This is a genomic window from Ciceribacter lividus, from assembly GCF_003337715.1.
Lineage (GTDB): Bacteria > Pseudomonadota > Alphaproteobacteria > Rhizobiales > Rhizobiaceae > Allorhizobium > Allorhizobium lividum.
This window is the reverse complement of sequence record NZ_QPIX01000012.1, coordinates 1-115343: the sequence shown is the minus strand read 5'-3', so window position 1 is coordinate 115343 and position 115343 is coordinate 1. Positions and strand designations below refer to the sequence as shown.

Annotated in this window: 103 protein-coding genes and 1 riboswitch (1 of these 104 running past the window's edge); of the genes, 50 read left to right on the top strand and 53 right to left on the bottom strand. The window is 62.9% G+C overall.

The features are described from left to right. The 6 genes from DFR48_RS19045 to DFR48_RS19020 all read right to left on the bottom strand — a co-directional run. Positions 1-702, bottom strand: the 5' portion of a protein-coding gene (locus tag DFR48_RS19045; protein WP_114364799.1) for an ABC transporter ATP-binding protein. Its footprint begins 81 nt before the window's first position; the window shows 702 of its 783 coding nt (coding positions 1-702); the start codon lies at positions 700-702; the stop codon falls past the left edge of the window. Then, positions 702-1763, bottom strand: a complete 1062-nt coding sequence (locus tag DFR48_RS19040) for a FecCD family ABC transporter permease (RefSeq protein ID WP_114364798.1) — start codon at positions 1761-1763, stop codon at positions 702-704. Before DFR48_RS19040 ends, DFR48_RS19045 begins: the two co-directional genes overlap by 1 nt. Next, on the bottom strand, positions 1760-2866 hold the full coding sequence (locus DFR48_RS19035; RefSeq protein ID WP_114364828.1) for an ABC transporter substrate-binding protein: 1107 nt from the start codon (positions 2864-2866) through the stop codon (positions 1760-1762). Before DFR48_RS19035 ends, DFR48_RS19040 begins: the two co-directional genes overlap by 4 nt. Before the next feature lie 100 nt (positions 2867-2966). Further along, entirely contained in the window at positions 2967-3650 is a 684-nt protein-coding gene (locus tag DFR48_RS19030) for a helix-turn-helix domain-containing protein (protein ID WP_114364797.1), read from the bottom strand. A gap of 104 nt (positions 3651-3754) precedes the next feature. Further along, positions 3755-4234 (bottom strand): hypothetical protein, encoded by a 480-nt coding sequence (locus DFR48_RS19025; protein ID WP_245415663.1) that lies wholly within the window; start codon positions 4232-4234, stop codon positions 3755-3757. 56 nt (positions 4235-4290) lie between these two features. After that, positions 4291-5229, bottom strand: coding sequence for a LysR family transcriptional regulator (locus DFR48_RS19020; protein ID WP_114364796.1), 939 nt, complete (start codon positions 5227-5229; stop codon positions 4291-4293). A gap of 119 nt (positions 5230-5348) precedes the next feature. Between DFR48_RS19020 and DFR48_RS19015 the strand changes: the two genes are divergently transcribed. From DFR48_RS19015 to DFR48_RS18955, 13 genes are all read left to right on the top strand, one after another. Continuing rightward, a complete protein-coding gene (locus DFR48_RS19015; protein WP_114364795.1) occupies positions 5349-6398 on the top strand; it encodes a class 1 fructose-bisphosphatase in 1050 nt (349 codons plus the stop codon). Positions 6399-6413: 15 nt separating this feature from the next. Continuing rightward, positions 6414-7286 (top strand): phosphoribulokinase, encoded by an 873-nt coding sequence (locus tag DFR48_RS19010; protein ID WP_114364794.1) that lies wholly within the window; start codon positions 6414-6416, stop codon positions 7284-7286. Between the two features lie 10 nt (positions 7287-7296). After that, entirely contained in the window at positions 7297-9306 is a 2010-nt protein-coding gene (gene tkt, locus DFR48_RS19005; protein ID WP_114364793.1) for a transketolase, read from the top strand. Between the two features lie 59 nt (positions 9307-9365). Beyond that, positions 9366-10448: a class II fructose-bisphosphate aldolase gene (gene fba, locus DFR48_RS19000; RefSeq protein ID WP_114364792.1), complete on the top strand. Its 1083-nt coding sequence runs from the start codon at positions 9366-9368 to the stop codon at positions 10446-10448. Positions 10449-10472: 24 nt separating this feature from the next. Further along, complete coding sequence (locus DFR48_RS18995; protein ID WP_114364791.1) at positions 10473-11852, top strand: ribulose-bisphosphate carboxylase; 1380 nt, start codon at positions 10473-10475, stop codon at positions 11850-11852. 90 nt (positions 11853-11942) lie between these two features. Beyond that, positions 11943-12626, top strand: coding sequence for a ribulose-phosphate 3-epimerase (rpe, locus tag DFR48_RS18990; protein WP_114364790.1), 684 nt, complete (start codon positions 11943-11945; stop codon positions 12624-12626). Positions 12627-12656: 30 nt separating this feature from the next. After that, complete coding sequence (locus tag DFR48_RS18985) at positions 12657-13217, top strand: thioredoxin family protein (protein WP_114364789.1); 561 nt, start codon at positions 12657-12659, stop codon at positions 13215-13217. 252 nt (positions 13218-13469) lie between these two features. After that, on the top strand, positions 13470-13679 hold the full coding sequence (locus DFR48_RS18980) for a hypothetical protein (RefSeq protein ID WP_114364788.1): 210 nt from the start codon (positions 13470-13472) through the stop codon (positions 13677-13679). Positions 13680-13724: 45 nt separating this feature from the next. Then, positions 13725-14711: an ABC transporter substrate-binding protein gene (locus tag DFR48_RS18975; RefSeq protein ID WP_425359270.1), complete on the top strand. Its 987-nt coding sequence runs from the start codon at positions 13725-13727 to the stop codon at positions 14709-14711. Continuing rightward, a complete protein-coding gene (locus tag DFR48_RS18970; protein ID WP_374591234.1) occupies positions 14708-15526 on the top strand; it encodes an ABC transporter permease in 819 nt (272 codons plus the stop codon). The genes DFR48_RS18975 and DFR48_RS18970 overlap by 4 nt, the downstream gene beginning before the upstream one ends. After that, a complete protein-coding gene (locus DFR48_RS18965) occupies positions 15492-16235 on the top strand; it encodes an ABC transporter ATP-binding protein (protein ID WP_114364787.1) in 744 nt (247 codons plus the stop codon). Before DFR48_RS18970 ends, DFR48_RS18965 begins: the two co-directional genes overlap by 35 nt. 11 nt (positions 16236-16246) lie before the next feature. Beyond that, the gene (locus tag DFR48_RS18960) at positions 16247-17200 is read left to right on the top strand and encodes a quinoprotein relay system zinc metallohydrolase 2 (protein ID WP_114364786.1); all 954 of its coding nucleotides are present in this window, start codon (positions 16247-16249) and stop codon (positions 17198-17200) included. Between the two features lie 118 nt (positions 17201-17318). Beyond that, positions 17319-18170 (top strand): quinoprotein dehydrogenase-associated SoxYZ-like carrier, encoded by an 852-nt coding sequence (locus DFR48_RS18955; protein ID WP_114364785.1) that lies wholly within the window; start codon positions 17319-17321, stop codon positions 18168-18170. A 16-nt stretch (positions 18171-18186) separates the two neighbouring features. Here DFR48_RS18955 and DFR48_RS18950 read toward each other — a convergent pair whose 3' ends face one another. Beyond that, complete coding sequence (locus tag DFR48_RS18950; protein WP_114364784.1) at positions 18187-18540, bottom strand: hypothetical protein; 354 nt, start codon at positions 18538-18540, stop codon at positions 18187-18189. Positions 18541-19021: 481 nt separating this feature from the next. Here DFR48_RS18950 and DFR48_RS18945 point away from each other — a divergent pair, with 481 nt between their 5' ends. From DFR48_RS18945 to pqqE, 8 genes are all read left to right on the top strand, one after another. Beyond that, complete coding sequence (locus DFR48_RS18945; RefSeq protein WP_114364783.1) at positions 19022-20833, top strand: methanol/ethanol family PQQ-dependent dehydrogenase; 1812 nt, start codon at positions 19022-19024, stop codon at positions 20831-20833. A 160-nt stretch (positions 20834-20993) separates the two neighbouring features. Next, positions 20994-21518 carry a c-type cytochrome, methanol metabolism-related gene (locus DFR48_RS18940; protein ID WP_114364782.1) on the top strand — a complete coding sequence of 175 codons (525 nt, stop codon included), beginning with the start codon at positions 20994-20996 and terminating at the stop codon, positions 21516-21518. Position 21519: 1 nt separating this feature from the next. Further along, a complete protein-coding gene (locus tag DFR48_RS18935) occupies positions 21520-22362 on the top strand; it encodes a substrate-binding domain-containing protein (protein WP_114364781.1) in 843 nt (280 codons plus the stop codon). A gap of 35 nt (positions 22363-22397) precedes the next feature. Continuing rightward, positions 22398-22955: a PQQ-dependent catabolism-associated CXXCW motif protein gene (locus DFR48_RS18930; RefSeq protein WP_170141933.1), complete on the top strand. Its 558-nt coding sequence runs from the start codon at positions 22398-22400 to the stop codon at positions 22953-22955. Between the two features lie 214 nt (positions 22956-23169). After that, on the top strand, positions 23170-24108 hold the full coding sequence (gene pqqB, locus DFR48_RS18925; RefSeq protein WP_114364779.1) for a pyrroloquinoline quinone biosynthesis protein PqqB: 939 nt from the start codon (positions 23170-23172) through the stop codon (positions 24106-24108). Continuing rightward, on the top strand, positions 24105-24860 hold the full coding sequence (gene pqqC / locus DFR48_RS18920; protein WP_114364778.1) for a pyrroloquinoline-quinone synthase PqqC: 756 nt from the start codon (positions 24105-24107) through the stop codon (positions 24858-24860). The genes pqqB and pqqC overlap by 4 nt, the downstream gene beginning before the upstream one ends. Beyond that, the gene (gene pqqD / locus DFR48_RS18915) at positions 24860-25156 is read left to right on the top strand and encodes a pyrroloquinoline quinone biosynthesis peptide chaperone PqqD (protein WP_114364777.1); all 297 of its coding nucleotides are present in this window, start codon (positions 24860-24862) and stop codon (positions 25154-25156) included. Before pqqC ends, pqqD begins: the two co-directional genes overlap by 1 nt. Then, positions 25153-26280: a pyrroloquinoline quinone biosynthesis protein PqqE gene (gene pqqE / locus DFR48_RS18910; RefSeq protein WP_114364776.1), complete on the top strand. Its 1128-nt coding sequence runs from the start codon at positions 25153-25155 to the stop codon at positions 26278-26280. Before pqqD ends, pqqE begins: the two co-directional genes overlap by 4 nt. Here pqqE and DFR48_RS18905 read toward each other — a convergent pair. The 6 genes from DFR48_RS18905 to DFR48_RS18880 all read right to left on the bottom strand — a co-directional run bounded on the left by DFR48_RS18905 (position 26245) and on the right by DFR48_RS18880 (position 31267). Continuing rightward, the gene (locus tag DFR48_RS18905) at positions 26245-26868 is read right to left on the bottom strand and encodes a hypothetical protein (protein ID WP_114364775.1); all 624 of its coding nucleotides are present in this window, start codon (positions 26866-26868) and stop codon (positions 26245-26247) included. The genes pqqE and DFR48_RS18905 overlap by 36 nt on opposite strands. Continuing rightward, a complete protein-coding gene (locus tag DFR48_RS18900) occupies positions 26865-27737 on the bottom strand; it encodes an ABC transporter permease (protein WP_114364774.1) in 873 nt (290 codons plus the stop codon). Before DFR48_RS18900 ends, DFR48_RS18905 begins: the two co-directional genes overlap by 4 nt. After that, positions 27734-28543: an ABC transporter ATP-binding protein gene (locus tag DFR48_RS18895; protein WP_114364773.1), complete on the bottom strand. Its 810-nt coding sequence runs from the start codon at positions 28541-28543 to the stop codon at positions 27734-27736. Before DFR48_RS18895 ends, DFR48_RS18900 begins: the two co-directional genes overlap by 4 nt. Before the next feature lie 69 nt (positions 28544-28612). Next, entirely contained in the window at positions 28613-29071 is a 459-nt protein-coding gene (locus tag DFR48_RS18890) for a cupredoxin domain-containing protein (protein ID WP_114364772.1), read from the bottom strand. A gap of 27 nt (positions 29072-29098) precedes the next feature. Further along, positions 29099-30073, bottom strand: a complete 975-nt coding sequence (locus tag DFR48_RS18885; protein WP_114364771.1) for a YVTN family beta-propeller repeat protein — start codon at positions 30071-30073, stop codon at positions 29099-29101. An 18-nt stretch (positions 30074-30091) separates the two neighbouring features. Further along, positions 30092-31267, bottom strand: coding sequence for an ABC transporter substrate-binding protein (locus tag DFR48_RS18880; RefSeq protein ID WP_170141935.1), 1176 nt, complete (start codon positions 31265-31267; stop codon positions 30092-30094). A gap of 207 nt (positions 31268-31474) precedes the next feature. Between DFR48_RS18880 and DFR48_RS18875 the strand changes: the two genes are divergently transcribed. Genes DFR48_RS18875 through DFR48_RS18855 form a run of 5 tightly spaced genes read left to right on the top strand, consistent with a single transcriptional unit; the run spans position 31475 to position 35792 of the window. Next, positions 31475-32659, top strand: coding sequence for a (5-formylfuran-3-yl)methyl phosphate synthase (locus tag DFR48_RS18875; protein WP_114364769.1), 1185 nt, complete (start codon positions 31475-31477; stop codon positions 32657-32659). Continuing rightward, positions 32656-33294: an amino acid kinase family protein gene (locus DFR48_RS18870; RefSeq protein ID WP_114364768.1), complete on the top strand. Its 639-nt coding sequence runs from the start codon at positions 32656-32658 to the stop codon at positions 33292-33294. Before DFR48_RS18875 ends, DFR48_RS18870 begins: the two co-directional genes overlap by 4 nt. Continuing rightward, positions 33291-33842: a flavoprotein gene (locus tag DFR48_RS18865; RefSeq protein ID WP_114364767.1), complete on the top strand. Its 552-nt coding sequence runs from the start codon at positions 33291-33293 to the stop codon at positions 33840-33842. Before DFR48_RS18870 ends, DFR48_RS18865 begins: the two co-directional genes overlap by 4 nt. Beyond that, positions 33835-35232, top strand: a complete 1398-nt coding sequence (locus DFR48_RS18860) for a DUF6513 domain-containing protein (protein WP_114364766.1) — start codon at positions 33835-33837, stop codon at positions 35230-35232. Before DFR48_RS18865 ends, DFR48_RS18860 begins: the two co-directional genes overlap by 8 nt. Further along, positions 35229-35792, top strand: coding sequence for a DUF447 domain-containing protein (locus tag DFR48_RS18855; RefSeq protein WP_114364765.1), 564 nt, complete (start codon positions 35229-35231; stop codon positions 35790-35792). Before DFR48_RS18860 ends, DFR48_RS18855 begins: the two co-directional genes overlap by 4 nt. Here the strand turns inward: DFR48_RS18855 and DFR48_RS18850 are convergent. Next, entirely contained in the window at positions 35789-36868 is a 1080-nt protein-coding gene (locus DFR48_RS18850) for a hydantoinase/oxoprolinase family protein (protein WP_114364764.1), read from the bottom strand. The genes DFR48_RS18855 and DFR48_RS18850 overlap by 4 nt on opposite strands. Between DFR48_RS18850 and DFR48_RS18845 the strand changes: the two genes are divergently transcribed. After that, complete coding sequence (locus DFR48_RS18845) at positions 36867-37625, top strand: HisA/HisF-related TIM barrel protein (RefSeq protein ID WP_245415662.1); 759 nt, start codon at positions 36867-36869, stop codon at positions 37623-37625. The genes DFR48_RS18850 and DFR48_RS18845 overlap by 2 nt on opposite strands. A 121-nt stretch (positions 37626-37746) precedes the next feature. Here the strand turns inward: DFR48_RS18845 and fae are convergent, their stop codons facing one another. The 7 genes from fae to DFR48_RS18810 form a co-directional block, all read right to left on the bottom strand. After that, a complete protein-coding gene (gene fae, locus DFR48_RS18840) occupies positions 37747-38253 on the bottom strand; it encodes a formaldehyde-activating enzyme (protein ID WP_114364823.1) in 507 nt (168 codons plus the stop codon). 160 nt (positions 38254-38413) lie between these two features. Continuing rightward, on the bottom strand, positions 38414-39271 hold the full coding sequence (locus DFR48_RS18835; protein ID WP_114364763.1) for a triphosphoribosyl-dephospho-CoA synthase: 858 nt from the start codon (positions 39269-39271) through the stop codon (positions 38414-38416). Then, positions 39271-40200 (bottom strand): ATP-grasp domain-containing protein, encoded by a 930-nt coding sequence (locus DFR48_RS18830; protein ID WP_114364762.1) that lies wholly within the window; start codon positions 40198-40200, stop codon positions 39271-39273. The genes DFR48_RS18835 and DFR48_RS18830 overlap by 1 nt, the downstream gene beginning before the upstream one ends. A gap of 1 nt (position 40201) precedes the next feature. Next, positions 40202-41161 carry a methenyltetrahydromethanopterin cyclohydrolase gene (gene mch / locus DFR48_RS18825; RefSeq protein ID WP_114364761.1) on the bottom strand — a complete coding sequence of 320 codons (960 nt, stop codon included), beginning with the start codon at positions 41159-41161 and terminating at the stop codon, positions 40202-40204. Then, positions 41158-42261, bottom strand: a complete 1104-nt coding sequence (locus tag DFR48_RS18820; protein ID WP_245415661.1) for an ATP-grasp domain-containing protein — start codon at positions 42259-42261, stop codon at positions 41158-41160. The genes mch and DFR48_RS18820 overlap by 4 nt, the downstream gene beginning before the upstream one ends. Before the next feature lie 4 nt (positions 42262-42265). Beyond that, positions 42266-43159, bottom strand: coding sequence for an NAD(P)-dependent methylenetetrahydromethanopterin dehydrogenase (locus DFR48_RS18815; RefSeq protein ID WP_114364760.1), 894 nt, complete (start codon positions 43157-43159; stop codon positions 42266-42268). A gap of 15 nt (positions 43160-43174) precedes the next feature. Beyond that, positions 43175-44161: a beta-ribofuranosylaminobenzene 5'-phosphate synthase family protein gene (locus DFR48_RS18810; protein ID WP_114364759.1), complete on the bottom strand. Its 987-nt coding sequence runs from the start codon at positions 44159-44161 to the stop codon at positions 43175-43177. Positions 44162-44264: 103 nt separating this feature from the next. Between DFR48_RS18810 and DFR48_RS18805 the strand changes: the two genes are divergently transcribed. The 7 genes from DFR48_RS18805 (at position 44265) to DFR48_RS18775 (ending at position 51769) form a co-directional block, all read left to right on the top strand. Then, positions 44265-44663, top strand: a complete 399-nt coding sequence (locus DFR48_RS18805; protein WP_114364821.1) for a 4a-hydroxytetrahydrobiopterin dehydratase — start codon at positions 44265-44267, stop codon at positions 44661-44663. A gap of 211 nt (positions 44664-44874) precedes the next feature. Beyond that, entirely contained in the window at positions 44875-45852 is a 978-nt protein-coding gene (locus DFR48_RS18800; protein WP_114364758.1) for a molybdopterin-binding domain-containing protein, read from the top strand. Continuing rightward, a complete protein-coding gene (locus DFR48_RS18795) occupies positions 45846-47477 on the top strand; it encodes a formylmethanofuran dehydrogenase subunit A (RefSeq protein WP_114364757.1) in 1632 nt (543 codons plus the stop codon). Before DFR48_RS18800 ends, DFR48_RS18795 begins: the two co-directional genes overlap by 7 nt. Further along, a complete protein-coding gene (gene fhcD, locus DFR48_RS18790; RefSeq protein ID WP_114364756.1) occupies positions 47465-48373 on the top strand; it encodes a formylmethanofuran--tetrahydromethanopterin N-formyltransferase in 909 nt (302 codons plus the stop codon). Before DFR48_RS18795 ends, fhcD begins: the two co-directional genes overlap by 13 nt. After that, positions 48370-49185, top strand: a complete 816-nt coding sequence (locus DFR48_RS18785; protein WP_114364755.1) for a formylmethanofuran dehydrogenase subunit C — start codon at positions 48370-48372, stop codon at positions 49183-49185. Before fhcD ends, DFR48_RS18785 begins: the two co-directional genes overlap by 4 nt. A gap of 386 nt (positions 49186-49571) precedes the next feature. Continuing rightward, positions 49572-50333 carry a pseudouridine synthase gene (locus DFR48_RS18780; RefSeq protein ID WP_245415660.1) on the top strand — a complete coding sequence of 254 codons (762 nt, stop codon included), beginning with the start codon at positions 49572-49574 and terminating at the stop codon, positions 50331-50333. Between the two features lie 380 nt (positions 50334-50713). After that, the gene (locus tag DFR48_RS18775; RefSeq protein ID WP_114364753.1) at positions 50714-51769 is read left to right on the top strand and encodes a PAS domain-containing protein; all 1056 of its coding nucleotides are present in this window, start codon (positions 50714-50716) and stop codon (positions 51767-51769) included. Between the two features lie 18 nt (positions 51770-51787). On the opposite strand, the gene DFR48_RS18770 is transcribed toward DFR48_RS18775, so the two are convergent. Both DFR48_RS18770 and DFR48_RS18765 read right to left on the bottom strand, forming a co-directional pair. Next, positions 51788-52405, bottom strand: a complete 618-nt coding sequence (locus tag DFR48_RS18770) for a DNA-3-methyladenine glycosylase (RefSeq protein WP_114364752.1) — start codon at positions 52403-52405, stop codon at positions 51788-51790. Next, on the bottom strand, positions 52377-52652 hold the full coding sequence (locus tag DFR48_RS18765; RefSeq protein ID WP_114364751.1) for a hypothetical protein: 276 nt from the start codon (positions 52650-52652) through the stop codon (positions 52377-52379). Before DFR48_RS18765 ends, DFR48_RS18770 begins: the two co-directional genes overlap by 29 nt. Positions 52653-52869: 217 nt before the next feature. Here DFR48_RS18765 and DFR48_RS18760 point away from each other — a divergent pair, with 217 nt between their 5' ends. The 3 genes from DFR48_RS18760 to DFR48_RS18750 are packed head-to-tail and all read left to right on the top strand — an operon-like array spanning position 52870 to position 57851. After that, positions 52870-53478, top strand: a complete 609-nt coding sequence (locus DFR48_RS18760; protein WP_114364820.1) for a TetR/AcrR family transcriptional regulator — start codon at positions 52870-52872, stop codon at positions 53476-53478. Between the two features lie 52 nt (positions 53479-53530). Next, positions 53531-54676 (top strand): efflux RND transporter periplasmic adaptor subunit, encoded by a 1146-nt coding sequence (locus DFR48_RS18755; RefSeq protein WP_114364819.1) that lies wholly within the window; start codon positions 53531-53533, stop codon positions 54674-54676. Between the two features lie 37 nt (positions 54677-54713). After that, positions 54714-57851 carry an efflux RND transporter permease subunit gene (locus DFR48_RS18750; RefSeq protein ID WP_114364750.1) on the top strand — a complete coding sequence of 1046 codons (3138 nt, stop codon included), beginning with the start codon at positions 54714-54716 and terminating at the stop codon, positions 57849-57851. Between the two features lie 39 nt (positions 57852-57890). Here DFR48_RS18750 and DFR48_RS18745 read toward each other — a convergent pair whose 3' ends face one another. Beyond that, positions 57891-58268: a hypothetical protein gene (locus DFR48_RS18745; protein WP_114364749.1), complete on the bottom strand. Its 378-nt coding sequence runs from the start codon at positions 58266-58268 to the stop codon at positions 57891-57893. A gap of 218 nt (positions 58269-58486) precedes the next feature. Between DFR48_RS18745 and DFR48_RS18740 the strand changes: the two genes are divergently transcribed. Both DFR48_RS18740 and DFR48_RS18735 read left to right on the top strand, forming a co-directional pair. Next, entirely contained in the window at positions 58487-58720 is a 234-nt protein-coding gene (locus tag DFR48_RS18740; protein WP_114364748.1) for a response regulator, read from the top strand. Between the two features lie 178 nt (positions 58721-58898). Beyond that, positions 58899-59840, top strand: a complete 942-nt coding sequence (locus tag DFR48_RS18735; RefSeq protein WP_114364747.1) for a 1-phosphofructokinase family hexose kinase — start codon at positions 58899-58901, stop codon at positions 59838-59840. Between the two features lie 7 nt (positions 59841-59847). Here the strand turns inward: DFR48_RS18735 and DFR48_RS18730 are convergent, their stop codons facing one another. The 5 genes from DFR48_RS18730 to ppsA form a co-directional block, all read right to left on the bottom strand. Further along, positions 59848-60957 (bottom strand): ABC transporter ATP-binding protein, encoded by a 1110-nt coding sequence (locus DFR48_RS18730; RefSeq protein WP_114364746.1) that lies wholly within the window; start codon positions 60955-60957, stop codon positions 59848-59850. Between the two features lie 4 nt (positions 60958-60961). Then, positions 60962-61852, bottom strand: a complete 891-nt coding sequence (locus tag DFR48_RS18725) for a carbohydrate ABC transporter permease (protein WP_114364745.1) — start codon at positions 61850-61852, stop codon at positions 60962-60964. Then, entirely contained in the window at positions 61849-62751 is a 903-nt protein-coding gene (locus DFR48_RS18720; RefSeq protein WP_114364744.1) for a carbohydrate ABC transporter permease, read from the bottom strand. The genes DFR48_RS18725 and DFR48_RS18720 overlap by 4 nt, the downstream gene beginning before the upstream one ends. 107 nt (positions 62752-62858) lie before the next feature. Further along, positions 62859-64106 (bottom strand): ABC transporter substrate-binding protein, encoded by a 1248-nt coding sequence (locus DFR48_RS18715; protein WP_114364743.1) that lies wholly within the window; start codon positions 64104-64106, stop codon positions 62859-62861. Positions 64107-64327: 221 nt separating this feature from the next. Then, positions 64328-66721: a phosphoenolpyruvate synthase gene (gene ppsA, locus DFR48_RS18710; protein ID WP_114364742.1), complete on the bottom strand. Its 2394-nt coding sequence runs from the start codon at positions 66719-66721 to the stop codon at positions 64328-64330. A 576-nt stretch (positions 66722-67297) separates the two neighbouring features. Here ppsA and DFR48_RS18705 point away from each other — a divergent pair. Further along, positions 67298-68107 (top strand): NAD(P)-dependent oxidoreductase, encoded by an 810-nt coding sequence (locus tag DFR48_RS18705; protein ID WP_170141931.1) that lies wholly within the window; start codon positions 67298-67300, stop codon positions 68105-68107. Positions 68108-68116: 9 nt separating this feature from the next. Here DFR48_RS18705 and DFR48_RS18700 read toward each other — a convergent pair whose 3' ends face one another. The 3 genes from DFR48_RS18700 to DFR48_RS18690 form a co-directional block, all read right to left on the bottom strand. Then, positions 68117-69664, bottom strand: coding sequence for a bifunctional aminoglycoside phosphotransferase/ATP-binding protein (locus DFR48_RS18700; RefSeq protein WP_114364740.1), 1548 nt, complete (start codon positions 69662-69664; stop codon positions 68117-68119). 351 nt (positions 69665-70015) lie between these two features. Beyond that, entirely contained in the window at positions 70016-71557 is a 1542-nt protein-coding gene (gene amaB / locus DFR48_RS18695; RefSeq protein WP_114364739.1) for an L-piperidine-6-carboxylate dehydrogenase, read from the bottom strand. A 54-nt stretch (positions 71558-71611) separates the two neighbouring features. Beyond that, on the bottom strand, positions 71612-72895 hold the full coding sequence (locus DFR48_RS18690; RefSeq protein WP_114364738.1) for an NAD(P)/FAD-dependent oxidoreductase: 1284 nt from the start codon (positions 72893-72895) through the stop codon (positions 71612-71614). 220 nt (positions 72896-73115) lie between these two features. Here DFR48_RS18690 and DFR48_RS18685 point away from each other — a divergent pair, with 220 nt between their 5' ends. After that, positions 73116-74045, top strand: a complete 930-nt coding sequence (locus DFR48_RS18685; RefSeq protein WP_114364737.1) for a LysR family transcriptional regulator — start codon at positions 73116-73118, stop codon at positions 74043-74045. Here the strand turns inward: DFR48_RS18685 and DFR48_RS18680 are convergent. Together DFR48_RS18680 and purU are read right to left on the bottom strand one after the other, a co-directional pair. Beyond that, positions 74031-76955, bottom strand: a complete 2925-nt coding sequence (locus tag DFR48_RS18680; RefSeq protein ID WP_114364736.1) for an aminotransferase — start codon at positions 76953-76955, stop codon at positions 74031-74033. The genes DFR48_RS18685 and DFR48_RS18680 overlap by 15 nt on opposite strands. 116 nt (positions 76956-77071) lie before the next feature. Further along, positions 77072-77956, bottom strand: a complete 885-nt coding sequence (purU, locus tag DFR48_RS18675) for a formyltetrahydrofolate deformylase (protein WP_114364735.1) — start codon at positions 77954-77956, stop codon at positions 77072-77074. 309 nt (positions 77957-78265) lie between these two features. Between purU and DFR48_RS18670 the strand changes: the two genes are divergently transcribed. Continuing rightward, positions 78266-79342: a glycoside hydrolase family 5 protein gene (locus DFR48_RS18670; RefSeq protein ID WP_114364734.1), complete on the top strand. Its 1077-nt coding sequence runs from the start codon at positions 78266-78268 to the stop codon at positions 79340-79342. Here the strand turns inward: DFR48_RS18670 and DFR48_RS18665 are convergent. Both DFR48_RS18665 and DFR48_RS18660 read right to left on the bottom strand, forming a co-directional pair. Then, the gene (locus DFR48_RS18665) at positions 79290-80579 is read right to left on the bottom strand and encodes a UDP-phosphate alpha N-acetylglucosaminyltransferase (RefSeq protein ID WP_114364733.1); all 1290 of its coding nucleotides are present in this window, start codon (positions 80577-80579) and stop codon (positions 79290-79292) included. The genes DFR48_RS18670 and DFR48_RS18665 overlap by 53 nt on opposite strands. A gap of 67 nt (positions 80580-80646) precedes the next feature. Further along, the gene (locus DFR48_RS18660) at positions 80647-82635 is read right to left on the bottom strand and encodes a GumC family protein (RefSeq protein ID WP_114364732.1); all 1989 of its coding nucleotides are present in this window, start codon (positions 82633-82635) and stop codon (positions 80647-80649) included. 348 nt (positions 82636-82983) lie between these two features. Between DFR48_RS18660 and DFR48_RS18655 the strand changes: the two genes are divergently transcribed. Further along, entirely contained in the window at positions 82984-84129 is a 1146-nt protein-coding gene (locus tag DFR48_RS18655; RefSeq protein WP_114364818.1) for a glycosyltransferase family 4 protein, read from the top strand. A gap of 24 nt (positions 84130-84153) precedes the next feature. Here the strand turns inward: DFR48_RS18655 and DFR48_RS18650 are convergent, their stop codons facing one another. Beyond that, a complete protein-coding gene (locus DFR48_RS18650) occupies positions 84154-85164 on the bottom strand; it encodes a glycosyltransferase (RefSeq protein WP_147273558.1) in 1011 nt (336 codons plus the stop codon). A 180-nt stretch (positions 85165-85344) separates the two neighbouring features. Between DFR48_RS18650 and DFR48_RS18645 the strand changes: the two genes are divergently transcribed. Both DFR48_RS18645 and DFR48_RS18640 read left to right on the top strand, forming a co-directional pair. Next, positions 85345-86877: an oligosaccharide flippase family protein gene (locus DFR48_RS18645; protein ID WP_114364730.1), complete on the top strand. Its 1533-nt coding sequence runs from the start codon at positions 85345-85347 to the stop codon at positions 86875-86877. Between the two features lie 32 nt (positions 86878-86909). After that, positions 86910-88703 (top strand): alpha/beta fold hydrolase, encoded by a 1794-nt coding sequence (locus tag DFR48_RS18640; RefSeq protein ID WP_114364729.1) that lies wholly within the window; start codon positions 86910-86912, stop codon positions 88701-88703. 22 nt (positions 88704-88725) lie between these two features. Here the strand turns inward: DFR48_RS18640 and DFR48_RS18635 are convergent, their stop codons facing one another. The 7 genes from DFR48_RS18635 to epmA all read right to left on the bottom strand — a co-directional run bounded on the left by DFR48_RS18635 (position 88726) and on the right by epmA (position 96833). Next, on the bottom strand, positions 88726-91197 hold the full coding sequence (locus tag DFR48_RS18635) for a glycosyl hydrolase 2 galactose-binding domain-containing protein (protein ID WP_114364728.1): 2472 nt from the start codon (positions 91195-91197) through the stop codon (positions 88726-88728). Positions 91198-91209: 12 nt separating this feature from the next. Further along, entirely contained in the window at positions 91210-92175 is a 966-nt protein-coding gene (locus DFR48_RS18630; protein WP_114364727.1) for a DUF1839 family protein, read from the bottom strand. A 7-nt stretch (positions 92176-92182) separates the two neighbouring features. Beyond that, complete coding sequence (locus DFR48_RS18625; RefSeq protein WP_114364726.1) at positions 92183-93091, bottom strand: amino acid--[acyl-carrier-protein] ligase; 909 nt, start codon at positions 93089-93091, stop codon at positions 92183-92185. A gap of 5 nt (positions 93092-93096) precedes the next feature. Then, the gene (locus DFR48_RS18620) at positions 93097-94278 is read right to left on the bottom strand and encodes an acyl-CoA dehydrogenase family protein (protein WP_114364817.1); all 1182 of its coding nucleotides are present in this window, start codon (positions 94276-94278) and stop codon (positions 93097-93099) included. Continuing rightward, positions 94278-94529: an acyl carrier protein gene (locus DFR48_RS18615; protein WP_114364725.1), complete on the bottom strand. Its 252-nt coding sequence runs from the start codon at positions 94527-94529 to the stop codon at positions 94278-94280. Before DFR48_RS18615 ends, DFR48_RS18620 begins: the two co-directional genes overlap by 1 nt. Positions 94530-94722: 193 nt before the next feature. Further along, positions 94723-95775 (bottom strand): lysine-2,3-aminomutase-like protein, encoded by a 1053-nt coding sequence (locus DFR48_RS18610; protein WP_210206016.1) that lies wholly within the window; start codon positions 95773-95775, stop codon positions 94723-94725. After that, positions 95772-96833, bottom strand: coding sequence for an EF-P lysine aminoacylase EpmA (epmA, locus tag DFR48_RS18605; protein ID WP_114364723.1), 1062 nt, complete (start codon positions 96831-96833; stop codon positions 95772-95774). Before epmA ends, DFR48_RS18610 begins: the two co-directional genes overlap by 4 nt. A gap of 143 nt (positions 96834-96976) precedes the next feature. Between epmA and efp the strand changes: the two genes are divergently transcribed. Further along, positions 96977-97546 carry an elongation factor P gene (gene efp, locus DFR48_RS18600; RefSeq protein WP_114364722.1) on the top strand — a complete coding sequence of 190 codons (570 nt, stop codon included), beginning with the start codon at positions 96977-96979 and terminating at the stop codon, positions 97544-97546. A gap of 73 nt (positions 97547-97619) precedes the next feature. Here efp and DFR48_RS18595 read toward each other — a convergent pair whose 3' ends face one another. After that, positions 97620-99104: an NAD-dependent succinate-semialdehyde dehydrogenase gene (locus tag DFR48_RS18595; protein ID WP_114364721.1), complete on the bottom strand. Its 1485-nt coding sequence runs from the start codon at positions 99102-99104 to the stop codon at positions 97620-97622. Beyond that, complete coding sequence (locus DFR48_RS18590) at positions 99104-100387, bottom strand: 4-aminobutyrate--2-oxoglutarate transaminase (protein WP_114364720.1); 1284 nt, start codon at positions 100385-100387, stop codon at positions 99104-99106. Before DFR48_RS18590 ends, DFR48_RS18595 begins: the two co-directional genes overlap by 1 nt. Positions 100388-100544: 157 nt before the next feature. On the opposite strand from DFR48_RS18590, the gene DFR48_RS18585 reads away from it, so the two are divergent. After that, positions 100545-101378, top strand: coding sequence for a MerR family transcriptional regulator (locus tag DFR48_RS18585; RefSeq protein ID WP_114364719.1), 834 nt, complete (start codon positions 100545-100547; stop codon positions 101376-101378). Positions 101379-101459: 81 nt separating this feature from the next. On the opposite strand, the gene DFR48_RS18580 is transcribed toward DFR48_RS18585, so the two are convergent. From DFR48_RS18580 to DFR48_RS18555, 6 genes are all read right to left on the bottom strand, one after another. Then, on the bottom strand, positions 101460-102884 hold the full coding sequence (locus DFR48_RS18580; protein WP_114364718.1) for an efflux transporter outer membrane subunit: 1425 nt from the start codon (positions 102882-102884) through the stop codon (positions 101460-101462). Between the two features lie 137 nt (positions 102885-103021). Then, positions 103022-106135 carry an efflux RND transporter permease subunit gene (locus DFR48_RS18575; protein ID WP_114364717.1) on the bottom strand — a complete coding sequence of 1038 codons (3114 nt, stop codon included), beginning with the start codon at positions 106133-106135 and terminating at the stop codon, positions 103022-103024. Positions 106136-106179: 44 nt separating this feature from the next. Continuing rightward, entirely contained in the window at positions 106180-107385 is a 1206-nt protein-coding gene (locus DFR48_RS18570; RefSeq protein ID WP_114364716.1) for an efflux RND transporter periplasmic adaptor subunit, read from the bottom strand. A 177-nt stretch (positions 107386-107562) separates the two neighbouring features. Then, a complete protein-coding gene (locus tag DFR48_RS18565) occupies positions 107563-108123 on the bottom strand; it encodes a TetR family transcriptional regulator (protein WP_245415664.1) in 561 nt (186 codons plus the stop codon). 122 nt (positions 108124-108245) lie between these two features. Beyond that, positions 108246-109196 carry a phosphoribosylaminoimidazolesuccinocarboxamide synthase gene (locus DFR48_RS18560; protein ID WP_114364715.1) on the bottom strand — a complete coding sequence of 317 codons (951 nt, stop codon included), beginning with the start codon at positions 109194-109196 and terminating at the stop codon, positions 108246-108248. Positions 109197-109395: 199 nt separating this feature from the next. Continuing rightward, a complete protein-coding gene (locus DFR48_RS18555) occupies positions 109396-110049 on the bottom strand; it encodes an energy-coupling factor ABC transporter permease (RefSeq protein WP_114364714.1) in 654 nt (217 codons plus the stop codon). Positions 110050-110103: 54 nt separating this feature from the next. Then, a riboswitch (cobalamin riboswitch) is annotated at positions 110104-110319 on the bottom strand. A gap of 212 nt (positions 110320-110531) precedes the next feature. On the opposite strand from DFR48_RS18555, the gene DFR48_RS18550 reads away from it, so the two are divergent. Further along, a complete protein-coding gene (locus tag DFR48_RS18550) occupies positions 110532-110747 on the top strand; it encodes a hypothetical protein (RefSeq protein ID WP_114364713.1) in 216 nt (71 codons plus the stop codon). A 219-nt stretch (positions 110748-110966) separates the two neighbouring features. Here the strand turns inward: DFR48_RS18550 and DFR48_RS18545 are convergent, their stop codons facing one another. Beyond that, positions 110967-111860, bottom strand: coding sequence for a helix-turn-helix transcriptional regulator (locus tag DFR48_RS18545; RefSeq protein WP_114364712.1), 894 nt, complete (start codon positions 111858-111860; stop codon positions 110967-110969). A 215-nt stretch (positions 111861-112075) separates the two neighbouring features. On the opposite strand from DFR48_RS18545, the gene DFR48_RS18540 reads away from it, so the two are divergent. Together DFR48_RS18540 and DFR48_RS18535 are read left to right on the top strand one after the other, a co-directional pair. Further along, positions 112076-113527, top strand: a complete 1452-nt coding sequence (locus DFR48_RS18540; RefSeq protein ID WP_114364711.1) for an aldehyde dehydrogenase — start codon at positions 112076-112078, stop codon at positions 113525-113527. 58 nt (positions 113528-113585) lie between these two features. Continuing rightward, positions 113586-115031, top strand: coding sequence for an aldehyde dehydrogenase (locus DFR48_RS18535; RefSeq protein WP_114364710.1), 1446 nt, complete (start codon positions 113586-113588; stop codon positions 115029-115031). Positions 115032-115343: the final 312 nt, after the last annotated feature.

Here is a 115343-nt window from a genome sequence, read left to right as displayed (position 1 = left end):
CACCTCCGCCTCGATCTGGTAGATCGAGCGGATGGCCGGCAGTGTCAGGACCTCTGACGAGGTTCCGTGGGACACGAGCGCACCGTTGTGGAGCAGCATTAGGCTGTCGGCATGGCGGGCCGCAAGATTGAGATCGTGGATGGCGATCAGGACGAGGGCGCCGGTTCGTTTCGCGTAGTCCTTGAGGAGGTCCAGCACGCCGATCTGGTGGCGCAGATCGAGTGCGCTGGTCGCCTCGTCCAGAATGAGCAGGCGCGGCTCGCGTATGAGCCTCTGTGCGAGGAGCACCATCTGCTGTTGCCCGCCGGAGAGCGTGGTCATGGGGCGTTCGGCCAGATGGTCGAGGCCGAGGGAGCAGAGGATTTCGGCCGCAGCCGAGAGATCATCCTCACCTACGTGCCAGCCGAGCTTTTCGTGGCGCCCGAGCAGCAGGACCTGCAATACGGACAACTCCGCCCGCACAGCGCAATATTGCGGCATGAAACCGACGGCGGCGCGGTCGACGGCCTGTCCGTTCCAGCGGATGGACCCCTTGTGAGGGATATCGCCGGCGATTGCTCCGAGGAGTGTGGACTTGCCCGCACCGTTCGGTCCGATGACGGCGACGAGCTGGGAGGGAACGAGAGCGGCCGAGAAATGGCTGACGATCGTTGTTCGACCACGCTCGACAGCCACTTTGTCCAGTATGAGACCTTTCCGCATCAGACGCCTCCACGACCGCGCCGGGCGATAACGGCGAACAGCACGGGCACGCCGGCAACCGCCGTAATGATGCCGACCGGGATGACCGCACCAGGTGAGATGAGTTTGCCGAAGACCGAGGCTGCGACCAGCATCGTCGCGCCGGCCAATGCGGCCATCGGCAGGGCGAACCGGTGATCCTCGCCGACGGCCGCTCTTGCTGCATGCGGGGCGATCAGGCCGATGAAGCCGATCGTGCCGACAAAGGAGACTGCGGCTGCCGTCATCAGGGCAACGAGCAGGAAGGTCTTCGTGCGGAGGCTCTCCACGGATAGCCCGAGGCTTGCGGCATTGGCGTCGCCGAGCCGCAAGACCGTCAGCTTCCACGAGTCGCGCAGCACGAAGGGCAAGACGAGCGCGAGCACCACGGAGAGAACTGCGACGCTGAGCCAGGTCGCCTTGAGCAGGCTGCCGAAGAGCCAGAAGACGATCTGCTGCAGGACCTCGGGTGAGGCGAGGAATTGCAGGAGAGATTGCATCGACTGAAAGAAGAAGAGCACGGCGATGCCGGCCAGCACCAGGATTTCCGGTGTCGCGCCGCGAAGCGATGCGATTGAATAGACGAGCGCGCAGGCGACAAGCGTCATCAGGAAGGCGGAAACCGGGACCACGAGAAGATCCGGAAGCGGCAGGAGCCCGCCGAACATGATCGCGAGCGCGGCTCCGAAACCGGCCGCGGCCGAAAAGCCGAGCGTGAAGGGGCTCGCAAGCGGATTGGAGAGAATGGTCTGCATCTGCAGCCCGCAGGTGCCGAGGCTGGCGCCGACGAGAGCGCCCATCAGCGTTTGCGGCATCCGCAGCTGCCAGAGAATGGTGGCGGCCATTGCATCGCTACCGTGCGGTCCGCCCAGCAAGGTGGCCCACACGGTCGAAACCGGCATCCCCGACGGTCCGGTCGCGAGATCGATGATCATGAAGGCAAGGAGGCTTGCGAATGCTCCCGCCAATGCTGTGAGCCGCAGAAGGGTTGCGCGGCGGTAACCGCCGCGCAACTTCTCGATCGCTGGTGCGTCCGCGGTCATTGACCCGGCGCCTGGTAGGGAAGGACGAAGACGCCGTCCGCCTTGATGGGCAGCCATGTTTCATAATAGTCCGCGAGGTTCTTCGCCGGGTGCACGTCCTTGAATGCCTCCGGATAGAGTTGCTTTGCTATGTACTGGGCGTAGACGTAGTCGGAGAGCGTCCGCGTGCCGCCGTGATAGATGGCGTGCACATTGCCGGAGGCGACCGCCGGCAGTTCCGACCAGCCGGGGCGGCCGAGATAGGCCTTCATTCTCTCCCGCGCGACGGTCGGATCGGCGCCGAAACCGACCGAGACGGCCTGCGGCTTGTTCAGCCATTCCGAACCGGCAAGAAAGATGACGTCGGGCTTCTGGGTCAGCACGTATTCCGGGCTGAGCGGTCCCCAGTTCTCGACCTGTCCCTTGGCGATGTTGAGACCGCCGAGCGAGTCGACCAGCGTGCCCCACATGCCGTTGCCATAGCTGTTGCCGACTTCCGAGGGTCCTTTCTGCGCAAGCTCCACATAGACCTTCTTGTTCGACGGACCGGCGGCCTTGATCCGTGTCGCAATGTCATCCATCGCCTCCTTGTAGTTGGCGACGAGCTTTTCGGCCCTGTCCTCCGAACCCATGACCTTGCCCAGAATAAGGGTCGACTGAATGTGCTTCTCGAGCGTCTGGGCGTTGTAGTCCAGTGTCACCACCGGAATACCGGCCTGCTCGATTTGATGCACGGTGTCGCCCATTGCGTCATAGGTCCAGGCGCCGAGGATCACGAGATCGGGCTTGGCGGCGATGACCTTCTCGGCGGAGAAGGTACCGTTCTCGGCGTCACCCACGTCCGGGATGTCGGCGATCGCGGGAATGGCTTCGAGATATTTCTCGAACTGTTTCGGGCGCCAGTCCTTCCAGGTGGAAAGCGAAAGTGCGACGACCTTGTCCATCGCTCCGGGGCCGACGACGGCCAGATAGTCCTCGTAGTAGAAATTGAGAACGACGCGTTTTGCGGGTGCGGCGAGCGTCACCTCACGACCCTTGACGTCCGTCACCTTGATCTCGGCCAGCGCGGGGCCGGCAAGGATCATCGCCAGCCCGGCGATTGCGCATTTGAGCAATGTCTTCATCAGAATAGTCCCCTGTGTTTGAAAGTAGTCACCGGCACCCGGCTTGATCCCGTTCCCCAACAGGCGTTTTCCGCGTGCCGGATGGTGCTGCCGGCTATGTTCACATCGAGCGGCACGTGCTGCCGACGTCGGCGATCTCCATCAGCGCTTCCCGATCCAGGATCGTGACGATTTCCGGATGGTCGAAATCGATCACCCCCCCGCGTTTGAGCTGGTTGAGGCAGCGACTGACGGTCTCGACCGTCAGTCCCAGCCAATCGGCGAGATCGGCGCGGGTGAGATAGAGCGTGAAGGTCACACGACGGCGTTTCGGCGATCTCGACGTCCGCGCGAACTGGCAGGAAAGATCGAGAACCGCGGAGGAGACCTTTTCCATGGCCGTTTTTCGACCGAGGAGAGTGGCGTGCGCCTGCGCCCGCCGCAGCATGAGGTGTATCTCCTGCTGGGCCTCGGCCGGTTCCAGGTTCTCGTCCAGCTGTTCGATGTGGCTGTAGGTCAGGCTTTCTGCCGAGCAGGGATTGCTGTCGCCGAGGGAGAGGCCGAAGAGACGGCCGGGACCCAGGATGTCGACGATCTGCCGGCGACCGTCGCGCAATGCCTGCGATATCGCCACGCAACCGTCGACGAGACGGTATGCCGGCGAACGGCGGAAACCCTCAAAGTAGATCGTCGTGCCGGGCGAAATGATCCGGCTTTGGGTGGAGCGCGCCTGCCGCGAGAACGGCATGACGAGTTCGGGCGGTGCCACGTGGGCCGCGTCCTTGGGAACGGAAATGTTGAGCATGATGGTGATTCCGGTCTTGGCCGGTCACCGCTCCTTCCGCCCATGCGGAGTCTTGGGGATCGCCGGCCATGTTGACGAAATCCGGGGCGCAAGCGCCACGGCGTTCAGGCAACGGAATCGGCGGGAGGTGCTCTCGGGGCCGCGTTCGGCGGATAGATCTGGCGATAGAACGCCTCGTAGCGGACAGGGAGGACGGCTTCTCCAACCTGTCGCGGCGGCCGGTCTGCGACATCGGCCGGCAAGGGCAGGATGATCGAGGCACTGATGATACAGGCCTCGCAACCGGTGCCGAAGGCTGTCCCGTGGTCATGGTCGCCGCCGTCCGTGGAGGGAAGGCAGAGTTCGGGAAGGGTACCGTCCGGCAATGTGTAGGCGGCGACTTCCTGTGGCGACAGGTTGGTGAAAACCTCGGGAACCTTGTGGGCAAACCCGACAAAAAACAGCGCGAGCGTGCACAGAACGTGCAGCAGGCCGCGTGTCATCTTGTGTCGGTTCGCCATCGCCCGTGAATCCTCGGTTCCCGTCAGGGATACCGCATAGGCGGCCCCGAAGGCAATGGTGCTGCCTGCGGCGGTTTGTTCCATCACGACTCGTGAAGATGCGGAGCCGGGATGGCCGTTGGTGCGGCCCCTCGTCGATCTTATTCCGTGACTTCCGGATAAAGCCGGTTGAAGAAGGGCAGGCACTGTGCGCCGCGACGGCGCAGAAAGTCCTGAAACGCCGTCATGGCGGGCGACAGGGTGCGATCTGTGCGCATCACCGAAAACCACTGGCGGCGAATCGGCATGCCGATCACATCGAGCATCGTCAGCTTGCCGTATTCCAGCTCCATCGCGATCGTGTGGGCGGAAATGAATGCGACGCCCAATCCTGCCATCACAGCCTGCTTGATGGTCTCGTTCGAGGCCATTTCCGTGCCGAGTTCGTCGAGCTTGCCCGGGATCTCGCTCAGGAAGATTTCGAGTGAGATGCGGGTACCGGAACCACGTTCGCGGATCAGGAAGTGTTCCCGCGCGATCTCCTCCTTGGTGATTCCGCGCTTTTCGGCAAGCGGGTGATCGGGCGCCGCGACCATGACAAGCGGATGGTCCCCGAAGATCGATGAACTCAGCGGCAGGTCCTTCGGTGGTCGTCCCATCAGCGCGATATCGATCTCGTGATTCTTGAGGCTCGAAATGATCTCGGCCCGGTTGCCGATCGAGAGCGTTATCGAAATGTCCGGATGCTCCTTCTTGAAAGTTGCCATCAGGCGCGGTGCGAAATATTTGGCGGTCGACACACAACCGAGCGTCAGCGTGCCGGCCCGCAGACCTTTGATCGCGTCGATCTCGTCATCGAGAAGCCGCAGCCGCTCCTCGACGGCGCGGGCGGCATCGACGAAGGCGTATCCAGCAGCCGTCGGGCGCAGGCCCTCGTTCGTCCGGTCGAAAAGGAGCAGACCGGCCCCCTCCTCCACCTGTTTCAACTGGATGGTGATCGCCGGCGGGGTCAGTCCGATTGCGTTCGCAGCGCCGGCAATGGTGCCGTGCTTCAAAACTGCTTCTATCGCTCGCAGGTTTTTCAGGGTCAGATTGCGCATAGCGTTGAAGCTTAAATATTTTTATCCACGACGTAAATATAATAAATTTTACTAAGTTCGGCATCTCTGTTTCGATACCTCCATGCCCGACAAGAGGAGTGGGCGGGGAGGATAGGACAATGGTTCCGGCGACTTTAGACGCCTTTCTGAGTTCCTACACTGCAGGCGGAGACCCGCTGAGGATTGCGGTTTCCCAAACGGTTCGGCAGCTGGCCCTGACCGCCACGGCGATGCGCAAGACCATTAACCAGGGCGCACTCGGCAGCGCGTTTGCCGGCCATCGCGGACGCTCCAACAGCGACGGCGACGCCCAGAAGGACCTCGACGTTCACGCCGACGACATGTTCATCGAGGCGATGCGGCAGGCGCCGGTCTGCCTCTATGGCTCGGAGGAACTGGAACACCCCGTCGTCCTCGATCCGGGCGCACCGATTGCCGTTGCGATCGACCCGCTCGACGGCTCCTCGAACATCGACACCAACGTCTCGATCGGCACGATCTTTTCGATCCTCCCTGTGGTCGGTGAACCGGTCAGCGAGCGACACGCCTCCTTCTTCCAGCCGGGAGGCGTGCAGCTCGCTGCCGGCTTCTTCATCTACGGTCCGCAGCTCGCGCTCGTACTGACGGTCGGCAACGGTACGCACGTCTTCGTCTTTTCGTCCCGACTCGGGACCTTCATGCAGGCCTACGAGAGCGTGGTGCTCGCGCCCAAAACCCAGGAATTCGCGATCAATGCCGCCAACTATCGGCACTGGGATGAGTCGGTTCGTCTCTATGTCGACGACTGTCTCAAGGGAACGGAAGGTCCGCGAGAAAAGGAGTTCAACATGCGCTGGATCGCTTCGCTCGTCGCCGAAACCTACCGTATCCTGATGCGCGGCGGCGTGTTTCTCTATCCCGGCGACAGGCGCAAGGGCTATGGCGAGGGTCGTATCCGGCTCGTCTACGAGGCCAACCCGATCGCTTTCCTCATCGAACAGGCAGGCGGTGCGGCAACGGATACGGTCAATCGGATCCTGGATCTGACGCCGCAGAGCATGCACCAGCGCGTGCCGCTGGTCTTCGGCTCGGCGCGCGAAGTACATCGGATCGCCCGCTACCATACGGACCCGAGCTTCATCGGCGAGCGTGCGCCTCTCTTCAACAATCGCGGCTTGTTCAGGGCCTGACGGGAGGCGATGCGGATGTCGACCAAGCACCCGATCATATCGATCACCGGCTCCTCCGGCGCCGGCACGACCTCGGTGAAGCGGATATTCGAGCAGATCTTCCGGCGCGAAAACATCGAAGCGGCCTTCATAGAAGGCGATGCCTTCCACCGCTACGACCGCCAGGCCATGAAGGTGAAGGTCGCCGAAGAGCAGGCGAACGGCAATCCCAACTTCACCCATTTCAATGCCGAGGCGAACGAGCTCGAGCTGCTTGAGCAGGTCTTCGACGAATACTCCCGCCGCGGCTCTGGCCGGACCCGAACCTACATCCACGACGACGAGGAGGCCGCGCAATACAATGCCCCGGCAGGCACGTTCACGGAGTGGCGGGAATTCGGCCCGAGTGATCTCCTCTTCTACGAAGGGCTGCATGGCTGCGCGGTGACCGAGAAGGTCAATCTCGCACGCTTCGGCGACCTGAAGATCGGGGTCGTTCCGGTCATCAATCTCGAATGGATCCAGAAGATCCACCGGGACCGGGCGACACGCGGCTATTCGACCGAGGCCGTCATGGATGTGATCCTGAGGCGCATGCCGGACTACGTCCGGTACATCACGCCGCAATTCACGCAGACCGATATCAATTTCCAGCGTGTGCCCATCGTTGACACGTCGAATCCGTTCGTCGCACGCTGGATCCCGACGGCGGACGAATCCATGCTCGTCATCCGCTTCGCGAAGCCGCGGGGTATCGATTTTCCCTATCTGCTGTCGATGATCCACGATTCCTTCATGTCGCGGGCGAATTCGATCGTCGTTCCCGGCAACAAGCTCGATCTCGCCATGCAGCTCATTCTGACGCCGCTGATCCTGCAGCTGATCGAGCGTCGCAATCGCGCATCCTGAGGAGGAACCCATGCAAGAACGAGCCCTGAAGACGAGCCCCGAGCCGATGGAGGTGAGTGATCGCGACATGGCGAACGCCGTCCGTGCGCTGGCCATGGATGGCGTGCAGCGGGCGAATTCCGGTCATCCGGGAATGCCGATGGGCATGGCGGATGTTGCGACGGTCCTCTTCACGCGATTCCTCAAGATCGACCCCGCTCATCCCGATTGGCCGGATCGTGACCGCTTCGTCCTTTCGGCGGGGCACGGTTCCATGCTGCAGTATGCGCTACACTATCTCGTCGGCTATCCGGACATGACGGCCGAGGAACTCAAGCGTTTCCGGCAACTCGGAGCCAGGACAGCCGGCCACCCGGAATATGGCCATGCCAGCGGCATCGAGACGACGACAGGTCCGCTCGGTCAGGGCATCTCGACCGCGGTCGGAATGGCGCTCGCCGAACGCCTCGCCAATGCCCGCTTCGGAGACGAACTCGTCGACCACTACACCTATGTGATTGCCGGCGACGGGTGCCTCCAGGAGGGGATCAGCCACGAGGCGATCGATCTCGCGGGCCATCTGCGGCTTTCCCGACTGATCGTGCTCTGGGACAACAATTCGATCTCGATCGATGGTCCGACGAACCTCTCCACGTCGCTGGACCAGCTTGCACGCTTCACGGCCGCCGGTTTCGATGTTCAGGACGTCGACGGACACGACTTCGAGGCGGTCGAACGGGCGATTGCCCGCGCACGGCAATCCGATCGGCCGTCGCTCATCTCCTGCCGAACGGTGATCGGCAAGGGCGCTCCGAACCTGCAGGGTTCGGAGAAGACCCATGGCGCGCCGCTCGGCGAGGCGGAGATCGCAGCCGCTCGCGAGCTGCTTCAGTGGCCGCATGCGCCGTTCGAGGTACCGGAGGCGATCCTCGATCGCTGGAGCGAGGTTGCCAATCGCGGCGGAGAGGCCCGACGCCGTTGGTCGGCGCGGCTCGAGGCGTCACCTGAGGCCGAAGTCTTCCGGAGAACGCTGCGGAAGGAATTGCCGGACACGCTTTTCGAGGCGCTCGACGCTTTCCGCCGTGAGCACGTCGAGAAGGCGACCAAGGTTGCGACCCGCAAGGCCTCGGAAATGGTGCTCGGGGTCGTCAACAACCTCACCGACCTGACGATCGGTGGTTCGGCTGATCTCACGCATTCCAACCTGACGGTCACCAAGGGTATGGAGGATGTCGCCGCGAAGGACTTTTCCGGTCGCTACATCCACTACGGCATCCGCGAGCACGGCATGGCGGCCGCCATGAACGGATTGGCGCTGCATGGCGGGATCATTCCCTATGGTGGCACTTTTCTGGTCTTTTCCGATTACGCCCGCGGGGCCATGCGGCTGTCGGCGCTGATGGGGCAGCAGGTCATCTATGTGATGACTCATGATTCCATCGGCCTCGGCGAGGACGGGCCGACCCATCAGCCGATCGAGCATCTCGCGATGCTGCGGGCGACGCCGAACCTCACCGTCTTCCGGCCCTGCGACATTGTCGAGACGGCCGAATGCTGGGAGATCGCATTGAGGCAGCAGGACCGGCCGAGCGTGTTGGTCCTGTCGCGCCAGAACCTGCCGATGCTGCGGCTCGGCCACAGCTCGACAGCTCCGGCTGTGCTCGGCGCCTATGTCTTGAGAGAGCCGGGGACGGCGCGGGACGTCACGCTGCTCGCCACGGGATCGGAGGTGGAAATCGCCTGCGCCGCGGCCGAACGCCTTCAGGCCGATCACGGCATCGCAGCGGCGGTCGTGTCGATGCCGTCCTGGGAACTTTTCGAAGAGCAGACGCCTGAGTATCGCCGCTCGGTGCTCGGCACGGCGCCGCGCGTGGCCATCGAGGCGGCGTGCCGCCTCGGCTGGGATCGCTACATCGGCGAGAACGGCGCTTTCATCGGAATGAACGGCTTCGGCGCGAGTGCACCGGCGCCGGAGCTTTATCGTCATTTCGGCATTACCGCCGAGGCCGCGGAGGAGGCTGCTCGCAGGCTGGTGCGCTAGCTGGTCATCGTCGCCGCATGCAGCGGTAGTTGAAACTCGCGTGAAAGGATCACGAACCCATGGCAAGGATTACACTGCGGCAACTGCTCGATCACGCCGCCGAACGCGGCTACGGCGTGCCGGCATTCAACATCAACAACATGGAACAGGGCCTCGCGATCATGGAGGCCGCGAAAGCCTGTGACGCGCCCGTCATCATTCAGGCGTCGCGCGGTGCCCGCACCTACGCCAACGACATCATGCTTGCGAAGATGATCGACGCGCTCGTCGAGATCTACCCCGACATCCCCGTGTGCATGCACCAGGACCACGGCAACGACGAGGCGACTTGCATGACCGCGATCCGCCACGGCTTCACCTCGGTGATGATGGACGGCTCGCTATTGGCCGACGCCAAGACGCCCGCCTCCTACGAATACAATTTGGAAATCACCGAGCGTGTCGCCCGCATGGCCCATTGGGTCGGCGCCTCGGTCGAAGGCGAACTCGGCGTGCTCGGCTCGCTCGAGACCGGCGAGTCCGAGGCCGAGGACGGCCATGGCGCCGAGGGCAAGCTCAGCCACGACCAGTTGCTGACCGATCCCGACCAGGCGGTCGATTTCGTCACCCGCACCAAGGTCGATGCGCTGGCGATTGCATGCGGCACCTCGCACGGTGCCTACAAGTTCACCCGAAAGCCGACCGGCGACATCCTCGCGATGCGTGTCATCGAGGAAATTCACGCAAAGCTGCCGAACACACATCTCGTGATGCACGGTTCGTCCTCCGTTCCGCAGGAACTGCAGGACGTCATCAACAGGTACGGCGGCGAAATGCCCCAGACCTTCGGTGTTCCTGTCGAGGAAATTGTCCGCGGCATCAAGCACGGTGTGCGCAAGGTCAACATCGACACCGATTGCCGCATGGCGATGGCCGGTCAGTTCCGCAAGGTCGCGATGGAACGGCCCGGGGAATTCGACCCGCGCAAGTTCCTGAAGCCGGCGATGGATGCGATGCGCGATCTTTGCCGGGATCGCTTCGAGGCCTTCGGTACGGCCGGAAATGCCTCGAAAATCAAGGTCATTCCGATGGACGAAATGGCCAAGCGCTACGCTAGCGGAAAGCTCGATCCGCAAATCGCTGTCCGGGCCGCGGCCGAATAGCCTCCAACCAAGAGGAGATGAACAATGGACCAGTCCAACCGTTATGCCGATCTGAGCCTGACCGAAGAGATGCTCATCGCCGGAGGAAAACACGTTCTTTGCGCGTATATCATGAAGCCGAAGGCCGGCCATGGCTATGTCGAAACAGCGGCGCATTTCGCGGCCGAGTCGTCGACGGGCACCAATGTCGAAGTTTCGACGACGGACAATTTCACCCGCGGTGTCGACGCCCTCGTCTACGAGGTCGACGAGAAGAATGAGCTGATGAAGATTGCCTACCCCATCGAGCTCTTCGACCGCAACATCATCGACGGACGGGCAATGCTGGCCTCGTTCCTGACGCTCACCATCGGCAACAACCAGGGCATGGGCGACGTCGAATATGCCAAGATGCACGATTTCTACGTGCCGCCGGCCTATCTGAAGCTGTTCGACGGGCCGGCTACGACGATCAAGGATCTGTGGCGCGTTCTCGGCCGTCCGGTGGTCGACGGCGGGTTCATCGTCGGCACGATCGTCAAGCCGAAGCTCGGGCTGCGTCCGGAACCGTTCGCGCGGGCATGCTATGATTTCTGGCTCGGCGGCGACTTCATCAAGAATGACGAGCCGCAGGGCAACCAGCTCTTCTCGCCCTTCAAGGAAACGATCCGGGCGGTTGCCGACGCGATGCGGCGCGCGCAGGACAAGACCGGCGAGGCAAAGCTCTTCTCGGCCAATATCACTGCCGACGACCATTACGAAATGCTGGCGCGCGGCGAGTTCATCCTCGAGACCTTCGCGGAAAACGCCGACCACGTCGCCTTCCTCGTCGACGGCTATGTTGCGGGTCCTGCAGCGATCACGACGGCGCGGCGCAACTTCCCCAGGCAGTACCTGCACTATCACCGCGCGGGCCACGGGGCGGTGACCTCGCCGCAGTCGAAGCGCGGATACACGGCGTTCGTCCTTTCGAAGATGGCGCGGCTCCAGGGCGCCTCCGGCATCCACACCGGAACCATGGGCTTCGGCAAGATGGAGGGCGAGGCGGCCGACCGGATCATGGCCTTCATGATTACCGACGACAGCGCCGACGGGCCGTACTTTCATCAGGAATGGCTCGGCATGAACCCGACGACGCCGATCATCTCCGGAGGCATGAACGCGCTTCGTATGCCGGGCTTCTTCGCCAATCTCGGCCATTCGAACCTGATCATGACGGCCGGCGGCGGCTCCTACGGCCACATAGACGGGCCGGCGGCGGGCGCGAAATCGCTCCGTCAGGCGGAGCAATGCTGGAAGGAAACCGCCGATCCGCTTGAATTCGCCAAGGATCACCACGAGTTCGCCCGTGCCTTCGAGAGCTTCCCGCATGACGCCGACGCGCTTTTCCCCGGCTGGCGGGGACCGCTCGGCATTGCGGCCTGACGTGCGGGATCAGCCGCGCAAAACACCAATAGAATCCTGTGGCCGGAAAATCCGACCGCAGGCACTTATCCGACGGCAGGAGAAAAGCCTATGTCCACCATCATCGCCCCTTCCGTGCTTTCCGCTGACTTCTCCCGCCTCGGCGACGAGGTCGAGGCCGTTGTGCAGGCAGGCGCGGACTGGATTCACCTGGACGTCATGGACGGCCATTTCGTGCCTAACATCACCTTCGGCCCACCGGTCATCAAGGCGATCCGCAACCGCACCGATGCGGTGTTCGACTGCCATCTGATGATCGCGCCAGCCGATCCCTATCTCGAAGCCTTTGCCGAAGCCGGCTGCGACATCATCACGGTCCATGCCGAGGCGGGTCCCCATCTCGACCGCTCGCTGCAGGCGATCAGAGCACTCGGGAAGAAGGCCGGTGTTTCGCTCAACCCGTCGACGCCGGAAAGCGTCATCGAATACGTGCTCGACCGTGTCGATCTCGTTCTGCTGATGACGGTCAATCCCGGCTTCGGCGGCCAGGCCTTCATTCCCGCCGTTGTCGAGAAGGTCCGTCGTGTGCGGGCTATGATCGGCAACCGGCCGATCCATATCGAGATCGACGGCGGGGTCACACCTGTAACCGCGCCGCTGGTGGCGGCCGCGGGCGCCGACGTGCTCGTGGCAGGTTCGGCGATCTTCAAAGGGAGTGACAAGGCGGCCTATACGGACAATATTAGAGCGATCCGCGCGGCGGCGGATGCGGCGCTCGGGCAGAAAGCCGCCTGATCGTACCTGGATGTCTTGCGAGGATATCGGATGGCTGCGACGACCACCCCCTTGTGCGACTTTGGCTGGAAGGCCGTGGATGCAAAGCTTCCCGCGGTCGATGGCCGGACCTTGTCCATCCTGGAGCTGGCAGGACCGCGGGGACTCGTCGTCGCGTTCATCTGCAACCACTGCCCCTATGTGCGGGCGGTGATCTCCCGCATCGTCAGGGATGCCCGCGATCTGGCTGGCGTCGGGATCGGGTTCGTCGCGATCAGCTCCAATGACGCACTCGCCTATCCGGAGGATTCCTTCGAAAACATGAGGCGTTTCGCGGCCGAGCACACGCTACCTTTTCCCTATCTTTACGACGAGGATCAGTCGGTGGCCCGGGTTTACGGCGCCGCCTGTACACCGGACTTCTTCGGGTTCAACGCCGCCGGCGAGCTACAGTACAGGGGGCGCCTCGATGCGTCGCGGAAGGAAGCCGTCGATCAAGGCCTGCGCCGCGATCTCTACGAGGCCATGCTGGAGGTCGCGAGGACCGGCTGCGGTCCAGCGGAGCAACAGGCGTCTATCGGGTGTTCGATAAAATGGAAGACGCCGGCGTGAATGCCGCTTAGACACCGGAAAGTTGTCGCTACTGTTCACCTCAACTCACTGTGGCATGTGACAGCCGGAAAAGTGACTTGCCGTGTCTTCTTGGTCAACCGGTATAGGTGTGGCTGGGCAATTGACGGGGAAACCCGATGGCCTTAACCTCGTTCCTGTTTCTTATCCGGGCACCGTGAGAAATCTGACGTGATAGCGACGGCCCTCTTCCACGGAGGGGGTGGGATTTGTCGTCGATACGGAAGGTGCGACATGGATATCATCAACCTCGTCATGACGATCTGCCTTGCGGCTTCGCCCGGCGAATGCCGCGAGCAAAGCCTGCACTTCGAAGCTTCCGGCAGCTTGTTGAATTGCCTGTTTCTCGCGCCGACGCACATCGCGAAATGGTCTGAGGAGCATCCGAACCTGCGTGTCGTGAAGTGGCGGTGCGCCTACCCCTCACGGGACATCAACATCTAGGAAGACGGAAGCCGGTACACTTGCGGCTCAACAAGAGGTGAGGGAATGCGGAACATGCTTTTCTGGTGCCGTCGGTCGGTGCTCGTAGCCTTGGTGTGCGTCGGGCTGATCCCGCCCCTCGGCGCAAGAGCCGCCGAAACTGTCAGGGTGGGCGTTCTCAAGTTCGGGACCGTCAACTGGGAACTCGACACCATCAAGCACCACAAGATCGGCGAGAAGCACGGCGTCGACGTCGACGTCCGGTTCTTCGCCGGGGAAGATGCGACGAGCGTCGCGCTCATGGCCGGGGAGGTGGACTTCATCGTCTCCGACTGGCTGTGGGTTTCCCGCCAGCGCGCATCTGGTGAAGACCTGACGATGTTCCCCTACTCGACCTCCGTCGGCGCTCTCATGGTGCCATCCGAGTCACCGATAAAGAGCCTCGCAGACCTCAAGGGAAAGAAGATCGGTGTTGCCGGCGGACCGATCGACAAGAGCTGGCTGCTGCTGCAAGGGCTTGCGCGAAAGGAAAAGACCGGTGACCTCGCCGCCGACAATGACATCGCGTACGGTGCGCCCCCGCTGCTTGCAGAAAAGGCACAGCAGGGCGAACTCGATGCCGTGCTGAATTTCTGGCACTACTGTGCCCGTCTGGAAGCTGCCGGCTTCCGGCGGCTGGTGAGTGCGAACGACGCCGCCGAGGCGCTCGGAGCGTCCGGGCCGGTATCCGCCCTCGGTTACATTTTCCATGAGAGCTGGGCGAAAGCGCATCCGGACGCAATCGCCGGATTTATGGCCGCGAGTGCCGAAGCCAAGGCGCTGCTGGGCAGTTCCGACGAGGAATGGTTGCGACTCGCGCCGATCATCAAGGCCGACGGACAAGCACTCACGGTGCTGCGCGATCGCTATCGCGAAGGCATTCCGAACCGGGCAATTGAAGACGAGGAGAAGGATGCCGCCGCGCTCTACGCGGTCCTTGCGGACCTCGGCGGAGAGAAGCTCGTCGGCTCGTCGAAGACGCTCATGCCCGGGACGTATTGGAGGGCCAAGTGACCACGGTTCCTGACCGGTCGACCTCCTCCTCGCCGGAACATGCCGTAGGTCGGCGCCGTGGCTTCGGTGTCCCGGCGATGACGGCGGCGGTCTCCTTCGCGAGCCTGGTTTTGGTCTGGCATGTCACTGCGACGGTCTGGCCCAGTCGATCATTCCCCGTTCCCGCCGATGTACTGAGGGCGTTTTTGCGCGAGGTCGCGACGGGTGAACTCCCCCACCACCTCGGCGTGACGCTCTGGCGGGTGGCTGCCTCCTTCTCGCTCGCCATGGTGATCGGATCGGCGATCGGTATCTATCTCGGCGGCCATCGACGGGTCGATGCGTTTCTTCAACCCTGGGTGATCCTCTTCCTCAATATTCCGGCGCTGGTCATCATCGTCCTTGCCTATATCTGGTTCGGCCTCAACGAAGCGGCGGCGATTGGTGCCGTCGCGGTCAACAAGATCCCGAATGTCATCGTCACCATGCGCGAGGGAACACGCGCGCTCGACCTGCGCTATTCGGAGATGGCGCAAGTCTACCGTTTCAGCGCGTTCGCGCGGTTCCGGCATGTACTGCTTCCACAATTACAGCCCTACCTTGCCGCAGCAGGGCGCTCGGGCATCTCGCTCATCTGGAAGATCGTCCTGGTCGTCGAACTGCTCGGGCGTTCAGACGGGGTCGGCTTCCAGATCAACCTCTATTTCCAGCTTTTCGACGTCGCGACGATTCTCGCCTACACGTTGACCTTCGTTGCCGTCATGCTCTTCATCGAACTGGTGGTGGTACAGCCCATTGAACATGCATCCATCCGTTGGCGCCGGCGCACGGCTTGAAATCGACATCGAGCGAAAGGCATTCCGTGCCGCCTCCGGCGAGACGCTGGAGGTGTTGCGCGACCTGCACATCGAGGTGGAGGAGAACGAGTTCGCCTGCGTGATCGGCCCCTCCGGCTGCGGCAAGACGACCACACTCAGGGCGCTGCTCGGTCTCGACCGTGACTTCGAGGGCAGCATTCGCTTGCCTGGCACCGAGGACCCGCGCGTGGGTGTCGTATTCCAGGAACCCCTGCTGCTCCCCTGGCGGACGGTCGAGGCGAATGTCAGGCTCGCACTACCCACGGCGCTGCGCGACAAGAATCTCGATCAGCTGTTTTCCATGCTCGGCCTTTCGACAATGCGGTCGTTCTTTCCGGGGGAGCTTTCTCTCGGCCTTGCCCGTCGGGCGGCGATCGCGCGGGCACTGGCGATCGAGCCGGGTCTGCTGGTGCTCGACGAGCCCTTCGTTTCCCTCGACGAGGCTACGGCAAACCAGCTGCGCCGCATGCTGGCGGTGGCGTGGTCGGAGCGGCCGATGACGACCTTGATGGTAACTCACAACTTACAGGAAGCGATCCTGCTCGCAGATCGGATCATTGTTCTCTCGTCTCGTCCCTCGCGCGTCACCGGGGTGTTCCTGATCCGGATTCCACGCGAGATGCGCAGCGAGCAGGTCAGAAGCGATCTGATGCGCTCCTTCCGGGAGAAATTCTCCGATCACGGATGAGGAGAGAGCCGATGGTAAACCTGCCGAACCGCCGCCGCATCTTGAGGACGGGTGTTTGGCTCGGCTTGTCATCACTGGTGCCGTCTGCGCGTCTTCACGCAGCCGAAACGGCCCTGCCGACACGCGAGGTCGCAGAGGGCATCCATGTTTTCGGCGGCAGGCACGAGCTGATGCGTGCCGCCAACAAGGGGGAGATCTGCAATGTCGGTTTCATTGTCGGAAAGGACGCCGTTGCCGTTATCGACAGCGGCGGAAGCGTTGTCGAGGGGCGCGCACTGATTGCAGCCGTCCGTGCCGTGACCAACCGGCCCATCCGCTATCTCGTCAATACCCACATGCATCCCGACCATATTTTCGGAAATGCTGCGTTTGCGGAAATCGGCGTGCAGATCGTCGGTCACCATAACCTGCCGAGGGCGCTCGCGAACCGCGGATCTTTCTATCTCGCGAGCTACCGCGATGCGATGGGGAGCGATCTCATGGCGGACATCCGCATCGCGGCTCCCGACGTGCTGGTGGAGGTGGAACGGCAACTGGACCTCGGCGGGCGGACGCTCGTTCTCAGGGCCTGGAAGCCTGCCCATACGGACAATGATCTCACCGTGCTCGACACGGCCACACGAACCCTCTTTGCCGGCGACCTCTGCTTCATGGAGCATCTGCCGACCCTTGACGGATCGATCCGTGGCTGGATCGAGCAGCTCGAACCCCTTGCCGGAATCAGGGCGTCGCAAGTTGTTCCCGGACATGGGCCGGTGGCGGCGAAGTGGCCGCAAGCCCTTGATGATGAAAGGCGATACTTTGCCGCGGTCGTCAGGGACGTCCGCAAAGCCATTGCCGGCGGCGTTCCGATGGGCGAGGCCATCGGAACGGTTGCCGAAGACGAACGTGGCCGCTGGCGGCTCTTCGACGAGCATAACCCTCGCAACGCCACGGCTGCCTTTGCTGAACTGGAATGGGAATAGCGTCGCCGCGCCGCACGGTCGGTCGCACTGCTGTCGGAACCGTGATTTGCCGGCGCATGGGCCTTGGTGCTAATATGGACGCTGCCGGGCACCGCCAATTTCTGTGGTGGAGGCAGACATGACTGGACATCGCCTTGACTTGCTGACGCGACGTGAGGTCGCCACGGCGCTTTTCGTCTTCTCGCTCTGTGCGGCTGGCAGTATGCCTATGCCGGCTCGGGCGCAATCCCCGGCGACGACGGCAACGTGGGATGGTCTCAAGACCGACATTTTCGGGAACCGCACGATCGAAGCGGCCGAGGGCATCGTCACCATCGAGGCGCCTGCACGCGCCGAGGATGCTGCCATCGTGCCGATAGACCTGCATTTCGAAAATCGAAGCGGGGAAGCGGCCATCAAGGCGGTGACCTTGGTCATTGACGAGAATCCGTCTCCCGTCGCCGCGACCTTCACCTTCGGCAAGGATGCCGGCGTCACGCATCTCGCCACCCGCGTCCGCGTCGATTCCTATTCGTATGTACGAGCGATAGCGGAGACGGGGGACGGTAAGCTTTACATGACGCAAGCCTTCGTCAAGGCCTCCGGCGGTTGCGGTGCTCCGGCGAGCAAGAACCAGGACGAGGCGATGGCCTCGCTGGGCAAGATGAAGCTCCGGATATTCCCGACGCAGTCGGGTGGTGCCGACTTGTCGAAGGCGGCGGATGTGCAGCTGATGATCCGTCATCCGAACAATTCCGGCCTGCAAATGGATCAGATCACACGCTACTACATTCCCGCGCATTTCGTTCACGACCTGACGATTTCCCAGGGGGACAGGCTGATCCTGAAGATGGAGGGCGGCATCTCCATCTCCGAGGATCCGAACTTTCGCTTCCAGTTCGACGCGAGGCCGGGTGAGGAGATCAAGGTCGAGGCGACCGACACGGAAGGCCAGGTATTCAAGGGGCATTGGCCCCTCGATCCAGCCTGACAATGCGCAGGGTCCATTAGAAACAGCGAATGTCGGCTTCCGCCTGCGCCCGCTTCAGTTCGGTCATCGCGGCCTTGGCCGGCGCTGTCTCGCGGAAGAGCGCTCCCTTTTCGCCCGCGACGAGCCCCATGCCCTTGAACGTCTCCGCGGTAACATAGTGTTCGTAGGGTATGATGGAGGCGATGACGTCGATCGAGCAGGAACAGCGATCGAGCATCTCCCTGTTCTCCCCGTTCGCCTTCATGCATCCATAGACATATTCGGCGACGGTCGCTGTCGGATACTCTGCGGACCCCATCGCCACCGCCCCCGAACCGGCTGCGACGGCGGCTGCCACAATTGAAGCCCTGACAAAATTCCGAGCACTCATGGGTGGCTCCTCATGCTGCATAGCAGTAAAGTCTAGCGCAAGAATAGCAGTAGAATTCAATGGATGGCAAACGCTAAAATCAATCGTCATAATAGATTGCCATGGTATCCAAATCTTCCCTCGGTAAACCAATTAAAATTCATGGTATACTGCGTTGCGGAATCGATATAGTGCGTTGCAGTAGACATTAATTCACAAACCTCTTGCGCATTTGATTTCGATAACCTATCGTCTCCCTGTTTCCGGCTTCAAGGACGTTGCCGTCAAGGGAGTGGTGACAGTCTTCGCAGGCCAAGCGGGGTGGGCGGTAACGGTGCCCTCCGCACGCCTTGGCTTCGGTCGTGACACGCTGCCGGAAATACTTCCCATTTGCGTGAGCTGATGGCGCGGTGAGGCCTTTCGAGGCGGATGCCGCCTAGCTCGTCCATTTTGGACTTAGGGAGGACTCGATATGCGTGCACGGAAACCTGCAAGAACTGTAATGAACGTGGCTCTGGCCACCACCGCTCTGTCGTTCGCCTTGGCTGGAGGAGCCATGGCGAATGACGATCTTCAAGGCATGATGTCCGATTCGAAGAACTGGGTGATCCAGAGCGGGGATTATGCCAATACGCGATACTCGCAACTCGACCAGATCAACAAGGACAATGTGAAGGATCTCCAGGTCTCCTGGACCTTCTCGACCGGCGTTCTTCGCGGACATGAAGGGGGTCCGCTCATCGTCGGCGACGTGATGTACGTTCACACGCCGTACCCGAACACCGTCTTTGCTCTCGACTTGAACAACGACGGCAAGATTCTCTGGAAATATACGCCGAAGCAAGATTCCAACGTCATCCCGATCATGTGCTGCGACACGGTCAACCGTGGCGTGGCCTATGCCGATGGGAAGATTTTCCTCTATCAGGCGGATACAACGCTGGTGGCGCTCGACGCCAAGACGGGCGAGCCCGTCTGGTCCGTCAAGAACGGTACGACGGCCGACGGCAGCACCGGGGAATCCGGTACCTCGGCGCCTATGGTGGTCAAGGACAAGGTCATCGTCGGCATTTCCGGCGGCGAGTTCGGCGTTCGCGGTCACCTGACGGCTTACAGCATCAAGGACGGCTCTCTCGCCTGGCGGGCCTATTCGATGGGTTCCGACGATGAAATGCTCATCGATCCGGAAAAGACCACCCATCTCGGCAAGCCGGTCGGCCCCAGTTCGAGCACGAAGACGTGGGAAGGCGACCAGTGGAAGATCGGTGGCGGAACCACCTGGGGCTGGTATTCCTATGACCCCAAGCTCAACCTGATCTTCTACGGGACGGGCAATCCTTCGACGTGGAACCCGAGCCAACGTCCGGGGGACAATCGCTGGTCGATGACCATCATGGCGCGTGATGCCGATACCGGTGTCGCCAAGTGGCTCTACCAGATGACGCCCCATGATGAGTGGGACTATGACGGCGTCAACGAAATGATCCTGGCAGACGGCGTGGAGATCGACGGCAAGCCCCGGGATATCCTGTTCCATCCGGACCGCAACGGTTTCGCCTACACGCTTGACCGCGCAACCGGCGAACTGCTGGTCGCCAAAAAATACGATCCGGCCGTCAACTGGGCCACGGAAGTGGTCATGGACAAGAACAGCCCCGACTATGGCCGGCCGATTGTGGTGGACAAATACTCCACCCACAAGAACGGTGAGGACGTGAACACCACCGGCGTTTGCCCGGCGGCTCTCGGTACGAAAGACCAGCAGCCGGCGGCCTATTCGCCGAAAACCAAGCTGTTCTACGTCCCCACCAACCACGTCTGCATGGACTACGAACCCTACCGGGTCAGTTACACGGCGGGCCAGCCCTATATCGGGGCGACGCTGTCCATGTATCCGGCGCCGAACAGCCATGGCGGCATGGGTAACTTCATCGCCTGGGATGCCGCAAAGGGCGAGATCGTCTGGTCAAAGCCGGAACAGTTCTCTGTCTGGTCGGGGGCGCTCGCCACGGCCGGTGATGTCGTGTTCTACGGCACGCTCGAAGGCTACCTCAAGGCGGTCGACCTGCAGGGCAACGAACTCTACAAGTTCAAGACGCCCTCCGGCATCATCGGTAACGTCACCACCTACGAACATGGCGGCAAGCAGTATGTTGCTGTGCTGTCCGGGGTGGGCGGCTGGGCCGGGATCGGTCTCGCCGCGGGTCTGACCAAGGGTACGGAGGGTCTGGGTGCTGTCGGCGGTTATGCCGGTCTCTCCGACTATACGACCCTCGGCGGCCAGCTGACGGTGTTCGCGCTGCCGGGCAAGTAAGCCCGAAGGGTGCGAAGACATAGCTTTCAAATGACCTCCTGAGCAGGGCGAACCCGGTCGCGCGACCGCGGGCCGGGTTCGCTGTCTCTCGACTTCACGACTTTCTCAGGTTTTCGGGTGGCGGCGCGTGCCGGCCGCTTGAGCCGAACACGAGGTGCCTATGCATTTTACCTTCAAATACGCTCCGCTTGCCCTTGCGCTGCTTTTTCCGGTGGGTGTGCCATCGGCCCTCGCGGACGACAAGGCTGCCGCCGCGGCGGTCACGAGTGAAGACGGGAAATATTTCGACGCCGAAGGGTCGCCGACCTTCAAGATCGCCGAGGACGGGACCGTCGACTGGTACACCTACAGCGGATACCGCCGGTTCAATTCGGAGTGCTTTGTCTGCCACGGCGCGGATGGTGCCGGATCGTCTTTCGCACCGGTGCTTGCCGATTCTCTGAAAGTTCTGACTTACGGAGAGTTCCTCCAGATCGTTGCCGAGGGGCGAAAGAACCTGGCTGCCGGCAAGGAGAGCGTGATGCCATCTTTTGGCGACAATAAGAACGTCTACTGTTATCTCGACGACATCTACATCTACCTTCGTGCAAGGGCCGTCGGCGATCTGCCGAGAGGGCGTCCCGCGAAGAAGGAGGAGAAGCCGCAAGCGGCGAAGGACCACGAAACTTCCTGCATGGGTGGGTGACATGGCAAGAGGCGTCCTCGTTTGGAGCGTGCTTTCTGTTCTGGCGCTGCCGGCGTCCGGGCTTGCGCAGGGCGCAGGCCTCGGTGCGGCCGGCGAACTGGTCGATCCGGAGGTGCTGCGGGTCTGCGCCGATCCCTCGAACATGCCCTTCACCGATGAGAACGGTGGCGGTTTCGAGAACAAGCTGGCGGAACTCGTCGCGTCGAAGACCGGCAGGAAGTCGGTCGCCTACACCTGGTTTCCTATGGCGACTGGTTTTGTGCGCAACACGCTGCGAGCCAATCTCTGTGACGTGGTCATCGGATATGCCCAGGGCGACGAACTCGTGCAGAACACCAATGCCTACTACAAGTCGACCTATGTGATCGTGTATCGGAAGGGCGATGGCCTAGATGGCGTCGACACGCTGTCCGATCCGCGGCTTGCAGGCAAGAAGATCGGGATTGTCGCCGGTACGCCGCCCGCGGCGACGCTTGCGCGCCTGGGCCTCATGCGGACCGTCAAGCCCTATCCGTTGATGGTCGATACGCGCCTTGCTCCCTCCATGGCCGAGGTGATGCTCAAGGAGATGGAGGCCGGCCAGATCGAGGTCGCGATCCTCTGGGGGCCGATGGCTGGTTACTACGCAAAGCAGATCGGCAATGATCTCGTCGTCGTCCCCCTTCTCAAGGAGAAGCCGGATCACATGTCCTATCGCATCACCATGGGGGTCCGGCCGTCGGATCAGGAATGGAAGCGGACCTTGAACAGAGTCATTCGAGATAACCAGAAGGAGATCAACCGGATACTGCTGGACTACAATGTCCCGCTGGTGGACGAGAACAGCCGGCCGATTACCGAGTAGGCGGCCGCGAGGAGGAGCACGCGACGGTCATGCGGATGCGCGAATTGGTTATGGTCGCGGCGATCACTCTTGTGCCGGTCGCAACCGCGATTGCCGGACCGGTAGCGGAACCGTCCGCATACAGGAGCGAGAATTACCGTGCCGACGTGCCCGACACGCTGAAGGGGGCACGAGTCGTCGATACGCCGGAGGTCGTAGGGCTCTGGACAGAGCATGCGGCCGTCTTCATCGACGTTCTGCCCTATAATCCGAGGCCGCCCGAGTTGCCCGCGGGAACGGTCTGGAAGGAGAAGGTACGGGAGAACATTCCCGGCAGCGTCTGGCTCGCAAATGTCGGCTACGGAGTGCTCAACGAAGAGATGGAAGCGTTTTTCCGCACCAACCTGGAAAGACTCACCGGCGGCAGCCACGAGAAGGTGCTGCTCTTTTACTGCCAGGAAAGGTGCTGGATGTCCTGGAATGCCGCAAGGCGCGCAGTCGAATGGGGGTACCGGCAGGTTCTCTGGTATCCGCACGGATCGGACGGATGGATCGCCGCCGGACAGCCGACCGAGAAGGCCACGCCCCTGCAACCCGAGATCTTACGCCGCTGAGGCGTATGATACCCAGCAAGACCACTTGCGGTCTTAGAGAGAAGGAGGAGATGATGAAGAAGACCTGGACGAAACCGACCATGTGCACTGTTGCCGCGGGCATGGAGATGTCTCGCTATTTCCCGGCGCAGCTGAAGAAATAGGCCACTCGGCCGCCCCGTTCGTGTCGGACGGGGCGGCTCCCTCGATGTGTCGCTGGAGGACGATCGGTCGTATGTTGTTGAATGTCCTGGGGTCTGCCGCAGGCGGAGGGTTTCCGCAGTGGAACTGCAACTATCGGCTGAGCCGAGCGGTTCGCGGCGGGGAAGAAGGATTTCGCCCCCGAACCCAGTCGAGTCTCGCAGCGTGTGCGAACGGGCGGGACTGGGTGCTGTTCAACGCCTCGCCGGACATCCGTTCCCAGATCGCCGCAACACCGGAATTGCAGCCGCCGCAGGAGGGGCCCCTGCGGGCAACACCCATTCGTGCCGTCGTGCTGACGAATGCGGATGTCGATCATATCGCCGGTCTTCTGAGTCTCAGGGAGCGCGAGCGCTTCGTGATCTACGCGACCCGGCGTGTCCTCGAGGTCCTCGAACAGAACACGATCTTCAATGTTCTGGATCCGCAATACGTGGATCGGCGCCCTCTTCCTCTGGAGGGTGTGATCCCGATCGCCGACAGCGACGGACGGCCGACCGGCATCATGGTCGAGACGTTTTCCGTTCCCGGCAAGATCGCCCTCTTCCTTGAGGATGTCGACCGCGCCGAAGATGGCTTCGGCACCGAAGACGGGGATACTGTCGGATTGCGTATCTTCGAACCGGATGCCGCGTCGTCGGCATTCTATATCCCCGGCTGCGCGGCGGTCGACGGCAGTCTCAAGACACGTTTGACCGGTGCCGCCTGCCTGTTCTTTGACGGGACGGTCTTCACCGACGACGAGATGCTCGATGCCGGTGTCGGACCCAAGACCGGCAAACGCATGGGCCATTTGCAGATATCTGGGCCGCAGGGCTCGATGGCGCTGCTCGCCGACGTGCCGGTCGGGCGGCGCGTCTACGTGCATATCAACAACACCAATCCGATCCTCGACGAGCGCTCCCCCGAGCATCGTGCTGTCCGGGCGAACGGTTGGGAAGTCGGCCATGACGGAATGGAGATCAGACTATGACCACGTTTTCCAGTGCTGCAAAGAACGGACTGACGCCGGGCGCGCTCGAAGCCCTCCTGCGCGAGGTGGGAGCGGCGCGCTATCACAATCGTCATCCGCTGCACCACAAGATGGTGTCGGGGACGCTGAGCAAGGGCCAGCTCCAGGCCTGGGCGCTGAACCGCTATTGCTATCAGGCGGTCATTCCGAGGAAGGATGCGATGATCCTCGCGCGGGCGGAGGATCCGGCCTTCCGTGCCGAATGGCGCAAGCGCATCGAGGATCATGACGGCACCAACGGCTGGGACGGCGGTATCGCCCGTTGGGTGAAGCTGGCAACGGGTCTCGGCCTCGAGGAGGATATGGTCAAGAGCGAGCGTCGGGCCCTTCCGGCGACCCGTTTCGCAGTCGGAGCCTATCTTTCGTTCTGTACCGAACGCAGTCTTCTGGAAGCGGTCGCCTCGTCGCTGACCGAGCTCTTCTCACCGGTGATCATAGGCGAGCGCGTGCCAGCCATGCTCGCCAAATACGATTATGTCACCGAGGATATCCTCGCCTACTTCAAGCCCCGGCCGGTCCAGGCATCGAGAGATGCGGAATTCGCGCTGGCCTATGTCTTGAAGCACGCCGACACGCCGCAGAAGCAACAGACCGTCATCGATGCCCTTGTCTTCAAGTGCGATGTGCTCTGGTCGATGCTGGACGCGCTCGAACACGCCTATGGCGAGAACGGGCAAATTCCGCCCGGCGCTTTTGATCCGGGGGCTGCGTAATGACCCTCGTCAGGGAGCGTGCTGTTCTCTCGCTTTCATCCAGGCCGATGCTGAAGCGGTACTGCCGGCTGCAATTCGATCCAGTCCGGGACGCCTGGGCACTGTTGGCGCCGGAGCGGGTCTATTGGCCGAACGAAGTCAGTCTCGAGATTCTGCGGCTGTGCAATGGACAGCGGTCTCCTCGGAAGATCATTGAATGTCTGGCCGAGCAATACGAAACCCCGGCCGAGGAGATTGCAACGGACGTGGAGACCTTCCTCCAGGAATGGGCGGACAGGCTGGTGGTGGCGTTATGAGCGAGATTCTTCCGCCACTCGGCATGCTGGCCGAGCTTACGTATCGATGTCCGCTGCAATGCGTCTATTGTTCGAACCCGCTGGAGCTTCTGAAAGCTGATCAGGAACTGTCGACGGAAGGCTGGCTATCGCTTTTCGAGGAAGCGGCCGATCTCGGCGTCCTGCAGGTTCACCTTTCCGGCGGCGAGCCGACGCTTCGCCCCGATCTCGAAGAACTGATTGCCTGTCTCGATCGTCGTGGGGTCTACACCAATCTCGTCACCGCCGGTGTCGGCGTCCCGGAGGGGCGCATCCAGGCATTGGCGGATGTCGGTCTCGACCATGTGCAGTTGAGCTTTCAAGGCGTGAATGCTGCCACGACCGAACTGATCGGCAATCACAAAGGCGCGCAGGAAAAGAAGCTCGAGACCGCTCGCCAGGTGCGTTCCGCCGGCCTTCCGCTCACGATCAACGCGCCCATCCACCGGCACAACATGGACGAGGTACCGGCCTTCATCGAACTTGCGCTGTCGCTCGGGGCCGAACGGCTCGAGATCGCCAATGTGCAATACGCAGGCTGGGCACTTCTCAACCGTGACGCGCTGATGCCGGACAGGGCGGATGTCGAACGACAGGTCGAGATCGTCGAAGCGGCGCAGGAGCGGCTGCACGGCGTGATGGCAATCGATTTCGTCACGCCCGACTATTTCGCGGTTTATCCCAAGCCCTGCATGGGCGGCTGGGCGAGGGATGCCCTCGTGGTCACCCCCGACGGCACGGTGCTGCCGTGCCATGCGGCCGCCACCATCCCGTCCCTGAGCTTCGATCGGTTTGGCCACCGCACGCTTACGGATATCTGGTATCGATCCAACGCCTTCAATGCCTTCCGAGGCACGGACTGGATGCCGGAGCCGTGCCGCAGCTGCGATCGCCAGGAGGTCGACTGGGGCGGCTGTCGCTGTCAGGCCCTGGCGATTGCCGGCAATGCGTCCGCCACCGATCCGGCCTGCATCAACTCACCATTTCATCATCGCATGGCGGAGCTCGCAGAGAAGAGAAACGGTGCCGCACAGGGCTTCCAGTACAGGCGCATCGGACGTGTGGATCCGTCAGCTCTTCGGCATGAGTTGGCCGATGAGTTTTGACAGGCCGTAGAGCCTCTGCTCGATGATCGTGGGCACCTCGCAGACGTAGCTAAGCGACTGGACGCGCTCTTCGAAGACGCGTGTTTCCCACTTCAACTGATCGCTCTGCTTCTCGAGCTCGGTCGGGTCGGCATTCGCATCGCGCCTCAGTTTATCGACATCCGATGCCTTCTTGCGGAGATCGGCCGCCATTTGCCGCTGTTTGCCGGCATAGCGGGCGATGCCGGAGATAACCTGCTCGCGTTCCCGGTTGAGCTTTTCGAACAGGCCCAGGAAAACCTGCGCAAGCTTCTCGTCCGTGTGGTCGGCGGGCAGTGTCGCGACGAATGTCTCGAGTTGTTTCCGGGCAGTGTCCATCGGAACTCGCCGCGCTGCTAGTTCGTCGACCAGTTGCTCGACGGCCGGATCCTTGCTCCAGTCCTTGGCGTTGTCCGGAAGGGCGTCTCCGTTCCATACCTGTGCGACGGACAACTCCGGTACCTTGCGCTGGATGCAGGGCCAGTCCGGATCGGTGTTGGTGGCGCCGACGGCCAGCCCCGGCAACATGCCGATGCCGGCGGCAGCCGCGACGATGATCGATGTCCTCATGTGTTTCCTCCCGTGTCTTGCTTGCGGGTCGTGAGGCCCAAGCTCGGATTGTAGGCGAGAATGGCGCCCGCCAGGAACAGAAACGTGAAGGCGGTGACCACCAGAAGAGATGTCCATTCGATCTGGCCATAGAAGGCGAAACGCACCAGTTCGACGGCATAGGTGAACGGGTTAACCAGGCAGATCCGATAGAGCAGGGGAGAGGCTTCCTGCACACGCCACAGCGGATAGAGCGCGGAGGATGCAAAATACATCGGGAAGATCACGAAGTTCATGATCCCGGCGAAGTTCTCGAGTTGCCGGATCAAGGACGACAGGAGCATCCCGAGAGCACCCAGCATCAACCCGGACAGGAAGAGTGCCGGCAGCACCAGGAGATAGCCGACGACGGGCGCTTTCACATCCCAGAACCAGGCGATGGCAAGGAAGACATAGACTTGCACGATCGACACCGCGACGCCGGCAAGAAGCTTCGAAACCAGCAGGAACCAGCGTGGGAAGGGGCTGACGAGAAGGGTTCGCATGTTACCCATCTCGCGGTCGTAGACCATCGACAACGAAGACTGCATGCCGCTGAAGAGCAGGATCATTCCGCAAAGCCCAGGCGTGATGTAGACTTCATACAGCACGTAGGTCTTGTAGGGCGGGATGATCGAGACGCCGAGGACCTGGCGAAATCCTGCCGCGAAGATGAACAACCAGAGCAGGGGCCGCACGAGCGAGGAGATGAAGCGTTCCCGCTGGTTCAGGTAGCGCAACCCCTCGCGCTTCAGAATGCCATTCAGGCAGACGAGGTATTGCAGAAGCCCGAAGCGTTCGCGAGGCGCCCAGCGTGACATCGCGCCGTCATGTCCCGTGATATCGGTCATGGCCGTGTACCTCCTGCTCGGATGTCCACGATGCCTGTGAGCGTGGAGAATGCCTGATGGAGCGTCGTGGAACCGGTTTGTCGGATTACGTCCGCCACGGCACCGTCGGCGACGACCTTTCCGATGTTCAGAACCACAACCTGGTCCGCCTGGTTGACTTCATCGATCAGGTGGGTCGCCCAGAGGACGCTGATGCCTTCCTGTGCGACGAGGTGCCGGATATCGGCGAGGATCGCCGCCCTCGACTTGATGTCGAGCCCGACGGTCGCCTCGTCCAGTAGCAGCAGTGACGGGCGGTGAAGGAGCGCGCGGACGATTTCAACGCGCCGCATCTGTCCTCCGGAGAGGCTGCGCGCCTTGTCGTGCAGCCGGTCCTCCATGTCGATCGAGGCGAGCAGTTCCCGGATACGATCGCGCGCCGTGCGCGTGCCGATCCCGTGTAGAGAGGCGTGGTAGGCGAGGTTCTGCAGGACGGTGAGATCGAGATCAAGGGTCCGGGCCTGGAAGACGATGCCAAGCCGGCGAAGCGCGCTTCCGGCCTTGCGACGTATGTCGTGACCGAAGATGCGGATCGTGCCGGTCTGTGGCGAAAAGAGGTGGCTGATCAATGAAAAGAGCGTGGTCTTGCCGGCGCCGTTGAGACCGAGCAGCACTGCAAACCGGCCGGCTTCGATCGAAAAGGAGACATTGTCGAGCACCTTGCGGCTGCCGTAGCTGTAGCTGACGGAACTCAGTTCCAGCGGAGGCAGTGCCGCATCCTGCTTCGGCTTCGTATTCACACCTTCGGGCAATCCGGCCTTGATCATTGGAGGCTCCCCTTCCCGCGGGTGACGATACGCCGCCACCCGCTCCTGTGTTGCACGGAAAGTGGGCAGTTACTTGATGACGATCTTGCCCTTCATGCCCTTGTCGGCGAGATCAGGCACGGACCAGGTGTATTCTCCCGGCCTGACGGTGGTGAACTGAACATTGATCGTCCCCTCGGCGTCGAATTCCAGCCAGGCGGGAGCACCGTTCATGTGCACTTCAAGGTCGTCGATGATGATCTGGTTCATCCAGACGTTCCGGAAGAGATCGGTTGCGAACTTGTATTCGAGGCCTCCCGCCGATGTGACCTTCCAGCGGTAACCCTGGCCGGCGACGAGTTCGAAGTCCTTCTGGTTTACGGTGTAGATATCCTCCTTCGAACCGAGGATCAGTTCCGGCAGATTTTTGCTGGCGCGCGTGACCTTCGGCTGGTCGTTGTCGTCGTCCTCTTCCTGGGCGGCTGCGTAAGGTTGGATTGAAAGCAGGCTGATGATGGCTGCGTATGCGACGAGCTTGAGCTTGGACATTCGGTCCTCCCGGTTTTCTGTTGCAGGTCAGTTTGGCGCCACCGTCACGCCCCAGGGCAGGGCTCCGACGGTGACCGATTTCACCGGCTCGTCGGATTGCGTGTCGATGAAGGTAATGTCGTTCGAAAGCCCGTTGGTGCTGATGATGTACTTGCCGTCCGGCGTGAACGCGAGCTGCCAGACGCGCTGGCCGACCAGCACGTACTTCTCGACCTCGTAGGTCTCCGCATTGACGACCGCGACCCGGTTCGCGGGACCGAGGGCGACATAGGCCTTCTTGCCGTCGGCGGAGATCCGTATGCCGACCGGCTGGATCGCTTCGGACCGCAGTCCCTGGATTTCGAAGTTGATCTTGTGCTTCACCTCACGGCTGGCATTGTCGATCACCGAGATCGTTCCGCCGATCTCCGCACTCACCCAGACCTCCGAGCCGTCCGGCTTGAACTGTGCGAAACGTGGACGCGCATCGACCAGTACGTTGGAGACGATCTCATGGCTCTCCGTATCGATGAAGTGCGCCATGTTGGTCGTCTCAGACGTGTTCACCATGATCTTCCCGTCCGGACTTATGCCCATGCCTTCGGGCTCCACGCCGACCGGGATTTCCGCGAGAACGCTCTTCTGCTCGACGTCGATGACGGTGACGAGGTTGTCGTCTTCGTTTGCGACGTAGAGCGTCTTGCCGTCGGGGGAAAGAACGAAGAGCTCCGGATCCGGGCCGGACGGCAGGCTGCCGACAATCTCGTGGGTCGCCGTGTCGATGATCTCGACGGTATCGTCGTCGCTGGCACAGACGTAGAGAAACTTGCCGTCGCGGGAGACGGTGATGCCGCGGGGGCGCTGCCCGACATTGATCGTCTTGACCGGCTCCATCGTGTCGGAGTCGACGATGGTCACCGTGTTGTCTTTTTCATTGGACACGTAGACCGCATTCGCCCAAGCGGGCTCGGCGATGACCGTCGCCACGGCGGCGCAATAGAGCTGCCTGAGAAGTCGCTGCATTCTCTCCTCCCACTCTTTCTATTTCAGCTTGCACTTGGTTTCGGGCCGGTCCACGCCGAGCGTGTCGAGCTCCGAGAATTGATGGAGAAAGCCCTCCTGGGGGGAGGTTGAGACGACGCCTCGGCCGTCGCCCAGCAGGATGGGCTGGCGCAATTGCCAGTTCCAGGTGCGGAAGGTCACTTTCTGCCCCTTGAAGGCGGCGATCGAGAAGTCGTCCGACTTTATGAAGGCTTCGATTTTCTCGGGATCGTTACCTTGCGTGCGGGTCGCCGCTTCGCCGAGGATGCGCACGGCTGTCCATGCCTGCATGTCCTTGGACAGCATGCGCCTGCCGGTTGCCTTGGAGAAACGGTTCTGGATCTGCGATCCGCCCCATTGTTCGCTCGCCGGATGCCAGCTTGAAGGGATGAGTCCGGCGGTGCCGGCGACCGGGCGCGGTGTCCAGGTGCGGTAGGGGACGTAGCTGCCGAACACCTCGCTCTCGTCGGCGACGACGACGACGTCATGCTCCGGCAGGTTCTGGGTGAAGACGGGCATCTGGCGTTGCACCTGGATGACGCCCGTGTCGGTGCGGCGGGCGGAGCCGGTGTCCTGGTACAAGCGCTCCTCGACGATCGTCGCACCGAAGCGTGCAGCGGCGCGACGGATTGCATCGGCATAAAGCTGGTCGCGCTCGTGCGAGCCGTAAAGCAGCACCCATCTCCGCCACTGCTTCCATACGAGATATTGCGCGAGACCATCGGCCAGCATGCTGCGGGTCGGTGCGGTGTGGAAGACGTTCGACCGGCATTCTTCCTCGCGCAACACGTCGTCGGTGGCGCCGACGTTGAAGAGGAGCACACCGTTGTCGCGGGCGAGGTCGGCGATCGAGAGCAATTGGGCTGCGGAGACGTCGGTCAGCACGAACTTGTCGCCGCGGGCGAGCATCTCCCTGAACGCCGCTACCACATCCGCATCGAATTTGACCTCAACGACGTCGAGGCTGAAGGACTGCCCGAGGAATTTGCCCGTCGTGTTGTTATCGTTGATCGCGACGTTCGCGCCGGCCACGCCCTCGTCGCGTGGCGGAATGTCGAGGACCGACAGCGCCAGTTGCGGTTCGTAGGCGCGCAGGTATCCGATGCCGATCTCCGTCGGCACTGCTCCCGCGCCGCCATCCTGCGCCCGGAGGTCGGCCGCATTGACGAGCAGCAAAAAAAAGCCCAATAAAAACGCGAGAGTTTCAGGCACCGTGCTCTCCGCAGGATAACCACTTCCCCACGCCGTCACACGAGTGACGACGGCTGAAGCAGTAAAGGTGCCCAACTTGTTTTTATACAACCTATCCGTAATCTCAAGCCTCGATTTACGCTTTTCTCGCCGCGCGGGAGACGCTAACCCTGTCGTGCGAGGAGAATTTTGATGACCAAGATGTTGGCAAGTGTTCGGAGCCGTCAGGAGGCGGAAATCGCCCTGCAGGCCGGTGCCGACATCATTGATCTCAAGGAGCCGTCACGGGGTGCTTTGGGCGCCGTGGATATGAGGGACATCGCCGAGATCGTTGCTTTCGTGAACGGTCGTCGGCTCACCAGCGCCGCCTCAGGCGATCTGCCGATGGAGCCCGACGTCGTAAGGGCAAAGGTCGACGAGCTGGCCGCGACCGGCGTCGATTTCATCAAGATCGGCTTTCTTCCGTCTGACTATCTCACGGACTGCGCAAAGGGCCTTGCCGGCATTGCGGCGAACAGGAAACTCGTGGCAGTCCTCTTCGCCGATTACGTGTATCCCGAGAATGTCATCGACGTATTCGCGGAGGCCGGCTTCCACGGTGTGATGATCGACACTGCCGACAAGACGAAGGGCCGCTTGCTGCAGCACATGAGCACCGACCGTATCGGCACGTTCGTTGCCGATTGCCATGCCCGCGGACTCACAGCCGGTCTCGCCGGGTCGCTGGAGGCGCCGGACGTTCCGCGGCTTCTCGCCTACAATCCAGACTTCATCGGTTTTCGAGGTGCACTTTGCGACAATCTCGTGCGGGACGCCGAGATCAATCGCGATGCCGCACTGAAGATTCGGGCATTGATTCCGGAAGAACAGCCGGCCGGTACGCAATCGCGCGTCGACTACAAGCTGCTGGCGGCGCGCGGATACTTTCCGGATGCGTCCGAACTCGGTCTCGGCACCGACAAGATTTTCGTGCGGGACTTCGTCCTGCCAGTCGAAATCGGCGCCTACAGCTTCGAGCACGGCAAGACGCAGCGGATGCGTTTCGACGTGACGGCGGACGTGTTGCGGGTCACCCGCAACCCGGAGGACATGCGGCACGTCGTCTCCTACGACCTCATCATGGACGGCATCCGCTCGCTCGTTGCGCGCGGCCATATCGAGCTGGTGGAGACGCTGGCCGAACAGATCGCCGCGTTCGTGCTCGAAAATCCCCGCGTGACCAATGTCGTCGTCCGTGCGGAAAAGCTCGAGCTCGGTCCCGGTGGCGTCGGTGTGATCATCGAACGCAAACAGGATCGGCAGCATGCGGCAAGATCAGGGGACCGCGCGGGCACCCATGCCGCCGAGCATCGCGGGCGTGGAGCCGTCCCCTCATGAAGCCGGTGGTCGTGAAACTCGGAGGAAGCACCGCCGGCGGCGACGAGATGCAGCGATGGATCGATCTCCTCGCCGACGCCTGCTTCCCTTTGGTTCTGGTGCCAGGAGGCGGTCCTTTTGCAGACCATATCCGCGTGATGCAGAAGCCGCTCGGCTATTCGGACGAGGTTGCCCACGACATGGCGATCCTTGCCATGGACCAGTTCGGGCTTGTCATCGCCGAACGGAGCGAGCGGTTCCGGCCAAGCATGACGATCCGCGACATGGAACAGGCTTGGAACTCCGGGCTCGTGCCGGTCTGGCTGCCGTCCTCGATGACGCGCGGAGCGCCCGATATCCTGCGATCCTGGCGCGTGACTTCCGATTCACTGGCTGCCTGGCTGGCCGGTCGTATCCGGGCTGAAAGGCTCCTCCTGGTCAAGCAGGCCGAGATTGGCCCCGAAGATGTGGATGTCGAAACGTTGGTGGCTCGGCAGCTGGTCGATGATTACCTGCCGCGTGCGCTGAGCGGTGAAACGGAGCTCTATGTCGCGGGACCGGAGAGCCTCGGGAGTGCACGCGACGCTCTTGCTGCATCGGACATTCCGGGTCGTCTGGTTGCCCGCAAGGTCGCGGAGGAGGCTCTCGGTTCATGACGCACCTGGAGACACCCCGCTGGGCCTGGGTTCTGACCGGTTCCGGACACTTCTTCGTCGAGAGCTTCGAACTCATCCATACGCTAACCCACTGCGACGTGTTCGTGTCGAAGGCCGCGGCCGAAGTGCTGCGGATGTACAAGCTGAAGCTCGATTTTCCGGACACGATGCGTGTGCTGCACGACAAAACGGCGAGTTCGGTTCCCGTCGGCAGCTTCTATCATGGTGTCTACCACACCGTCGTCATTGCGCCGGCAACGTCCAATACGGTCGCAAAATGCGTCGTCGGGATTTCCGATACGCTGGCGACGAACGTCTATGCGCAGGCCGGAAAATGCCGGGTGCCGTCCATCGTCTTTGCGTGCGATACCGCGCCTGAACTCGAAACCATGGCGCCGGGCGGACTGGTGAAGGTCTATCCCCGCCGGATCGATCTCGAAAACACGGCAAAGCTCAAGACCTTCGAACGCACGCAGGTCGTCGAGTCGCTGGCAGAGTTGAGGCTCGCGGTCGCGCATCGCAGGGAGGCGCTCGCCGGCGATGGTTGAACATCTCGTCTTCCTGACCGGACATCTGGCGAAGACCAGGCTCGAGAACGTTCTCGCCGGGTTGGAGAAGAGAGATTTCACCTATGACATTGTCGATATCGGCGTCAAAGTCGCGGCTCTGATGACGGAAGAGATCATCAAACGGCGGCTCAAATGCCCTTCCGCGGTGAATCGTGTCGTCCTGCCCGGCCGTTTCCGGGGAAATATCGAGCGACTGACGTCGGAATTCGGCGTCCGCTTTGTCCGGGGCCCCGATGAGATCGCCGATCTGCCGGCCTTCCTCGGACGCAAGGGGAGGGCCGTCGATCTCTCACGCCACGACCTGCGCATATTCGCCGAGATCGTCGATGCGTCGGCGCTGCCGATCGACCTGCTGCTCGAGCGCGCCCGCTCGCTGGCCGAAGCCGGGGCAGACGTCATCGATCTCGGATGTCTGCCGGATACGCCTTTCAGTCATTTGCGTGAGGCCATTCAGCGCCTGAAGGCGGAGGGGTTGGCCGTCAGCGTCGATTCCGCCGATCTCGCCGAACTGGAAGCGGCGGCGGAAGCGGGCGCGGACTTTCTCCTGAGCCTCACGGAACACACGCTCGATCTTGCCACCCGTTACAAGATCACGCCGGTCCTGATCCCCGCTGTTCCCGGCGACCTCGACTCCCTCGGTCGCGCCATCGAGGTAGCGCGCGAGGCGGGCATCGAATTCATCATCGATCCGGTCCTCGATCCCATTCATTTTGGCTTTGCTGCGTCGCTCGGCCGCTTCATCGAGGCGCGCCGGCGCTGGCCTGACGTCTCCATGCTGATGGGAACGGGGAACCTGACGGAACTCACGGATGCCGATTCCTCCGGTGTGACGGCCGTGCTTCTCGGCCTTTGTTCCGAGCTCTCGATCGGCAACGTGCTGGTCGTCAATGTCAGCCCGCATACCGCGCGCACGGTGGAAGAGCATGATCGCGCGCGGCGGATCATGTATGCCGCCAAGCGAGACGGCGCGTTGCCGAAGGGCTATGATCCCGGGCTCTTGCAGGTGCACGACCGCAAGCCGTTTCCTTACTCGAGCGCGGATATTGAGGCCTTGGCGGGCACTGTTCGCGACGCCAACTTCCGCATCATGACGGCGCCCGACGGCGTGCATGTCTTCAATGCGCGGGACCACCGGACCGGGCAGGATGCGTTCTCCTTCTTTCCCGATCTCGAGGTTGCGACCGACGGCGCACACGCATTCTATCTCGGCGCGGAGCTCACCAAGGCGGAGATCGCCTGGAAACTCGGCAAGCGTTACGTGCAGGACGAACCGCTCGCCTGGGGTGTCGCCGTCCCGGAGAAGACAGAGGACCGGACGCGGCTCGCCGAGGCCGGCCACACGCTGCGCGCGAAGAAGGAGGGCAAGTGAGCTACATCCGTGAAGTGATCGTGACCACCGTCGATGCCGTCGGCCAGCCGCATATCGCGCCGCTCGGCATCATCGCCGAGGGTGACTGCTGGGTCATCGCCCCCTTTCGGCCCTCCCGGACGCTCGACAATCTCGCTGCGGTGCCGTTCGCCGTCGCAAACTACACCGATGACATGCTGGTCTTCGCGGGTTGCCTGACCGGGCGGAAAGACTGGCCGCTTGTACCCGTCGCCGACTGGCCAGTGCCGCGGCTGCAATCGGCGCTCAGCCATTCACTGCTGCAGGTGGTCTCTGTCGACGATGACGGCGTGCGCCCGCGGCATTTCTGCAAGGTCGTCGGCGAGGAAATGCATGCGCCCTTCACCGGGCTCAACCGTGCAAAAGCCGCCGTGCTGGAACTCGCCATTCTGGTGAGCCGGTTGCACATGCTCCCGAGAGACAAGGTCGAGCGGGAGATCGACTACCTGAAGATCGCCGTCGACAAGACGTCCGGCCCCGACGAGCGGCTGGCGTGGAATTGGCTCATGGAACGGGTCGAGCAGCACCGGACGACAGGCTAGCCTGCATCCGCAGACTTGCTGATCTCTGCGGCGGCGAGCAAAGCCACGGCTGCCGCCGGTGCCGCCTTGCAGGCCGTTTCGCGTGCCGGTTCGACGGCGTTGATCAGCGTTCCGAAATCGACGAACGGCCGCTCCAGTCGTGCGGCAAGTCTGCGGATCTGTGGCCGGCCGATGCCGGCTCCGACCACAGGCGCGCCGCGGGCAAGCCGATGATCGGCCGCAACGCGGAGGGCGCCGTCGTGCACCATCCGTAACTGATGCTCGCTGAACCAGAGGGCGATATCGCTCCATTCCTCGGTCGAGAGATCCGGTCCATCGCGACCGATCATTCGCGCCAGCCGGCCGATCGATCCGGTCAGGGTCTTCTCCCGCCGGTCGGCTGACGGATACTGGTCATCCGCCTCGTCGAGCATGCCGAGAATGCGGGCGATGTCGGCCGTGTTGGCAAAGTACTCGTTCATCAGCGGCGTCATCGTGCCGCCGACTGGAACACGCTCGGCGATGCCGATCAGTGCCGATCGTGTGAAACCGGTATAGACCAGTTCGCCGGAGAGTAGTCGCTCGGCATCCGAATAGCCTGTGTTTGCCACTTTGCCGTCCCGCAGCGCGAGGATGTCGGTGGTCGTCGAACCCATGTCGACGAACAGGGCATCCCGGACGACGCTCGCCGCAAGCGCGGCTGTCGCGTGCCAATTGGCGGATGCGATGTCGGGCGCGAGGCCGCGTGCTTGCGCGGTATCGGCGAAGCCGGCACGACCGGCGTAGATGCGAGTGTCCTCAGTGCCGAACTCCTCTTCGATCAACGAGAGAATGCCCGCTACACCTTCGCGCCGGTCGGCAAATCCGTCGGAAAGCTCGGCCGTCATGGTGAAGGCATTTGCAGCGCCCGCCGGCACTTCCGCCCGCAAGGATTCGATGCCCCTCCGGACCTCGTCGATGCCGAGCCACATCGATGTCTTCAGCGTGGCCGAATGCGTGACGACACCATTCTCGCAGAGCGCCATCTTCAGATGAGCGCCGCCGATGTCCCATCCGGCGACAAAGCGCTTTCCTTCTGCGGAATTCCGGTCTTCCATGGATTGGTTCGTCCTCTCTGGGGTTCTGCTCGTGCTTATCATTCCGGTTCTCGACATCAAAGATGCTCTCGTCGTCCATGCCCGCCGCGGCGAACGGCAGGCGTATCGCCCGCTCGAGACGCCGTTGAGCCTCCGTCCCGCCCTGGAGGACGTCGCGGAAGGCTTACGCAGTGTCTACCCCTTTACCATCTTCTATGTCGCGGATCTCGACGCGATCGGAGGCCAGACGGGCGACTGCTCCGCCGCCCTTCGTCTCACCCGTCTAACCCCGACGCCGGGAGTCTGGCTCGATGCCGGTTTTTCGGGTTCGGAAAGCCTTGCGCGTACACACGCCTTGCCTGGCGTGGCGCCGGTCGTCGGATCGGAATCGCTTACCGACGCGGCTTTCCTCACCCACTTTTCGGCCTATCCCGGCGCCATTCTCTCTCTCGACTTCCGAGGCGAGGCGTTTTGTGGACCGGAGGACGTCCTTGCCCGCTCTGACCTCTGGCCTTCCCGTGTCATCGTCATGACTCTCGCTCGTGTCGGTTCCGAGACCGGCCCTGACTTTGCCCGCCTGGCGGAGATCAAGGCACGGGCGGGCGCCCGGCAGGTCGTTGCGGCGGGCGGGGTGCGCGATGCTACAGATCTGTGGAAGCTTGCGGAGATGGGTATTTCCGCCGCCCTGGTCGCCACGTCGATTCATAACGGGACGCTGACGCGTGAGGTCATTGCCGGGATGATGGAAGGATCGGACACCGTTGCGCAGCGCCGTTGAGTGACCGGAAAGAGGGATTTCTCCCTCTTTCCATGCTTTAGAATCCGAAGATCTTAGCCAACCGGCGCAACAGGCCATCCGAATTCACAGAGGGCGTGCTCTGTGCGGGGTTGCTTCGTATCTAGGCGCCGAAGGGATGCTTGACCTGATCCCGTTGTGCGGTTGCCTCGGCGGCCGTCGGTTTGCCGGCGACGGCGCGCTGGATGGCTTCCTTGGTCGCCCTGTAGTTGAAGTCCTGAATCTTAGCGTCGTCGGCGGCTTCCCAGTGGATGAACACGCCGACGCAGATGAAGACGTCGTCTGCTTCGTCTGCAGGAATGGTGCCGTCGGCCACGCTGTCCTGTACCGCCTTGGCGACGCCATACTGGGCGGGACCGAACATCTGGACGGCCTGCTTGGCCCCCTTGATGGTCACCTTGTTGAACATCACGGTGTTGGGCTTGCAAGGCAGATTGGGGGCAATAACTGCAAGGAGGGAGGTAAATCCGTCCTTGTTGTTCGTCAGGGCATTGCAGAATGCAGACTCGACCGCACTTCCGCGCGGGCCGATGAGAAGGTCGATGTGAGCGACTTCGTTACCGTCGCCAACAAGAGATTCGCCAACCAGAACTTTATTGATTTTTGCCACGGCCATGTACCTCCCTGTACCGTTCCAAAATGGTTTGTCCAAAGATGCCGTACCTTCGAGACACGACGCTCGATGGACAGCTATCCTTGTTCACAGCACCCTTTGTACTCGGGTCGGTTGGCCAGATAGCAGCAGAAGCCCAATCTTCCGCCGGAGAAATTCAAGCACTTACCTGCGAATTATGCAAGACGAAGTTGAGCCGCTCGGCGAAAACTGTCGCGACCGTCAGGTCTGCCGACGTTCCGGGGTTGATGTTCTCAGCTTTCAGCCGTCGGTCGAAATCGACAAGCAGCCGCAGGCGTTCCGGTTCGGCGGCGATCTCGCCCAACTGGCCTGCGACCGAAGCCGCCTCCAGACGAATTTCCTCAGCTCTCTCGACACCGTGCTTGCGCGCCACGTGGCTGTCCGGAAATCGCGAGAGAAAGTGGAGATAGGTGAAAACGGTGGGCCACATGCCCGTTTCTCCAACCGCCTCGGCTGTGCGGTAGGCGGCAAGCCCGCCCGAAAAGATGTCGGCGAAGTCGCTGACATACTGTCTGGCGATCATGTCTCGTTCGGCCGCTTCCCGCATGGCGACGAGCAGCGGGACTCTGGGTGGTTCCGCGACGTCGTTTGCAGCCTCGCCGAGCCCGCCCGGCGCGGCGAGTGTGATCGCGCTGAAGACGTCTTCGGCGTCACGGTCGTCCATTGCGCCGAGGACTGCTGCAAGCTCCCCTTGCAGGTCGTTTCCCCCGGCCTCGGCGGCCGTGGCGAGGGGCGCACACAGCAGCACAATCCCGAGATTGGTGTTGGTGCCGACGGCTTCCCGCGTCATCCGGATGGCGTCGAGAACTCGGCGACCGACCGGCCATCCGGGATGGCAGACAGCGCCCGCGGATACCTCGGCGCTGTCCAGAAACTGTTGCGCAGACATGCGGTGTCCGTCGGCGAAGCGATGCACGTTTCCGGGCTTCAGCGCCTCGATCTCCATCCTGCAGGCGTGGCGGTAGGCCGCGTCGATTTCGGCGGGCTGCGGCATCAGGCGGCGGGCCTCTCTCCTTCCGCGGGGGCGATCTGGGACACCAGTGCTTCCGCGATGCTGTCCGCGACCTTGACCGGGATCACCGACTGCAAGCCCGTCCATGCCGGCATGCTGTTGACCTCGAGAAGCTGGAGCCGGCCGTCGGCCGCAGGAATGATGTCGATCCCGGAAAAGTCTGTTCCGATTGCCGCGGCGGCGGAAAGCGCGAGCGTCTCCAGCGCCGGGCGAAGCGGTCCTGTCACAGGCTCCGCCCGTGCGCCCCTTGCTATGTTTGTCACCCAGCCGTCGGCGCGGCGCGCGATCATGCCGAGGACGGCGCCGTTGCAGGTGAACACCCGGTAGTCGCAAAAGGTCGTTCCGGGTCTGGCGACGTATCGTTGCAGATAGTAGACGTCGTCGACCTCGAGCCCGTCCGGCAACTGTTCGACCGTTTCGATCAGCCGCACGCCGCGACCCTGCGAGCCAAAGAGGGGTTTCAAGACCAGCGGGCCCTTCGGCAGTTCGCGCTCGGCGATGGCGCGGGCATTGGCGATCGACTCGACGGCGAAGGTTTCCGGCACCGGAAGGCCGGCGCGGGCCATCAGAAACGTCGTCGTCGATTTGTCGACGCAACGCTCGATCGCTTTTGCCGAGTTCCAGACCGGTATGCCGAGATGGCCGAGCGCATGCAGGATTCCGAGTCGCCGGGTCACGGCCTCGAAACTGCCCGAGGAAATCGAACGGACGACGACCGCCGCCGGCAGCGCCCCATCGAATCCCGGAATGGCGATGCCGGACACATGGCGGGAATCGAAGGCAATGTCGGCGAGCCGCAGGAAGACGGCGTCCATGCCAAGCCGTGCGAAAGCGGCGCTCAATTGTCGTACCTGACTGTCGGTACGATCCGAGGTGATCACGATCTTGTCCCGCAGAACGGGCGGTGTCATTTCAGCCAAGGGACTGCTCCAGCATGTCGATGTTCGTCTTTCCGGCGCGGAAGGTCTCACCGGCCTCGATCGCGGTGACGATCACCTCGGCCGGGCTGAAGAGGTGCGGGTCTATGGCGTAGAAGTCACCATTGAACTTGCGAAAGATCTCCGAGAAGGGCTGGCCGTAGTCGCGCGACCCATCGCTTGTGAGGTTTTCGGCAAGATTCCGGGCAGCCGCCGCGGAACCCCGGACGAACAGCTGGACGAGGCCACCATAGATGATCGCGTCGTTCGTGCGTCCCATTGCCTTCAGGAAGTCGGGATGCGGTGCCGGGATAGGCGCCTTTCCGATGCCGTCGACGATCGCATCCAGCGGGAACTTCAGGTCGTGCGCCTTGTGCAGCGCCACTTCCAGCACGCGGCCGACGATCTGGACGCAGCCGGCGATGCTCTGCGTCGGCGCATAGACGAAGGTGAGCCGGTCCGGCGCGAGCCCGGCGGCCTTGGCCACTTTCTCGACAATGGCGGCGGGCGGCGGGGTTGCGGTCTCGAGAACGACGACAGAGCTTTCGGCTCGCGGTTCCCTGTAACGGATTTCCTCGAAGAGCGGCTCGACGCGGGCGAGCGCCCGCACCGGTCCCGATCCCATGGCGAAGTATTTCTCATGGGTAAGCTGCCATCCGGCGTACTGGCTGCCGAGGCAGGCAAGGACCGGCTGGGACGAGCGGACCTCGATCGAAAGCGGCCAGCGCGAAGAATGTCGGTCAAGACTTACCGATGCGATGCCGAGCCCGCCCATGCAGATTTCTACCATGCGAAGCCCGGCCTCGAGGGAGCCGGGGCTGTGTGCGCCCGCGTCGATCAGGTGTTCGCCGAGGCTGCCGCGGCTGTGGCCGATGCCGAGCCGTCCGGCCTCCGCGATCATGCCGTCGACGACCTTTTGTGCGCTTCTGTTCAGGAAGGCTTCTCCGTCCTTCATCCTGCATACTCCTCCCAATGGGGTGATAGTTCGCTTATTCTGGCCTTGACCGCTCGTTCTGCGGCGGCGGCGGAGCGGGCTTGCGCGAGCACCGTACAGACCGGATCGCCGGCGTCGAGTTCCGATCCCGGACGTTGGTGGTCCGCCGTCAGGGGTGGCCACTGCAGTTCCGGAAAGCGGGGGATCGGCCGCGAGGCATAGGCGATCGCCGACGCCACCGCGCCTCGAAAGACCGGGACCTCGATGCTCTCACCGCGAACGGAGCGAAGATGCTGGGTCAGCAGCGAGGTGTCTTCTCCGTCAAAAATGTCGAGCGTCGCACCCGGACGTGGGTTGATCTCCAGAAGAAACGTTCCTTCCGGTCCATCGATAAAGTCCGCACTGCAGAGGCCGACCAGCCCCGTCCGGGCGACGAGATCGTTCAGCCAGCGGCTGATCTTCCCCCCCTTTTCGCGCGGAAAACGCGGCAGGCGAACGGCTCCGCCATAGCGGAACGGGCTGGCGGCAGAAGGCGAGGGCCACTGGCGGCTATAGCCGACAAGGCGTGCGCAACCTCGTTCGGCGAGGAAAAGGGCGGAGAGACCCACCCCCGGAACGTGTCGCTGGAAATAACTGCCCGTCGGAGAGGGGCCGAAAGACGTGGCCGGTCGCACATGAGAGCCGCCGGCGCCGCCGGGGACCTTCGTCAACCAGCCCCTTCGATCTTTCGGGGGCTCGAAGCGTATCTCCGGATGGGGGATGCCGATCTCGGCGCAAAACGACGCAAGTGACAAGGGATCCTTCACGCGCCGGATCGCATCGGCGCTGTTGCCGGCAATTGGGAAAGTCTCGGCTAGCATGTCGATGATCTCCGGCCTGCGTTCGAAGCCAGAGCCATAGACGAGTGCCTCCGGCCTGTCCTGTCCGACAAGTTTCCGGAGGCTCGGGAGGATCTCCCGGCCGTCGATCCCGTCGTTGAGGCTGCCCGGCAGGATCGTCGCCCGTTCCGCGAGCCGGCAGGTATCGGTGTCGTTGAAGAGATCGGCGACTAGTGGGCGGTATCCTGCGCGGCGTGCTGCTGCTGCGAGCGACCGCCCGGAAATCGCCACCACCAGGATCATGGGGCTATTTGGCGAGGCTGCGGGCAAGGGTGAATGCATCCTGAAAATCAAAGACGACGGGTTTTTCGGCGGAGATCATCCGTGCGAAGAGACCCGCCTGGGTCTTGTACTTGACGTTGCCGATCGACAGTGGCCCGATACCGACTGCTTGTCCGTGGAGGGCTTCTCCGTTGGCATTGACCTTGAGGCCCTCGATGCCCGCGGGCGGAACGGCGTTGACGTCCGCGGCGACGAGGAGTTTTTCGGATGACTGCAGCTGCTCCGACGATATCACCTGTACGCCCGCCTTCGCTGCCGTCAACACGATTTCCGCCTCGGTGAGTATCGCCCTCTTGTCGTCCTCTGTCGATCCGTCAACCGCTTCGACATTGACGCCGAAGCGATCCTTGACCGAATGGGCGATGTGCCGGACGCGTTCGACGCCGTCATGGCCAGCGATGGTGACCGCGGCGCCTTCCCTGGCCGCGATGACCGCGGTGCAGTAGCCGACGACGCCGGTCGCACCGAAGATCGCCACCTTTGCTCCGTTCAGGTCGCGGCTGTGGTGTTTCGCCAGCGCCTTCTCGACCTTTGCCACCATCGCGGCCGCTGTCGTGAAGGACCCGGCAGGATCGGCGAACACCGAAACCTCGAAAGGCGGGACCATGGCCCTCTTCGCTGCATCGAGCATGTCGAGCGCCAGCGCCGCGTCCTTGCCTGCAAGGAATATCCCCGTCGCCACGCCCGCATCCGGAGGCCGCGAGAAGATCGCATCCTGCACGAGATTGCCCACATCTGCGAGCGTTACGTCGGTGTACGGGATGACGTGGTCATATCCGGCGTCGAGTGCCATGTTCACGTCGAAGGGGCTCATCTGCTTCAGCGGCGTGAGCATGTGGAGAATGGTCTTGCGGCTCAAGGTTCTTGTTCCTCCTCAGTGAATGCGCCCTTGTCTCAGACCGAACTGCGGCGGCATCACCGTCTGGGTGATTTTTGCGCCGAGGTTTCGTGCAGGCACGATGCGGGTACTGAGACCCGGCTCATCGATGCCGGCGTCATCGACGATCTGTTCGGCTGCCTCCTGCGACTCGGTAAAGGCAAAACCGGTCGGACCCCACGAACTCTGTCCGATGCCGACCGCGCCGTGAACCGCAAGCTTGCGGACGGCAGTTTCGACCGCCTTGCTGGTGAACAGCCCTCCCTGCGCGGGAGCAAAGTAGCGTCCGATTTCCGCCTGGATAGTCTCCACGGCCTTGCCGAAGGCGGCAAGATCGCCTTCGATCAGGGAAGGCATCAGTGCCATCAGCGTCGTGCGGCAGATGGTCGAGGAGCTTGTCTCGGCAAACGGGGGAAGAGCGCTGAAGGCGGCGATCTCGGCTTCTCCGTGGATCCCCTGATGGTGATGGTCGAACACGAGAATGACGCGCCAGTTCTCGGGAAAGGGAATTCGCGAGATCACGGTGGGCGCCTGGTCGTCCTGCCCCTTGCCGGCGTCGATGATCAGTCCACCCCGATCGAATGCGGCGATGCCGATGCCGGAGCGCGTGCCGCGGCCGAGAAAGACGGCGTCGTCGCGAATGGCGAACGGGAGTTCGTGTAGCGTCCGCAATGCTGCGGAGACCGCAAGCGCGAGCTGTGTTCCCGATCCGAGTCCGGAGTGACTCGGGATCGTACGGTGCACGATCACCTTGTGGTGACCGTCAATACCGAGATGGGCGCTAAGCTTGGCTATATGCGCGCGAATGCGTGCTTGTTCTCCGCCTTCGACACTCGTCTCGCGTGCTCTGGCGACCGTCAGGACGGTGGAAATGGTCTCGAGGGGAAGGCCTATGCTGCCGAAACGCCCACTCGTCTTTCCCGGAATGTCGAGGAAACCGAGGTGCAAGCGCGCAGGGACCTGAATAGTGACGGAGTCCGACATTTGATGCAATTCTAACAATCTAGAATATCGGGCCCGAGAATATGATATCGTCTTTTGATCGCAGCGCAAGCGGCGTGATCGAAGAATGAGGGAGGTCATGTCGATGAACGACCGCACCGATGCCGCCGGCAAGGCGGACCGTGTCTATTCCGAAGCCGAGATCCTCGAAAGGCTGAAGCGTGAACTGCCGCACTGGCGTTACGAGGACGGCTGGCTGCGCCGCAAGTACAAGACCCACAGCTGGAAATCGACGCTGATGGTCATCAACACGGTCGGCCATCTGGCCGAAGCCGCCTGGCATCATCCCGATCTCAAGGCATCCTATGCCTGGGTCGAGGTCAAGCTGATGACGCATTTGGCCAAGGGGATCACCGACAAGGACTTCGAACTTGCCCGCAAGATCGAAGAGGTTGTTCAGTGGCAGCCCGGCAAGGAAGGCGGAGCCCTGGAAGGTACCCCGCGGACGGATCAGCGATTTGCCTACTTGAAGTACGACGACTGATCGGCGATTTTGCTTCTGGGCGGGGGTTCACTTTCTCAGAGAATTGGCTAGAATCTAGACCGGCACCAGAAAGTTGTGGGGTATGTCGGTTGCGTGGATAGGCAACCAGGCAGTTTCATTGACAGCCGCAATTCAGGAGACGGCAAAGCTTCTGGTGTCGTGCCGCTGCCCGGTTATTTCAGTTGATTCGGATATTCATGGTTGCCGAAGTGTGGTCGCGCTGGCCGAACGGGTCGGAGCGACTTACGATCACGTTCGCGGAAGCGAACTCGCCGAAGAGGCGGCACTCTTCACCGACCACGGCGGCTTCTTCACGACCCCGCTCGAAGCCCGCCGCAGGGCGGACCTGATTGTCCTCGTTGGCGAAATTCCGGCCGCTCATCACGAACTCCTTCTGTCCTGGCATGCCGCGCGTCCCGACCTGGGGCCTTCGCAGAAGCGGCGCTGGTTCCACATATCGGGGGCAAGGCGCGAGGATACGGCATCCGAGATCTCCGCCGTGCTGAAACGCGTGAAGGCGAGCGTCGTCGAAGCTTCCGGCCAACCGCTCGCCGCCGTTCTCGCCGCCGTGCGGGCCGGTCTCGGCGGCAGGAAGAGCATCGGTGCCGTCGAGGGGTTTGATGACTTGGCGGCCGCTCTCGGCAAGGCCGCATTTCCCGTCTTTGTCTTCTCTGGTCGGCAGCAGGGGCTTTCCACGCTCGCCATGCTGCAGGGACTGGTTGGTGATCTCAATCGCAGCCGCCGCGCGACCAGTCTCTTCCTGCCCTCCGACGATCGTGCCTGGGGTCTCGCGCTCGCATCGGTCTGGATGACAGGCTTTCCGCCGCGCACCGGCTTCGGTACGGGCAAGCCGGTCTACGATCCACAGCTCTCGGACGTGACGCGGATGATCACAGAACAGGAGGCGGACCTGCATCTCTGGATCTCTGAGGCGGAGGGCGATAAGCCGGTGCATCGCCCTGGCCTGCCGCTCGTCGCCTTTGTTCCGGGCGAGGCTGCGGTTTCCGGGGCAGCGGTAACGATCACCGTCGGACGGGCCGGTGTCGACCACGATGGCGTCTTCTATTCGAGCCGTATGGGAACGCTGTCGGCCGTGAAGGCGTCCGCGCCCTCGTATCGTCCGAGTGTTTCCGGGGTTCTCCGCGAACTGGCGGATGCTCTGCCGGAGAAGGAGGCGCTGCCGTGCTGATCCGACTGGCGGGAGGAGAGGTCGTCGACCCGGTGAACGGTGAAAGCCGCCGGCGGGACCTGTGGATTTGCGATGGATTGATCGTCGAGAAGCCGGAAGGCCGACGTGCCGACAAGACCTTCGACGTTTCCGGCTGCGTGGTGATGGCCGGGGCGATCGACATTCATTCCCATGTCGGTGGTGGCAATGTGAACACGGCGCGTCTGCTGCTGCCCGAGCACCATCGCGCACATCAGGCGCGCCCTCAGCACACCCCGCTTTCGAACGCCGGCTGGTCGACCTTCCGGACCGGGACGCTCTATGCGCAGATGGGCTTTACCACGGTGGTCGAGCCGGCGATGAACCCGCTCAACGCACTCCACACCCATCTGGAGCTTGCAGATATCCCGATCATCGACAAGGCGACGCTTGCGATCCTCGGCAATGACGATTTCCTTCTTTCAATGATCCGGGACGATGCGCCGGCGGCGATGATCGACGACTACGTCGCCTGGACCGTCTCGTCTTCCCGATCACTGGGTGTGAAGGTCATCAATGCTGGCGGTGCTGCGGCCTTCAAGGAAAACGTTCGCGCCTTCTCCTTCGACGATGTGGTGCCGGCCTACGGGGTCAGCTCGCGCAGGATCGTCAAGACCCTGCAGGCGGCCGTCGGCCGCCTCGGCATTCCGCATCCGCTCCACGTTCATGCCAACAATCTCGGCATCCCCGGAAACGCCGCGACGGCGGCCGAGACGATCAACGCCGCCGAGGGGGAACGGCTGCATTTGGCGCACCTGCAGTTCTACGGCTACGGGACCGAAGGGAAACGCGGCTTCTCCTCTGAGGCGGCCCGTCTCGCCGAACTCGTCAACGGAAACCCCGAGGTCACCATCGACGTCGGTCAGGTGATGTTCGGCCAGACGGTGACGATCTCCGCGGACGTCATCCGTCAATTCTCGGCCGTCGGCCACGCGAGCCCGCGCAAATCCGTCATCTATGACGGCGATGCGAACGGAGGGGGGATCGTTCCCTACCGCTACAGGCAGGATTATTACGGCTCGCTGCAATGGGCGATCGGGCTCGAACTCTTCCTGCTGATTACCGATCCCTGGCGCGTGTTCTTCACGACGGATCATCCGAACGGTGCGCCGTTCACCACCTATCCGGAGCTTTTCGAACTCCTGATGAGCCGCGAGGCGCGGGACATCCAATCGGAAAAGCTCAACCAGGCGGCGCTGAAGCACTCGACGCTGTCTTCGATCGCGCGTGAATACACGTTCGACGAGATTGCCATCATGACCCGAGCCGCGCCGGCGAGGCTCCTCGGGTTCAAGGATCGTGGCCATCTCGGCCCCGGTTCCATAGCCGACGTTGCGGTCTATAGAAGGGGCAAGGACATCGCCAGGATGTTCCGCGAGGCGGCGCTGGTGTTCAAGAACGGCGAGCTCGTCGTCGAGGATGGCGTCGTGACCCACTATCGGTGGGGCAAGGCGCTCCGCCTCAACCCCACTCCTGATACGGCGATGACCCGCCGGCTCGGCGACTATTTCGAAAGCCGCTACGGGCTCGGCCTCGACTGGTTCACGTTTCCGGAGACGGCAATCGCCCGCACCGATGCCTTTGCGGAGGTTCCATGCAACAGCTGATCCGCAATGGCGTCGTGATCGACGATACATTTGCCGAAGCCTTCGGCATGCGGGCGACCGCCATCATCATCACCGCTCCCACTCTCAAGTGGGCACGTCAGGCGGCGATCACCATGACCGGCTTTGCCACCTCTGTCATCGGATGCGGATGCGAGGCGGGCATCGATATGGACGTGCCTGAAACCGCGACGCCGGACGGTCGTCCCGGCTGCCGGGTCATGCTGTTCGCGATGGGGACGGACGAGTTGCAGAAGCAGCTGAAAACGCGTCTGGGTCAGTGCGTGTTGACCTCGCCTGGCAGTGCCTGCTTCGCCGGTCTGGAAGGCAGCGCACCGCTCGATCTTGGTTCGGCGCTCCGCTATTTCGGCGACGGCTGGCAGATATCCAAGAAGTTCGGCGGCAAGCACTACTGGCGTGTCCCCGTGATGGACGGGGAGTTCCTCTGCGAGGCCACGACGGGGCTGACCAAGCAGGCGGTGGGCGGCGGCAACATGCTGCTTCTCGCTGCCGACTGGGCAAAGGCTCTCAGGGCCGCGGAGACCGCCGTTGCCGCCATTGAGAAGGTTCCGGGCGTCATCATGCCCTTTCCGGGCGGGATCGTGCGTTCCGGCTCGAAGGTCGGCGGTAAGTACAAGGGGATGATGGCGTCGACCAACGACGCTTTTGCGCCGACGCTCAAGGGAGCGGTGAAGACGGCGCTCGATGCCGGCACCAACGCAGTGCTGGAGATCGTGATCGACGGCGAGACCAGCGATGCCGTCGCGGACGCGATGCGTGCGGGACTGAAGGCCGTCGTCAAGCTCGGACCGAAACAAGGGGCACTCAGGATCAGCGCCGGCAATTACGGCGGCAAGCTCGGCAAGTTCCATTACCACCTCAAGGAGCTGCTGCCATGAAGCCGCTGACGTTTACGCTTCTCGCGGAACCCGGGGAAAGGCTCGATCTATCCGCGCTCGTTCCGGATCGTTTGGCAGGTCAGCCGGTGTCGGAGATCGCCGCCCTTCCGGTCGGAACGACGCGGACCGGCATCAGGGTCGGCGACCTCTTCAGGATAACGGGCAAGGATGCATCGTCCCTCGTCTTTGACGGAGGATCGCGGCGCTTCGATCAGGTCGGCGCGGGCATGACGTCCGGCAGTGTCCGGGTCGTCGGTGATGTCGGCTTCAGGGCGGGCCGGACAATGGGCGGCGGTACGCTGGTCATCGAAGGCAACGCCGGCGAGGAACTCGGTTCTGGTCTCTCTGGCGGCCGCATCAAGGTGGCGGGCAATGTCGGTGATCGCCTCGGTGCTCCGTTGGCAGGTGAGCTGCAGGGTGTGAGCGGCGGAACGATCGTCGTGCGTGGCAAAGCCGGGCATCGCGCCGGCGAAAGGATGCGGCGCGGATTGATCGCGGTGCTCAAGGGATGCGGCGATCATCTCGGGCTCGGCATGATTGCCGGAACCATCGTCGTGACCGGGCGGGTCGGCGTCATGCCGGGCTATCTCATGAAACGGGGTTCGCTGCTCCTCGATCGGCGACCGGAGGTGCTCTCGCCGACCTTCGTCGATTGCGGAAATGCCGATATCGCCTTCTCCGGTCTGTTCGACCGCTTCCTGATGGCGGAGAAGATCCTCGACAAGCCGTTGCTGGGAACTGCACCGACCCGCATCTGCGGTGACAATGCAGTGCTCGGCAAGGGCGAGATCCTGTTTCGCCGCGGACGGTGAGCTTTCCATCCGAACCTCTTGCTTGACTTGTCGCGCTGTTCGATCAATGGCCTTTATAACAAGTCTCGATGATATGAACCGATTGCGCCGGACGATTTTGGTTTCCGGCCAGGAGAAAACCGCAATCGGACCTTACGGTCCGGTGAGGATTTTTGACGACGACCGGGGAGCAAAATCGCCCGGTCCTTCGGATGGGCCGGATTTCGCCCGCCGGCTTTGTCGCAATCCTCGCGCGATGCTGCGGCATCGCTCTGCGGTATGCTTCGCGCCGGACGGACGCCTCCGGTCCCACGCAATCGGTTCATATCATCGAGACTTGGTATTTGTCGTCGTGATCCGTCACGGCGGTAAGTCCGAACAACTTCGAACCGGTGCGGAAACCACTCGTGGCAAGATCGGCAAAAGGCGGAACAGGCAACCGGGTTACGATCACCCGCGCGCTTTCAAAGCTCGGCTATTGTTCCCGCACCCAGGCGGAAAGGCTGCTGGCGGAAGGGCGGATCTCGATCGGCGGCAAGCCCGTCACCGATTTCGAGACCTGGGTGGATATCCGGTCGGATCGCATTGAGGTCGACGGCCGACCGATTGCTGCGGAAGAAAAGACCTATGTGATGCTGAACAAGCCGCGTGGCCTGGTCACCACCAGGGACGATCCGGAGGGCAGGGAGACGGTCTATTCCTGCCTCAAGGATGCGGGATTCGGCTTTCTCTCCCCTGTCGGGCGGCTCGACAAGGCGAGCGAAGGCTTGCTGCTTTTCACCAATGATACGGTGTTTTCCCAGCGCCTTCTGGACCCGGCGACCCACGTGCCCAAGATCTACCACGTGCAAGTCGGCGGGCGCCTCGACGACCGCCAGGTCAGGCAGCTGGAGACTGGCGTGCCGGTGGAGGGGGAGACATGGCGTGCCGCTTCGGTCCGGATCATCCGTCAGGGGGAAAAGAACACCTGGCTCGAGGTGAGGCTGGAGGAAGGGCGCAACCGTCAGATCCGTCGGATGCTGGAGTCGATCGGCGTCGAGTGCCTGCGCCTTGTCCGCGTGGCGATCGGTGACGTCGAGCTTGGCGACCTGCCGAAAGGCGACGTCCGTCGCCTGACGGCGAACGAGATTGCGATCCTGAACAAGGCGACGGGACTCGACGGCCGTTGACGTTCAGTCCACCGCTGTGCGGCAGAGCCTTGGCTTCGGCAGCCTTATGGTTCAGCGGATACTTGAATTGCTGACCTGCACATAAAAGCGGCAAATTGTCCTCCGGGGTCGTCTCCTTTCGGTGGAGCCATGCGTTTGGTGGGATGCACCAAAAAAGGTCGTATTCTCATTACCTCGTGTGTGTGGGGAAATTTTTCATATAGATCATTAGCTTGCGGAATGTGGGGGTGATGATGCGAGTCCACGCGGTACGCAGAACGTCTAATTTCAGCTTTTCCTTTCGTAGCGTATTCGTAAGTAGATCAAGGGAGGGCTGGTTTGCCGCCGGGTCGTCCCCATCTATTGCTGCGGCGAAACTCTTCGGGACTGTTTGGGCAGGAATGAATACCGTCATTGTTTTCGACAGACATGCGCTCGCACAATTCCGGGCAGATCATCCCTGGTTGCACCTCTCCGACGATGTCATCGAAGTTTCCCTCTATCTGGACGACAACGGAGCTCCTTTGCGTCTTGTCGGGAAACGGTTGAACGACGATCTCCTCGATGAGGTCGATTGCGACCGCTTGCCGGCTGCGACGGCCTTTGCCATCGTGCGCTGCGCGCCGGCGCTCGGGAAGGCGAGGGCGTGGACGCCGGCCGGCGAACAGGACGTCTGGCGCATTTTGCAGGAGCTGTTCGACACGCCGTTCGATGCGACGGGGCATGCGTCCGCTGCAAACAAGGTTCGGAACGACCTGCTCGATCAAGGCTACCGGATCGCTCGCCAGTTGACGCTAGAAGTGCTGAACTCACGTGCCATCAAGACGGAAGAGCCGGCGGAGCGGTTGCGCCTGTGTCGGGCGGCCGGCTCTGTGCCGCGGTCCCTGGCCGAGGTTGGGGAGGCGCACAGGCCCCTCTTTATGGAGGCGGACACCTGGAGGATGGTGGCCGTCCTCAGGGACGAGTTTCTGCTCACCGGCAGCAAAGGCCATTTGACCGCGGTTTCGACCCCGACAATTGGCAGGCGGGACATCCCTGCGGGCTTGCAGAAAGTCATCGACGAGACCCTCTTTGACACAGCGCCCATTGCCTTCTCGGTATCCACGACGGGATATCAGGACTCCCGCTTCATAAGGGTGAACCAGTCCTATCTGGATCTGGTCGGACGTTCCTGGGCGGAACTTGACGGTTGCAAGATGCTGGAAAGCGGCGTGGCCGTCGACAGCGCAGGTCGCAAGCGCCGATTGGAACTGCTCCAGCAGCAGGGCGGCTACAGTTCCGAAAGGGCTGAGATTCGGGTGGCTGGCGGTGGGGTGCTTCCCGTCCTCATTTCCGCCAAACGCCTGGTCGTTTCGGGCGAAGCCTATGACCTCGAAGCCATCTCTGCCATCCGCGGGGATACGTGCGTATCGCTCGGCTCTGGCAACGTAGTGCGCCTGCTGCAACCAGCCGGCTGATGGGACGGCGGGACCGGACTAGCGGGAAGGCAAGTCCGGAAACTTCCGGCTCAGGAAGGATGATCCCGCGAGCCCGAAGCGCCATGGCCGTTCGACTGCTTTGGTGATGCCTATTCTCCTGCCGACCGCGACCGGCAGCCGCCCTGCCGGTAACGCAAAGCCGAAGGGTGGGGAGAGCAGGGGTAGGCCGTCGTGGTCCCGCGTGACCGCCAGTGCCTGGCACAGCCGGCCCGGACCGGCACAAAGGTCCCCGAGGTCGCTTCGGCCGCGCCGCATCTGCATCTTCTCAATGTTCCAGGCAGGCTCGATTGCCCGGATCAGGACGGCACTTGCCGGACGGCAGACGACGTTGAGGCACCAGTGAATTCCATAGGAACGATAGACGTAGACGTGGCCGGCCGGGCCGAACATCGAACGGTTGCGCGGCGTCTCGCCGCTGAAACTGTGCGAGGCCGGATCGTCGGGTTCGTAGGCCTCCGTTTCGACTATGGTGCCGCCGACGCCCTCGAGTGTGAGCATCGCCCCGATGAGATCCCGCGCGACATCGACGGCGCTGCGATCGAAGAAGCCGTCGAGGTCTTGTTCTTCCGGCGATGGGAACTGCGGCTCAGAAGTCCGGGAAGATGGCTCTGACATAGCGCCTGATGATCGTGAGGCTCCTGTCCGGTTCGATACGGTAGACCTCGATGACGGTCCGGCCGAACCGGTCCTCAAAACGGTGTTCGAAGGTGCTGCCGACCGGCGCCTTCGTCAGTTTCGTGCGGGGCTGCCCGCCATAGGTGATGCTGCCCGGCACGGGCTCCAGTCGCGGACCGCCGAGGTGCGGCGTCGCCGTACAGGACGAAAGCACGACCGCAGTCAAAACGGCAATGGCTCTTCGCATGCCTGTTCTCCTTGAATGATCGCCTTAGCTAACGCCACCAACGGCGTCACCGCAAGGATGTTCCGCGACATTTCGGCCGACGCCGGCAAGTCGCGCCGCCGCATGACCGGTCTTGTTGCGCGCGGCGTGTCGGGGATCCGATGTTGACAGATGGGTATTGTTGTCTTACGACTGACGAAATATGAAAAACGTCACTCGTAACTTCAAGGCGCAGCAGATGCCCGAACCCGCCGATTCCACGGTAGAAAACGCCCGGCACGAAAACGTCACGCGCATCCTTGATGCGGCGGAACGGCTGTTCCGCCACTACGGCTACTACAAGACCAATGTCGCCGATATCGCGAAGGACCTCGGCATGTCGCCGGCAAACGTCTACCGGTTCTTCTCGTCGAAGGCCGAAATTCACCAGGCTTTGGCGAAGCGCATGCTGGATGCCGGCTATGAAGCCGCCCTGGCGATTGCTCGTCTGCCGGTCAGTGCGGAGGAAAGGCTCCGTCGGTACGGCCATGCGATGCACAACATGACGGTCGAGACGATGCTCGATCAGGAGAAGGTCCACGAGATGGTGGTTGTCGCCATCGAGGAGGAGTGGCCGGTCGTCGACGCGCATGTCACCCGCCTCGACGAGGTGATTACCTCGATTATCAGGGATGGGATCGACACCGGCGAGTTTCCTCCGCAGGACCCGGAAGCCGCCGGGCGCTGCTTCAGCGCATGTCTTTCCATCCTCATTCATCCGCAGATGGTGACCCAATGCTTGATGAAGCAGAACCGTCCGAATGCTGAAGAGCTGATCGAGTTCGCTCTGAAGGCGGTGAAGAACTAGACCCGGTCGCAAACGCCGGCCCATCAAGCTGAAAAGTCAGGAGCATAGTATGATGTCGAGTGTCAACGGACTCGCCGGTAGGCTGCTGATCGGCCTGTCTCTGATCATGACGGCGGCGTTGACCACCGGGTGCAGCGAAGAGGAAAGCAAGGCCGAACCTATTGTTCGCCCCGTCAAGGTGATCGAAGTCGCGGCCGCCGAGAAGGGGCGCAAGCTGGAATATTCGGGCGCGGTCAAGGCTCGTTACGAAATCAATCTCGCCTTCCGCGTCAATGGGAAGATCACAGAGCGTCCGGTCGATGTCGGCGACAGGGTCGGGCCGGGGGATGTTCTCGCGCGCCTCGACTCGGCTGATTACGAGCTTGCGGTCACTCGTGCCGAGGCCGATCTTCGCTCGGCTGCGAAGCAGGTTGGTACGCTCAAGCTGTTCAAGCAGCGTGCCGAGACCCTTTATGCGAAGAATGCGGCATCGAAATCCGAACTCGACCAGCGAACGCTTGCTTATGATCAGGCACTCTCTACCGAGCAGTCGGCCATTTCCGCCCTCGAACAGGCAAGAAACCAGGTCGCCTATGCCACACTTTACGCTGACATGGTCGGCATCGTCACGGCGGTCAACGGCGAGCCGGGTCAGGTGGTCGGGTCGGGTACCCCGGTCGTGACGATTGCGATGGACGGGGAGAAGGAGGTCCAGGTGGCCGTGCCGGAGACCGAGATCGCGAACTTCGCGACCGGTGCCGCCGTGAAGGTTCGGTTCTGGTCGCAGCAGGGCATGGTGCTCGACGGCACCGTTCGCGAGGTCGCCGGCAGCGCCGATCCCCGTTCACGGACCTTTTCCGTGCGCGTCCGCATCCCCGACGACCCGCGCGTGCTGCTTGGAATGACCGCGACCGTCGAGACGGAGGTCGGCGGTGGCTCCGCAGGCTTCGATATTCCCTTGAGCGCACTTGCGGAAAAGGGCGATGGACCCGTCGTATGGGTGGTCGATCGGGCAGCCGGCACCGTTCATCCGCGTTCCGTCAGGCTCGGCGAATTCTCCGACAATGGCGTGCGGGTGAGCGAGGGTCTTTCCGCCGGCGAGATGGTCGTGTCAGCTGGCACCCAGTTCATGAGCGACAGTCTGAAAGTGAAAGTCTCGCCTGAAGATGCGCAGCAGGCGGCAGCGAACGCCGCACCGGCTGCCGTCGTGGCGCGCTGACGCCGTTCCCGAAACGTCTCCAGCAAAGGGCTTCCCTATGAGCACGTCCGACCAAGAAAAGACGCCGTTCAATCTGTCGCGCTGGGCGATCGCTCACGGCAGTCTCGCGCGTTTCCTCTTTGCGCTGATCATCGTGGCGGGTGCGCTCGCGATCGCCAACATGGGGCAGAAAGAAGACCCCGACTTCACGTTTCGGGTCATGGTCGTCCAGACTGTCTGGCCTGGCGCCAGTATCGAGGAAATGCAGGACCAGGTCGTCAACAAGATCGAACGGAAGCTGCAGGAGACGCCGCATCTCGACTACATCCGCTCCTATACGCGCGCCGGGATGGCGATCACGACCGTCAACATCAAGGGCGACACCGATGCAGCGGAGGTCATGGATGCCTTCTACCAGGTTCGCAAGAAGGTCGGCGACATCGAGCAGGAACTGCCCGACGGCCTGATGGGCCCCTATTTCAACGACGAATTCGGCGACACCTTTGTCACCATGCATGCTCTCTCCGGCGATGGCTACAGCTTCCCGGAACTCAAGGATTTCGCCATTCGTGCACGCGACATGCTGCTTGCTACCCCCGGAGTCGAGAAGGCGGTGATCCTCGGTGATCAGCCGAGGCAGATCCACATCGACGTCTCCTCCAAGGTGCTTGCAGAGCGCGGGCTGACACTCGCTGATCTGCAGGCCGCGCTTGCCGGGCAGAACAATGTCGACTCGGCGGGCTCGATCGAGACCGCCTCACGATCCGTGCGCGTTTCCGTCGAAGGGGACGTGCGCTCGGAAGACGACGTGCGCGAGCTGCGGATCAAGGCGGGCGGCCAGGTCATACGTCTCGGCGACATTGCTTACGTCTCGTCCGGGCTTGCCGAACCCTATACGCGGAAGTTCCGTTTCAACGGACGCGACAGCGTACAGATCGGTGTCGTTATGGCGCCGGGCTTCAAGGTGACGGATGTCGGCAAGGCAATCGAGGCGACTTATGAGCGTTTCACCGCATCGATGCCGGTCGGCGTCTCCGTCGACCAGATTTCCAATCAGCCGGAGGTGGTGCATGAGGCTGTCGGTGAGTTTTCCAGGGCTTTGATGGAAGCGCTGGTCATCGTGCTGGTCGTCTCGCTTCTGTCGATCGGCTGGCGATCGGGCATGGTCATCGCAATCACCATACCGTTGGTGCTCGCCGCCACGCTGGCCATCATGTACCAGCTCGGGATCGAGCTGCAGCGCATATCGCTCGGCGCCCTGATCATCGCGCTCGGGTTGCTCGTCGACGATGCCATGATCGTCGTGGAACTGATGGAGCGGAAGCTCGAGGAGGGGCTGGAGAAACTCGACGCCGCCACGTTCGCCTATTCGTCGACCGCCTTTCCGATGCTGACCGGCACGTTGATTACGACGGCCGGCTTCATTCCCGTGGGTTTTGCGGCGTCGACCGCGGGCGAGTATGTCCGGTCGCTCTTCTATGTGGTCGGAATTGCGCTCGTCACGTCGTGGTTCGTCGCCGTCTATTTCACGCCGTGGCTCGGCCACATGATCCTCAAGCAGAGGGCACATGCGGGCCAGGGACATCACGATGTCTTCGATACACCGTTCTATCGTCGGCTGCAGGTGGCGGTCGGCTGGGCAGTCCGGCATCGCATCATCGTCTTGACGCTGACACTTGCGGCCTTCGTGGCGAGCCTCTTCTCGTTCACCTTCATCACCCAGAGCTTCTTCCCGAGGTCTTCTCGTCCGGAAATCCTCGTGGACATGTGGCTGCCCGAGGGGACCAGCGTGCTCGAGGTCGAGCGGCAGGCAAAAGCGCTTGAGGAACGTGTTCTCGACGATCCGGACAAGACCTTCGTCGCCACCTATATCGGCGAAGGCATCCCGCGTTTCTTTCTGCCGCTCGATCAACAGCTCACCAATCCCAACTTTGCACAGCTGCTGGTGATGGCGAAGGACGAGGACGCCCGGGAGCGGATGATCGGCAAGCTGCGCGGAATACTGGCGGAGGATTTCCCATCCGTTCGATCGAAGGTCGATCGACTCTTTCTCGGCCCGCCGGTCGGCTGGCCGGTGCAGATCCGTGTCGTCGGACCGGAGCGTGGCGAAGTCCGCGCCATTGCGGACAAGGTGAAGGACTATTTTGCGAACGATCCCCTGATCGGAACCATTCACGACGACTGGCTGGAGCCGGTGACGACGATGAAACTCGTCATCGACCAGGACAGGGCGCGGGCCCTCGGCGTCACCTCGCAGCGTGTCAGGCAGATGATCCAGGCTGCGGTTTCCGGCGTTCCGCTCGACACCTTCCGCGATGGCGAGGAGACGGTCTCGATCGTGGCTCGTGAGCCGGATACCTCCCGGAGCCTGCTCTCTGCCGTCCAGTCCGTCTACGTCCCGACCGACTACGGCGGCTTCGTTCCGGTTTCCCAGATTGCCCGCCTCGAGCCGGTGCTGGAACAGGGCATAGAATGGCGCCGCAATCGTCTTCCGGCGATCACCGTGCGCGGTACGATCCCGGACGGTGCGGAAGGCAGCGAGGTCGGCACCGCGATCTTCGAACGGATGAAGGACCTACGCGACAGCCTGCCGGCGGGCTATGCGATCGAGATCCAGGGCGGTGCGGAGGAATCGGCCGAGAGCCAGGCGTCTATCGCCGCCAAGGTGCCGATCATGCTGCTGGTCACGCTGGTTCTCCTGATGGTGCAATTGCAGCATTTCGGCAAGGCGCTGCTGGTGCTGGCGACCGGTCCCCTCGGCATTATCGGCGCGGCTGCCGCGCTGCTGATCACCGGGGCGCCCTTCGGCTTCGTCGCCATTCTCGGAGTGATCGCGCTTCTCGGCATCATCATCCGCAATTCGATCATCCTTATCGACCAGATCGATCAGGACATTGCCGCCGGCTTCTCGCGGCAGGAAGCGATCGTCGGCGCGGCCGTGCGGCGCTTCCGGCCGATCGTGCTGACGGCGATGACCGCGGTGCTTGCGCTCATTCCCATTTCGCGCGGCGTTTTCTGGGGACCGCTCGCCTATGCGATGATGGGCGGCATCCTCGTGGCGACGCTGTTGACGGTCTTTGCGCTTCCCGCGGGCTATGCCCTATTCTTCGGGCGCGAACCGAAGAAGAAGGGCAGTAAGCCCGAAGAGACGCCTCACACCATCGGAAAGGAGCAGCTGCCGCTTGCTGCGGAATGAACGACCGGCGGATTGTGGTCGGGTGCCAGGCATCGACCATCAGTTCTTGGTGGCGTGGGTCGCGCCCGGCGTCGATGAATAGGAAGCCGATACCGGGTCGCTTGCCGGGAACGTATCCTCAAGTCCCTCCTGCAGTTCTTCCTCCAGAACGGCGGCGTCGCCTCTGGTGCGGGCACTCGGCGTCCACTTTTCGGCGCTTTCGCCTGCCGTCGCACCCCCTTCTTCCCCGCCGGCCATTCCTCCGACCTGCAGGAGCAGAACTTTGGCTTTCTCCATGGCGTTCAGCCGATTCAGTTGGCCGCTTTCGGACTGGCGCATCAAGACCGAAATGACCTCCCCCCCATCGCCGACGAACTCGACGGTATAACCACCCTTGCCGCCCATTTCTTCATGGACCTGAATTCCGATAACTTGCATCGCTCTTCTCCGCTGCTGTGCCCTGGTCGGGGAACGCTATTGACTGGCGGAAGTTCCCCGACGTTCTTTTGCCGGGCTGCGGTAGTGCTTTGACATGCCGGGCCACACAACGCCGTGCCAATCTGAAGCAAAGTTTTGTTTATCATATTCAATTTGTAAATGAGAAAATACTGAACAAGGAGAGGCGCGTTGCGTTCTGGCACCAATGGAGCCCGCAGATGGGCAGGACGCAAGGCCTCATACTGATTGTCGAAGACGACGCCTTCGTTGCCATGGACGCCGCCGACAACGTGGCACTCGCCAGCATGGAGGCGGACACCGCCGAGAGCGTCCCGGACGCGCTCGGCATCCCCGAGCGCGAGGAAGTCTCAGCCGCCATCCTCGATTTCCACGTCCGCGACGGAACAGTGACACCGGTGATCGAACGGTTGCACGGACGTCCTCACCGCTGACGTTATTTGCGTTTACCTGTTGGACAACGAAGCATGCTAAGAAGCACAGGGTGGCCGGGCAGGCCTTGCGGATCCGGGTCGCAACGATCCGCCCCGCGAGCCGGCCTCGAGCTTCCTTCGCAGCGGCGGAAAAGTTCTCCATCCCCGGAATTGGTATATTGAGGCGCTAGCAACAGGCATGGCAAAGATACTTTCGATCGCACTCAATCCGGCCATCGATATCGCGAGCGAAGCGGAGCAGATACGCCACACGCACAAGACGAGAACCCATAACCAGCAACAGTTTCCGGGCGGCGGTGGCATCAACGTTGCCCGTGTGATCGCCGAGCTCGGCGGTGAATGCGACCTCGTCTATCTTTCCGGCGGGGCGACGGGCGAACTGCTCGAGAACATGTTGAAACGCATCCGTGTGCGGCACTTCCCGGTCCACATCAAGGATCCGGTGCGCATTGCCTACATGGTGCACGAGGCGTCGACTGGGCTTGAATACCGTTTCGTGCCGGAGGGGCCGATCGTCAGCGAGGAAGAGGTGAAGCCCCTTTTCGATTTCATCGAAAAGAGCGATGCGGAGTATTTCATCGCGAGCGGCAGTTTGCCGCGCGGCGTCGAAACGGACATCTACTCGCGCATGGCCGACATCGCGGCGCGCAAGGGAGCGCGGTTCATCCTGGACACTTCCGGCGACGCGTTGAAGGTAACCTTGTCGAGGTCGCGGGTCTTTCTGGTGAAGCCGAGCGTCGGGGAGCTCGAAGGTCTGGTGGGGCGCCGGCTCGACCACAGCACGGCCGGCGAGGCCGCGCGTGAAATCGTCGAGAGCGGCGCGGCACAATATGTCGCGCTCACGATGGGCAAGGACGGAGCCCTGCTGGCGACTGCCGATGACGTCGTGCGGTTTCCAGCGATCAAGGTGCCTGTTCAGTCGGCGGTCGGGGCCGGCGACAGTTTTGTGGCTGCGATGACCTGGTCACTGGCAGAGGGGCACGATATCGGCGAAGCATTTCGTTTCGGGCTTGCCGCAGGCGCCGCCGCAGTGATGACGCAGGGAACAGAGCTCTGTCGCAGACAGGACGTGCTGGACCTTTACGCCGCCCATGCAGCGAAGGCCAAGGCACGGCGCTGACCGTGCTCTAGAGGCGGTTGCCGCTCCTTGCGTCGAACAGCTTCGCCTTCGCCATGTTGACTTCGAAGGAGAAGAATTCGCCCGGCTTCACCTTCTCCTCCGGCCGCACCCTTGCAATCGCTTCCATGCCGCCCAGCGTAAAGACGAGCATGGTATCCGGTCCGGTCGGCTCCACGACGTCGACCTTGCGCTCGAAGACGAACGTCTCTCCATCGGCAGCGCCGTGAGCGCCCCTGTGGGCAATCGTTTCCGGACGCATGCCGAGATAGACCTCGTCACCGAGCCGGTCCGCAACCTTTTCCGCCTGAGCCGGCGAGAGCGGAAACTGGACGGTTCCTTCCTCGTCGCTCACTTCGATCACGGTGCCGCCGTTCCTGGCCACCCGACCGCGCACGATATTCATCGATGGTGAACCCATGAAGCCTGCGACGAAGAGGTCGACGGGGTTCTCGTAGATTTCCTCGGGCGTGCCGAACTGGCGGATGTGACCATTGTCCATCACAGCGATGCGGGACGCGAGCGTCATCGCCTCGATCTGGTCGTGGGTGACGTAGATGATCGTCTTGCCCAACCTCAGGTGAAGCTTCTTGACTTCAGTGCGCATCTCGACGCGGAGCTTGGCATCGAGATTGGAAAGCGGTTCGTCGAAGAGGAAGACGTCCGGATTGCGCACCAGTGCCCGCCCCATAGCGACACGCTGGCGCTGCCCGCCGGAAAGCTGTCCGGGCTTGCGGTCGAGGAGCTGGTCGATGTGTAGCAGTTGCGACACGTCGCCGAGAGCCTCCTCCTGCACGCTGCGTTCGATGCCGCGGGTCTGCATGCCGAAGGTGATGTTCTCGCGCACGGATTTGGTCGGATAAAGCGCGTAGGATTGGAACACCATCGCGATGTTTCGGTCCTTCGGAGGAATGTCGTTGACGACGTCCTCGCCGATGCGGATGTCGCCGCTGGTCAGGGTTTCGAGGCCGGCCACCAGATTGAGCAGAGTGGACTTGCCGCAACCGGACGGACCGACGAGGACGACGAACTCTCCGTCCTCAATGTCGATGTCCACGCCCTTGATGACTTCGACCGAGCCGAACTTCTTCCAGACGTTGCGCAGTTCCACCCGAGCCATCGCATCAACCTTTCACGGCGCCGGCGGACAGCCCGCGGACGAAGTATTTTCCGGCGACAATGTAGACGAGAAGGGTCGGCAGGGCCGCGATGATCGCGGCTGCCATGTCGACGTTGTATTCCTTCACGCCGGTGCTGGTCGCCACGATGTTGTTGAGGGCGACCGTCACCGGATTGCTGTCGCCGACGGTGAAGGCGATCCCGAACAGGAAATCGTTCCAGATCTGGGTGAACTGCCAGATGACGGTCACCACGATGGTCGGAAGCGACATCGGCAGAAGGACGCTGAAGAAAATCGTGAAGAAGCCCGCGCCGTCGATCTTGGCGGCGTTCACGATGCCGTCGGATACGCCGACGAAGAAGTTGCGGAAGAAGAGCGTGGTGAAGGCAAGCCCGTAGACGGTATGGACGAGGATCAAGCCGTAGACGCTGCCCGCCAGTCCGAAATAGCCGAGCATGCGGGCCATCGGCAGCAGCACCACCTGGAAGGGAATGAAGGAGCCGAAGAGCATCAGTGCGAAGATGATATCCGCTCCGCGGAAACGCCACTTGGTCAGCGCATAGCCGTTGAGCGCGCCGAGCATCGTCGAGATGATCACCGACGGCACGACCATCAGCACGGAGTTCATGAAATAGGGTTCGAGCCCGGTGCAGCGCACGCCGACGCAGGCCGATGACCACGCCTTCGCCCAGGCGTCGAAGTTGACGGCCCGCGGAAGGCTGACGAGCGAGGAGGTGCGAATCTCGTCCAACGACTTGAGCGAGGTCGAAACCATCACCACCAGCGGCATCAGGTAGTAGAGACAGAAGAGGATGAGCGCCGCGAAAAGAAGGCCGCGCAACATGGCCTGCCGCAGGCCCTTGGGACGGACGATGCCGGACTCCTGGCGGCTCATTTCGCGGGCCTCCTCAGTTCAGAATAGAGGTAGGGCACATAGATCGCCGTGATCGTGACCAGCATCATGACGGCGCTTGCGGCGGCGGTGCCGAGTTCGCTCCTCTGGAAGGCGAAGGAGTACATGAAGGTCGCCGGCACGTCGGTGGCGTAGCCGGGTCCGCCGCCCGTGAGCGCCATGACGAGGTCGAAACTCTTGATCGCCAGATGCGACAGGATCACGAAGGCGGAGAAGAATACAGGTCGGACGATCGGCAGGATGATGGTGGCATAGATACGCACCGGTCCGGCGCCGTCGATCGCCGCGGCTTTGATGATCTCGTCATCGACCGAACGCAGTCCGGCGAGGAAGAGCGCCATGACGTAGCCCGAGGACTGCCAGACGCCGGCGATGACGACGGTGTAGATCGCCATCTTCGGATCGACCAGCCAGTCGAAGTTGAAGTTCTCGAAGCCGAGGTTCTGCACGATCTTCTCGATGCCGAGCGTAGGGTTCAGGATCCACTTCCAGGCGGTACCAGTCACGATGAAGGAGAGCGCCATCGGATAGAGATAGATTGTGCGGATCAGGCCTTCAGAACGAATGCGCTGGTCGAGCAGGATGGCGAGCAGCAGCCCGATGACCATGCAGCCGACGATGAACAGGCTGGTGAAGATGAAGAGGTTCTCCAGCGCCACAAGCCAGCGCGGTGTGGTCCACAGCCGGATGTACTGCGAGAGCCCGGAGAAGGTGTAGTTCGGCATTACGCCGGACTTGGTGAAGGAGATGTAGACGGTCCAGGCGATGAAGCCGTAGACGAAGAGCAGGCTCGTCGCGAACAGTGGCGAGACGACGATTTGCGGTAGCCATCGCTCAAGGAAGCGGTCGAACACGACCCGCCCGGTCTTCGAACTTGCCATGGTCTACGCTCCTCCCTTCCCCCGTGGTCCCACGCACGTGCCGCCTGCCGGAACGGTCTTTCATGAGCCGGGCGCCGTGGGGAGCCCGGCTCGGTCGCTGTGTGGGGCTATTGCGCCCGCTTGACCGCTTCGCCCAGCGCCTTGGCGGCGTCGGCCGAGCTCATGTCGGAGTTGAAGAAGTTCGTCACGACGTCGAGGAACTCGCCGCGAACTGTCCGCGGGATCGCCATCTCATGCGCCATCGAGGGCACGAAGGCGTTGTTCTTGACGGATGCCGTCAGATCCTCATGCGATTTCAGTGCGCAGGAGTCGAACTTGTCGAGGCTGACGTCGGTGCGTGCCGGGATCGAACCCTTGGCAAGGTTGAAGGTCTCCTGGAATTCGGGCGACATGATCAGGCTTGCCAGCACCTTCTGTCCCTCGATCTGGTCCTGGCCGGAAACCTTGAAGAAGGCGAAGCTGTCGGCATTGAAGATATAGCCGTTGCCCGGCGTCGGAGCGCAGAGGAAGTCCTTGCCCGGCACCTTGCCAGCGGCGAGGAACTCGCCTTTCGCCCAGTCGCCCATGATCTGGAACGCCGCCTCGCCATTCATGACCATGGCGGTGGCAAGGTTCCAGTCCCGTCCGGAGAAGCCCGGGTCGACGTAGCCGCGCAGCTTGCGAAGCTGGTCGAAGACCTTGACCATCGTCTCGCCGGTAAGTGCGTCCTGGTCCAGCTCGACGAGCGCCTTGCGGTAGAAGTCCGCCCCCTGGCTGAGTACGATCGTCTCGAACACCGTCGCGTCCTGCCACGGCTGGCCGCCGTGGGCGAGCGGGGTGATGCCGGCGGCCTTCAACTTGTCGGCGACAGCATTGAATTCGTCCCAGGTGGTCGGAACTTCCGCGCCGACCTTCGCCAGCACCGTCGGGTTGACCCACATCCAGTCGACGCGATGGATGTTGACCGGCGCGGCGACGTATTTGTCCTTGTACTTCATGATCGACGCGAGGGTGGGCGGGAGGACCGAATCCCAGTTCTCGGCCTTGGCGACATCCTCGACGTCGTTCAGGCTGCCCTGGTCGGCCCATTCCTGAATGCCGGGACCTTTCAGCTGCACCGCGGCCGGCGGGTTACCCGCCATGACCCTGGCTCGCAGCGCCGTCATCGCGGCATCACCGCCGCCGCCGGCGATCGGAGAGTCGATCCAGGTACCGCCCTTCTTTTCGAAGGCTTCCTTCAGGGTGCCGACAGCTTTCGCCTCGCCTCCCGACGTCCACCAGTGAAGCACTTCCACAGTCCCGCCGGCATAAGAAGATGCCGGCAACATCAATGCGGTAACGGCTGCCGCCGCCATAAGCGATCTTACCGAAAGCATGGTGACCTCCCGGAGCTTTCATCGATTGCCGGAGTGACTCCGGAACCGCCTGTTGAAAATCTGCCTGTATTTCGACGTTGCTTCGTTCACCCGGTCCCGCTTGCGGAAAACGGGTGAACGCTGTCAAAGCTATAGCTAATTTTCGAACTTACTTTGATAAGGATCAAGTGAAATAAATTTCCGAGCGCCGGAAAATTCTCACCTCGATGAGCTCTCCTCGGTTACTTTCGACTTGCCCGCGCCTCCGTTTCTGCAACCTTGCGCTTCACGGCGATGAAGCTGTCAGGGCTTACCGACATCGAATTGATGCCGCACTCGACGAGGAATTCGGCGAACTCGGGATGGTCGCTGGGGGCCTGCCCGCACAGGCCGATCTTGGCGCCTGCCTTGCGTGCCTCGGTGATCACCTTCTCGATCATCCACTTCACCGCCTCGTCCTGTTCGTCGAAGAGGTCGGCGAGTTCACCGGAATCGCGGTCGACGCCGAGCGTGAGCTGCGTCAGATCGTTCGAGCCGATCGAGAAACCGTCGAAGCGGTCGGCGAACTTGGCGGCGAGGATCACGTTCGACGGGATTTCGCACATGACATAGACCTGAAGGCCGTTTTCGCCTCGCTTCAGGCCGTTCTCCGCCATGACGCCGAGAACCTTGTCGGCCTCGCCCACGGAGCGGCAGAAGGGGATCATCACGACAACGTTCGTGAATCCCATCTCGTCGCGTAGGCGCCGTATCGCCTGGCATTCGAGCGCAAACCCTTCGCGGTAACGGGGCGAGTAGTAGCGGGAGGCGCCGCGGAAGCCGATCATCGGGTTCTCTTCGTCCGGCTCGAACTCGGCGCCGCCGACGAGGCCGGCATATTCGTTGGTCTTGAAGTCGCTCATGCGGACGATCACCGGCTTCGGGAAAACCGCCGCCGCCAGCCGCGCCAGCCCTCGGGAGAGCTTGTCGACGAAATAGTCCGGCTTATGGTCGTAGCCGAGCGTCAGGGCCGCAATCTCGTTCTTTGCGGCTTCGTCCTTCAGCCGGTCGAAATGCACGAGCGCCATCGGATGAACGCGGATGGCGTTGCTGACGACGAACTCCATGCGGGCGAGGCCGATGCCGTCGGACGGCATGCGCCACCAGCGGAACGCAGAGCCGGGATTGGCGAGGTTCAGCATCACGTGGGTCGCCGTCGAGGGAAGATCGCTGACGTCGAGGTCGTTGACGGTCACGTCGGCGATCCCCTCGTAGATGAAGCCTTCGTCGCCTTCGGCGCAGGAGATCGTCACCTCCTGTCCGGTGTGTAGGAGTTCGGTCGCGTTGCCGGTGCCGACGACAGCCGGCAGGCCGAGTTCGCGGCTGACGATCGCCGCGTGGGAGGTGCGCCCGCCGTGATCGGTGACGATCGCGGCGGCCCGCTTCATGATCGGGACCCAGTCCGGGTCCGTCGTCTGGGTGACGAGAATGGAGCCGTCGACGAACTTGCCGATATCCTTGGCCGTTTCGATCAGGCACACCTGACCGGTCGCCACCGCATCACCGATCGAGAGTCCTCTCGCAAGCACCTTCCCCTTGTTCTTGATTTCATAGGTCTTGAAGACACCGGCGCCGCGCCTTGCCTGGACCGTTTCGGGCCGGGCCTGAACGATGTACATGGCACCGGTCCTGCCGTCGCGTGCCCATTCCATGTCCATCGGGCACCCGTAATGTGCCTCGATGGTGGTGGCCCATTCGGCAAGGGTCAGGATTTCCGGATCGCTCAGGACATAGGCCGCGCGCTCGGCCTTCGAGGTCGGGACATTGCGCGTCGGAGCGTCGCCTGTCCCGTAGATCATCTTGATGTCCTTGGCGCCGCGCTTCTTCTCGATGATCGGGGTAAGCGACGGCTTGCCGAGCAGAGGCTTGAAGACCTGGTACTCGTCTGGATCGACGGTGCCCTGGACGACGTTCTCGCCGAGCCCCCAGGCGGCGTTGATCAGGACCACCTTGTCGAAGCCGGTTTCGGTATCGATCGAGAACATGACCCCCGACCCGCCAAGGTCGGACCGCACCATCTGTTGTACGCCGATCGAGAGCGCGACCTTCATGTGGTCGAAGCCCTTGGCCTTGCGGTAGCTGATCGCGCGATCGGTGAAGAGGGAAGCGTAGCAACGACGGCAGGCGTCGATCAGAGCCTTTTCACCCTTGATGTTGAGGAAGGTCTCCTGCTGTCCGGCAAAACTGGCGTCCGGCAGGTCCTCCGCGGTCGCGCTCGAGCGGACGGCGACTTCTGCTTCGCTCACGCCTGCGCGCCTCGAAAGTTCGCGGTAGGCCTCGATGATCGCCTTTTCGGTGTCCGTCGGCCAGTCTCCGCGAAGGAAGATCGCTCGGATCGCCTGACCCGTCTCGGCAAGCGTCGACTTGCCGGCTTCCCAGTCGGCCAAGAGACCGGTCATGCGGTCCTCCAGCTTGTTGGCCTCGACATAATTCCAGTATGCATCGGCCGTCGTGGCGAAGCCTGGCGGGACGTTGATGCCCTTCGAGGAGAGTGTCTGCACCATCTCGCCGAGCGAGGCATTCTTGCCGCCGACCCGTGATACGTCGTGGCGGCCAAGTGTTTCGAACCATGCGGTGGATTGAGTGACTGCAGACATGGATAGCCTCCCGAACAGATGAGGATGTGGCGGAACATGATCAGTACGGCTCGACCATAGGCGCTACATGCACCGGTCTCTTTGACAAAAATCAACGTGCAAGCCCGACAGATCAGCGTCAACAATCGCCGCGTGCGACTTCGACTGGCAAAGAATCGTACTTTTGTGGGCACTTTCTGGAGTTATGTCGGCTTCGGCGTCACAATACCCCTTGAATTGTACGGTGGTTTTGCGCTTAGTCGATGCCTAGTCTGGCGCAAGGGTTGGGATCTTACGCGGATCGACATCTTGGGGACGGATGCCGGATCGCCTCTTTGCGGCTGACGGCGGGCTCGCGAGGCGGAGATCCGGGGCGATCGGCGTACTTCATGTCCGCTACCTCGGTGCGAGAATGCTTGTCAGGAACCCGCAAGGGTACTGATCGGCCTCCGGCTGCAGGGCACAGTGCGTCGAGTGCGCGGTTCTCCGTCGGCCGTGCCGACCAAGAAAGAACATAGACTTGCCTTCCTGGAAGCAGTGGGGCGCATGCCGAGCGGACGACCTCACCATCGCCCTCTCCGGTTCGAGGGGGATATAATGAAAATCGCATTGGTGGGCTTCGGGGACGTGGGGCAGGCGTTCGCCACCGAATTGTTGAAGTGGAACCATGTGTCGGTTGCCGCTTTCGACACCCAGTTCCTGGGCAAGGGTGGTTGGCTCTGGGATCACGCCTGTGCCATGGGTGTTCAGGCAGTCGATTGCCCCTCTATGAGTGCATGCGGCGCTGATGTCGTCATTTCTGCAGTGACTGCCGATGAGTGCGAGGAGGCCGCGATGGCGGCCGCGGATTGCATCATGGCGGGGCAGTATTTCTTTGATCTCAACTCCGCCTCGCCGAAGACGAAGCAGCGGGCGGCATCGCATATCGAGTGTGCCGGCGGCCTTTACGTCGAAGGCGCGATCATGGCGCCGGTCGCTGAGCGTGGACTGCACGTCCCTATTCTCTCGGGAGGCGCTCATGCGATGGTTCTTGCAACCCGCCTCAATCCTCTCGGCATGAGCATCACGCCATTCTCTGCCGATATCGGACGCGTTTCGGCGGCAGCCCTTTGCCGCAATCTTCTGGTCGAGGGGCTCGAAGCTCTGCTCGACGACTGCCTTGCCATCGCACGCCACGCCGGTGTCGAGAAGGCGGTATACCAAAGCCTCGCGGAGGATTTTCCATCCATCGATTGGGCGGGCCTCGTCCACGCGATGCGACCCGACAGTACCGAGAACCATCCGGCGACCACGGCGGAGATGCTGGAAGCGGCCGACATGATGGACGAATTCGGCTACGACGGGCGCCTGGAGCGGGCGCTCGCGTTCCACAGGAAGTGCGGCACCGGTGGGAATATCGCGCAGTAGAGGGTCGCATCAGTGCCGACCGGATGACTCCACGCAAGCCGCGGCAAGTCTCTCGACCGTTTGGAGAAGGTCCTCCAGCGTGGTGCTGCTGACCAGCCGGTTCCAGCCGATCGTCCCCGGATCTCTCGCCATCTGCCGCTCGAGGACGTCGATGGTCGCATCCGAGGTTCCCTGTGGACGTGCCTTGATCCGTTCTTTCAGAACCTCGGGGGCCGCATCGAGCCAGACCCCGGCGAAGGGAACTCCAAGCCTCGTCGCCACTGCTTCGATCGCATCGCGCTGCTCTTCGGTGTCGTAGACAGCATCGACGATCACACGGCCGCCACCGGCCAGAATGACGGCCGCCTTTTCGCGGAGCGCATTGTAGACCCTGGCAGAAACCTCGGGCCGATAGGCATCGAGCGGCAACCGCTCATTCGGCCGCAGTCCGAACATCGCCTTGCGCAGCCGGTCGCTTTCCAGAATCCGCGCGCCCGGCGCGCTGCCGAGCCGCGGAGCCAGGGCGTCGGCGAGCGTCGACTTTCCCGATCCGCTCAGCCCGCCGATGACGACGAGCCGCGGTGAACCGGGGTGCAGGAGCTCTCGCGCGAAATCGAAATAGCCCCTGGCGAACCGGGTCAGCGCGTCGTCCGGATCGGCATCCTCTTCGATCTGCGTGCCGGTGACATGGGCGCGGACAGCGGCCCGCACAGCCATGAAGAACGGCAGAAGCCGGAAGCCTGCGTCTTCGCCGGTCAAATCGAAATAGCGGTTCATGACGACGTTGGCGAAGACATGGAAGCCGCGATGCCACAGGTCCATCAGCAGGAAGGCGAGATCGTAGAGCACGTCGACGGTTGCGATCCGATCGTTGAAATCGATGCAGTCGAACATGCGCGGCCCGTCGTCGCCCATGAAGATGTTTCGCAGGTGGAGATCACCGTGGCAGTGTCTTACCTTCCCGGCCACCTCTCGCTGATCCATCTGTGGGGCGACAGCCATCCAGGCTTGCCGGAACGCTGCGGCAAGGGCCCGGACGTCCTCCTCCGCGAAGACATGGCTGGTCGCGAAGCCCGCCTCGTTGATGTCGAGTACTGCGGCCATGTTTGCCGAGCCGCTGGTTTCATGGACCACTGGCGCCTTTGCGTGGAAGGCTGCGACGATCTCCGCCGTCTCCTCCATCATGGCGGTCGTGAGCTTGCCCTCTGCGGCCATGCGTTCGAACAGCGAATGCTGGGCGAAACGCCGCATCTCGACCACCGCGTCGATCATCTCGCCCTGTCCGTCGAAAGCGATGGTTCCGTCGGCCTCCCGCGTGATCCGCCGGACGCCGAGATAGAGTTCGGGCGTGGCGCGGCGGTTGAGTTCCACCTCGCGGTGGCAGAAGGCGAGCCGAAGTTCGGGCGTGGAGAAGTCTACATACGGGAGTTTCACCGCGCGCTTGAGCTTGAAGGCGAGCCCGTCGATCAGGAAGACGATCGAGATATGGGTTTCGATGATCTTGACGGGACCGGAAAGGCCGTAACTTTCACCCCGTGTGAGAAAATCGATCGTCGGGGACTGGTCGTGGATATCCATTCACTCTCCCTGCGTCTCGGCGGCAATCTCACCTTGTCCGATTCCGACGCCGATGGCCATATGAGATGGCGCGCCTGCGACGATCGGCGGATGGCTGCCCGCCCGTCGATCAAAAAGAAAGCGCGAAGCTCTCTCAACGGTTCGACAAAGCCTCGAAATGCGCAAAGGGTTATGCTTTCTTACGAACGTAAGTTCAGGCCGCCTAGGGCCAACCGCTTTGCGCATCGTCATCGCGGTGTTGCAATCACCCAATGACAAACGAGGCCGGTGCATCATAACAAATGCACCGGCCTCGCAATGTATAAGCCGCCGGCACGCGCCGGCGGCTTTATTTTTGCTTGAGACGCCGGTTCAGCCGACGTCGAACTTCACGCCCTGTGCCAGCGGAAGCGTCTTGCCGTAGTTCACGGTATTGGTGGCGCGACGCATATAGGCTTTCCAGGCGTCCGAGCCGGATTCGCGGCCGCCGCCGGTCTCTTTCTCGCCGCCGAACGCGCCGCCGATCTCGGCGCCCGACGGGCCGATGTTGACGTTGGCGATGCCGCAGTCGGAACCACGGGCCGAGACGAAGGTCTCCGCTTCCTGCATGTTGTTGGTGAAGATGGACGAGGAGAGGCCCTGCGGCACGTCGTTGTTGAGTGCGAGCGCCTCGTCGAAGTCGCTGTACTTCATGACATAGAGGATCGGGGCGAAGGTCTCTTCCTTCACCGGTCCCGTCTGGCCCGGCATCTCGACGACGGCAGGCCGGACGTAGAAGGCGTCGGCCGCCTCGTTCTGCAGCACGCGGTCGCCGCCGGAAACCTTGCCACCGGCAGCCTTGGCCTCGACAAGCGCCTTCTGCATCCGCTCATAGGAGCCGCCGTCGATCAGCGGACCGACGAGCGTAGACGACTGGAGCGGGCTGCCGATGGTGACCGAACCATAGGCCTGGATCAGCCGCGGCACCAGCTTGTCGTAGACGCTCTCGTGCACGAAGAGACGACGGAGCGTCGTGCAGCGCTGGCCGGCCGTACCCATCGCAGCGAAGGCGACGCCGCGCAGCGTCAGGTCGAGATCGGCCGTCGGGCAGACGATCGCGGCATTGTTGCCGCCGAGTTCGAGGATCGAGCGGGCGAAGCGGGTGGCGAGGCGCGGTCCGACGGCGCGACCCATGGCCGTCGAGCCGGTTGCCGATACGAGCGGAATGCGCGGGTGGTCGACCAGCACCTCACCGACCTCGCGGCCGCCGATCAGCAGGGTGGACAGGTTGGCCGGTGCTTTGCCGCCTTCGGCGACGTAGCGGGCGAGCGCCTTTTCGAAGATCGCCTGGGTCGCGAGTGCGGTGAGCGGGGTCTTTTCAGACGGCTTCCAGACGGTCGAGTTGCCGCAGACGAGGGCAAGCGCCGCGTTCCACGACCAGACAGCAACGGGGAAATTGAAGGCGGAGATGATGCCGGTGACGCCGAGAGGGTGCCACGTCTCCATCATGCGGTGGTCGGCGCGCTCGGTGGCGATCGTCAGGCCGTAGAGCTGGCGGGAGAGGCCGACCGCGAAGTCGCAGATGTCGATCATTTCCTGAACCTCGCCGAGGCCTTCGGAGAGGATCTTGCCGACTTCGATCGAAACCAGGCGACCGAGGTCGGCCTTGGCTGCGCGCAGTTCCTCGCCGAGCAGGCGGATGAGTTCGCCGCGCTTCGGTGCGGGAACCAGCCGCCATTCCAGGAATGCCTCGTGCGCGGCGCTGATCGCCTTGTCCGCATCGGCCGAGCTGATCTCGGCGAGCTTCGCCAGTTCTTCGCCGTTGACCGGGGAACGGACGGCAAGCGTGCCGCCGGAGAGCTTTGCCTGCGGGACACCGAGGCGGGTGAGGATGGCGCTGACTTCGGCCGAGAGACCAAGATTGGCGAGGGTCATTGGGGTCCTTCCAGTTCTTTCGTTTTGTTATGGCTGGGGAGCGGCGCCTCGTGTCTAGACGCGGGCTCCCGCGAAATGGGCGATCTGCGCGCCTGCTTCGTAGTAGGCGCCCTTCAACGTGCGCAACGATGCCTTCTCGACCGCCGTTACCGGCAGCGGCAGATCGGCCTCGGAGAGCTCGCCGAGAACATGACGTGCAATCGTCTTACCGAAAACCGTGCCCGGCGCAATGCCGCGGCCGTTATAGCCGGAGAAGCCGACGACCTTGGGGGCGAAGGCGTGGAAGCGTGGTAGTGCGTCGCTCGTCATGCCGATGCGGCCGTACCATTCGGCCTCGAATTCGATACCGGCGAGCGTTGGGAAGAGTTGCTTGAGCGCCCGCTTCGCCCAGGCGCGGTGGACGCTGAGGCCGGTGTTGCGCAGCGCCCCGACGCTTCCGAAGACCAGACGACCCGCACGGTCCATGCGGAACGAGGAGAGGACTTCCCTGGTGTCCCAACAACCCTCGCGACCCGGCAGGATCGTCTTCAGGAGCTCCTTCGGCAGGGGGGCCGTGGCGAAATTGAAATAGGGGAGCAGCACCTGCTCGTTGCGGACCGCTTCCCACGGACCGGTCGAATAGAATTCCGAAGCGACGACGATCCAGTCGGCGGACACCGAACCGCCCTTCGTGCGAACGATCCAGCGGTCGCCGGCGCGTTCCGTCGAGACTGCGGCACTGCCGGTATGAATGGTCGCGCCTGCCGCGATCGCCGCCTTTGCAAGACCGCGGACATAGGCGAGCGGCTGCAGCGTCCCGGCCCGCATATCGAGCAGCGAGCCCGCATAGGCGGTTGTACCGGTGCGCCTCGCCGTTTCTTCCGCCGAAAGGATGCGGACATCGGCACCCCGCTCCGCCCACTGGCGGCAGCGTTCCCTGATCTCCTCGAGGCCGGCCTTGCCCACTGCGCAGTGCAGCGTTCCGTTCTTCTCGATCTCGCATTCGATCTCGTGTTTCTCGACCAGCTCACGCACCAGCAGCGGCGCATTGCCGAGGAGGTCGAGCAGGCGTTCGCCGTAGACGGGGCCAAGCACCCCCGGGATCTCCGAGGGCATGACCCACATGCCGCCATTGATCAGCCCGACGTTGCGTCCGGCACCGCCGAAACCGATCTCGGTCGCTTCCAGAAGAACAACCTTGACGCCCTTCTCGGCGAGATGCAGCGCCGCCGAGATACCGGTATAGCCGCCGCCGACGATGGCGACGTCCGCCGCGATGTCGCCGGTGAGAGCAGATGTCCGAGGCGCTGCTGGGGCGGTCTTTTCCCACAGGCCGTGGGAACGTGGATCATTCAACATGAGTGTCGTCCGTGTAATGTTTGCCGGCCGCTTCGGGTCGGCGCGGCGGGTCAATCCTTCGGCTCACCATCGGGATGCGGCAATGTCGGGATCGGTCCAGATCCGCTGCCGGGGTCCGAGCGGCCCCTCATTCCGTTTGTGCAGTCTTGCGGAAATTAGAAGAGGATTTTATCCAGCAGTACCGATAAATTCTCAAGAGTTCATTCCCAAGGGGTATAACATGCTGCCCGCACGGCGCTTCCTGCCTTCGCTCTCTCTGCTGGCTGCCTTCGAGGCGGCGGCGCGGACGGGAAGCATCACCGCAGCCGCGAAGGAGCTCGATCTCACCCAGAGCGCCGTGAGCCGCCAGATCAAGGCGCTGGAGAGTCAGATCGGCGTCGACCTCTTCGTGCGCGAGCGGCAGACGATCCGCCTCACCGTCGCCGGCGAGAGCTACGCTCACGAAATCCGCGAGGCGTTGCGCCGCATTTCCAGCGCATCGCTGAACCTCAGGGCCAATCCGCGCGGCGGCACGCTCAACTTGGCCATCCTGCCGACCTTCGGCGCGCGCTGGCTTGCGCCCCGGCTCGGCCGCTTTCTCGACGCCAATCCGGGGATCACAATCAACCTCGTCACCCGGCTGTCGCCCTTCGATTTTCGGCTCGATGCCATCGACGCGGCCATCCATTTCGGCCAGCCGATCTGGCCTGGGGCGGAACTGACACTGCTGATGAAGGAGACGACGATCCCCGCCTGCAGCCCGGCCTTCAAGGCCGCCCACAAGATTGAGCAGCCGGCGGACCTCCTGAACGTCCCACTGCTGCACCTCACCACGCGGCCGGACGCCTGGGAAAAATGGTTCGCCCGCTCCGGCGTGCATGCGGAAAGTGTTCACGGCATGCTCTTCGACCAGTTCGCGACCGCCTCGCAGGCGGCCATGGGCGGGCTCGGCGTGGCACTCCTGCCGGTCTTCCTCATCCGCGAGGAACTGCGCCGCGGCGAATTGGTGCCGGCGATCGACAAGGAGGTCGAGAGCAGCGAACGCTACTATCTCGCCTATAGCCGCGAGCGGGCGAACTATCCGCCGCTCGTCGCCTTCCGTAACTGGATCGTCGAGGAAGCCGAGCGGGAACCGCAGGGGCAGGTGCGGGAACCGTCACCAGCCCTCTGACAGCACCTTTTCCAGCATGTCGGCGAAGAAATCGGCGCTCTCGCGGGAGAGGCAGAGCGGCGGCTTGATCTTCAGAACGTTGAGATGGTCGCCGGTCGGCTGCATGATGACGCCGAGGTCGAGCAGGCGGTCGCAGATGCCGGCCGTTTCTTCGGTCGCCGGTTCCAGCGTCTCGCGGTCGCGGACGAATTCCAGCCCGAGGTAAAGGCCCATGCCGTGGACCGCGCCGACAATCGGAAAACGCTGGCCGAGCGCTTCGAGCCGCGCCTTCAGGTGGTCGCCGGTATCGCGGGCATTTTCCTGCAGGCCCTCGTCACGCATGATGTCGAGCACGGTCATGCCGACGACGCAACTGACCGGACTGCCGCCGGCGGAAGAGAAGAAGTAGCCTTCCTGCTCCAGGGCATCGGCGATTTCCCGACGGGTGATCACGGCGCCGAGTGGCTGGCCGTTGCCCATGCCCTTGGCGACCGTGATGACGTCCGGCACGACACCCTGTTCCTCGAAGCCCCAGAAGTAGTGGCCGAGGCGGCCGTAGCCGACCTGCACCTCGTCGGCGATGCAGAGCCCGCCGCGCTCCCGGATCATGCCGTAGACCTGCTGCAGGTAGCCGGGCGGCAGCGGAATGCCGCCGGCATTGCCGTAGACCGTCTCGCAGATGAAGCCGGCGAGACCGCTTCCGCTGTCGTCGATGTGCAGCAGGGCCTTCGCCACCGCGCCGACGTAGTCGGCGGTCGAATCCTTGCCGCGGAAGGGGCCGCGATAGGTATTCGGCGCCGTGACCGGATGCACCCAGTCCGGCCGTGTCTCGCGCGCACTCGGATTGTCGGCGATCGAGGTGGAGACCGCGTCGCTCGCCACCGTCCACCCGTGATAGGCTTCCAGCAGGCTGACGATATTGCGCGCGCCGGCATACGCCCAGGCGAGGCGAAGGGCGAGATCGTTCGCCTCCGAACCGCTGTTCACGAGGAAGACTGTGTCGAGTCCCTCGGGCGCGAGCTCTGCGAGGCGGTTGGAAAATTCCGCGACTGCCGCGTAGTGGAAGCGGGAATTGGTGTTGAGCAGCGACCATTGCCGGCCCACGGCGCGTGCGAGTCGCGGGTGGCCGTGACCGAGAATGGTGACGTTGTTGACCATATCGAGATAGGCGCGGCCGCAGACGTCGAACATGTGCTCCTTCCAGCCGCGTTCGATCTGCGGTGGGTTGGAATAGTAGTTCTTCTGCGGTCGGGCGAAACTCCTTTGCCGCATGGCGAGGAGTTCATCGCTGTGCGGCGCGGGGGCGTCGACGCTGGTTCCGAGCAGCGGCGAGGGCGAAGGACAGAGCATCGACCAGGCGGCCGCCTGCGCCGGCGTCGCGAAGAGCGGCGGCACGAGATCCGCGTCGCGGCAGAGCTGCAGGCGCAAGCCGCCGACGGCTCCGGCCGCGCCCGCGACCTGGCCGATGGATTGACCGGCGGTCACCGTCTCGCCGGCTTCGAGCGGGCAGTCGAGACCGTCGACGTGAAGGCACACGTCGTCGGAGGCAAGCACCAGATGATGGCCGTTGCGTACGATGGTGGCGTCGAAGGGGGCAATCGCCTCGGCGCTCGCCGGCAGACAGATGTCGACATGCAGTGCACAGGTCGCCGGCGCCCGGTCACTGTGCAGTCGCGTGTAGGAAAGCCGGTATTCGCCGTAGCGGGTCGAGGCGACCTCGGTTTCCGCCGCTGCCTTGGCGAGGAGCTTCCAGTCGATCTCGTGATCCGACCAGTTTTCATTGACGAAGTCGAGGCTCAGAACCGAGAGATCGGTGAGGCGGACGTCCTCCGGAGCGATCCCGGGCAGAAGCCGGCCGATCGCCGGCAGCGGCTTTTCGGCGGTGAACCCGACAGCTTGCAGGATTGCCGTCTCCATCAGCGAGAAGGGCACCGAATTCGCGACCTCGAAGATCTTCCGTTCGTGGTCGATATTGCCGAGCACGTAGACGTTGCCGGGCTCGATCGTAAGCTGTTGCTCGCTGCTTGCGACGAGGATCACCGCCCGTGCGACAACCAGCGGCCAGAGCGCCCGCAGTTCCTCTTCCTTCAGCGGATAGAGCCGATGGAAGGCGCGGATCGCCGGCAGGATGAAGAAGGGATCGCCGTCGGCGTGATGCAGCAGAGAGGCGCAGGTGACGGCGAGATCGGCGACCAGCCAGCCGGTCATGACATCGCCGAAGTCGATGACGCCGTCGGGCACGAAGCGGCCATGCCGGTCCCGGCGGCTGACGACGTTGTCGTCGGTGACGTCGTGGTGGATCGGCTGAGTCCTGAACGCCGCCTGCAGCGGGCGGATATGCTTGACGGCGGCGATCATCGCCTTGGCGATGGCGTCGCGTCTCGCGTGATCGCTTACGGAGCCGAGGAGCTGGAGCGCCACCGGCCCGGCCCGGCGCAGGTCCCATTGCAGGTCACGGTCGAGCCCCGGATGGGAGAAGTCGCGCAGCCCGAGAGCGATCTGTGCCGAGAGGGCGCCGAGCGCCGAGACCGCCTGCGTCGGCAGGAAACGCTGCCGCGTCAGGGGTTCGCCGTCGAGATAGGTAAGGAGGCGGACCTGGCAATCCTCTCCGCCAACGGAAAGGGCGAGAATGTGCCGTCCGGCGCCGTCGGCGAGCGGTACTGGCACACGCGGCATGTTCTGGAGACCTGCGAGGTGGTGCATCGCAGCATTCTGCGCCTCGAGTTCGACCGTCGCATATTCCGCCCGGGCGATCTTCAAGACGAAGCGCGAGGCGCCGGTGTCGATCAGGTAGTTGCGGTCCTGCTGGCTGCCCAGTTCGCGAATCGAGCCTTCCAGTCCGTAGTGCTCGCGCAGAATCCCTGCCGCCTGTTCGGCGCTGACGTTCGGCCGCGGCAGCCGGGCGCGCTGCACAGAAGCATTGTCGGACATGATTGGCCTCCCTCGAGAATCCTTGAGCGGAGATTATCAGAGGAAAAGCAGCCGTCTATCCCGGCGAAGCGCTCGCGCCGGGATAGACATGTTCTGCGGTCAATGGTCGCTGGGGCTTAGCCCATGCGCTCGGAGGCATAGGAACCCGGGGAGGCCGGGAAGACGACGGTACGGTTGCCGTTGATGAAGGTCCGGTGGTGGATGTGGGCGTGGATGGCACGCGCCAGCACCTGGCTTTCGACGTCGCGGCCGATCGAGACGTAGTCCTCCGCCGATTGCGCATGGGTGATGCGGGCGACGTCCTGCTCGATGATCGGGCCCTCGTCGAGATCGGCGGTGACGTAGTGGGCAGTCGCACCGATCAGCTTCACCCCGCGCTCGAAGGCCTGCTTGTAGGGGTTTGCACCCTTGAAGCTCGGCAGGAAGGAGTGGTGAATGTTGATGATCTTGCCCGACATCTTCTGGCACAGGCTGTCGGAAAGGACCTGCATGTAGCGGGCGAGCACGATGAGTTCGGTGCCAGTCTGCTCGACGAGGTCCAGCAACTGCTTCTCGGCCTGGGGCTTGTTCTCCTTGGTCACCTTGATGTGGTGGAAGGGGATGTCATGGTTGACGACGACCTTCTGGTAGTCGAAGTGGTTGGAGACGACGCCGACGATGTCGATCGGCAGTGCCCCGATCTTCCAGCGATAGAGCAGGTCGTTGAGGCAGTGGCCGAAGCGCGAGACCATCAGCAGCACCTTCATGCGCTCGCTGGCGTCGTGCATGTCCCATTCCATGCCGAAGGTTTCAGCGATCGGGCCAAAATCCTTCACGAGGGCTTCGCGCGCGGCACCTTCCTCGGAGATGAAGCTCACCCGCATGAAGAACTTGCCGGTGTCGAGGTCGTCGAACTGCGATGAGTCGACGATGTTGCAGCCCTTTCCGGCAAGATAACCCGATATCGCAGCAACAATGCCGCGGGTCGACTTGCACGAAACCGTCAATACGTAGCTCTTCATGTTCTCTCACCCTTTTCCCGTCGCGAGCGGACTGGCGACTGATCTAGCGCACTCGCCACGGCGCGCAAAGCCGTTGGCCTTCGTTTCTGACCGAACGGGCGTGGTTTCCGGCATCCGGTCCCCTCCCGTTCCTTGAGGGTGAGCTTAGGGCGGATGACGGAAAATTCCGTTCCGGTTGCGTCTTCTGCAAGCGATTTCCCGTCGTCGCCTTGCTGGGCGCTGTTCCGGAGGTCTCCTTCGGGAGCTTCCTTGACCTTTCGCTGCCAGCGGTCCTAACGTCCGCTTCGTGGTCGTCAAGAGTGGGGTTGCATGTTCGTCGGTTCGCGTTTCGGGAGCTCTTCCTTCTTTGGCATCGCGGCGGCGGCGGCCACGATTGCACTTCTCGCTGCCTCGCCGGGGCAGGCAACGGAGGGATGCTTTCGCGGCATCAATCTCTCCGGCGCCGAGTTCGGCGAGCCGCCCGGAACGGCAGGCAAGGATTACGTCTATCCCTCGAATGAGACCATCGACTATTTCGCGTCGAAGGGCTTCACCTCGGTGCGCCTTCCCTTCCTCTGGGAGCGCCTGCAGCCGCAGCTTGGTGCGGAACTCGACCCCGCCGAACTCGCGCGTCTTGTGGAGGCGGTCGGGCGCCTGCGCGAACGGGGGCTGCGGGTCGTGCTGGATCCGCACAACTACGCCCGTTATCGCGGCGAACCCATCGGCTCGGCAGCCGTTCCGGCGGCAGCATTTGCCGACTTCTGGGGCCGGCTTGCGCGCGTCTTCGCAAACCAGCCCGACGTTTCCTTCGGGTTGATGAACGAGCCACACGACATCTCCGCCGGCCAGTGGCTCGAGGGTGCCAATGCGGCAATAGCAGGGATTCGTGAGGCCGGTGCCGGCAATCTGGTCCTGGTTCCCGGGACAGCCTGGACCGGCGCTCATAGCTGGCAGACATCATCGGCGGCTGGCGCCAACGGCGACGTGATGCTCGGTGTGATCGATCCGTCGGACCACTATGCCTACGAGGTCCACCAGTATTTCGACTCCAATTTCTCCGGAACAAGTTCGGGCTGCGATCGCGGCGCCGATGCGGTCGCGGCCGTCGAGACGTTCACGCAGTGGCTGCGCGATCACGACAAGCGCGGCTATCTCGGCGAGTTCGGCGTGCCGGCGGACGAGGCCTGCGTCGGGACCCTCGCCGACATGGTGAGCGTCGTCGAAAGCAATCGCGATCTCTGGGTCGGCTGGGCCTACTGGGTTGCGGGTGACTGGTGGCCGCCGTCCGAGGCGCTGAACATCCAGCCGACGATCGAGGGCGACCGCCCGCAGCTTGCCGGGCTTGCCCCGGCGCTCAAGAATTTCTCGTCGTCGGCTGCGGAATGCCCGGCGCTCGATCGTCCCTGACCCGCCCCTGGGCGAGCGCTCGCCAGTCGATACGGTCGGCTGTTCCGAGGATGAACCACAGAAGTGCGGCCGTCTTGATGGAGTAGAGCGAGTTGCTGATGATCATCAGCAACAGCAGGTAGACGATGACCATCGAATGGAAGGACCACGCCTTCGCGTCGCGGATCGGCGCCATGACCATCAAGGCCCAGAGCGCGATGAAGCCGAAGAGGCCGAACTTGGTGAGGGTGTAGGCGAGGCCCGAGTCGGCCGTGAACTGGTCGGTGACCGCAATCCCCAGCACGACCGGAAGATCGAGATGTGTGAGGATGCCGGCCGTGACCTTGAGGCGTCCGCCGACGTCGTTTGCTCCGCCCTCCGTGCCGGTGGCGAGCCCGTAGACGGCGATGATCGCCAACATCAGGAAGGGCAGCGCCAGCCATATGGTCTTCGGAATGATGCGGTAGAAAGGCGTCATGAGCGTCATCAGGACGCAGGTGAAGAACCCGAAACGGGCATCGGCCAGGATGACGGTCAGGATCGCGCCCGCCATGACGGCGAAGCGATAGCGCATGTCAGAGCGGAAGAGCGCCCAGGCGAAGACGATCGCGCCGAAATTGCCCGCCGAGACGGGCTCCAGAAATACCGACGAAACACGGTGCTGTCCCAGGAAGGAAAAGAGCGAGCGCGGCTCCGGGCGCATGCCGCTGATGAAGAGCCCTCTCGTCGCTCCGAAAGCTTCCTCCGGCGTTACCGTGCCGCGGGCGATGAAGTAGCCGAGCACGTTGAAGAAATCGAGATAGAGATCCGTCAGCAGGTACTCGAAGAGACCGAAGACGACGACGATCGCGATCGATGCGGTGACGAGCCGGTCGGCCAGCCGCAGGTCCCGCACGCGCGTTCCCATGAAATAGAAGGCGATCGGGATCAGGATGTCGCGGAGCGCCTTGAGATCGACGGCGCCGCGCAGTGCAAAGAGCAGCACCATGTAGCTCACGTACAGCGCCAGAACGAGATAGATGTCGAGCTTGCGGGTGAAGGCTGCCAGGAAGGCGCAGCCGATCAGCAGCATCTCGAACAGCATGACGTGACTGTCGCGTATGCCCATCACGCGCGTGTTCACGAAGCAGAGGAACAGGTTGAACGTGAGGCCGCCCATCACGGTGAAGACGGCGAGGTGGCGCCTTGTGCGCGTCATCCAGCCGCCGGCTGCCTCCTCGGGCGGAAGGGGCGATGCGAAGGCTTCAGCGGTACGCATGACATGTCCATCGGTCGCCGTCGGCGGGCAGAGGCCTTGCTGCTGCCGGCAACCGTGACGTCATGGCCTAGGCCTCCACCAGAACGGTTCCGAGGACAAGGCTCCGCCTCTCGCCGAACGAGTCGACGAATGCCGCCAGGTCGTCTTGCGTCGTCTCTCTCGCATCGATGATCGGCACGAGGGCATCGGCGTGGTTCATCAGTGAAGGCAGGAAGTCGGTGGCCTGCGTGCCGCAGGCGTTGACGATCACGAAACGGTGGCTGCCTTCCTCCGACATGGACCGGCCGGTTCCCCGGCGGGCACGGAAGAGATCATATCTCAGGAGATCGCCGAAAGGACCCGAGTCCTCGCGTTCGCGCTCGAGGGCGCCGCGCAGGCTCGGACGACCGAACCGCGTGGATCGCGGCGACCGGTCGGCGAGATCTCCGGGGGCGTAGAGAACGTCGTGGCCGAGGTCGAGAAGCGCCTGCACCGTGTCGGCGACGATGCCGGTTGCTTCCCGCATCGGCTTCGGAGTCGAAAAGAGTACCATCGCGGGCGCGCGTGTGCCGAGCCTCTCGACGAGCTGCCCGGCAAGCGCGCGGATCGCCGGATGGCTCTCGCCGAGTGGAAGCGGTGGCTCTTCGGCCGAGCGACCCGGAAACGGAAACCGGCGAAGCAGAGGCGCGTTGGCGTGCCGGCGCGGCATCCTGATCCGCGCAAGCACGGGAAGTCCGGTCCGCTTGCTCAGGGTTTCGGCGGACGGGGTCTGCCGCACCAGCAGCTCGCGCAGGACGGCCAGCGCACTTCCCAGCACGGAGCCGAAGAGAGAGGCCGCGGCGAGAATCATCAGCTTCAGCACGGTGGAGGATTTCGGCATCGGCACCGCGGCGGTGATCACGCGGGAATTATCGGTGTTGACCGATTGCTGCTGCCCGAGTTCCTCAGCGCGGCTGAGGAATGCCTTGTAGAGGGTGCGGACTGCGTCCGCCTCGCTTTCGAGCTGGCGCATCTTGATCTGCGCCGCACTGCTGTCGAAGCTCGTGGCGCTCATTTTCTCGAGCTGCGCGGTGAGAGCTTTCGTGTCTGCGACAGCGCGCTCGTAGCTGCTCTTCATGGACTGGCGGACGCGGCCGAGCTCCTGTTCGATCGCGTTCTGCATGTTGGCGATCTGGGAATTGATCGCCTTGATCTGCGGGTGATTGCCGCCGAGGCTGGTCGCAAGCTGGGAGCGACGGTCGAGCAGGTTCACGTAGCGGTCACGCAGGAGACCGATCGACGTCGACTGCAGGACCTCGGGAATGGCGCCGGACTCGATCGCCTCGATCGTAAGCTTCTTCGCCTGCTCGTAGATCGTCCGCTGCCGCTCTTCGACCGCGCGGGCATCGATGAGTTGCTGGTTGAGGCCGGCCACCTGCTGATCGATGACCAGGCCCTGCTGCCCGGTGCTTACGAGGCCATTCTCCGCCTTGAACTTCTCGACGGCGAGTTCGGCCCTGAGCACGCGGTCGCGCAGCTCGCTCGCCTGCAGCTGGAAGGAACTGCTGGCACGTCGCGCGGCACTTGCCCGGGCCTCGTCGAGCTGGCGCAGATAGACGGTGGCGATTGAATTTGCAATGTCGGCCGCGGTCGCGGCATTCGGATGCTCAGCGCTGATCGAGAAGACGAGCGACTGGCCGGCACGCTCTATCGTCACATGCGCCTTGAGGACCGTGACGACGGCCATCAGCCGATCACGATCGTTCTTCGCCTTCTTCACCGCCGCGGCGAAGAACGGATCCTTTACGAGATTGAGCTTGTCAGCGACCTCCTCGAGCGTCGCGCGCGACTGCATGACATAGATCTGGCTGTCGACGGCAGGCTGGTCCTGCGGAACCGGCGTAGCCGCGTTGACAGGGTCCGCGCCGCCGGTGACCAGACCCTTCGGGTCCAGGAGGAGCTCGGTGGAAGAGGTATAGAGCGGTGTGAGGCGCAGGACATAGACGAAAGCGAGCGCCAGGCAGACGATCACGGTGAGGATCACGTAGTGCAGGCGGCGTCTCAGGATTCCCGGTAGTTGAAAAATGTCGATGTCCATTTTCCTGCCCAAGACCGCGTCCGGTCAGAGATTGTCGTTTCCGCAGCCTCCGGACGATCAATCCGGTGCGGGTTTGCGATCCCGCAGCACACAACGAGCGGCCGGTATCGGGAATGGGGCCTATGGGCGAGGGCTTCCGGCAACCGCAGTGGTCAAGACAATCCTCGCAGATCATGGTTAACGGTTTCTGAAGGGCAGGGGGCCGGAGCCGGGCACCAGCGGCGGCGAGATGCCGGACATACGCGATCTTAAGCTTTTCGCGCTTTCAATTCGCCCGAACAGAAGACCGGCACGAAGCCGGTCTTCGCAGCGCCGGAAGGATGGGTGATGGAGGCGAACGACGAAACGATGTCCGCTTCTGCACAGCGCGACGGGCAAGCGCCACTGGTCGTCCAGGTCGTCCGGCAATATGCGCCCGGCCGCGGCGGCCTCGAAGACGTCGTCGGCAATCTCAGCCGTCTTCTGCTGGCGCGCGGCTACCGTGTCCGCGTCGTCACCTGCAACAGCCTCTTTACCGATCGCGAGCGGCTGCTGCCCGCATCGGATGTGATCGACGGCGTCGAGGTGGTGCGCGTCCCCTGGTCCGGCAGCACCCGTTATCCAGTCGCTCCGCAGGTGCTGCGGCACATCCGGGACGCCGATCTGGTACATGTCCATGCCGTAGACTTCTTCTTCGACTTTCTCGCCGTCACGCGTCCTTTCCACGGCAAGCCGATGATTGCCACCACCCATGGCGGGTTCTTTCACACAAGGAAATATGCGGCGATCAAACGGCTCTGGTTCCGCACGCTGACACGGCTCTCCTGTCTCGCCTATCGCGCTGTCGTCTGCTGCAGCCGCTCGGACCTCGATCTCTTCGACACGATCGCGGCCGGTCGCACCGTTCTGGTCGAAAACGGTGTGGACACGGAAAAATTCGCTGGTCTCGCCTCCTCTCGGCCGAGGCGGCGGATGATCACGATCGGCCGCTTTTCCATAAACAAGCGGCTGGAGCGGCTTCTCGATGCAACGGCCCGTCTGGTCGAGAAGGATCCGGACTGGCACCTCGACATCGTAGGTTCTCCGTCGGACCTGACGGAAGCCGATCTGCGCCGGGAAATTGCCGCCCGTGGGTTGGTGGAGCATGTCGGCCTGCACGTGGCGGTGCCGAACGAGACTGTACGGCAACTGATCGCCGGTGCGTCCATCTTCGTTTCCGCTTCCGATTATGAAGGCTTCGGCCTCGTCGCGGTGGAGGCTATGAGCGCCGGCCTGTTGCCGGTTCTCAATTCGAACGAGGCCTATCGCAGCCTTGCCGACAAGCACTCCGTCATCCGCCTTGCGGATTTCGACGACGTCTCAAAGGCTTCCGAGGTCGTGGAAGCAGCCTTGGCCGACCTCATATCCGACCCCGAAGCGACGCGACACGCGCTCATCGCGGCGGCGAGCAGTTACTCCTGGGATACCGTCGTCGGGCATTACGACGCGGTTTATCGCGACGCCCTGGCGGAGTGACCCCGCCACCGGCGCGGAATTCGGTCAGCGGACGGTCTGCTGATAGATGCGAAGGTGCTCGCGGGCGATGGCATGCCAGTCGCGCGCCGCCATTTCCCTTTCGAGGACCAGCGGTGAACGTACCCGGGGAGCGTCGCCATGTACGATCTTCCCGATCATGCTCGCCGCGTCCTTGGGTGTGGTGACGGGATACGTGACCTCGGCAAGCCATTCGGGTGTCCGCTCGGTGTGAGTGGTGAGCACGCACACACCATGGTCGAGGCAGGCGAGCGCCGAGCCGCGCTTGTTCGAAACACCGTCCGGGAAGGGCAGAAGGGCGATGGTCGCCTCGCTCAGCGTCTCCGAAACCGCCTCCGGCGGCAGGTTCAGCTTGAGCTCGATGCCGAGGCGTCTTGCCGAGTCCCGTACATAGTCCACGAAGTCCGTGTCGGTTTCGACGAGCGCGCCGATCATCTGGGCCTCGGCGAGCGAGCCTCCCTCACGCATCCGCTCGATCGTCTCGATGAAGAACTCTATTCCCTTGTTACGCGAGATCTGCCCGAAGTAGACGATGCGTTCCCCGCCGCCGGGTGCCTTTTTCGCTGCAAGTCTCGGGATGTTGTTGCCGATCGGAACGACCATCAGGCGCTTGCGCGACCATGGGAAATAGCGCGCGAAGAGGGTTCTCTCCTCGTCGTTCGAGAAGATGACTGCCCTGGCGAGCAGGCTCGGCAACAGGAACACCATCTTGCGCAGGAGATGGAAGATCCGGAATTCGTGCAACGTGACGAAGGTGTTGGGCAACAGCAGCGGCAGGAACCCGGGCGACACCGATTTGCCGATACTCAGCGACGGATACTGCAGGTGAAAGGCTACGTGCCTCTTTCCGGCATAGCGGCGCCGGATCTCCAGGATGTGCCGGAGAGACCAGGAATCGAGGTACTCGACGGTCACGGAGGCGCCGACGTCCCGAAGCGCAGCCGCCAGCCGTCCCGTGTAGTCGGCGACGCCGCACATCCTGTCCTGGGCCGAAGCTACGAGAAAGACGATCTGCAAATGACACCGCGACAGGTTGGCAGGAACATGGGGAAGGGATATCGGATCCCGCTTAAATCTCCGTAAAGCCGCCAATCGGCGGCCGGCGGAGATGGAGGGTTCCTTAAGCATTTTCTGGCTAGAACCAGACGAATGCATCGCAGTCCCATGACGGTGTCCGGGCGGATAGAAGATCACCATATGGCCAAGAGTATCGTTGCGAATTCGGCATTGAATGCTGCAGCCGGGCTGTCTCTTCTTCTCATCGGCTTTGCCTGCTCCATCATTACCGCGCGTCTTCTCGGGCCTGAGGCGAACGGCATCATCGCCTTCTCGCTCTGGCTTGCCGTCACGGCGTCGCTGGTGGCCGAGTTAGGAACCGGGGTCATGCTGCTCCGCCTGCTCCCGCAGTTGAAGAGCCAGGGCTACTCGCCGGTGGATCGGCGTGGTTTTGCCGCCTATCTGCTTCGCCCCGTCGTCGGATCTACCCTCCTCCTCGCCGCGCTTTACGCGGCGGTGTTCACGCTGGCGGAGTATGAGCACTGGGCGACCAGCACCCCCATCGTTGTGGTCATTACCGGTGCGCTCTTCGTCATCCAGTCGATTGGCTCCTCTGCCAAGAACTACCTGCTCGGCGAACAGCAGGTCGGGACCTTCTTCCGGCTCTCGGCCGCCTCCGGCCTCCTTCAGTTCTTCGGCGTTGCGGTCGGCGCGGTGTTCTTCGGCATTCCCGGTGCGCTCATCGGCTACACGCTCGGTTTCACGGTCCAGTTCACCTATGCAGCCGGCATCCTGCGCACGCGGGCGCGGAATTGCGGCATTTCCCCGCGCTACCTGCTCGGCTCGTCCATGTTGCTATCGGTGCAGTTCATCGTCGATTCGATCTTCCTGAACCGCGTCGAATTCTTCTTCCTGGAGCGCTATTCGGGCGTCGCGGTCGTCGGCTTCTATGCCGCTGCGATGTCGCTCGCCAATCTGGCGCTGCAGCTGCCGGTACAGCTCACCGGCAGTCTCGTGCCCTACTACTCCGAGAAGCTGCAGGACCACGGCGGCACGACGCTACCGGCCGCGGTTTTTGAAGCCGTCATCCGCAGCCTCTCCTACATCACCCTGCCGCTGAGTTTCGGACTGGCGGTGATCGCGCCGCGGCTGATCTCCACGATCTTCGGCGAGGCGTTCGCGCCGGCCGGTCCGGCACTCACCATCCTTGCGCTGGTCACGCCGGCCAACGTGCTCGGCCTCATCTGTACGCAGTACCTCTTCTCTCTTGATCGGGTGCGTGAGCGCCTGATGATCGGGATCGTCGGTGCGGTCACGATGGTGGTCGGGGCCTTCCTCGTCGTCCCCTCCTACGGGGCGGAGGGCGCGGCGGCGGTGCGCTTTGTCGTCTTCACGCTGATGAGCGCGCTGATGATGCGCCGGCTGACATTCGAACGCTCTCTTGCGAGACTTTACTGGAACCTGTTGCGGATCGCCCTCGCGGCGGCGGCCTGCGCCGGTGCCGCCTCGCTGGTGCTCGCGTTCATTCCGGGTTTTGTGGGTCTTGTCCTTGCGATCTCTGCGGGTGCGCTGTGCTACATCGTGGCACTGCGGCTCTTCAGGGCCGTCGCCCTCGAGGACTACGCTGTCATCGAGAGCATCGCCCGCCGCTTGCCGGGCGTGGCAGGGATCGCAGCGGCTCGCGTGGTGGAGCTGGTATTTGCGAACCGGGGTCCTCGCAACGGGGAACGTTGATTCCGGGTGAGAGTTTTGGGGGAGTTCTATCCATGAAACAGCAAACGAGCCTGCCTGCGGCTTCGAGCGGCGGCCCGTCGGCAGCGAGACCGGTTGCCTTCTCTGAAACGATCGGATTGTTCATGCCGGCCGACGGACAGGTCGTTGCGGACGTCGGCGTGCTGTTTGTCAGCCCCTGGGGTCTCGAAGAGATGTGCCTGCGCAAGTTCTGGCGCATCATCGCCGACGATCTCTCCGCATGCGGCATCGCGAGCCTGCGTTTCGATTATCCGGGGACGGGCGATGCCCTCGACAGAAGCGATTTCTCAGGTGGGCTGACGATATGGGAAGACGCCGTGGTGGCAGCAGCGGGTCGGCTCGCCGCGCTCTCCGGCTGCTCGCGCATCGTGGTCGTCGGGCAGGGGCTCGGGACGGCCATTGCGCTCAGGGCAATCCACCGCCTCGACGGCGTGGCCGGCTTCGTCGCGCTGGCACCGGTGACATCCGGTCGCGCCTATCTGCGGGAGATGCAGATCTGGGCGAAGATGGTCGAGGAAGGGCTCGGCATCGCCAAGGAGCACCGCGCTGCCGAGGGTATCGTCATCGCCGGCCTCGCGATGCCGGAGGAAATCGCTGCCGATATCCGGAAGTTCAGCCTTGCGACCCTGGGTGAGAAACCCGCGCCACAGTGCCTCGTGGTGAAGCGCCCCGACCGGCCGGGCGACCAGGAATTCGCCGCGAAGCTGGTTGCAGACGGCGCGCTGGTCACCGAGGCCGATTATCAGGGCTATGACGATCTCGTCTCCAATCCCGCGACGGCCGTGATGCCACAGGCGGTGCGGCTGGCCGTGGTCGACTGGATATCGAGGCTGGCCGCAGCGCTGCCGGCGCAGCTCGCCAAGCCGCGGCTCGCGTCCGTCGAACCCGCCGTTCTCTGCGGCCCCGATTTTCGCGAGGAGGCTCTTAACTTCGGAGAGGGTGGAAGGCTTTACGGGGTGCTCTGCGAACCGCTCGGTGAACGGAACGGCGCGACCGTCCTGCTCGTCGGCACGGCCTACGACCGCGCTGCCGGCTGGGCGCGTTCCGGCGTTCGTCTGGCACGCGATCTCGCTGCGCAGGGCATCCCTTCGCTGCGCTTCGACACGGCGAATGTCGCCGATAGTCCGCCCGTGCCCAGACTGCCGGATCAGGTTCTCTATCATGAGGCGCAATCCAACGATGTCAGTGCTGCACTCGACGTCGTCGAGCGACGTCATCTGCTGCCGGTGGTCGCCACCGGACGCTGCAGCGGCGCCTATCTTGCCTTCCGCAGCGCCTTGCAGGATGCCCGTATCGAAGGTGTCGTCGCGGTCAATCCCTTCGTCTTCTACTGGGACCCGGCACGGGACATCGATGAATCGCTTCGTTTCGTTCCCCGCACGCTCGGCGACTACAAGGGGCGCCTTCTTCAGGGAGAAACCTTCCAGCGACTGCTGCAAGGTCGCGTCGACATCGCCCGTGCGGCGACCAATATCGGGCGGGCTCTCGGGCGTCGGTTGGCACGGCATGCGATGCCGCTCATTCACATGCTGCCCCAGAACCGGGTCATGCGACGGGAGGTCGTCGGTGCATTCCACACGCTGTCGGACAGGGGCGTGCCCGTCGCGCTTCTCTACAGTGAGAACGACGTCGGCCTCGATCATTTCGCGGAGCAGTTCGGCAGTTCGGCCAGGGGATTGCGCCGCTACAAGAACGTGGACCTTACCATTCTGGAAGGCGCCGATCACAACCTGACACCGGAGCCCGCCCGGCTCTCCTATTTCGAAACGTTGAGCGCCATCGCGTCTGCTCTCGATCCGCAGGCGTGAGCCGGTCCCTCTTCGCGCCCCGTCAGAAATGGAGTGTGGCCGACGTCCCGAGCTGCGTGACGCTGCCGGTCGGCTTTTGGTCGCGGGTCGTTCCCGCGCGCGGCAGCAATCGTACGCGTTTTACATGGCCCGGCGCCAGATGGAACCAGTCGTCGTCGGCTCGGTAGCCTTCGACCGTGACGTGAACGGACTGGGCGAGGCGATCGGTCCGCAGTTCCAGGAGCCAGTCGCCATCTTCCTCGACGAGGGCGGCCGAGATTTGCGCCTCATGCCATGCGGCGGCGCGACCGAGCGGGAAATGAAAGGCTTCCGCGAGGAGGTTCCCCGAGGTTTCGTCTACGAGGCGTGCGACGGTGACGTCATGCGAGGGAGGTCCGAAGCGGAAGGCGTAGGTGGTGTCGAAGAAGACGCCGAAGAGATCGGTACAGGGTATCGAGACCGCGCCTCTCGCCGGCAGCGTCAGGTTTCGCCCGCCGGCAACGACCTGCTGGCGCCCGTCGCGCAGGCAGGAAACGGACAGCGATGCGGTTAACGGTCGCGAGCCCTCGTTAAGGACGTGAACGTCGAGACCGTTCGTCCCCTCGTCCGTGAAGACGACGTTGACGGGGCGGAAGGCGCGTTTCAGGGCATGCCAGACCGGCTTCGGCTCCCCGGTGGAATCGACGACACCCCAGCCGGGGCCGGGAAGGAGATCCTGGAAGGTCCATACCAGCGCGCCATTGCAGGACGAGCCCGGGCGGCGCCATTCCGCGAACGTTTCCGTGACAATTTCCGCTGTCACAGCGCGCGAGAGTGCAAGGTAGAGCGCAGGGTTCTCGCGGCGAAGGCGGGCAGGGTCTTGCCCGTATAATTCCCGCAGATAGTGATCGCGGATGTCCTCGAAATCCCATGATGCGCCGCGGTCGCGCGGCACGCGCGCCTTCCAGCGGGGATCGTGAACCGGCGCGACCGGCAGGTGGCGGTCGAGGGTTTCTTGCTGCGGCACATGGGCGAAGGCGAGACATTCGGCGGCGAAGCGCACATTGGCTCGCCGCGCATCTTCGAGCGGCTGGCAATAGGCGCCGACACCATAGTAGTGCGTTACGCCAGCATTGGGCGAGAACGGCAAGGCGCCGCCGCAGGGAGAATTCGCCACATAAGGTACGTCGGGGCGCAGGGTGGCGGACACCCGCGGCAGGATCTCCTCCGTCAGCGGGCCTTTCCATGTGCCGGCGGGCAGTCCCATCATCGCGGCCTGCTGATAGATCTCGCTGCCGCCGCAGAGTACCGCAAGCGAGGGCGATCCCTGGACCGATGCGAGAAACTCTCTCGCCTCGCGCTCCACATGGGCGGTGAAGGCGGGATCGCCCACCGGGTAATCGTAATTGGCGAACATGAAGTCCTGCCAGACCATGAGGCCGAGCCGGTCGCAGAGACGGAAGAAATCCGCCGTCTCGTAGGCCATAGTGCCACCGATGCGGATCATGTTCATGTTCGCTTCCGCCGCCTTGGCAAGCCAGGGTGCGTAGCTCTCGGCCGTGCCGGGCAGGCTGACGATGTCGGCGTTCGTCCAGACGGCGCCGCGACAGAAGACGGGTTCGCCGTTGACCCGCAAGGCAAAGTCCTGGCCGTCGGCACCACGCTCCACCGTGATCCGCCGGAAGCCGACCGGGCCGATCGATAGCCGGTGTGGACCGCTGACGATTTCGGCGTCGTGCAGGGCCGACTTGCCGTGGGTGTGCGGCCACCAGGCGGCGATGCCGGGAATGTCCAGCCGTCCGCGCCAGGTCCCGTCGGCATCCCGGCGAAGCGGCGCCTCGTGTCCGCCACAGGCGATCCGGGCATCGGCACCGAGATCGTCGCTCGCACAGGAGACCTCGAGAATGCCGGTGCCGTTTTCGTCGAGGTCGGCGGTGATCCGCAGGTCGGAGAGGGTGATGTCGGCGGGGCGTATCAGTTTGACGGGCCGCCATGGACCGACCGGGTGGATGCTCGGGCACCAGCCGGGCATATGGCCGAGCAAGGTGGTGCGGATGAGCCGCAGGCCCTGATGGTCCATCATCTGCGGGCGCCAGCGGGCGCGGGGACCGCGTTTGTCGAGATGCGGTTGCAGGGCGCGGAAACAGATCGCCAGTTCGTCACTGCCGGTGATCTCTATCGGCAGGTCGTGCGCCTCGAACATGCTCTCCGAGGTGAACGCCTGTACGCCGTTCACAAAGATCTCGGCGATCGTCGCGAGACCTTCGAAGCGCAGGATCGCCGGGCCGGGCGCCTCGCCCGCGAGCGAACGGAAATACCAGGCGTCCTTGCCGTGCAGCGGTTGCGGCGCCGAAGGATCGAAGAGGCCGGCGGCTGTCAGCGCCTGTGCCGCGGTGCCGGGCACCGGGGCCGAAAGGCGGGCGGCGTGGCCGTCGATCTCGGATGGATGCGAATAGCGCCCGCTCTCGGTCAGGAGCAGGGTCCAGCCGCCTTCCAGCGAACGTTCATCCGCGCCGGGATAGATGCGATCCGCCATCGTTCGGCTCCTTCAGGCAAGCTGCTTGCCCAGTCCTTCCATCAGGCTGTCCCATGCTTCCGCAGCCGGTGCAAGCGCGCCGGCCAACGGCTCGAACTTGCGCCGGGCGACCGCACGGGCGAGCTGGAACTGGACGGATTTCGCCGTCTCTGAAATCTTCAGCGCCTGCTGGCGTTCGTGTTCGGTCGTATTCGGAAGCAGCCACTCGAGATGGCTCGCCAACAGCTCGAAGTTGGCTCCGACCTGCCGCAGCGTGTTGAATGCATACTTATGGAAAAAGCCGAACGGGCGTTCTGCGATGGCTTCCACCTGCTTCGGGAAGACCGTTGCGAAGGCAGCGATCGGATTGGTTGAGGGGCGCCGCGCGAAGTGACGCCTTATCAGCGTGATCGCGACTTCGCGCGTGGTGCGCTCGTCCGTCCGCTTCTCCGGGAATTTGGCGAATTCCGTATAGGGCAGGAAAGGCTGCTCTTCCTGGCAGGCGCCGCGTTGGAAGAGGCCGTCGAAGTCATCTCCCTCGACATGGAAGAAGCCGCCGTTGTGGAAGTAGTCCATGCTGCGGTTGGCCGGGTCGAGGCGGTTGATGGCAACCGTCGTCTTGCCGTGCTCCTGGCGATAGCCGACGCCGCGGGTGTCGGGCATGAAGAAGCTGTCCATCTCGACCAGGCAGAGCCGCCGACGGGCGATCTGCTCCGCGACATGGGCTTCGACCGTATCGAAGACCGCAAGCTCCGTACAGCGGATGCCGTAGAGGCCTTCGAGATCCTCCAGCGGCACCTTGAAGAAGGTGAACTGGTCGCCTTCGAAGTCCTGGGTCAGGGTGAAACCCAGCATCGCCTCGGGCGCGAGCCCGAGCGAGGCCAGCACCTCGATCCAGAGATCGACGTAGCAGTTGGTTTCCGGCCACATCCGCTCACTCGCGTGAAGGGCATGCGGTGTGTAGCCGGCGGGATCCAGCCCGGGAAAGACAGCAGCCATCGGCAGGTCAGCCCCAGAGCGCCCGGCGTACCGACACCGGCCATTGTTCGGTATCGAGGCCGTGGTGATGGAAGAGCGCCAGCGCGATGCGCTCCAGCCCGAATCCGACGCAGGCGGTGTGGGCCACCGAGCCGTCTTCGAGGTTCAGGCCCCATTTCGTGCCGAAGGCATCCTGATGGTAGTTGAAGCTCATGCAGGCGGTCGGGCTGGTCGTCGAGGTGATGGGGATCAGCAGCTCGAACTTGAGGTTCTGGTCGCGCTGGTTGTTGGCGAGCATCTTGCCCGCACGCCCGAAGAAGGGATCGTTCGCCACGTCGATCTCGACCGGCAGCCCGACTTCCTTCATCATCTCGACGCCGCGATCCATCCAGGTCTGGCGGAACTCGGTGACGTCCGCCTGGGTCCCCATGCGGACGTATTCGCGCATGCGGAACAACTGCTGGCGTGCCGGGTCGTTGGAGGGTTCGTGGCGGAAGCAATAGGACTGCAGGTCATAAAGACCGCCGCCGGCCGGCAGGTTGCCGCGCTTGGCGACCGTCGGATAAAGCGGGTAGCAGGCCGCCGGCGTCAGCACGATGTCGGTCGCCTTCTGCTCTGCGGTCCAGTCCTCGTCGGCGTCCATGCATTTCAGCAGGCTGACATGGTCGAGCTCGTTGCCGCAGAAGCTGTGCACCGTGCCGGCGAGCTGCGGGAAGCTCCGCATGTAGCCGCTCTTCTCGAAATAGGCGCGGTTCATGCCGGGCGGGAAGCGGATCGCTTCCGCGCCGTCGGCGCCGCCGAAGCGGTCGATCAGCCGTTCGAAGGCCGCGATCACGTCTTCAAAACGGCCGCCGCGACCGTAGAGCCCGTCGACGCCGGTCTCGATGAGGAGGCCGGACTCGAACAGGCGGTCGAGGAAACTTCTCTGCATGTCCATCGGTCTCACCCCAGCAAGCTTGTTTCTTGTTTGTGCACCAGAAGCATGTTCGACGTATTTCCGAGGATGCGGTCGTTGGAAATCATCAGCTGTGCCGAATGGGCGTCGCGCAGGTGGCGTCCGAGGCTGTAGGGCGTACCGTTCTTGTAGCCCATGATGCCGCAGATACGCATGGCCTGGTTGATGATCGGCAGGATCATCTCGGAGGAGGCGATCTTGACGTTGTTCATCGCGACGGCAAAGCCCATGGACGACAGGCGATCCTGATCTTTGCAGGCGTCTTCATAGGACCGCAGTCCGCCGACGATGTTGGACCTGACGGCCTGAAGCTGGCTCGAAAGCTCAGCAAGCTGGACGAGGCCTGGCGGTTGCGTTCCGGGCGCCTTGCGGGCGGCTGCGCGCACGAAGTTCTGGGCGCGGGTGAAGGCGTCGAGCGCGATGCCGTACCAGACCGAACTCCACAGCAGATGGGCGGTCGCGAGCATCGACTGGGCCGCAATCTCCGCGAAGGGGTGCGGCAGGATCTGTTCGGCAGGCGCCTCGCCTCGGAACATGAACCCGTCGGAGCAGGTGCCGCGCATGCCGAGGGTGTCCCAAACATGGGTCTTGTCGATCGTGTACTGGTCTTTCAGGAAGACGGTCATCACCTGGTCGGAGGATGCCGCGTCCTTGTGGCTGCGCGACGTGATCAGGATCGCGTCGGATTCGACGCCGTAGGAAATCACGGTCGCATCCTTTTCGAGGAAGCAGCGGCCGTCCTTCACCTCTATGGCGCAGATGCTGTTGCGCAGGTTTCCGCCGATGCCGGCTTCCGTGGTGGCGGAGCCGAGCAGCAGCTGTTCGGCGGCGATGCGGCGCATGAAATTCCGGTGCCAGTCGGCGTCCTTACCGTGCGTGACGAGGCTCGAGGTCTTGATCTGGTGCATCGCGAAGATCATCGCGCTCGAGGCGCATGCCTGTCCGAGTGTCGAGCAGAGTTCGGCAATCTCCGAAATGGAAAGACCTTCGCCCCCGAGCTCTTCGGGGATCATGATGCCGAGCAGGCGCTCGGCCTTCATTGCGTCGACGGCTTCTTTCGGAAACCGGCTGTCGCGATCGACCTCGTCCGCATAGGCGGCGGCGACCGTCGCCACGTGATTGACGCGGCTCTTCAGATTCTTCTCGGATGCGGTGGCGGAGAGGTCCATCATGCGACCTTTCTGTCGGCCAGGATCGTCTTCACCGTGTTCTCGATGGCGGCGATGCTGGCGAAGGATTTCCGGTTCAGCAAATGATCCGGAAACTCGATATCAAAGGCTTCTTCAAGTCCGAGCATGAGCTGGACGGACGCGAAGGAAGAAAGTCCGGCGGCGTAAAGATCGCCATTGTCGTCGATCGTGTCGATCGACACAGGCAACCCACCGAGTTTTGCGAGCAAAGCCCGAATTTCTCCGTTCATGTTGTCCCCTTTCCCAAGATATACTTCTGATGACAGTTGTTTTGCGTTCTACGGGTGAAAGCATAAGATTCCGCTAAACGCCGTAGTTAAACAAAAATGACCACAAGAATGGTCGCCGCCGCCCGTCGAACGAGCCCTTCCTTCCTTTCCGGAAAGGAAGGAAGTCGTACTTTACCTCGCTCGCGACGTCTTCTTACTTCTTTACCGGATAGGGGTGCGTGTTGCCCTGCGGGTCAGTGACGCAGTAGCCGGCATCCGGATCTCCGGCCAGGGCCCGCTCGCTGATCTCGATCTTACCGTGGCCGCCGGGAATGTCGAGGATATAGGCGGGAATGCAGAGGCCGGAGAGACGTGTCCTGAGCGCGCGCACGAGCGCCTGACCTTCTTTGATCGACAGCCGGAAATGGCCGGTGCCGGGCGCGAGGTCCGGATGATGGAGGTAATAGGGCTTGATGCGGTTCTCGACGAAGGTGCGCATCAGCTCATCGAGCACCGTCATGTCGTCGTTGATTCCCTTCAGGAGCACGGTCTGGCTCACCATCACGATCCCGGCGTCGACCAGCCGCGCGCAGGCGTTGCGCGCCGGCGCGGAGAGTTCGCGCGGATGGTTCGCGTGAAGGGCGACATAGACCGTCTTGCCGCCCTGCTTCAGGGCGTCGATCATTGCGGCGTCGATCCTTTCCGGGTCGACGACCGGCACGCGGCTATGGATGCGGACGATCTTCACATGCGGGATCGTCGCCAGCTGCCGCATGATCTCGGCGAGACGCCGCGCCGAGAGCACGAGTGGGTCGCCGCCGGTCAGGATGACCTCCCAGATTCCGGTGTTCGCCCGGACGTAGTCGAGGGCGGCAGACAATTGTTCGGCGGTCAGCGTGCCGTCGCCCTGCGGACCGACCATCTCGCGGCGGAAGCAGAAGCGACAGTAGACCGGGCAGACGTGAACGACCTTCAGCAGAACCCGGTCGGGATAGCGATGGACGATGCCTGGAAGCGGCGTGAACGGCCGGTCGCCGATCGGATCGTCCCGTTCCTCCTCGGTCCGGACGAGCTCGGCGGCGGTCGGGACGAACTGTGCGGCAATCGGATCAAGCGGATCCGACGGGTCGATGAGGTCCGCCATCGCCGGAGTGACGGCGATCGCATAGTGCTCGGCAACGGCGGCAGCCGCCGCTTCTTCCCCGGCTGCAATCAGGCCCGCTGTGACGAGCTCGTCGACGGTCGTGATGCTGCGGCTCGCCATCAGCCGATCTCCGCGACCGGAGCCCACAGGACGTGTTCGATCCTCGGTGCGCCGGTTGCCAGCATCACCAGCCGGTCGAAGCCGAGTGCGATGCCGCTTGCCTCCGGCATGATGTCGAGAGCGGAAAGGAAGTCCTCGTCCAGCGGATAGGTCTCGCCGTAGACGCGCTGCTTCTCCGTCATTTCCGCCTCGAACCGCCGGCGCTGCTCGACAGCATTCGTCAGCTCGCCGAAGGCATTGGCGAGTTCCACGCCACAGGCATAGAGTTCGAAGCGTTCGGCGACCCGGGGGTCCCGGGCGGAGGGGCGAGCAAGTGCCGCCTCGCTCACCGGATACTCATCAAGGATCGTTGCCCGGCCGAAGCCGAGGTTCGGCTCGATCTTCTCGACCAGCACGCGGCTGAAGAGATCGGCCCAGGTGTCGTCCTCGGCGACGCGGATGCCGGCCTTGCGCATCTCGGCGGCCAAGCGGTCGCGATCGGTCGCACCGCTGTCTTCGACGGAGCCGAGCAGGTCGATGCCGGCGAAACGGTCGAAGGCTTCGGCGACGCTCAGCCGTTCCGGTTCGACGAACGGGTCGACGGTGCGCTCCCGCCAGGTGAACGCACGGCTCTTCGTCGTCTCGGCTGCGAGCGCCAGGATGTCGGCGCAGTCGGCCATCAGCTGCTCGTAGGATTCCCCGGTGCGATACCATTCGAGCATGGTGAACTCGGGATGGTGCAGGGGACCGCGCTCGCGGTTGCGATAGACGTGGGCGAAGCAGGCGATGCGCTTCTCGCCGGCGGAGAGCAGCTTCTTGCAGGCAAATTCCGGCGAGGTGTGCAGGAAAAGCGGCGCCGATCGCCCGTCCGGTCCGGTCGCGGCGGTCGCGAACGCATGGAGATGCGCCTCGTTGCCCGGGGAAACCTGCAACGTCGCGGTATCGACTTCGACGAAGTCACGCTCGGCGAAGAAGACGCGCAACTTTGCCTGGATCGCGTTGCGCCCGAGGAGAAACGGGCGGCGATCGGCATGGATCGACGGCGTCCACCAGGCCGGTGTGGCGGTGCTTCGGCCGTTCATCGCGTCTTTCTCGAAGGTTGTTGCATCGCGGGCTGGCAATTTAGCGGATTTTGGGTTAGTTGCGCCCAGGAAAAGTTTCGAAGATGTCCCGGGGCGGATCGGCGTCCTTTACGACGGGTCTTTCGCAGATACAAGGAATTCCAATGGTCAAGATTATCGCCTCCTCCGTCCGCAAGGGCAATGTTCTCGAAGTCGACGGCAAGCTCTACGTCGTGCTCACCGCCGAAAACTTCCATCCGGGCAAGGGCACCCCGGTCACGCAGGTGAACATGCGGCGCATCGTCGACGGCGTGAAGGTGTCCGAGCGCTGGCGCACCACCGAGCAGGTCGAGCGCGCCTTCGTCGAAGACCTGAACTTCCAGTATCTCTACGAGGACGGTGAAGGCTTCCACTTCATGAACCCGGAAACCTATGACCAGGTCGTCGTCGACGTGGAAACCATGGGCGACCAGAAGGCCTACCTGCAGGAAGGCATGACCTGCGTTCTCTCGATCCACGAGGGTGTGCCGCTCGCCATCGAGCTTCCGCGCCACGTCACGCTCGAAATCGTCGAAACCGAGCCGGTCGTGAAGGGCCAGACGGCATCGTCCTCCTACAAGCCGGCGATGCTCTCGAACGGTATCCGCACCATGGTGCCGCCGCACATCGACGCCGGCACCCGCGTGGTCATCGCGACCGAAGACAATTCCTACGTCGAGCGCGCCAAGAACTGAGGCTCGCAGCGATTGAATGCAGAAAGCCCCGGAATGGTGAGGCCATTCCGGGGCTTTCCTGTCTCAGTATGTCTCAGATCTCGATGCCGAGGCACATGTACTTGATCTCGGTATAGTCATCGATCCCGTACTTGGAGCCCTCGCGGCCGAGACCGGACTGCTTGATGCCGCCGAAGGGGGCGACCTCAGTGGAGATCAGGCCGGTATTGACGCCGACCATGCCGTATTCCAGGGCTTCCGCGACGCGGAAGATCTTCGAGACGTCCTTCGAGAAGAAGTAGGAGGCGAGCCCGAATTCGGTGGCGTTGGCGAGTTCGACTACTTCCTCTTCGGTCTCGAACTTGAAGAGCGGGGCCACGGGGCCGAAGGTCTCCTCGACCGCCACCTTCATTTCGGAGGTCACGCCGGTCAGGATGGTCGGCTGGAAGAACAGGCCGCCCTGTTCCGCCGCCTCGCCGCCGATCGCGACCTTGGCGCCCTTCGAGACGGCGTCGGAGACGTGCTCCCTGACCTTCTTCAGCGCGTTCTCGTCGATCAGCGGGCCGGTGGTCACGCCTTCGGCGAAACCGTCGCCGACCTTCATCTTCGATACCCGCTCGGCGAGCTTCGCCGCGAAGGCGTCATAGACGCCCGCCTGCACGTAGAGCCGGTTGGCGCAGACGCAGGTCTGGCCGGCATTGCGGTACTTCGAGATCATGGCGCCCTCGACGGCGGCATCGAGGTCCGCGTCATCGAAGACGATGAAGGGCGCATTGCCGCCGAGCTCGAGGCCGAGCTTCTTGATCTGGTCGGCGCCCTGACGCATCAGGATCCGGCCGACGTTCGTGGAGCCGGTGAAGGTGAGCTTGCGCACCTTGTCGTTGTCGCAGAGCTCCTTGCCCACCATGGCGGCGTCGGTCGCCGTGACGACGGAGAAGACGCCGGCCGGGAGGCCGGCCCGTTCCGCGAGGATCGCGAGCGCCAGCGCCGAAAGCGGCGTCTGTGCGGCCGGCTTCGACACCATGGCGCAACCGACGGCGACGGCCGGCGCCATCTTGCGGGCCAGCATGGCATTCGGGAAGTTCCACGGCGTGATCGCCCCGACGACACCGACCGGCTGCTTTATCACGAGGATCCGCTTGTCGGGCTGGTGACCGGGAATGGTGTCACCATAGACGCGCTTGGCTTCCTCGCCGAACCACTCGACGTAGGAGGCGCCGTAGAGGATCTCGCCGCGGGCCTCGGGCCAGGGCTTGCCCATTTCCATCGTCAGGATGGTGGCGAGGTCGTCGGCATTGGCGACCATCAGGTCGTAGAGCTTGCGAAGCACCGCAGCCCGTTCCTTGCCGGTCTTGCGGGCCCAGGCCTTCTGCGCCTTGTAGGCGGCGTCGATTGCGCGGGTCACCTCCACCTTGCCGAGGTCGGGCAGGGTGGCGATGACTTCACCGTTCGCCGGGTTCGTGACGTCGAAGGTCTTGCCGCTCTCGCTCTGCGAGACCCAGTCGGCGCCGACAAGGGCCCGATCCGACGCAAGCGACGGATCCTTGAGCCTGGATGCAAGGCTGTTCGAAATGGCCATTACTTTGCCTCCTCAGCGCATTCGCGGATCGAGCTCTCGATCACGTCGAGCGCTTCGTTGAAGACCTCGTCCTGGATCGTGATCGGGGCCAGGAAGCGGACGACGTTGGAGTAGACGCCGCAGGTCAGCAGGATGACACCCTTTTCCAGAGCCCTCAAGCGAACCGCATTGGTGAAGTCCGCATTCGGCTTGGTCGAGCCCGGTACGGCAAACTCGACGGCGACCATGAAGCCGGGGCCGCGGATATCGGAGATCTGGCCGACATCGGAGCGCAAGGCCTGAAGGCGCTGTTTCAGGCGGGCGCCGAGCTGGTTGGCGCGATCGCAGAGCTTCTCCTCCTCGATAACGTCGAGCACGGCGTGGGCTGCGGCGATCGCCAGCGGGTTGCCGGCATAGGTGCCGCCGAGGCCGCCCGGTCCGGGGGCGTCCATCAGTTCGGCGCGGCCGGTCACTGCCGACAGCGGGAAACCGCCTGCAAGACTCTTCGCCATGGTCATCAGGTCGGGCTGAACATCGTAGTGTTCCATGCCGAACAGCTTGCCGGTGCGGGCAAAGCCGGTCTGCACTTCGTCGGCGATCAGCAGGATGCCGTGCTCGTCGCAGATCTGGCGCAGCGCCTTCATCAGTGCGCGCGGCACGTCATAGAAGCCGCCTTCGCCCTGAACCGGCTCGATGATGATCGCGGCGACACGCTTCGGATCGACATCCGCCTTGAAGAGCTTGTCGAGAACGTCGAGCGAGGTCTCGACATCGATGCCGTGCAGTTCGATCGGGAAGGGGACGTGGAAGACGTCGCCCATCATCGAGCCGAAGCCGACCTTGTAGGGGACGACCTTGCCGGTCAGCGCCATGCCCATGAAGGTGCGGCCGTGGAAACCGCCGGTGAAGGCGATCACGGCCGAGCGGCCGGTGGCGCAACGGGCGATCTTGACGGCGTTCTCGACCGCTTCGGCGCCCGTGGTGGCAAAGATCGTCTTCTTCGGGAAGTCACCGGGAACAAGCTTGTTGAGCCGCTCGGCCAGTGCGACGTAATTCTCGTAAGGTACCACTTGGTGGCAGGTGTGGGTGAAGCAGTCGAGCTGCTTCTTGACCGCGTCGATCACCTTCGGATGGCGATGGCCGGTGTTGAGAACGGCGATGCCGCCGGCGAAGTCGATATAGCGGCGTCCTTCGACGTCCCAGACTTCGGCATTCTCGGCCTTTGCCGCATAGACCTGGGTCGTCATGCCCACGCCACGGGAGATGGCCTCGTTCTTGCGGGCTGAGATTTCGGAGTTTTTCATCGTCAAAAATTCCTCTGGTGAGCGTGTTGGCCTTCGACGCGGCCTTTGGGCGATCGCAAAGCTGCAATATTTCCTACATTTTTTCTGTAGACTTGCAATATGCTTTATCGCAATTATCACGCATAGCAGCGACACCGGGAAATGGAGCCCGATCCCCATGGACGATATCCGCTTCAGGATCGCCGAAGCCGCCCGTATGGCGGGGGTTTCCCCGTCCACCCTGCGGCTTTGGGAAACGCAGGAACTCATAAGGCCGATCCGTACACCGTCGGGGCAACGGCTCTATGACCATGAGCTCGTCGAACGGCTGAAGACCATCGCCTGGCTCCGCAGCGAGAAGGGGCTCAATCCCGCCGCGATCCGCGAGACGCTGCGGGAGGAGGGGATGGCCGAAGAGGAAGATGTCGACGCCGGCGTTTCCGGCGAACCGGCGGAAGACGGGGGAGAGATGCCGATCGGCTTCAAGATCCGGCATCTGCGGCGACAGGCGGGCAAGACGCTCGAGGCAATCGCACAGGCGACCGGCGTGTCGATCTCCCAGCTTTCCACCTTCGAGCGGACGTCACAGGGCCTTTCCTTCACAGCGCTGCACGCGGTCGCCACCTGCCTCGGAACGACCATCGCCTCGCTCGGCGGTCGGGAGAAGCAGGACGCGCGGGAATCGCTGATCCGCGACGGCAAATGGCCGAGTTGGCCGACGACGGCATCCGGTGTCACCATCCAGACCCTCGCCGAGGGCAACAACATGATGGAGTGCCACCGGTTTCAATTGGCGCCCGGCGCATCGAGCGAGGGGGCCTATCAGCATGAGGGCGAGGAATTCATCCATGTCCTTGCCGGCAGCCTCGCCATCATCCTCGATGGCGACCAGTTCTTCGATCTTCATGCCGGCGACAGCTTCTATTTCGAAAGCCGCAGGCCTCATTCCTGGCGGAACAGCTTCGACGGCGAAACGGTGCTCATCTGGATCAACACGCCGGCGACCTTCTGAGCGCCTGACCCGAAGACAGAAACACCCGGCAACCACCTAGGTTGCCGGGTGTCGAAGCGTGTTTCCGCTCGGTGCTCTGGCCTACTTCTTGGCCGCAACCTTCACCGGCTTGTCGAAGGCATAGCCGCCGCCGATCGCGACGTTGAGCGTGACGTAGTCGGCGGCCATCTGCTGCACGGCCTGGGCGAGGTTCGCCTGCGCGGTGGCGACTGAACGCTGTGCATCGAGAACGTCGAGCAGCGACGACGCGCCGTCCTTGTAGCTCGCCGTCGAAAGCGACAGCGCTTCCTCATAGGAGCGGACGGTCGCCGTCAGCGCACTCACCGTCCGGCTGTCGCGGTTGACGGCCGCAAGCGCATTCTCGACTTCCTCGACAGCGTTCAGCACGGTCGCCTTCCAGGCGAGATACTGTTCGCGTGCGCTCGAGTTGGCGATATCGACATTGGCCCGCAGGCGTCCGCCGTCGAGGATCGGCAGCGAGAGGCTCGGGCCGAAGCTCCACGAGGTGACGCTGCCGCTCAGAGACTTGGTCGACAGGAAGGACGGGGTGATCGCACCGCCGAGCGTGATTGTCGGATAGAGCTGGGCTTCCGCGACGCCGATTTCGGCGACTGCCGACGCCAGGTTACGTTCCGCCTGGCGGATGTCGGGACGATTGCGGATCAGGTCGGCCGGAACGCCGGCATTCACGCTGCGGCGCGCGAACGGCTGCGGTGCGCCCTTCTGCAGATCTGCAACGAGGGAAGAGGCCGGTAGTCCGAGCAAGGTCGCGATGTGGTGCGCCGACTTGCGGAAGTTGGTCTCATAGCCGGGCAGTTCGGAAAGCGTCGAGTTGACCAGGCCTTCCGCCTGAACGACGTCCAGGCGCGAAGCCGCCCCGGCCTCGAGCTGCAGCTTGGTGAGCTCCAGCGTTTCCCGGCGTGAGGCGATGTTCTTGCGGGCGATCGCCAGCCGTTCCTGGTAGTAGCGGGCACTGATATAAGAGGTGACGAGATCCGAGAGGTAAGTGAGCCTTGCGACATCGGCGCTCGCATAGGCGGCGTCTACCGATGCTTCCGCGCTTTCCTTTGCGCGCTTGTACTGGCCGAACAGGTCGAGAAGCCAGGATATGTTCAGGCCACCGCTCGCAGTCGACAGGGTGTCGGAGGTACGGCTCTTGTAGTCGTCGGTCCCCTTGGTGCGGCTCACCGTTTCGTCGGCGGACCCGGTAAGGCTCGGCAGGGCGCCGGCACCGGCGACGACGACGTTCGCTTCGGCCGACGTGATGCGCTCCATCGCCTGCAGGATGTCGAGGTTCTGTGAGAGACCTTGTTGGACAAGGCCGTCGAGGCGGCGGTCGTTGAAGGCGGTCCACCAGGGCGCCATGGTGACGTCGCCGGCGCTTTTGGTGCTGCCTTCGCCGAACTTCTGCGGCAACGGTGTTTCAGGTGGCGTATGCTCGGGGCCGGAAACGCATCCGGCGAGGAAAAGCATGGCAAGTGGCGCGGCTACGCGAATGGACTTCATTGTTTGATCCTGTAAATACACTCGTGTTGTCGGCACGGGGGAGGTCGGGAACGACCGGTGTCCCCCGTCGCCAATGCTTGTTCAATTCCGGTGGAATCGGCCCCGGTGATTTGGGGAGATTAGCAACTCCGCGTCTCTCATGACAGGGCCTCTTGTCCTTTTGCACGGGTGACGAGCCGCCGGACGATGACGAAGAACGACGGCACGAAGAAGACGCCGAGCCCCGTTGCTGCGACCATGCCTCCGAGGACGCCGATACCGATCGCGTTCTGGGCCGCGGAACCGGCACCCGTCGCGACCGCCAGCGGAGCCACGCCGAGGATGAAGGCGAGCGAGGTCATGATGATCGGGCGCAGGCGGAGGCGGGCTGCCTCGAGCGTTGCGTCGATCAGCGAGATGCCGTGTGACTGCCGCTCTCTCGCAAACTCCACGATCAGGATGGCGTTCTTCGCGGCAAGGCCGATGGTCGTCAGCAGCCCCACCTTGAAGTAGACGTCGTTGGACTGGCCGAGGAAATGGGCCGCCGTCAACGCGCCGAGAACCCCGACCGGCACGGCCATGATGACCGAGAAGGGGATCGACCAGCTTTCGTAGAGTGCCGCAAGGCACAGGAAGACGATCAGGACCGCCAGCGCGTAAAGCAGTGGCGCCTGCGAGCCGGAGAGTCGTTCCTGGTACGAGATGCCCGTCCAGGCCACCGTGTAGCCGCCGCCCATTTGCGAGACGATGCGCTCCACCTCGTTCATGGCATCGCCGGAGCTGACGCCGGGAGCCGAGGAGCCTTCCAGCGAGAAGGCGTTCACCGCGTTGAAGGCGGAGATGGAGGGCAGGCCGTTCACCCACTTCGCCGTGGTGAAGGACGAGAAAGGCACCATTTCACTGCGGGAATTGCGGGCATTCCAGTATTTCAGATCCTCAGCCTGCATGCGGAAGGGCGTATCGGCCTGGACATAGACCTTCTTGATCTTGTTGTTCAGCGTGAAGTCGTTCACACGGCTGCCGGCGAAGATCGTCGTCAGCATCGTATTGACGTCCGAAATGCTCAAGCCCATGGCACTCAGCTTTTCCTGGTCGAGATCGAGCTTGACCTGGCTTTCCTCGTCGCGGTCATTGGCACGCATGGCCACGACCTTGCCGCTGCTATTGGCCGCCTGCATCAGTTGCTTCGAAGCGTTGACCAGGGCATCGCTGCCATGGTTGCCGTTATCCACCAGATACATGGAGAAGCCGCTGGAATTGCCCATGCCCTGGATGGCGGGTGGCAGAATCGGGAAGACCTGCGCCTCGCGGATAGAGAAGAAATAGCCCATGGCGCGCTGCACGACGGCGCCCGCCGCCATGCTCGGATCCTTGCGCAGGTCGAAATCCTTCAGTCTGGCGAAGACCAGGGCATAGCTCTGCCCACTGCCAGCAAAGCTGAAGCCGTTGACCGCAAAGACGCTGTCGATGACGTCCTTCTCCTTGTCGAGATAGTAGTTCTCTACCTTTTCGATGACCTTGGCCGTCTGTGCACTGGTGGAGCCGTTGGGAAGCTGGATGATGGTCATCAGCACGCCCTGGTCCTCCTGCGGCAGGAAGGAACTCGGCAGGCGCGTGAAGAGCCACGCGCAGCCGCCGATCACGATGGCGAAGGCTACGAGAACCCGCGTCGAGCGTTTCAGCAGATAGCCGATGCTCGAGACATAGCCGCGTGTGGTGCGGTCGAAGTTTCGGTTGAACCAAGCGGCGGGGCCGCGCTGCTTCTTCGAGTGGTCGATCGGCTTCAGCATGGTGGCGCAGAGCGCAGGCGTGAGCACGATCGCGACGAGCGCCGAAAGCAGCATCGCCGAGACGATGGTCACGGAGAACTGCCGGTAGATGATCCCGGTGGACCCTCCGAAGAAGGCCATCGGGATGAACACGGCGGTGAGGACAAGGGCGATACCGACGATGGCGCCGGTGATTTCACCCATCGACTTCTCTGTCGCTTCAAGCGGCGAGAGACCTTCTTCCGACATGATGCGCTCGACGTTCTCGACGACGACGATCGCGTCGTCCACGAGAAGGCCGATCGCCAACACCATCGCGAACATCGTGAGCGTGTTGATCGAGTAGCCGGTCAGGGCCAGGATCCCGAAGGTTCCCAGCAGCACGACGGGCACCGCGATCATCGGAATGAATGTCGCGCGCAGGTTCTGCAGGAAGATCAGCAGCACGAAGAAGACAAGGATGATCGCTTCGATCAGTGTGTGGACCACCTTCTCGATCGACAGCGAAACGAAGGGCGTCGTGTCGTAAGGATAGATGATCTCGACGTTCTGTGGCAACGACGGTGCGATCTGCGCCAGCTTGTCCTTGACAAGAGCGGCCGTGTCGAGCGCATTTGCTCCGGTTGCCAGGTTCACGGCGAAACCGGAGGCGGGTTGCCGATTGGAACGGGAGGTCGAGGAATAGGTTTCAAGGCCGATTTCGACGCGCGCCACGTCGCTGAGCCGAACATTAGCACCACTGGTGTCGACCTTGAGAATGATGCGCTCGAAATCGGACACAGTGTTGAGCTGACTCTGGGCCGTCATGGTGACATTGATCTGTTGGCCTTCCACCGAGGGCAGCCCGCCGACCGAACCTACCGACACCTGTGTGTTCTGCGCTTCGATGGCCGAGGTCACGTCGGCAGCCGTCAACTGGAACTTCTTCAACTTGAAGGGGTCGAGCCAGATGCGCATGGCGTAGGCTGAACCGAAGGAATTGATGCTGCCGACGCCTTCCAGACGCTTGACCTGATCTTCAATCTGGCTGGCGAAGATATCGCCCAGATCGGCGGAGGAGCGCTTGCCATCCGTGGAGACCAACGCCCCGACCAGCAGAATGCTCGACGTGGACTTGGTCACTTCAATGCCGAGATTTTGCACAACCGACGGCAATTGGGAGGTGACAAGCTGAAGCTTGTTCTGCACCTGGACCTGAGCAATGTCGGGATCGACGCTGTTATCAAAGGTCAGCGTGATGCTGGAGGAGCCGGTCGTCGATGACGATGTCATGTAGGTGAGGCCGTCCAGCCCCGTCATACCGTCCTCGATGACCTGCGTGACGGTTTTGCGAACGGTATCGGCGCTGGCGCCGGTATAGGTCGCGCTGATGCGCACTGTCGGCGGTGCGATCTCGGGATATTGCGAAATCGACAGCGTGTTGATCGCCAGCGTGCCGCCCAGCATGATGATGATAGCGATGACCCATGCGAAGATCGGTCGCCGTATGAAGAATTTAGCCATGGTCTAGTTCCTGATCACGATGTTGCCGAGCATGTCCTTGGACATCATGATTTCGGCGCCGGAGCGGGTTGATTGCCCGGCTTTTCGATGACAAAGCCCTTTTCATCGACCTCTGCGGGGATGGGGGTGACCGTTGCATTGTCGGCGATCCACTGGAAGCCATCGACGATCAGCTTGTCGCCGTCGTTCACTCCTTCCGTGACGAGCCAGCTGTTGCCGGAGAGCTGGCTGTTCCTGAACGTGCGGGTTTCGACCTTATTCTCCGCCGTTACGAATTTCGCGGTCAGTTCGCCGTTGGCGTTGCGGCCCGCTGCCCGCTGCGGAATGAGATAGCCTGCTTCCTTGCCGACCGTGATGGTGGCGCGCACATACATGCCCGGCAGGATCAGGTTGTCAGAATTGTCGAAGAGTGTGCGGATGGTGAAGGTGCCCGTGGTCGTGCTCACCGCCATTTCCGACATGTCCAGCTTGCCTACATGCGGATAGTCGGAGCCGTCCTCCATCGTCAGCCGGATATCGGTGGTCTCGCTGTCGTCGTTTCGCTCCAGCTTGCCGGCCTCGATGGCCGCCCGCAACCTCAAGAGGTTTACGCTCGACTCGTTCAGCTGGATATAGATCGGATTGATCTGTCGAAGCGTCATCAGGGAGTCAGTCTGACTTGCCGTGACAACGTTGCCGATCGAGAAATTCGTGGCGGAGGTCACGCCGTCGAAGGGCGCACGGATCTCCGTGAGACCAAGACTGATCTGCGCGGTCTGCAGGGTGGCGCGGGCTTCCGCCACCGAGGCTTTCGCCTGCAGCAGCGTGGTGCGCGCATCTTCGTATTCCTTCTGCGTGGCACCCGTATTTGCAAGGCGCTCGTAACGCTGCAGGTTGGCTTCCGCCGCGGGCACGCTGACTTCCGACTTTTCCAGCGCGGCCTGGGCTTCGGCGACCGACGCCAAATAGGTGTCGTCCTCGATCTTGTAGAGCAGATCACCTGCCTTGACGAAGCTGCCTTCCTTGATGGCGATCTGCTTGATCACCCCGCCGACGCGCGGGCGGATTTCAGCCGTCTGGAAGGCCTCAGCCCTGCCCGAAAGCACGGTGGTGAGCGGTTGCTCGGATTTTTTGAGGGTCACGACGCTGACCGGGGAGGGCGGACGCGCTGCTCCCGCGCCAGCTCCGGCCTTTTGATCACCGGAATCGTTGCAGCTCGCCAGTGCGGCGGCGAGCAGGAAAAGAGAAGGCAGCAGAAAACGTCTGGTCATCGTTTCTTTCCGAAAAGAGGCGAGCACGGGAGGGCCGGCAGGGCCGACAAAAATTAGCAAGCGTCAGTTTTTCGTGGGCCGCATTCATCCCGGACAAGGGATGGTGACGGCATAATTCCGCGTCGTCCTCTCGTCACCGGACGGGAGGCGATGTGAAGTGACGTAAGAAGAGTATCGTCACTTTGCAAGCGGATTTTGCAGTGCGGTATCGATCAGAGCCACAACTTCACGGCAACGTGTTGCCAATATGTCGGCCTTTTCCCTGGCGATCAACACCGGATGGAGCACACAGGCCAATGCCATTGCCGCGACTTCGGCGGTCTTGCGGCTGTCCTTCACGTGGTAGACGCCGCTTTCGACGCCCGCGTCGATGATCCGGGTGATGTCGTCGATCAGCATTTCGCGGTATTGCTCGGCGCAGGCCAGTTCCTGGCCGGCGGAAAAGACGATCATCTCGAAGATGTGCGGGCTCTTCTGGAGATCCTGCAGATGGCTTTCCATCAACTGCTCGACGAAGAGGAGAAGGCGCTCCGGGGGCGCCTTGCGGTCGTCCGGCCGTGCGAGCCGTTCGATCATGGCTTCGAGGTGGCGCACGGAAATGGCGTCGACGAGGTCAACTTTCGAATGGAAATGCTTGAACACATTGGCCGGCGACATGCCGAGCGCTGCGGCGACGTCTGCCACCGCAACGTTCGTGAAGCCCTTGGTCCGGAATAGTTCCTCGGCCGTGTTGAGGATGTCCTCGCGCGTCTCCGCGGCCGGGCGACGGGGCTTGCGCTGGCTCCGCGCGGTGCGCGTGCCGGCCCGTACGTTGCTCGCCGGGAGCCCTTCCTCTTTCGGCGCGATCGCCAACGCTTCACTCAGCTCCCTGGGAAGTAGCGATCGAGATTTGCGCGAACCCTCGCCAGCGGCGTTTCACCGCTGTCGTCCGGCACGAACGTCTCGCCGGTAATTGCCTCATACGCCTTTATATAGACCTTCGAGGTTTCCTCGACCAGTTTCGCCGGAATTTCCGGAATGTCGTCCTTGTAAGGATCGCACCGTTCGGCGACCCACGAGCGGACGAAGTCCTTGTCGAAGCTCACCGGACGTTCGCCCTTCTCGAAGTGCCGGGGATAACTATCGGCGATCCAGTAGCGGCTGCTGTCCGGCGTATGGATCTCGTCGGCGAGGATGATGGTGCCGTCCTTGTCGGTACCGAACTCGTACTTGGTGTCGACGAGGATGAGTCCGCGTTCTGCGGCGAGCTTCTGGCCCCGGGCGAAGAGCGCCAGCGCATAGTCCGAAAGCATGTCCCACTGCTTCTGCGTCAGCAGTCCCGTCGAGACGATCTGCTCCGGCGTCAGCGGCTCGTCGTGGCCGCCGTCGAAAGCCTTGCTCGTCGGGGTGATGATCGCCTGCGGCAGGACCTGGTTGTCGCGCATGCCGTCCGGCAACCGGATTCCATACATCTCCCGCTGGCCGGCCTTGTAGAGCGTCAGGATGGAGGTGCCCGTCGTGCCTGCGAGATATCCGCGCACGACGATCTCGACGGGAAGGATGTCGAGTTTCTTGCCGACGACGACGTTCGGGTCGGGGTAGTCCAGCACGTGGTTCGGACAGATATCCTTCGTCTGCTCGAACCAGTAGCGGGCCGTCTGGGTCAGCACCTGGCCCTTGTAGGGAATGCAGGTGAGAATGCGGTCGAAGGCGCTCAGCCGGTCGGTCGAGATGATGATGCGCCGGCCGTCCGGAAGATCGTAGTTTTCGCGAACCTTGCCACGATAGTAGTTCGGCAGTTCGGGGAAATAGGCTTCGGAGAGAATGCGCAATGGCCTCGCCCTTCTGATGTCATGGAACGGACGCCGGTCGTCCTCGCCGGACCCTTAGTTTACCGCCGGGTTTTGTCAAGCGAGGCCTTCGGCGGAAGGAGAGCCAAGGCGCTTTGACCGCTCCTTATCAAAAGAAAAAGCGCATGGTGGTCGCCACGCGCTTTCCGGTTCTTGCAGCAGGCAGAAGCGCCTGGCGGTATCAGGCGAAGGTCAGGCGTCCGACCTCGGTCATGCGGGAGACAAGCCCATTGGCGCGGAAGCCCTTGATCACGGACACGGCGGTGAAGGTGATGAAGGCTTCGACCAGGAAGACCGGGAAATAGGCTGCGACCCAGGCGGCCCAGTCGGTGAAGGCGACCGCGTCGTTGGAGATCATCAGCCAGAAGCCGACCATCGCCGACACGCCGGCGTAATAGACGGCGTCGATGCGCAGGACCTTGCCGAGGTTGAAACGGTCCCGCAGTTTGGCGTCGAAAAGCCGGCGGCCGAAGCTGTAGTGGACCGCGATCATCGGCACCATCAGCGAGAGGGCGTTGACGCCGAGATGCGGGATGTCGCCGGGCTCGAACAGGAAAGCCTGCAGGACGAGGCCGAGCGCGAAGCCGAGCATGGCCGGTGCGAAGCCGAAGAGCATGTAAATGGTCGTTGCGCCGATGAGGTGCAGTTCGGACGGGCCGACCGGCAGATGCCAGGCTTGCATCAGCGCGGAAAACACCACGGCCGAAACGAGGGTCTTCGGCACGGCCAGCGGGTTGCGCACGACGGCCGGCAGCTGGGACGCGACGACGCTGAGGGCGGCTGCGTTCGCAAGCGCGATACGAACAGGATCGATAATTCCAACTTCAATATGCATTCTATTGCCTTTCCTCCGCGCCCACCGCGCGGAATTGCTTGAGACGCCACGAAAATCGTGGCCGAGGCGATGGCAGGTCTCCTGGCTCGCGGGTCTCGGCTCGGTCCGCCTTATCAACCGTTTCCGGCCAATGGCATGCTGGACGTCGCTCTCCGCTCACAGTTGCGGGGGCAGCTACGGTCTCGGCCCCTGATGGGTAATCCTCACCGTATTCCCTTTTCATCCACCACTTCGTTTTCGTCGGGTGGAACCATCGCTGGTTTTGAATTCGCCTGCCGTCCGGTTCGCGACGTGGAATGGACCGTTCCGGTCGTGACCACGGGCTTTTTCAGTGCAGGTCGATTGGTGATAGCCGATGACGCGGGTGCGCGCAATCGGTCGGAAGCGGCGACAGGCCAAAATGCCGCATTGCGGTGACTCTCCATGGCGTCTACGGGTTGACGAAAATCAAGGCTGCCGCCCGTGGAGAAAGGAAATCCGATATGCTCGCAAGAATGGTCTACAGTGTACCTGTTTTCGGATGGATGCTCAGGGAAGCCCTCACCGGGCCGACCACTGCCAAGCTTCTCTTCATTCTCAACCTGGTCCTGGTCTGGATTCTTGCGATCGGCTATTTCGGCTATCCGGCCATCATCCTGCCGGCTCTGACGGCCGTACCGGTGATCTTCACGACGCTGATCGTGATCACCAAGGGCTGACGCCACCTCGCTTGTCTCGTCTGGCGTGCGGCCGGGGGAGATTTCCCCGGCTGCTCCCCGTCAGGCGAGTGTGTCCTGCGTCTTCATCACGGTGAAGAATACGGCGGCGATCGCTGCGCTCGGCTGCCGTCGGGGAAAGGGCAAACTGTCAGGCCCGAGGTCGAATGGCAGGCGTGATATATCTGTTTGTCGCCGTGATTCGATCATGTGCCGGATCGATCACGGCCAGTCGGCGTAGCTCGCCGGCTCTTCCTGTCCCGTCCCGCCGCCGATCGAGGCGACGCTTTGGCGATAGGCGGCGGGGGATAGGCCGGTTTTTCGCTTGAAGAAGTGACTGAAGTAGGTCGGATCGCGAAAGCCCAGGCTTTCGGCGATCCCATGGATGCTCCGCGGCGAGCGTTCGAGCTTGATCTTTGCCTCGCGGATGGTGCGCTCGTGGACAAGCTCGATCGGTGTCCTGCCGAGAGCCTTGCTGCAAAGCGAATGCAGCCGATCTGCGGTAATGCCGAGCTGTTCGGCGTAGAAGCCGATTGGCCTCTGTTCTTCGAAGTGGCTTTCGACGAGGTGCCTAAAACGCTGGAGAATGTCGCCGGTCTTCGCCGGCCTGGTGAAAGGCAGGTCACCCGCGCCGGTGAGACGCCAGACCCTCAACAGGAGAAGCTGCAGAAAGGCGCAGGAGGCCATTATGGACGGGTGTTCCCGCTCGAGTTCATCGGAAAGGCCCCGAAGCAGCGGAACGAGAGCCTCGACCTCCGCGCGTTCGATGTCCTGCCGGATGATCTCCTGCGACAGCAGAAGTCTGAGGCCGTGGCCTTCGGGCTGATCTTCGACTACCTCCGCCAGAAGCATGCTTGAAAGACCGAGAATGTGACCCGTACTGCCCGCGTCGATGACCAGGGACGGGTCGTCGCAGGGCGGCAGGATCGCCACGACGGGACCGGCGAGAACCTCGTCGCGCGCCGGCGAGCGCAGTCTGACTTGTCCGCCAGAAAGAACGAGCACGTGCGCGAAATGTTCGTAAGGTGGTGCGGTGATGCGCATCGATCGTCGCGCCAAGGCCGGAGAAAGCGGATTGCAGCGCAGTTTGCGGTGAATGGCGTGTCTGTCGGTCATCGGAGCCCCGGCTTTCCGTCCCCAGCCTTTCGATGGCAGATCACCGGAAAATCACATGTCGCTGCCAGAAAATCGCATTCTCAACACCGAGGTCAACCCCTAAGCTCGCAAAATGCCTTTGGGAGGAGGCTTGGCGGGCATGGCAGCGCATTGGCTGGCTTGCGCCAGGATTCCCCTGAAGAACCGTTTTTGAACCCGGGTCCGAGGGGGCCGAAATGTTCCAGGCGAGGCTGATGATCGGCAGTGCCGACGAGGATGCCGCCGGCGGGGCGACCTTCCTCCGGCGCGATCCGGTGACCGGAGAGGTCGTGACCGTCGCTGCGGCGGCCTCGACCGCAGATGCCGAACGTGCGGCGAATGTGGCGGCGGCGGCCTTTCCCGCCTGGTCCGCGACCGGCCCCGGCGAACGCCGCGCGCTTCTCGAACGTGCCGCAAACATATTGAGCGCGCGGGCGGACGATTTTGCGGCGGCGATGACGGCGGAGACCGGAGCCACCCGCAGTTGGTGCGATTTCAATCTCTCGCTCGGCGCCGAGATCATCCGCGACGCGGCCTCGATGACCACGGCCGTAGGCGGGGTTGTGTTACCCTCCGCCGTAGAGGGACGGTTGTCGCTCGCCGTCCGGCAACCGGCCGGCGTCTGCCTTGCGATTGCGCCGTGGAATGCGCCGGTAACCCTCGGCTTCCGGGCAATAGCCATGCCGCTCGCCTGCGGCAATACGGTCGTGTTCAAGGCATCCGAACTCTGTCCGCGAACCCATTGGCTGATCGGCGACGTCATGCGGGATGCCGGATTCCCGCCGGGCGTGGTGAACGTCGTCAGTAATGATCCGGCCGATGCGGCCGCCATCGTCGAGACGCTGATCGCCCATCCCGCCGTTCGCCGCGTCAACTTTACCGGTTCGACCCGCATCGGCCGCGTGGTGGGGCAGGTCGCGGCCAGGCACCTGAAGCCCTGCCTTCTCGAGCTGGGAGGCAAGGCGCCGATGCTGGTGCTGGAGGATGCCGATCTCGAGCATGCCGCGGATGCGGCGGCCTTCGGAGCCTTCTTCAACCAGGGCCAGATCTGCATGGCGACCGAGCGCATCATCCTGCTCGACGCGATCGCCGAGGATTTCCTCTCGCTCTTTGCCGCGCGGGCAGCGCGTCTGAAGGCAGGTGACCCGCTACGGGCGGGTACGCCGCTCGGTTCAATGATCAGTGCGGAGGCCGTGAGGCGGGTCCGGGCATTGGTGGAGGACGCGGTTTCGAAGGGCGCACGTCTTCTCGTGGGTGGAACGAGCCACGACAGCTTCATGGACGCCACCGTGCTTGATGGCGTGACGCCGGCGATGCGCCTTTATGGCGACGAGAGTTTCGGGCCGGTCGTCGCCGTCATCCGCGCTGCAGACGTCGACGAGGCCGTCACGATCGCCAACGACACCCAGTACGGGCTCTCGGCGTCCGTCTTCGGGCGGGACGTCGGACGGGCGATGGAGGTCGCACGACGGATCGAATCCGGCATTTGCCACATCAACGGCGCGACGGTTTCCGACGAACCGCAGGCACCCTTCGGAGGTGTGAAGGCGAGTGGCCATGGCCGCTTCGGCGGCATGCAGGCGGTAGATGCGTTCACCGAACTGCGCTGGATCACCGTCAATGGCCGCCGCGAGACCTACCCGATATGACGGCGCGCTGCACACGCCACCCTGTTTCACCAGAGATCTTGAGAGGAGACGATCGACCATGAGAATACAGCAGATCATCAACGGCAAATCTGTCGACGCAGTGACCGGAGCCACCTTCGAACGCCGTGATCCATTCACCGGTGAAGTCGCCTCGGTCGCGCCCGCCTCCGGCCTCGACGATGTCAGGGCGGCGGTTGCGGCAGCGTCTGCCGCTTTTCCGGCCTGGTCGAAGCTCGGTCCAGGAGCGCGGCGGTCTCTTCTCATGAAAGCGGCCGATGCGATGGACGCCAGAGCGCCGGACTTTATCTCACTATTGACGGCCGAAACCGGCGGCACGGCACCCTGGGCCGGTTTCAACGTCATGCTCGCGGCGAGCATGCTGCGCGAGGCGGCTGCGATGACCACCCAGATTTCCGGCGAGATCATCCCGTCCGACAAGCCGGGAACGCTCGCGATGGCGGTCCGCCAGCCGGTCGGGGTCTGCTTGGGTATCGCGCCGTGGAATGCTCCGGTCATTCTCGGCACGCGCGCGATCGCGATGGCGCTCGCCTGCGGCAACACCGTCATCCTCAAGGCGTCCGAGCTCTGCCCCGGGCTGCATGTGCTGATCGGCCAGGTGTTCATCGATGCCGGCTTCCCGGAGGGCGTGGTCAACGTCGTCACCAACGCGCCGGAGAATGCGGCCGAGATTGTCGAAGCGCTGATCGCAGCACCCGAGGTCAAGCGGGTGAATTTCACCGGCTCGACGCGCGTCGGGCGGATCATTGGCGAGCTCTGTGGCCGGCATCTCAAGCCGGCGCTGCTCGAACTCGGCGGCAAGGCACCGCTCATCGTGCTCGACGATGCCGACATCGACGGGGCGGTGAACGCTGCGGTCTTCGGTGCCTTCATGAACCAGGGCCAGATCTGCATGTCGACGGAACGTTTCATCGTCGACGAAAAGATCGCCGACGAATTCGTGGAGAAGCTCGCCGCACGCGCGGGCGGGCTGCCGGCGGGCGACCCGCGCGGCCACGTGGTACTCGGTTCGCTGGTGAGCCCCGAGGCGGCCGCGAAAATGGAAGCCCTCGTTGCCGACGCCGTCGAGAAGGGCGGGAAGGTTGCCGCCGGCGGGAAGCGGCAGGGGTCGGTGGTCGAGGCCACGGTCATCGACGGGGTTCATCCCGGCATGCGGGTCTATGCCGAGGAATCCTTCGGTCCCGTGAAACCGGTGATCCGCGTGTCGGGAGATGAAGAGGCGATCCGCATCGCCAATGACACTGAATACGGCCTGTCTTCCGCAGTCTTCAGCCGCGACATCCAGCGCGCTCTAAAGGTCGCCGAGCAGCTCGAGACCGGGATTTGCCATGTCAACGGACCGACGCTTGCCGACGAGGCACAGATGCCGTTCGGCGGTGTGAAGGGCAGCGGCTACGGCCGGTTCGGCGGCAAGGCGGCGATCAACGAGTTCACGACGCTGCGTTGGGTGACCGTCGAGGATGCCGGCCAGCACTACCCGTTCTGAGGCTTTCGGTGGGGAGGGAAGGGGCGCGTTGGCGTTCCTTCCCTCGAATTTGGACCTTGAATTCGGCGACGACGCTCACCAAGTCTACAGACGGATCGCGCGCTCCTTACGTGAGCGAGGGTCTGGGCGACCTTCTTCCGCCGATTTCCTGACGATTTCGAATAAATCGTTGATGATCAATCGGTTACAAGAAAATGTCAGTTTTCTGACAAAAGGTTGTTGACTTGTTTGAGGGGGTAGGATTATACATCCGCTCACTGACGAGGGCGGCGGCGCTGCTGGCGACGATGTCCTTCGTTCTAGAGAAATCTC

Coding starts and splice junctions, on each gene's coding strand:
- DFR48_RS18730 (WP_114364746.1), bottom strand. CDS start 60,957: ATGGCTCGGGTGGAACTGCGCAACGTCTGGAAGAAGTTCGGCTCGGTC.
- DFR48_RS18585 (WP_114364719.1), top strand. CDS start 100,545: ATGGACGATATCCGCTTCAGGATCGCCGAAGCCGCCCGTATGGCGGGG.
- DFR48_RS18625 (WP_114364726.1), bottom strand. CDS start 93,091: ATGGACATGCAGAGAAGTTTCCTCGACCGCCTGTTCGAGTCCGGCCTC.
- DFR48_RS18670 (WP_114364734.1), top strand. CDS start 78,266: ATGTTCGTCGGTTCGCGTTTCGGGAGCTCTTCCTTCTTTGGCATCGCG.
- DFR48_RS18635 (WP_114364728.1), bottom strand. CDS start 91,197: ATGGCGGATCGCATCTATCCCGGCGCGGATGAACGTTCGCTGGAAGGC.
- DFR48_RS18890 (WP_114364772.1), bottom strand. CDS start 29,071: ATGTCCAAGCTCAAGCTCGTCGCATACGCAGCCATCATCAGCCTGCTT.
- DFR48_RS18980 (WP_114364788.1), top strand. CDS start 13,470: ATGGATATCATCAACCTCGTCATGACGATCTGCCTTGCGGCTTCGCCC.
- DFR48_RS19040 (WP_114364798.1), bottom strand. CDS start 1,763: ATGACCGCGGACGCACCAGCGATCGAGAAGTTGCGCGGCGGTTACCGC.
- DFR48_RS18570 (WP_114364716.1), bottom strand. CDS start 107,385: ATGACCAGACGTTTTCTGCTGCCTTCTCTTTTCCTGCTCGCCGCCGCA.
- DFR48_RS18885 (WP_114364771.1), bottom strand. CDS start 30,073: ATGCAGCGACTTCTCAGGCAGCTCTATTGCGCCGCCGTGGCGACGGTC.
- DFR48_RS18665 (WP_114364733.1), bottom strand. CDS start 80,579: ATGCGTACCGCTGAAGCCTTCGCATCGCCCCTTCCGCCCGAGGAGGCA.
- DFR48_RS18845 (WP_245415662.1), top strand. CDS start 36,867: ATGGATTGGTTCGTCCTCTCTGGGGTTCTGCTCGTGCTTATCATTCCG.
- DFR48_RS18975 (WP_425359270.1), top strand. CDS start 13,725: ATGCGGAACATGCTTTTCTGGTGCCGTCGGTCGGTGCTCGTAGCCTTG.
- DFR48_RS18550 (WP_114364713.1), top strand. CDS start 110,532: ATGCTCGCAAGAATGGTCTACAGTGTACCTGTTTTCGGATGGATGCTC.
- DFR48_RS18690 (WP_114364738.1), bottom strand. CDS start 72,895: ATGTTGAATGATCCACGTTCCCACGGCCTGTGGGAAAAGACCGCCCCA.
- DFR48_RS18765 (WP_114364751.1), bottom strand. CDS start 52,652: ATGCGAAGAGCCATTGCCGTTTTGACTGCGGTCGTGCTTTCGTCCTGT.
- DFR48_RS18965 (WP_114364787.1), top strand. CDS start 15,492: ATGCATCCATCCGTTGGCGCCGGCGCACGGCTTGAAATCGACATCGAG.
- DFR48_RS18870 (WP_114364768.1), top strand. CDS start 32,656: ATGAAGCCGGTGGTCGTGAAACTCGGAGGAAGCACCGCCGGCGGCGAC.
- DFR48_RS18860 (WP_114364766.1), top strand. CDS start 33,835: ATGGTTGAACATCTCGTCTTCCTGACCGGACATCTGGCGAAGACCAGG.
- DFR48_RS19015 (WP_114364795.1), top strand. CDS start 5,349: ATGGTTCCGGCGACTTTAGACGCCTTTCTGAGTTCCTACACTGCAGGC.
- DFR48_RS18535 (WP_114364710.1), top strand. CDS start 113,586: ATGAGAATACAGCAGATCATCAACGGCAAATCTGTCGACGCAGTGACC.
- DFR48_RS18645 (WP_114364730.1), top strand. CDS start 85,345: ATGGCCAAGAGTATCGTTGCGAATTCGGCATTGAATGCTGCAGCCGGG.
- DFR48_RS19010 (WP_114364794.1), top strand. CDS start 6,414: ATGTCGACCAAGCACCCGATCATATCGATCACCGGCTCCTCCGGCGCC.
- DFR48_RS18685 (WP_114364737.1), top strand. CDS start 73,116: ATGCTGCCCGCACGGCGCTTCCTGCCTTCGCTCTCTCTGCTGGCTGCC.
- DFR48_RS18715 (WP_114364743.1), bottom strand. CDS start 64,106: ATGCTTTCGGTAAGATCGCTTATGGCGGCGGCAGCCGTTACCGCATTG.
- DFR48_RS19025 (WP_245415663.1), bottom strand. CDS start 4,234: ATGGAACAAACCGCCGCAGGCAGCACCATTGCCTTCGGGGCCGCCTAT.
- DFR48_RS18935 (WP_114364781.1), top strand. CDS start 21,520: ATGGCAAGAGGCGTCCTCGTTTGGAGCGTGCTTTCTGTTCTGGCGCTG.
- DFR48_RS18595 (WP_114364721.1), bottom strand. CDS start 99,104: ATGGCCATTTCGAACAGCCTTGCATCCAGGCTCAAGGATCCGTCGCTT.
- DFR48_RS18740 (WP_114364748.1), top strand. CDS start 58,487: ATGGGCAGGACGCAAGGCCTCATACTGATTGTCGAAGACGACGCCTTC.
- DFR48_RS18615 (WP_114364725.1), bottom strand. CDS start 94,529: ATGAACGGAGAAATTCGGGCTTTGCTCGCAAAACTCGGTGGGTTGCCT.
- DFR48_RS18590 (WP_114364720.1), bottom strand. CDS start 100,387: ATGAAAAACTCCGAAATCTCAGCCCGCAAGAACGAGGCCATCTCCCGT.
- efp (WP_114364722.1), top strand. CDS start 96,977: ATGGTCAAGATTATCGCCTCCTCCGTCCGCAAGGGCAATGTTCTCGAA.
- pqqD (WP_114364777.1), top strand. CDS start 24,860: ATGACCCTCGTCAGGGAGCGTGCTGTTCTCTCGCTTTCATCCAGGCCG.
- DFR48_RS18630 (WP_114364727.1), bottom strand. CDS start 92,175: ATGGCTGCTGTCTTTCCCGGGCTGGATCCCGCCGGCTACACACCGCAT.
- DFR48_RS18720 (WP_114364744.1), bottom strand. CDS start 62,751: ATGGCAAGTTCGAAGACCGGGCGGGTCGTGTTCGACCGCTTCCTTGAG.
- DFR48_RS18960 (WP_114364786.1), top strand. CDS start 16,247: ATGGTAAACCTGCCGAACCGCCGCCGCATCTTGAGGACGGGTGTTTGG.
- rpe (WP_114364790.1), top strand. CDS start 11,943: ATGTCCACCATCATCGCCCCTTCCGTGCTTTCCGCTGACTTCTCCCGC.
- DFR48_RS18875 (WP_114364769.1), top strand. CDS start 31,475: ATGACCAAGATGTTGGCAAGTGTTCGGAGCCGTCAGGAGGCGGAAATC.
- DFR48_RS18575 (WP_114364717.1), bottom strand. CDS start 106,135: ATGGCTAAATTCTTCATACGGCGACCGATCTTCGCATGGGTCATCGCT.
- DFR48_RS18930 (WP_170141933.1), top strand. CDS start 22,398: ATGCGCGAATTGGTTATGGTCGCGGCGATCACTCTTGTGCCGGTCGCA.
- DFR48_RS18835 (WP_114364763.1), bottom strand. CDS start 39,271: ATGCCGCAGCCCGCCGAAATCGACGCGGCCTACCGCCACGCCTGCAGG.
- DFR48_RS18705 (WP_170141931.1), top strand. CDS start 67,298: ATGAAAATCGCATTGGTGGGCTTCGGGGACGTGGGGCAGGCGTTCGCC.
- DFR48_RS19035 (WP_114364828.1), bottom strand. CDS start 2,866: ATGAAGACATTGCTCAAATGCGCAATCGCCGGGCTGGCGATGATCCTT.
- DFR48_RS18680 (WP_114364736.1), bottom strand. CDS start 76,955: ATGTCCGACAATGCTTCTGTGCAGCGCGCCCGGCTGCCGCGGCCGAAC.
- DFR48_RS18995 (WP_114364791.1), top strand. CDS start 10,473: ATGGACCAGTCCAACCGTTATGCCGATCTGAGCCTGACCGAAGAGATG.
- DFR48_RS18580 (WP_114364718.1), bottom strand. CDS start 102,884: ATGAAGTCCATTCGCGTAGCCGCGCCACTTGCCATGCTTTTCCTCGCC.
- purU (WP_114364735.1), bottom strand. CDS start 77,956: ATGAAGAGCTACGTATTGACGGTTTCGTGCAAGTCGACCCGCGGCATT.
- DFR48_RS18655 (WP_114364818.1), top strand. CDS start 82,984: ATGTCCGCTTCTGCACAGCGCGACGGGCAAGCGCCACTGGTCGTCCAG.
- DFR48_RS18785 (WP_114364755.1), top strand. CDS start 48,370: ATGAAGCCGCTGACGTTTACGCTTCTCGCGGAACCCGGGGAAAGGCTC.
- DFR48_RS18985 (WP_114364789.1), top strand. CDS start 12,657: ATGGCTGCGACGACCACCCCCTTGTGCGACTTTGGCTGGAAGGCCGTG.
- pqqC (WP_114364778.1), top strand. CDS start 24,105: ATGACCACGTTTTCCAGTGCTGCAAAGAACGGACTGACGCCGGGCGCG.
- DFR48_RS18805 (WP_114364821.1), top strand. CDS start 44,265: ATGAACGACCGCACCGATGCCGCCGGCAAGGCGGACCGTGTCTATTCC.
- DFR48_RS18540 (WP_114364711.1), top strand. CDS start 112,076: ATGTTCCAGGCGAGGCTGATGATCGGCAGTGCCGACGAGGATGCCGCC.
- pqqE (WP_114364776.1), top strand. CDS start 25,153: ATGAGCGAGATTCTTCCGCCACTCGGCATGCTGGCCGAGCTTACGTAT.
- DFR48_RS18620 (WP_114364817.1), bottom strand. CDS start 94,278: ATGGACCTCTCCGCCACCGCATCCGAGAAGAATCTGAAGAGCCGCGTC.
- DFR48_RS18900 (WP_114364774.1), bottom strand. CDS start 27,737: ATGACCGATATCACGGGACATGACGGCGCGATGTCACGCTGGGCGCCT.
- DFR48_RS18770 (WP_114364752.1), bottom strand. CDS start 52,405: ATGTCAGAGCCATCTTCCCGGACTTCTGAGCCGCAGTTCCCATCGCCG.
- tkt (WP_114364793.1), top strand. CDS start 7,297: ATGCAAGAACGAGCCCTGAAGACGAGCCCCGAGCCGATGGAGGTGAGT.
- DFR48_RS19020 (WP_114364796.1), bottom strand. CDS start 5,229: ATGCGCAATCTGACCCTGAAAAACCTGCGAGCGATAGAAGCAGTTTTG.
- DFR48_RS18820 (WP_245415661.1), bottom strand. CDS start 42,261: ATGATCCTGGTGGTGGCGATTTCCGGGCGGTCGCTCGCAGCAGCAGCA.
- DFR48_RS18760 (WP_114364820.1), top strand. CDS start 52,870: ATGCCCGAACCCGCCGATTCCACGGTAGAAAACGCCCGGCACGAAAAC.
- fba (WP_114364792.1), top strand. CDS start 9,366: ATGGCAAGGATTACACTGCGGCAACTGCTCGATCACGCCGCCGAACGC.
- DFR48_RS18955 (WP_114364785.1), top strand. CDS start 17,319: ATGACTGGACATCGCCTTGACTTGCTGACGCGACGTGAGGTCGCCACG.
- fhcD (WP_114364756.1), top strand. CDS start 47,465: ATGCAACAGCTGATCCGCAATGGCGTCGTGATCGACGATACATTTGCC.
- DFR48_RS18905 (WP_114364775.1), bottom strand. CDS start 26,868: ATGAGGACATCGATCATCGTCGCGGCTGCCGCCGGCATCGGCATGTTG.
- DFR48_RS19030 (WP_114364797.1), bottom strand. CDS start 3,650: ATGCTCAACATTTCCGTTCCCAAGGACGCGGCCCACGTGGCACCGCCC.
- DFR48_RS18735 (WP_114364747.1), top strand. CDS start 58,899: ATGGCAAAGATACTTTCGATCGCACTCAATCCGGCCATCGATATCGCG.
- DFR48_RS18700 (WP_114364740.1), bottom strand. CDS start 69,664: ATGGATATCCACGACCAGTCCCCGACGATCGATTTTCTCACACGGGGT.
- DFR48_RS18750 (WP_114364750.1), top strand. CDS start 54,714: ATGAGCACGTCCGACCAAGAAAAGACGCCGTTCAATCTGTCGCGCTGG.
- DFR48_RS18745 (WP_114364749.1), bottom strand. CDS start 58,268: ATGCAAGTTATCGGAATTCAGGTCCATGAAGAAATGGGCGGCAAGGGT.
- DFR48_RS18850 (WP_114364764.1), bottom strand. CDS start 36,868: ATGGAAGACCGGAATTCCGCAGAAGGAAAGCGCTTTGTCGCCGGATGG.
- amaB (WP_114364739.1), bottom strand. CDS start 71,557: ATGACCCTCGCCAATCTTGGTCTCTCGGCCGAAGTCAGCGCCATCCTC.
- mch (WP_114364761.1), bottom strand. CDS start 41,161: ATGAAGGACGGAGAAGCCTTCCTGAACAGAAGCGCACAAAAGGTCGTC.
- DFR48_RS18660 (WP_114364732.1), bottom strand. CDS start 82,635: ATGGACATCGACATTTTTCAACTACCGGGAATCCTGAGACGCCGCCTG.
- epmA (WP_114364723.1), bottom strand. CDS start 96,833: ATGAACGGCCGAAGCACCGCCACACCGGCCTGGTGGACGCCGTCGATC.
- DFR48_RS18950 (WP_114364784.1), bottom strand. CDS start 18,540: ATGAGTGCTCGGAATTTTGTCAGGGCTTCAATTGTGGCAGCCGCCGTC.
- DFR48_RS18895 (WP_114364773.1), bottom strand. CDS start 28,543: ATGATCAAGGCCGGATTGCCCGAAGGTGTGAATACGAAGCCGAAGCAG.
- DFR48_RS18755 (WP_114364819.1), top strand. CDS start 53,531: ATGTCGAGTGTCAACGGACTCGCCGGTAGGCTGCTGATCGGCCTGTCT.
- DFR48_RS18775 (WP_114364753.1), top strand. CDS start 50,714: ATGAATACCGTCATTGTTTTCGACAGACATGCGCTCGCACAATTCCGG.
- DFR48_RS18940 (WP_114364782.1), top strand. CDS start 20,994: ATGCATTTTACCTTCAAATACGCTCCGCTTGCCCTTGCGCTGCTTTTT.
- DFR48_RS18545 (WP_114364712.1), bottom strand. CDS start 111,860: ATGACCGACAGACACGCCATTCACCGCAAACTGCGCTGCAATCCGCTT.
- DFR48_RS18725 (WP_114364745.1), bottom strand. CDS start 61,852: ATGAGCCGCCAGGAGTCCGGCATCGTCCGTCCCAAGGGCCTGCGGCAG.
- DFR48_RS18810 (WP_114364759.1), bottom strand. CDS start 44,161: ATGTCGGACTCCGTCACTATTCAGGTCCCTGCGCGCTTGCACCTCGGT.
- DFR48_RS18830 (WP_114364762.1), bottom strand. CDS start 40,200: ATGACACCGCCCGTTCTGCGGGACAAGATCGTGATCACCTCGGATCGT.
- ppsA (WP_114364742.1), bottom strand. CDS start 66,721: ATGTCTGCAGTCACTCAATCCACCGCATGGTTCGAAACACTTGGCCGC.
- DFR48_RS18640 (WP_114364729.1), top strand. CDS start 86,910: ATGAAACAGCAAACGAGCCTGCCTGCGGCTTCGAGCGGCGGCCCGTCG.
- pqqB (WP_114364779.1), top strand. CDS start 23,170: ATGTTGTTGAATGTCCTGGGGTCTGCCGCAGGCGGAGGGTTTCCGCAG.
- DFR48_RS18945 (WP_114364783.1), top strand. CDS start 19,022: ATGAACGTGGCTCTGGCCACCACCGCTCTGTCGTTCGCCTTGGCTGGA.
- DFR48_RS18865 (WP_114364767.1), top strand. CDS start 33,291: ATGACGCACCTGGAGACACCCCGCTGGGCCTGGGTTCTGACCGGTTCC.
- DFR48_RS18555 (WP_114364714.1), bottom strand. CDS start 110,049: ATGCATATTGAAGTTGGAATTATCGATCCTGTTCGTATCGCGCTTGCG.